The sequence below is a fragment of the Tautonia marina genome, assembly GCF_009177065.1.
Classification (GTDB): domain Bacteria; phylum Planctomycetota; class Planctomycetia; order Isosphaerales; family Isosphaeraceae; genus Tautonia; species Tautonia marina.
In genome coordinates, this window is record NZ_WEZF01000007.1 from 113,770 (window position 1) to 229,112 (window position 115,343).

A 115,343-nucleotide genomic window follows, 5' to 3' on the forward strand; every position below is an offset into this window, starting at 1 on the left:
ACGAGATTCGAGGGAGGGCGCGGATCGTTCGAGGAGGGGCTCAACCACCGCGGCCGAGGTACTCGCCGGTGCGGGTATCGACGCGGACGATGACCCCCTGGTCGAGATGCTCGGGGACCTGAACGACGTGGCCGGTCGAGAGGGTGGCGGGCTTGGTGCGTCCGGTGGCGGAATTGCCACGGACGCCGGGGCTGGTGTCGGTGACGGGAAGCTCGACGACGTCGGGAATCTCGATGCCGATGGGCTGCTCGTCGACGACGAGGGCCTCGACCCCTTCCATGTTCTCGGTCATGAACGGCGCCTGGTCTTCAAGGCTCTCGGCGGGCATCGAGAACTGCTCGAAGTTCTGGGCGTCCATGAAGTGGAACTGCTCGTCGTCTCGGTAGAGGAACTGGATGGAACGACGCTCGAAGCTGGACTCAGCGAGGGTGTCGGTCCCCTTGTAGGTCTTATCGACGCGCTGGCGGGTCTTGAGGTTCCGGGCGCGGACCTTGTAGAGGGTGGCCGCACCCCGGGCCGAGGGGGTCTGGACGACGATTTGCTCGATGAGATGCGGCTGGCCGTCGATCTCGACGACCATGCGTTTCTTGAAATCCTTGGCGGGGATCACGGCGGAGACGCTCCAACCTCGGCTGGCGACCTGAGTGGGGGAGAGATCGGGCACACTCCCCCGGATCGAGCGTTGGGTCGGCGAAGCTCGGCCGGTGGAGCGTGTTGAGGTTCTTATCGTATCGGGAAGCGGCATGAACGGTAAAGCCCGGCCGGCGTGAAGGGTTCCATTGACTTCGAGCGCGTGGGGCGATAGCCTCCAGTATCCCTCCTTGGTCCGAGACGGCACCCATGCCCGCGCCTCCTGAAGACGATTTGCTGGAACATTGCCAGCGGGCCATCGGCTATCGCTTTGCGAACCTGGCCCTGCTCCGCTCAGCCTTGACCCACGCCTCGGGGGCCGATCACCGGCTGGCGTCGAACGAACGGCTCGAATTCCTGGGCGATTCGGTCCTGGGCCTGATTGTGTGCGAGCTGCTTTACCGCCGGTATCCGGAGTTTCTCGAAGGGGAGCTGACCCGGATCAAGTCGGTGGTGGTCTCGAGGCAGACGTGCGCGCGGTTCTCCGGAGAACTGGGGTTCGACAGCTGCTTGACGCTCGGCAAGGGGATGTCGGGACATGGTCCGCCGCCGTCTTCGGTGCTGGCCGACGTGTTCGAGAGCGTGCTGGGTGCGCTCTATCTGGACGGGGGCATGGAGGCGGCCCGGACATTCCTGGAACCGCTGGTGCTCCCGGAGATCGTCGAGGTGGTCGAGAACCAGAGCGGCTCGAACCACAAGAGCACCTTTCAGCAGGTCGCTCAGCGCGAGTACGGGGCGACCCCGACCTATCGCCTGCTCGACGAACAAGGCCCCGACCACTCGAAGTGCTTCAAAATTGCCGCGCAGGTTGGGCCGCACAAGTTCCCGCCCGCCTGGGGCCGGAACAAGAAAGAAGCCGAACAACGGGCCGCGCTCAACGCCCTCTGTCAGATTGCCGGAGAGCCGATTCCGTTCGCCTCGGGCTGATCGATTGGGCCTGGGGAGCGGACGGCGGCCGATCGGGTCCCTTGCGGGGGCCAGTGGCGGCCCTTTAGGATGGCCATTTGACGTCGAGTCGCTCGACGTCCTGCAACGGCGCAACCGATCCGAACGTGGCGGGTTCTCCGCCAGTCAGAATCCCGAGAGATGCCTTCATGGTTCCCGACCTCGGTCTCGGGCCCGAGATCTGGTTATTGCTGACACTGCTGCTGAGTGTCTCCATCTTCGTTTCGTTCCGCCGACCGTGGAGTCTGAGGAACCTCGACCTGCTCCTCCTGTTCGTGCTGGCTCCGGGACTGATGGCTCTGGTGGGCAATGGAGACGACGGCGGGACGCTGGTGCCGTTCCTGTGGCTCTTTTTCGGGACGGGCCTGTGGTTGCTGCGTTGTCTGGTGGATCTGGGCCTGGCCCGGCGGCCCATGCTGGAGCCGAACCTCAATGCGCCGGGGCTGACGTGCCTTTCGGTCGGGATGATTGTGCTGCTGGTGGCCGAGACGATCAGCCTGCCGATCCGGGAAGGGACGGCGCGGAACCCCGCGGCCTCGGATGATGGGAAGGTCGATGCGCATGGTGCGGTGGGGGCGGTTTCTCAAGTTCCGGGCGATCATCATGACGCTGCCCTTCCCGTGCCGACCGAACCGGGGGTCGTGCGCTGGCGATCGACGCAGATCTTGCTGTCGAGGGTTCTGGCCGGGCTGGCGCATATTGGCGTGGTGCTGGGGCTGTGGATGCTGGGCCGAACCCACTTCGGCCAGCCGATCGCGGGCCTCTCGGCGGCAGCCCTGTATCTGGTGATGCCCTACACGCGGATTGAGGTCGTCGATAGCGGGCAGGTCTTTCCGGCCGCCTTGATCGTGACGGCCCTGGTCTGGTACGAGATGCCCGCAAGGGCCGGTGCCCTGATCGGTCTGGCGGCCGGCTGGATGCCCGCGAGCGTGGGGTTGATCCCGCTCTGGCTGGGCTTTTATCGAGGCAAGCAGGCGGCTTGGTTTGCAGCATCGAGCCTGGGGGTGGCGGTCGCTTGTGTTGTGAGCGGCCGGAACGTGCCCGTGCTAAGCCGATGGGCCGAGGCGATGGGAGCGAGAGGACTGGCCCAGGCCGGCCTGGTGCCGGGCCAGGAGACGCCCTCTTCGGGTAGCCTCTGGTCGGGGCTCGATCCGGCGTACCGACTGCCGGTTCTGGTCGCGTACCTGTCGCTCGTGATCGTGGTGTCGATCTGGCCGTTGAGGAAGAACCTGGGAGAGCTGATTGCCCTGTCGGCAGCCGTCTTGCTGGCGAGCCAGTTCTGGTATCTGGAGAAAGGGGGCACGATGGTGCTGCTTTATCAGCCCCTCCTGCTCCTGATGATGTTCCGCCCGAACCTGGCGGCGAAACGGGCACCGAGACCCGAGCGTTCGTCGGACGAATCGATCTCCCCCCTGCTCCGCACGTGATCGGAAGCGGGGAGATGGCGGCCTCGAAGGGTGAGGCGATCGGTTCGAAGGAATGACGGGTTCCACGTGAAACGACGGAGAAACGGCCAGGGGACTGAGACTGGCTGATCCACCTGAGGTGGGCTCTGAAGCGGAACCGAACGTCGGGGCGACCAGATTCGAACTGGTGACCTCCTGCTCCCAAGGCAGGCGCGCTAACCAGACTGCGCTACGCCCCGAATTGCGATGGCACAGGCATGGTAGCGCCGGGTGGGCCTGTGGGTCAAGGTCGAGTGTGACGAATCTTGCGTCGCGGGCCGGTGCGAAGGGTCCGATCACAAGGCCAGATGAGAGACGCGATCGAGCAATCGATCGCAATCCACCGGCTTGCTCAGGACCTCGTCGAAGGTGGTCTGGAGTTCGAGGAGGAAGCTTTCATCGAGGTTCTGAGCGGTGATGAGGATCAGGGCGAGGCCGGGAAAGCGATCGCGCAAACACCGGCCGAGGCCCTGGCCATCGAGCCCGGGCATGCAGAGGTCGGTGATGACGAGGCGGGGGCAACGGTCGTCGCAGAGGTCGAGCGCCTCACGACCAGAGCCGACATCGACGCAGGGATGACCGGCGTGGTCGAGCAGGCGAGCGATGGATTCCCTGCCGATGTCGTCGTCATCGACGAGTAAAACGAACGGACCGCCACTGCCTGAGGTCATTGGGGCGGGCTGGGTGAGGGGACTCAGGAGGGTCATCTCGGGGAACCTCGATGGGGGTCACGTCACGGTCGATCCGCCGGCCAACTCAACTCGATGGCACAGGCATCTGCCGCGATGGCAAGCGTGCCCTGATGAGCGCGAAGCACACGAGCGAGCACGGGGAGGGCGAGATTCTCTGCATCTCCCTGAGTCTGGATCAACGAGGATTCGCTTTCAAAACGGACGTGGAACCGTCCGGGGTCGCGTTGCCAGCTCAGACGAATTGTTCCGTCGGAACAGCCGTGCGAGGCCCAGAAGGTGATCAAGGCGTCGAGTCCCTGGGCCAGCCGATTCCAGTCGAATCGGGAGGGGAGCGCCTCACTCGGTCCACCGGTTTCCAGGTGGATGGGCCGCTGGGCCAAAACGCGTTGCCAGTCGGGCACGCGCTGCTCGATCCAGTGGTTCAGATCACCCTCGGCAAGCGAAGGTTGGAGCGGATTGCAGAATAGTTGGACCTGTTCGATCATCGCTTCCATGCTCCGGTAGGCCGAGTCGGCACGCACCCAATCGGGACCGGAGGGGTTTCCGGATAGTCTTCGAGCCAGATAAAGGCTCAGCTTCATGCTGTTCAAGCGGTTCCGGAGTCGGTGACAGTAGCGATCCAGCAAGACCTGGATCATGGGAATCCGATCCGGCTCCTCGACACAACGAAGCAGTGCCCCGGCGAGTCCATCGACCTGCGCCGCTGTGCTCATCTTGCCTCCGAATCGAGTCGTGATCGCCGGGCACCAGGTAACCAGGAGTCGTTCCCTGGGACAGATCTGCCGGAGTGAACAACGATTCCACCTTCCACTTCAACGCAATCACGGTGCCGATCGCTCGGCGACCGCCACACGATCCACCCAAGCGACCGAAGGGATTGAACCTTACGTCCAATCCTGACAGACACGGCGATCGAGACGAAAATTGAGCAGCGGGAAACGAACTTCTCGTTGGTTGGGAACCGATGGGGAAATGGGAACCGTCCTTCCCGGAACCCTCACAATCGAGTCCTTCCGAGTGGACACAGAACAACCCTGGGCGGCAGCGCCGACCAGGGTTGGGGGATTGTTCTCGACGATGTGGGCGACACCGGGACTGAGGCCCGCGAAGGTATCGGAAACGAAACCAACCCGCGACTTAGCCGGACCATTCCTCATGGTGGTGATGATCGCCATGGTGGTGCTCGTCGTGCCCCACAGCGACGGGCTCGGGAGACCACTCGGCGCCCCGGATCATACCGGTGATGCGCTCGAACTGGTCACGGTTGGCGTAGTCGATGACGATCTGCCCGCGGTCCTCCCCTTTGACCTTGATCAGGACCTGGGTTTCGAACCGGGTCCGGAGGTGCTCCTCCAACTCCGAGACATGAGGAGGACGGGTCACGGCGTGGGCCTGATCGACCCGAACCCGGGTGCGCGAGGGGGTCGGCTCGCCGGTTTTGACGAGGGCCTCGGTCTGACGGACGGAGAGCTTCTCGTCGATCACCCGGCGGCAGGCGGCGGCCTGTTCCTCAGGGTTCTCGATGGCGAGCAAGGCCCGAGCGTGGCCGGGGCTGATCTGATCGCTGACGACGGCGTGCTGAAGCTCCTCGGGCAGGTCGAGCAGGCGGAGGAGGTTCGACAGGGTTGAGCGGTCGATGCCGAGCCGGCCGGCCAGCTCCTCCTGAGTGCCGCCGTAGGAGTCGAGGTAGCGGCGGAAGGCCTGGGCCTTCTCGATGGCGTTGAGATCCTTCCGCTGAAGGTTCTCGACGATCGCCAGCTCGTTGACCCGCTGATCGTCCAGTTCCAGGACGCGGGCGGGAACTTCGGCCAGATGGGCCTCGACGGCGGCCCGGAGCCGACGCTCTCCGGCGATCACCTGGAAGCGGTCGCCGGCCGGTCGGACGAGGATCGGCTGCAGCATGCCGTGTTGGCGGAGCGAGTCGGCCAGTGCGGCAATCTCGTCGGCGTCGAAGATGCGCCGGGGCTGGAAGGGGTTCGGGTCGATCTGGTCGACGGGCAGATGGGTGAGCTCGGCTGCTTCCAGCGAGCCGGGCTCGAAGCCGCCTTCGTCGGTGCCGAGCAGCGCGGTCAGCCCGCGCCCGAGTCGCTTACCCTTGGTCACGATCGATGACCTCCAATGTCAGCTCCATGTAAGCCCGAGCCCCCCTGGCCCGAGGCGCGTAATCGATGACGCTCAAGCCGTGGCTCGGCGCCTCACTGACGAACACGTCGCGCGGGATCATGGTGTCGAAGACGGCGTCATCGAAGAACCCGCGGACCTCGTTGGCAACTTCGTTGGCCAGCTCCAGCTCGGGATCGTACATCGTCAGAACGATGCCGCCGATCTCCAGGCGGCGGTTGTCGCGCGCCTTGGTCTGCCGGGCCAGCTCGATGATCTGGGAAAGACCCTCCATGGCGAAGTATTCGCACTGGATCGGAATGTACACCTCGGCCGACGCCCCGAGCGAGGCCCGGGTGAGCTGACCAAGTGACGGCGGGCAGTCAATCAGAACATAATCATACTTCGAAAGCTCTGAACCGAGTTGCTGACGAAGGGCCGAGGCACGCTGACGGTTTGAAGCCGAGAGGGCGTCGGCGTCGGCGAGGCTCTGGGAGCCGGGCAGAACGTAGAGTCGTTCCTGGGTCGTGGGGGAGACGGATTCGGCCAGGGGTTTCCCGGCGAGCAGGGGGTGGCGCTTGGCCGGTTCAACGCCGAGGCCGCTGGTGGCGTTGCATTGGGGGTCGACGTCGATCACGAGCGCCGACTTGCCCGCCTTGGCCAGCCCGGCCGCCAGATTGATGGCGGTGGTCGTCTTGCCGACGCCCCCCTTCTGGTTGGCCACGCTGATGATCTTGGCCACGGTCGAGGTTCCTCCCGCCAAAAAGGGACCGTACGGGCGGGCTCGGACTCGTTGCAATCCGCAGGAGTAGCGTCGTGGGTGTCGGGCGTCCGTGCCCGCTCGTGTTGAGCGATCGAATCGATTGGGGATGATGAAAGCCGGCGAAGGTCGATCAGGATGGGCTGCAGGACTCTAGCCTCACCCCCCTGCCCTGTAAAGCTCAAGTGTCTCGGGAGCCGCCGGCCGGCGAGTTCGGGAGGTCCTTCCGACGGGACACGGACCCCTCACCCCGGCACTCTCCCTGCGAGCGGGGAGAGGGAGTCGGAGGCGGCGGGCCGCGCTCAATCGGTCGAGGTCGCCGGGCCGGTGCGAAGGCGATGGGTGATGCGGTCGGCCTCGTCGGTGAGGGTGTCGCTGAAGGAGACGGGATAGTCTCCGGGAGCGTCGAGGGCAAGAAGGGCCTCGGGGAGCGAGGCGATCTGATCGGCGCATCGGGACCGGATGGCGTCGAGGCCGGGGAGCGGTTGGACCAGCTCACCGGCGCGGAGGATGGGCGTCAGGAGCGGTTCACCGGCGGCCGATTCGTCGAAGCGGGTCACAAGATCTCCGGCGAACCTCCCCTGCCCGTCTCGCGATCGGAAGACCTGCTTGCCGAGCGGGATGCTGACCTTGTCGGTGCTGAGCTTCAAACGACCCTCGCCGGCATAGGCAACGATCTTGTAGACCATGGCGATCGAGGGGGCATCTCGGCTGGTGATCAACTCGGTCCCGACTCCAAAAGCGTCGATCGGGGCCCCGGCTCGGACAAGGCGGTCGATCGACCACTCGTCGAGATCGCCGCTGGCGAAGATGCGCGTCTCGGTGCGATCGAGGGCGTCGAGGATCGCTCGGGCTCCTCGGGACAGTTCCAGGAGGTCGCCGCTATCGAGTCGGACAGCGGCGATGGGAGGTTCGATCGAAGCGGCGCGTCGGACCCCTTCGAGCGTGTCGTACGTATCGACGAGCAAGGTCGATTGCGCGCCGAAGTGGCGGCTGAAGGCCTCGAATGCGGCGTGCTCGTCCTCGAAGGACTGGACCCAGGAGTGGGCCATCGTGCCCATGGCCGGGATACCGAGGCGGCGGGCAGCCTCAACATGACTCGTGCCGACGAAACCGGCGAGGTAGGCCGATCGAGCCGCCAGCAACGGGGCCATCGGCCCGTGTCCGCGACGGGCGCCGAACTCGACGAGGGAGCGGCCACGGGCGGCGTGGAGGATCCGGCTGGCCTTCGAGGCGACCATCGTCGGATAGGCACAGGCGTTGATCAGGAAGGTCTCGATCCACTGCGCCTGCTCCAGGGGAGCATCGATTCTCACCAATGGCTCGTTTGGGAAGACGACGGAACCTTCGGGGACGGCCCAGACGTCTCCGGTGAATCGGAGCACGCGAAGGCGATCGAACCAGGACGGGTCAACGTGCTGGAAGGTCGGGTGAGTCCGGAGCCAGGCGATTTGCTCGTCGGAGAAGCGCATGCTCCGCAGGCCATCGATCGCCTGTTCCAGACCGGCGAAGACGAGGTACGATCGGTTCTTCGGGAGCTTGCGGACGAACAGCTCAAAGGTGGTAGGCGTCTCGGCCATACCCTCGGCGGCGTAGCCGGCCATCATGGTCAGCTCGTAGAGGTCGGTGAGCGGGCCGATGGCGTCGGGGTCGGGCCAGAGCGAGACGGGGGGACTGCTGGGCATGGCGGTGACTCACGGGAGGGCCTCGAATCGGCCCGAGTGGCTCAGCGTCGCGTGAAGATCCAGAAGGAACAGACACCCGCGTCCTGACTCTCCTCGGCAGCCGCCTTGCCGGGAATGGCCGGAGGCTCGGTTCCGAGGAATCGCTCGGCCGGGTCGTAGACACAGCCGGGCCGGACGTCGAGCAAGGAGGCGATCGAGATGCTCGTTTGCTGGTCCGACGTAAGCCGCCAGCCGGCATCTTGAAGTTCGAGAACCTGTTCGGGGGTCATCGTCACCCCCATTGCAGCGTCAACAAGCGCGAGGGTTCCCGAACGAGCCGAGTCGGTTCGGAGGGCTTCAAGGTCCGCAAGAACCCGGATGGGATTAGTTCCCCCTGCCAGGACGTAGTGATACCCGACGGTCGGGCGGGCGTAGACAAGGACTGAGGAGGCCGGGGCACCAAGGGGAGCCTCGGGAAGCTCGGCACGGAGAAATTCGGCGGCGTTTCGGCTGCCATCGCTCGGGGCGAGCGGGTCCGGGAACCACCGGACGCGATCGGGCAAGACCCAGGGACCAACCTCAGCGAGCAGCACGCCAACCACCGCGATCGCGACCACGTGCCGCAAGGGCTGCAAGGAGCGTCGGGTCGGGATCGTCTCCGGTTCATCTCGGACACCGCGCAACCAGCAGAGAACCGCCGCGATCAGGCCGCCCCCGAGCATCCAGGAGGCCGCCAGCGTGGGTAGCCAGAGCCGAGCATAGGGGTGGTACAACGGGGTCGAGACAGCCATGACCAGGAACCAGACGGCCATGAGCCGCGCCGAGGGACGCGTGTCAAACCAGACGAGGACCGGGGCCCAGATCAGGGCCGCCCAGTACGGCAGGTTCGCCGGGCTGGCCAGCGAGACCACCGCCAGAATCAGAGCCAGCAATGGGCCGAGATGGCGGAAGCGTTTCCAGGATCGGACGGACCTCCCCTGCCCGATCGCCGCGCCGATCCAGGCCAGGGCAACCGAGATTGCAAGCCAGGAGTTCCCTGTTCGGGTCAAGCCCACCAGCGCCGCGGCCTGAGCCATCTGCTGTTGCCAGTTCGGCCACCAACCGGCAACGCCATCGACGTAGCTCCGGTGATGAGCGAGCAGCCCCGCGTAGCCGGTGGTTCGTTCGACAAAGAGGAACCACGGCAGGTAGACCAGGAGAGCAACCGCGGCCGCGAGCAGTCCAAACCCAAGCGACTTCGGCAAGGCGTCTCGCCCGGCTCCGGGCCGGATCGCCGCAATCAGGACCGTCAGGGCGACGATCAGGCCGGTCATCCCGCCGTTGTACTTGACCAACTGTGCAAGGCCGACGAGGAAGCCGAGGCCGATCGCACTTCGGACCCCCGGCCGATCAAGGAACCGAACTCCGGCGAGCATCGCCAGGGACCACACGAGCAGGAATGTCGCGTCGGTCAGGCCGGTTCGGGAAAAGAGAACGTGCGGCCCCGACAGCGCGACCAGAGCGGCGGTCGCGGCTCCGGCCCCCTGCCCGAACGTGCGACGAGCCAGCCAGGCCAGGACGGGGATGGTCAGGACCCCGGTCAGAATCGAGACGAGAATGACCGCCGCCGCCGAGACTCCAACCAGTTGGTAGGACAGACCGACCAGGAACGGAAACCCGGGAGGCGCGTACGGGATCAAGGCCGGATCGAGCGCGCGGAGTCCTCCCTCGGCAAAGACCCAGGAGGCGGCCTGGGCATAAATGCCTTCGTCGAAGTGGTCGAGGCCCAGCGTGCCCAGCCCTTTGAGCCGCACGCCGGCGCCGAGCATGGTCATGGCGATCACCCAGACCGTTTCTCGGCCAAGGCGTCGCGGCATCGCATCGGTGTCCATGCCGGGCATTCTACCTCAGTGGCGAGCGTTTCGCGCGTCTCTCGGTTTCACGTGGAACGCGCCGGGCACAAATGCCTCGAAGGCGATCGGTGTGGGCTTCGGGCTTCACCTCATTGACGCCCTCTGGTCCTCGCCTTACCGTGCAACGATACGGTCGGATCGCCCTTCCCACCCGATGCGACTTTCGAACCGAGCCAGATCGAGGCCCGACGCCCATGGCCATGGTCCGCTTCTTCAGCGACCCCCGGATGCTCGAACACGTTCCGCCCGTCGGCCACCCGGAGGCTCCGGAACGGCTCTCCGTTCTCCTCCGACACCTGGAACGGACGACCGTTCGGGCAGCCTGCGCCACGGGCACGGTCCGCGAGGCAACGGACGAGGAATTGCTCCGGATCCACGATCCCGAGTACCTGGAGACACTGTCGCGGATGGCGTCGGAGGGTGGCGGACGGATCGAAGCCGATACGTGGCTTGGCAAGGGGTCGATCACTGCGGCTCGATTGGCGGCAGGAGCGGCGATCGAGGCTGTCTCATCCGTCGTCCAGGGGCCGCAACGCGTGGCCTTCTGCGCGGTCCGGCCGCCGGGCCATCATGCCCGGCCGGCTCACGCGATGGGGTTCTGCCTCTATGGCACTGTCTCGGCGGCCGCGTCCCATGCGGTCGAGGTGCTCGGGATGTCTCGCGTGCTGGTCATTGACTGGGACGTCCACCACGGCAACGGCACCCAGGAGATGTTTTACGAGGACGGCCGGGTCGGCTTCCTCTCCTTGCATCGGCATCCGTTTTACCCCGGCACCGGCATGAAGGATGAGACCGGCAGCGGCCGAGGCCTGGGATGGATCAAGAATCTGCCGACCCCTTACGGAACGCCTCGGAAGCTGATCGTCGATCAGTTCACCACGGCACTGGAGGAACTGGCGGACAGGACGCGGCCGGAGCTTGTGCTGATCAGTGCGGGCTTCGATGCCCACGCGAACGACCCGGTGGGCGACCTGGGGCTGGAGATCGAGGACTTCGAGATCATGACTCAGGCTGTCGAGCAGGTGGCCGACACCCACGCGAGCGGGCGGCTGGTGAGCGTCCTCGAAGGGGGTTACGATCCCGTGACGCTCGCCCAGTGTGTCGAGGCACATCTCCGAATCCTGGGAGCGGAAACTCCCTAAGCCGCGCGGGTCGGCCGCCAACCGCAAGACCGAACGACTGACTGACCGGATCGCCCTGATGACTTCCGATGCTCCTGCTCCTCGTCGCCGCGTCTCGTTCGTTGCTCGAATTCTTCTGGCTATGGTCGCCGGAGCGGTGCTTGGCCAGGTTGCCAACTGGGCGATTGGGCCTGAGGCAACGCTGGCCGACCATCTGACCTCTCGGCTGCCGGAGGGAGTCGGCCCGAGGGTGTTTGATGCCTGGCTGTCGATCGGGCGGTTCACGGTGACGCTGGGCTACCTTGGCGGCCTGGTGGTCGATTTGATCAAGGGACTGGCGGGGCCGCTGCTGTTTTTTGCCGTGATTGACGCGTTTCTCCGGACCCGGATCCAGGCGAGGAACGCGGGCCTGATGCTGCTCATCTCAGCCACCAATGCGGCGATCGCCGTGGTGATCGGCCTGACGATCTCGAACACGATCGAGCCGGGACGGTATCTGAATCAGGACCTCACCGGTCCCGTCGCGGCGCAGAACGGGCAGGGGGCTGCTGAGGCCGAGGTCGACAGTGAGGAGCCTGCGGATCTCGAACGATTCGCGGCCGGACGACGGCCGATCGACTTCGTCAGAGACCTGCTCGGCTTCGTGCCGACGAACCCGGTGCAACCGTTTTTGGAAAGCTCGATTCTCTCGATCATCATTCTCGCCTTACTCGGGGGAGCTGCCCTGAGGAAGGTCAAGGATGAGCAACTCGCCGAGGGCCGGGCGGATTTCCAGGTGATCGAAACCGGGGTGGCGGTGATCTTCCGGGCGATTGAGGTGGCCCTGGCGTGGGTCATTGCGCTGGTGCCGCTGGCGGTCTTCGGGGTGGTGGCGAAAACGGTGGCCGAGCAAGGTTTCGCACCGTTCCTGGGGCTGATCGTGTACGTCGGGGTGGCGATGCTTGGCCTGGCGATCCAGGTGGCAGTCGTCTATCAAGCCTGGATAGTGCTGGTCGCCCGGATGCCCTTGCGGACCTTCTGGAAGTACGCCAAGGAGCCGGTCGCCTACGCGATGGGGGCCAGCAGCAGTCTGGCCACGTTGCCGGTGACGCTGAAGAACCTCGATCGCATGGGGGTGTCGCCGACCGCCGCTCGGCTGTCGGCCTGCGTGGGGACGAATCTGAACAACGACGGCATCTTGCTGTACGAGGCGATGGCCGTGCTGTTCGTCGCCCAGGCGTACGGGATCGACCTGTCGATCACTCAGCAGTTGATCGTCGCGTTTTCGTGCGTGGTTGCGGGCATCGGCATCGCGGGGGTACCGGAGGCGGGCCTGATTTCGCTGGCCCTGGTGCTGAGCACGGTGGGCTTACCGCTGGAGTTGCTGCCGCTCTTGCTGACGGTGGACTGGGTGCTCTCTCGGTGCCGGGCGATGACAAACGTAACGGCAGATTTCCTGGTGGCGGTCTTGCTCGACCGGCTCGGAGTGAGGGCCGAGGAGGCGGAGGATCTCGGGGAGTCGATGGCCCCGCACGATCCGGAAATGACATCGGGGCCACCCTTCGTCGAGTCAGACGAAGAGCAGCCCCGTATGTAACTGATCGGAATTGAAAGCGACCCCGACGGGACTCGAACCCGTGTTACAGGTGTGAAAGACCTGTGTCCTAACCACTAGACGACGGGGCCGTCGTCGAACTGGGTTCTATTATGAAAAAATCTGGGCGGAGGTCAACCTCAACACGAGAAGAAGTGGTCGAGAACTGGAAGGTCAGAGGCTTGCACCGAGCGGGACGTGTGGGTTAAGGTCAGGAATCAGCTCGAAGGACCCCTGTGCCAAGGATCACGATTCGCGATGAAATCAATCCTGATCCTGACCGGTGACGCCGGCGAATCGCAAGAGATCTACTACGCCAAGTACCGGCTTGAGGAAGAAGGTTGGCAGGTCCAGATCGCCGCTCCCGAGCGACGGACCTTTCTTTCGGTCGTCCATGACTTCGAGCCCGGATTCGATACGTACACGGAGAAGCCAGGCTACCGCGTGTCGGCAGATCTGGGCCTGGAGGAGTGCGACCCGAGCCGATTCGACGCGTTGGTACTCCCCGGAGGACGTGCGCCGGAGTATCTTCGGAACAAGCCGAAGGCGGTCGAAATTGTCCGGCACTTCCTTGAAACCGGCAAGCCGATCGCGGCCAATTGCCACGGCCCGCTGTTGCTCTTTGCCGCGGGATATGGCAAGGGGCAGACGATGACCTGCTTTCCCGACCTGGCTCCTGAGGTGCGGAGCGCGGGCGGGGAATTCGTCGACCGAGACGTCGTCGTGTCGGGGCCGGTGGTCACGGTTCGAGGCTGGCCCGACAATGGACCGTGGATGCGCGAGTTTGTCCGACAACTCAAGGCGAAGTGAATCGGAGGCCCCGAGAGGGACGGGCCTCAATCATCTTCGTAGAGCCGCGCGCCACTCGGGTTCGTTTCGACCTGATTATGGATCGCATCGTAGACTTCGCGGCGATGAACCGAGATGTCCTTGGGCGCTTCGATGCCCAGACGGACCTTATCGCCTCGGATCTCGACCACCGTGACGACGATGTGGTCGTTGATAATGATGCTCTCGTTCTTTTTCCGGGAAAGGACCAGCATCGCCAACCCTCATTCTGGTGCCGCAACAAAGGGAGGTCATCATGGACCGGGTTGGGATGAGCCCACGGCGCGGGCGAGAACACGTGCGTCCTGCCCGGAGAGGATGATCGAAACCCCTCTCTCCGTGCCAGCTACCCGTTAAACTCTAGATGGAGAGAAGGGAAAGGTCAAGGATTTGCGCCGATCTGGTCAACGACGTAAGCTTAGCGTTCTTCTTTCTTGCGATAGCGTTGGTAGAAGGCTCCCAGGCCCAGATCGTAAATTTCGGCCTCGATTTCGGTCTGAGACGGATGGGTGATCCCGTCGCGCAGCTCCTCGACAAGCAGTTCCACGAATTTTTCGCGGGCCCGTTGCAAAGTCTTGCGAAACGCTTCCGGACTGAGGTGTTCTCGGCTGCTCTGGGCGAGTTGCTCGGTCAGGTCCTCGATCGAAGCCTGGGGGTTTCGGATCCGAAGGTTGAGGACTCGGGCATAGCGGTTTTTGGGATTCTGGGCTTCGTACGTATCGAGCCGGGCGAGGACTCGCTTGATGACCGCTTCGCGCCAGACTCGGTCGTACTCGGCGTCGGGAACGGACGGATCGGGCAGTTCGCCGGGGGGGAGCGGCTGAAGTTTTCGACCTCGGAAGTGATCGATGATCAGGCGGTGAAGGACGGTGCGAAGGTAGTCTCGGAAGCGGCCCTTCGTGTTGTCGGCCCCGGCGAGTTTATGGTTCAGGAGCTTGATCCAGAACTCCTGAAGCACCTCGTCGGCGAGATTCGGATCGCGGAGCTTCAGGCGGAGGTAGCGTTCCACGGCATCGTGGTAGCGACCGATCAGATGGCGCATGGCTTCCCGACCTTCCGGGCCTTCCTCGTGGGCCGTTCGGACGAGGTGCCAGTCGGTCGGCAGTTCCGTCAGTCGCTCTGGGATCGCATCACTGGACATCACGGAAGCGTCGTCCTTCCAGATCAAGAAACCGCCACGCTCCGGAGCGATCTGGCGGCCCGGAAGCGTTCGGAACTCCATCCTCGGCGTGAGTCGTCGCGGAAGCAGGGAGTCGGAAGACCGGCGGTGAAGGTCCTGATCCTGCTCGGCCTGGTCAGGCGTGCCGGTTCCACGTGAAACGGGCACAGAGCGGCCGGCGGAACCGCGTCAGAAGATCAATCGACGCGCTCACTCAAGACCCTACGATACGATTGTACGAGCGGGTAGGGAAAAGACGGATTCCCAACCGACCTGATTCCCTCGCTCAATGCCGAACGTGAGCCCAGGAAGCCATAATTTTAGCGCGCCCGGCAGGATTCGAACCTGCGACCAGCGGTTTAGAAGACCGCTGCTCTATCCAGCTGAGCTACGGGCGCTCTCGTCGGGGAGTGGTCGACGGGGGTCGAGATCATTGAGTTTGGGATGATGGTCAGTACGCCCGGCAGGATTCGAACCTGCGGCCTGCGGTTTAGGAAACCGCCGCTCTATCCTCCTGAGCTACGGGCGCATCGGCTTGTGCAATCAGACTCGATTCTCCGGCTTCGAGGATCGGCTGTCAACGGATCGGACACGTTCACGCAGGAAGGAGGTTCGGAAGCGGTCGGAACCCTTGACCGTCGCCGGGAAGCTCAGGATGCTTTTCGGTTGGGCCTCGGACCGAGGATGGCACGAAGCGCAATGGAGGGCCGGTCGTGGCCGGTCGGTTCTGAATGATCGAGCATCGAGTGGCGGTCGTGACTGGAGGAGGGCGGGGAATTGGCCGGGGGATTGTCGAGGCATTGGCCGCCGCGGGGATGGCCGTGGTGGTCAACTACCGATCAGACGCCTCCTCGGCGCAGGCCGTCTGTCAATCGGCCGAGCAACTGGGATCGCCCCGAACCCTTGCGGTTCAGGCCGACGTGGCCGACCTGGAGCAGGGGCGAGCCTTGATCGACCAGACGCTCGAAACCTTCGGCCGGATCGATCTGCTGGTCAATAACGCGGGAGTCGCCCCCTTGCAACGGGCCGACCTGCTGGAGACAACCCCCGAGAGCTGGGACCGTGTGCTCGGGATCAATCTTCGGGGGCCGTTCTTCCTGTCGCAATATGCCGCTCGGGCCATGATCGGGCGTAAGGACACCTGGGGGCCGCTGGCTCCGACGATCGTGTTCGTGACCTCGGTTTCGAGTCGCTTTGCCAGTACCAACCGCGCGGAGTACTGCGTCTCGAAGGCTGGGGTGAGCATGGTCGCTCAACTCTTTGCCGTCGGCTTGGCGGAGCAGGGGATCCGGGTCTTCGAAGTGCGGCCGGGGATCATCGCCACCGACATGACCGCAGGAGTCCGAGAGGCTTACGATCAGCGGATTGCCGAGGGGCTGAGCCCAATCCGGCGCTGGGGAACGCCCGAGGACGTCGGCCGAGCGGTGTCGGGGCTGGCCTCCGGGGCCTTCGAGTTCTCGACAGGCCAGATCCTCTGGGTCGATGGAGGGCTTCACCTCAATCGGCTCTGAACCTAGCCCGAAGTTTGCCGAGAAACGTTCGAACGCTAGAATAAAAGATGGTGAGGGCGACCCTGGGCGTTCTGACCGCGCGCGTCTCCAGGCTTTGGGGACAGGTCTGCTCCCCATTTCTCGCAATCGAGGACGGGACCGCGGCCTTATGGATGAGCCACTCCCCACGTCGACGTCGACCCAGCCCGTCACCCGACTGGGCAGCTATCGACTCGTCGCGCCGCTTGGCTCGGGGGGGATGAGTTCGGTCTTTCGAGCGGTTCACGACAGTAGCGGCTATGAGGTTGCGCTCAAGGTCCTGCCACGCTATCTGGCCAAGAACCCGACCCTCTTGCAGCGATTTTTGCGAGAAGCCCAGAGTGCCGAGGCTCTGGAACATCCGAACATCGTTTCGATCTACGATCGAGGCGCCGAGAACGGTCGGCACTATCTGGTCCTCGAATTCGTGGACGGCTCGGATCTGCACGATCTGGTCCGGCAGCATGGTCCGATGTCGGTCGTCGATGCGCTCCGAGTGATTCGAGAGGCCGCTCAGGGGCTCCGATACGCAGCGAGCAAAGGGGTCATCCACCGGGACATCAAGCCGGCGAACATTCTGATGGCTCGGGATGGGGCGGTGAAGCTCATCGACCTGGGCCTGGCCCTGCAGAGTGAGTCGGAAGATGAGCGCGTGACCCGGCACGGAACGACCGTCGGCACGGTCGATTACATGTCTCCGGAGCAGGCCAGGGATAGCCGGGCTGCCAACGAGCAAAGTGATATCTATTCGCTCGGATGTACCCTGTACTACCTGCTGACCGGCTTCCCGCCATTCGCCGGAGGACATATCGCCGACAAGCTCCGTCGCCACGCGACGCAGCCGCCGCCCGATGTCCGCCAGCTCCGGCCCGACGTGCCCCGGAGCGTGGCGAAGTTCATTCAGCGGATGATGGCGAAGCGGCCCAATGATCGCTACAAGTCGTACGAGGAATTGATCGCCGATCTTGACTTCCTCGACCTCAACGACAGCGACTCCGGCAGCGGTTCCTTCGAGTTTGCCCTGATCGCCGAGGACGACGAGGAATCGGCCGACTTCGACCTGGGGGAAGGCATCGAGGCCATCGAGGCCCCATCGACCCGTGATTTCTCCCCGGTTTCCGACCTGCCCCAGCGGTCTCCTGCGATCGGGCAAGAGATGGCTCAGGCCCGTCGTGTCGGAGAACCCGAGCTGAAGCTCGACGAGCTGGCGGCCTTGCTGAAGGATGACGACGACGAGCCGGCTCCCCGACGCGCGACGACTCCCGCGGCGACCCCGAACGAGCCGCTGCCACGTGGCCGATCGGCTCGACGGTCCGCCCCCCCGATTGAGCCGTTCGACCCCTTCGGTGACCTGGACGAGGACGAGGAGGTGGTCGCCCCGATGCCGCTCAGGGGTCGGCGATCGTACGGGCAGGATGCCTCGGTCAAGGCCTGGGCGATTGGGGGAGCGCTCGTCGGCCTGGTCATCGCCCTGCTCGGCTTTGCGATCATCAGCCTGATCCGGATGGACTGGTCGCGAGGACCAACCTTCCCACCGCAACCGTCCGATAGGCGGGAGGCTCCCGAGGACTCGCTCTTGCAGGGAAGCAATCCGAATTCATTCGGAGACGAGTCGAACCGTTTCGCGAACTCTGGTCGGATGATTCCAAGTTGATCGACACGACTGAACCGGCCGGCGTTGTGTCGTGAATCCTGGCTGATCAGACCCGCAGCCTGGCCGCTGACTGAGCCCTTCTCCTGGCATTCCGCCCGACTCGAACCTGAAGAGCCGACCTCGATGGCTGCACCCTCGCGCTACTATGCCGCTGCCTGCCAGACGGATCTCCCGTGCCCGACGACCCGAGCCGAGCTGCCCGAGCGGGTCGATCGACTCCTGGGAATGGTCGATGCGGCGGTCATCGGCTACCGGCCGTTCTTCGACATCAGGCTGGTGGTGTTCCCGGAATTCGCCCATGCTGCGCCGATCTACGAAACCTCGGAGGAGTTGCTCGACCGCCTGGCCGTTCCTCTCCCGAACGAGCAGACCGATCGCTACGTCGCCAAAGCGAAGCAGCACGGGGTCTACATCCAGACGGGGACCTTCCTCGAATCGGACCCGAAGTGGCCGGGGAAGGTGTTCAACACAACCTGCCTGATCGGTCCCGACGGCATCCTGTCGAAGTACCGAAAGGTCAACCCCTGGCTGCCGTGGGAGGTCCATTCCAGCCCTCACGACTTGCCCGGGTACGACGAGCCGATGTTTCCGGTCGCCGAGACGGAGATCGGACGGCTCGGGGCGGCGATCTGCTACGACTGGCTCTTTCCGGAGGTCTTGCGGGCACTCGCGCTGGGAGGGGCGGAGGTCCTGATTCGGGTTTCGGCCTACATGGACCCCTGGGGAGCGACGCCGCCGATGGACTGGTGGACGCTGTTCAACCGGGCCAGGGCGGTCGAGAACCTGGCGTTCGTGGTGGCGTCGAACCAGGGGGCGTCGTACCGGAACTACCCGCCGTTCTCGTGGCCGGGAGGGAGTATGATCGTCGACTTCGACGGCCGGATTCTCGCCCAGGCCGATCCGGGAGCAGGGGAGAAGATTGTGGTGGGACCGATCGACCTGCCCGCCTTGCGAGAGGAACGGAAGCGAAGGCAAGGGCATGCGCTGCTGTCCCATCTTCGCACCGAGGCGTATACTGACCTCTACGCCCGGCCGATCTACCGCCCGCCCGGTCGGAGCTGATCTCAACAGCGTCGTCCAGGGAACGGGACGATCTGGGTTTCTTGAGCGATCTCCGCCCCTCAACCTGCGCTGACCTCTCACCTCGGAGTCTCGTGGCGATGCGGTATTCGATCCGCGATCGATCGACCCTGGTGGTCGTACTTCTGACAGTTGTTGGCGTTTCGGGGTGCGGCTGGTTCCGGGGTCAAGGCCCGGAGGCGGACGTAGCGATCGAGGGGATTCCGCCGTCCTCCGTTGAGGAGGTGCTCGACGCCCATTATGCCGGGCTTGGGCACATGGAGCGGTACGAGTACGCCGACGCTGCCGAGCGATTCCGGGAGGTCCGCCGCGACGCCCCCGACTGGCAACCGGGCAAGATCAACCTGGCGATCGCGCTCCTGAACCAGACGGGCGAGGCGATTGCCGAGGAGAACGGCGGCGATTCCTCTGCCGAAGGGGGCCAGAGTCGCTTTGACGAGGCAATTGGACTGCTCGACGGGGTGCTTGCCGAAGACCCGGGCAACCTTCATGCGCACTATTGCAAAGGGATCATTCTCGAACAGGTCGGCCGATGGCAGGAAGCACATCGGGAGTTTTCGGCCGTCGTGGCGGGCGATCCGAACGATGCCCACGCCCTGTACTGGTCAGCGGTCACCATGCCCGATGACTCGGGCCAGGAGCGAGCCGCGCTGTACGACCCCGAGAAGCTGGTGGAACCGCTCGAACGAGCGTTGGCGATCAACCCGTATCTCGTCCCGGCGCTCTACAACCTTTCTCGGGCGTATATTCGGCTCGGCCGTCGAGACGACTATGACCGCCTAACCGAGTTGAAGAACCGGCTCGACCCTCAGCGAAGCGAGCCCCCTCCTGGGATCGGAGACACCGCCGCCAAGGTCTACGGTGAGATGGGTCAGTACGCCGATGTCGTCGGCCCGCCGTCTCGAAAGTCCTCGACCTCGGACGAAACCCCGCCGGAATTCGGTGCGTTTCAAGTCGTGGATGCGGCGTTGCCCGATGGCCACCGCTGGGCCTCGGCTGACGACTTCACCGGCCCGCTGGCGGTGGTCGGTCGGGCTCGGGCACGCTTCGGCGCCGGGGTCGCTGCGCTCGACGTGGACCGGGATGGAAAGATTGATCTCTACATCACGTCCGCCCTGGTCGGCCCGGATGGGGTGCGGGATGCTCTGCTCAGGAATCTCGGCGGTGGGAAATTCGAAGACGTCTCGGAAGCCTTCGGTATCCCGGCCGATCGCGCAAGCCTGGGAGTGGCGGCCGCTGACTTCGATGCCGACTTCTTCCCGGATCTCTACCTGACGGGCGTCGGGCCGAACCTATTGCTGCGCAACACCGGCGAAGGAGGATTCGAGGACATCACCGAGGCGACCGGAACCGACGGCGGCGACGCGCTGAGCATCACCGCACGATGGCTCGACCTGGATCTCGACGGCGACCTGGATCTGTTTGTCGTGAACCATTGTGACGCCTCACAGACCGACCTGGCGTTCACCGAGGAGGAGGTCAGCGGGGCCTTCACGGTCGCCTACCGGAACGATGGTCAGCCGGTTCCGCAGGAGACGGGAACGCCGCTTTCGTTCGCTCCACTGGCGGTCGAAGGGCCGAAGGCGAATGCGGTGGCCGGCCTGAAAATCGCCTTCTCGGAGTGGAGCGACGCGGTGGCCTTGCAGAATGCCGAGGTCCCGCATGTGAGCGTCGCGGCGCTGGATGTCGAGGGGGACCGTGATCTTGATCTGGTCCTTGCCGCGGACGGACAGCCGCTTCGGGTAATCCTGAACGATCGTCTCGGCCAGTTCCATGCGGTCGATCTGATCGTGGACACCAAGCCCCGGCGGTTGAGCGGATTACTGGTGACCGACCTCGATCAGGATGGGCGTCCGGATCTGGTCGCGACCGGGGCCAACGGCCAGACGCTCGCCTGGCGGAATGCGACAGAGGGCAGGGGGGAGTCGCTTGCACTGACGTTCGAACCGTTTCCGATCAACGGCGAGGGCTGGCGAGCCGCGAGCGTGGCCGACCTGGATCTCGATGGGAAGCCCGACCTGATCGCCACGTCGGTCGAGAGCGAGATGCCAACCTGGTCTCGGAACGAAGGGGACCGGCTCACGACCCGGCCCTTGCTCTCGATACCGGCCGGCGAGGAAGGGTCGGCGGCCATTTTGGGCGGTGTCTACGTGAACCTTCGGGATGACTCCCCGCTGCCCGGCCTGGTGCTGGTCAGAGACGGAATGCCTCCGATCATCGCCGGGAACAAGGGAAACGGGAATCGCTGGTTGGGGCTCGACCTCGCCGGCCGGTGGAACATTTACCCGGAATTGATGAGGACCAATCCGCACGGCCTGGGAACGGCCCTCTCGCTCGAAGGGGCCAACCTTTCGGTCCATTACCATCACACGACGACCGAGTCGGGCACGGGACAGTCGATTGCTCCGGTCGTGCTCGGCCTGGGAGATGCGGACCTGGTCCCCTTGATCCGCCTGCGATGGCCCGACGGAGTGATGCAGACCGAGCTGAACCAGGCGGCCGACGTGACGATCACCCTGGCCGAGAAGAACCGGAAGACGGGCAGTTGCCCGGTGCTTTTCACGTGGAACGGTGAGCGGTTCGTCTGCATCGGCGACATTCTCGGCGGCGGGGGTATGGGGTATCTGATCGCGCCGGGGGTCTACAGCCAGCCCGATCGGGACGAGATGGTCCACATCACCGATGAGCAATTGACGGAGCAGGGGGGCGTGTATCGCATCTCGATCTCCGAGCCGATGGACGAGGTCGCGTATCTCGATCACCTGGTGCTTGATGTGGTCGATCGGCCTCCAGGGGTCGAGGCGCATCCTGACGAGCGATTCGCTCCCGGTGGGAATCGCCCGAGCGGCGAGTTGTATGCCTGGCGGGAGACGATCGCCCCGGCATCAGCCTCGGACCTGAACGGCAACGACGTGACGGAACTGCTCGCCGCCAAGGATCGGCGAACCGTCGATACGTTCAAGCGGCATATCCGGTGGATCGGCTATGCCGAGGAGCACGGCGTGGTCCTCGATTTCGAGGACCGGCTGTCCGGGTTCGGGCCGGAGGATCGCCTGGTCCTGTGCATGAACGGCTGGGTCGAGTACCCGTACTCGCAGACGAACTACGCGGCTTCGACGGCCGGAGTCGATCTGCAACCGCCGGTCCTGGAGCGGCTCCGGGAGGATGGAACCTGGGAGGTCATCGAGCCTGACCCCGGCTACCCCGCGGGATTGCCCCGAATGACGACGCTCGACCTGACGGGCAAGCTGCTCGGCGACCGCTGCGTCTTGCGGATCAGGACCAACATGGAGTGCTACTGGGATCAGGTCTTCATCGCCCTGCGCGATGCCGAGGCGGAGGAGCAACTGCGCGTCTCGTCGCTTCCCGTGTCGCGGGCGAAGCTCGGCCCGAGAGGTTACACCCGAGAGGTTTCGCCCGACGGCCGCTTGCCGCTTCTGTACGACTATGACTATGTGGACCCCGCGCCGCTGGCTCCGTTTGCCGGTCTGCTGACGCGGTTCGGCAATGTGGTCGACTTGCTGACGGCGGATGATGACCTGCTCTGCCTCGTCGGTCCCGGGGATGAGGTGCGGGTCGAGTTCGACGCGACGGCTCCCGCGTTGCCGGAAGGATGGACGAGAAGCTACGTCCTTCGGTCGTACGGCTATTGCAAGGATGCCGACCCCTTCACGGGAGGAAGCGATACGGTGGGCCCCTTGCCCTGGAAGGGAATGCCCGCGTATCCGTTCGAGGAGGGGGTGGAACGCCCGAACGATCCGGTCTATCAAGAGTATCTCGAACGTTACCAGACACGGATCGCGGGAGGGGATTGAGCCTCCGAGTGAGACGGGGGGCGACCGGGAGCGGCCGTCTCCCGTTGCCCCTTTCCGGCGGATCGGATGGAGTGGAGGAAGACCGATGGACGAAGCCGGTGGCTGCTGCGGACTGCTGGTGATCGTTGTCCTGATCGTTCTGGGGGTGGTCGTCTGGCGAGGGATGCGCAGCGAGCCGGAACCGGCTTCGGTCCCGATTGCCGATCGTGAGGAGAGGATTGAGCAGGCTCCTCCAGTCGAGGCAGAGGCGGGCCCCCCAGAGCAGGAGCGGCCGTTTCACCCAATCGTCGGGTGGTCGTTCACGCCTGGGGCCGTCTTGATTTTGCTGGGCGTGCTTTATGGGCTCGGTCTGTTCTTGATCCGACCGGCGGCCCAGCGGGCCAAGCGCGACGGCGCGAGCAACCAGCAAGCCGCCCTGACGGCGCTGACCCTCTTTGCGATGAGTCCGGTCGTCGTGCCCGTGAAAGGGGTCTGGTACGGGCTCGGTGCGCTGGGAGAGGCACTCACGAGGAACCCGAACGACACCTCGAAACCGCACAAGCCCCGAGGACTGGACGACCTCGACTGACGGATGGGTGGATCGCTCTTACGGAGCTGAGCCACCGGACTCGTCCAAGGGTTCCGGTGACTCGGCGTCCTCCGGGGATCGCCAGGAGGGGATCGAGGCGATCAGACGCTCTCGGGTGGCCTCGGGAAGTTTCTTGTCGAGGTGAGGAACTCGGGCGTCGAGGTCGAGGGCGATCTCGGCCTGATCCACGGCGCGATCGAACTGGCCGACCGCGGCGAGGGCCTCGGCGGCTCGGGCGCGATCGATCGGGCGGGTCGGCGAGAGGTCGGTGGCAATCGTGTAGGAGGCATCAGCGATGATGGCCCGCAGTCGGTCACGAGCGGCCAGAGGAAGATCGGGCCGAGCCTGCAAGATCCGGCGGGCGGAATTGATTCGGGCCATGCGGGCGTCGAGCGATCTCGGGTCGCGCGGAGGGGTGCGGGCGGCTTCGAGCAGGCGCTCGATGCGGTTCCAGACGGCGTCCTCGGGCGGGGCTCCCCGACCGAGCCAGGCGATCAGCTCCAGCTCAGCGAGGGCGAGGTAGGGTCGGGAGGCGTAGAGATCGGCCGCGATGGCGCGGTCGAGCAGATCACCGACCTGATCGAGATCTTCCTGACGCGGGGCAGTCGGACGCTGGGCGAGCAGGGCGTCGGCCTGGTTCATGAGGGTCTGCGATCGCCAGTACGGAGAGACGGTGCCGTAGAAGGTGCCAAGGATCGCCGCCAGCACCGCGGCGGCCGTGAACGGGAAGAACAGACCCGGCAACTCGCGGAGCCGACCGGCGGGGCGATCCTCTCGCAAGTTCAGTCCGAGCGCGGCCAGGCCCCAGAGCATCGAGGCGATCGGAGCGTAACCAATTCCTCCGGCGGCAAGGAGGTTGACAACCGTCGCCAGAATCGCCGCGGCGAACGCGACCGGGGGAATCGAGACGCGGCTCCAGAGCGGCCCCGCCAGGGCAACGGCCAAGCCCCAGCCGAAGCCGAGGATCAGCCAGCGAATCAAACCCTCGTTGTCGTCGCTGAAGATGACCAGATCGCCGAGCAGGAGAACGCCGATCCAGCCCCCGAGTCCTGCCCAGAGGAGGATTGATCGCGGACCTTGAAGACCGACTGGGTTCGGCTCGGACCCGACCGGATCCTTCGAAGGCAACTTCGCCGGCGATTCCGATCGCGCGGGTCCGAACAGATTCCAGAGGACCAGGGCTAGCCCAAGTCCGAGACAGATCACGGCGAACAGTCCAGCGGTGGCCCAGACTTCGAGGATGAGGTTGTGCGGGTCGACGATGTCCTCGCTCGCCTCGACGAGTTTGTGGACCCGGTACTCGGGGCGGAAGTTTCCAGGGCCAAGGCCGGTGAGCCAGGTGTTGCCGTCGGTCAGCACACGCCAGGTGCCGATCCAGTACTCGACCCGGTAGCGCAGCGAGAGGGTGGACTGAGTGATGACTTCCCAGTCGAGCAGGCCGAGTTGCCAGAGTCCGACCGAGGCCAGGATACCGACGACGATCAGCCCAAGGGTGCCGCCAATCACGGTACGACGCCCAAGCCGCGGAGCCATCCAGACGGCAAGGATCGCGACGCCGACGACCAGGCCCGCGAAGGCGCTCCGGCTCTTGGTCAGGAGCAACACGACGAGGATTGCCAGTACCGGAAGGGCGGCCATGAGGAGGGAAAGAAGGGGCGGCCTCTGGGTCGAGGGAGAGTCGCCCTGGCGCCCCCGGTTTCCGATCCCGACCATCAGCAGGCCGATACCCAGCACGAGAGGGCCGACGATGTAACCGGCCAGCGAGTTGGCCAGGGCGAAGGTGGCGTAGGGCTCTCGGGAAAAGAGGACACGGTTGACGAACTGCTCGTACTCGGGGGAGCCGGGGGCGGCGTTGATACCGAGCATCGCCAACATCCGCGCGGGGTTTTGCTCGAACTGGGCGCGGAAGGCGGGTAGCTCGACACCGACCTGATAGAGTGCATAGGCTGACACCGCCGCGGCCGTCGCAGCAAGGACACCGGCCAGGCTTCGGGATTCGTCTCGGGTCCTCGGCAGGCTGCGGAACAGAACATACACGAAGCCGACGCCGACCCACTGCCAGGCCAGGTTGATGGCGACGCGGCGATCGAGCGCTCCGGAAGCACTGACACCGACGGAGGCGATCAGGGCGAGGATGGCCAGGTCGGCCCAAACGAACCGGAAGCGAAGGGTGCGCTCCATCATCGCCCCGACCACCGCCAGGGCCGCGACCGCGAGGAGGGCGAAGGTCCAGGACAATTGCGCGCCGGTCTCGATCTCGGTAGTCCCCTCGGAAGGCCAGTAGGCCCGAGCGACGACGAGCGCCGCCGTCAGCCCGAGGGCAAGCCGCCGAAGGTGTTCGCCGAATCGGGAGGCATCGTCCGGAACCGCCGCCGAGGGGCGGAGGGTGTCCGGGGGTGTCTTCGATCGTTTCCGAGTTTTTCCGGATCGCCCCGCCATAGGAGGAGTCATCCCGTTGGGGTCGAGCGGGCCGGGTCAGGAGAGTCGGTGGGATCTCCCGATCGCTTCGGCCGCGAAAGTTCCAGGATCGCCACGACCCCGAGGACGCAGAGCGTTTGCGAGGCGACCACCGAGGCCCCCCAGCCATCAAGGCGATGCAGCAAGAGCGCACCAAGCCCCCCGGCAAGCGTGACCAGATAAATCGTCCGCACGGCCCAGGGCGGGGTCAACCCGCGCTCGACCAGGCGATGTGAGAAATGACTCCGATCGGCCTGAAAGGGGCTGCGGCCTTCCCGAATGCGAATGATGATGACCGAGACGGTGTCGTAAAGTGGCACGGCCATCACGAGCAATGGGGCCAGAGCGCCGAAGGGGGAGAAGTCGGAGTCGGGGTTGTCTCGCGTGAAGGTGCCGACGACGGTCAATGCTCCGAGCAAAAAGCCGAGGAAATTACTCCCGGCGTCTCCCATGAACAGCTTCGCCGGCGCGGAGTTGTGCACGAGGAACCCGGCCAGGGCTCCGGCCAGAACGAGCAGGACCGCAGGCACAAAGAGAGCGCCAACGGCGATCTGAGCCCCGACGAACAGCAAGGCGACAATCAGACCGACCCCTGCGGACAGCCCGTCCATGTTGTCGAGGAAGTTGAACGAATTGGTCAGGCCGACGACCCAGAGCAAGGTGACGGCCCATCGCACGGGAGCCCAGCCGAATGGCCCGAACAGGGTAATCTGCGCCCCGGCCGCAATCAGCCCGACCGCCGCGAGGACCTGGAGCGCGAGCCTCGGCTTCCAGTCGATCCGGAAGCGATCGTCCGCGAGGCCGACGAGCATCATTCCCGTGGCCAGGCCGACGATCATCCAGAGCTGCCCGACACGAAGCAATGACCCTGAGGCGTAGTCGGCGACGCTTCGGGGCACTGGCAGGTTCCAGGCAACCCAGGCCGAGCCCAGGCCGAGCACCAGCACGACCGATCCCCAAATGGCCACACCGCCGCCGAGCGGGGTCGGGGCCTTGTGAGCCTTGCGGCCTCCGGGCGAGTCGATCAGGCCGACCTTCGGCGCGGCCCATCGCACGACCCAGCAGAGCAGATAGCAAAGCAATCCGCCCACGCCAAACAAACCCAGACCGGCCAGCGCCTCGGTCACGGTCGGACCTCCGGGCGGTCCGGGGTCGAGTCGGTGGGGGCGGATTTCGGTTCGGAGGTCGATGGGGTCGCATCTCGGCGACTTTGCCGCAGCGTCAGACTTGCATCGAGGATGCAGGAGGCCATGAGCAGCACGAAGCCGATCGTGACGATCCCGAAGGTCCACCACTCGACGGGTCGGTCGGGGGGCCAGCCGGGCCGATCTCCGCCTCGACCGACCAGGACGATGGCCATCGGCCCGCCGAAGGTCATCATCGTGAGGAGGATGAACAGGAGCATCGGCCGCAAGCGAGGAGGCAAGGCGGGGCCGGTCTTCGAAGGGCTCATCCGGCAGTTCCTCGACGCGAGGCCCGCTGCTCGGCGCGCTCATCCACACGTTGCTGCTCGGCCTGCCGGGCAGTGATGATGTGGTTGACGACCTCCTGGGGAGCGTTATCGGCCGAGACGGTGAAGGCCTGTCCCTCGTGCCGCCACTTGAGCTCGATCTTGCTTTCCTTCAGGCCCCGCTCCCCGATGACGACCCGAAGCGGAATGCCGATCAGGTCGGCGTCCTTGAACTTCGGTCCCGGGCGCTGGTCACGGTCGTCGATCAGAACATCGACCCCGGCGAACTTGAGGGCACCGGCGACCTCGTGGGTCAATTTCATCACCTCGCCGTCGGGATCGACCTGCAACGGAACGATCAGCACTTCGTAAGGCGCGAGGCTCAGGGGCCAGATGATGCCGTTGGCGTCGTGGCCGGCCTCAACCGCCGCGGCGACGATCCGGTTCACGCCGATCCCATAACAGCCCATGATCAGGGAGCCGGTCTTCCCCTCGGCATCCTGGAACTGAGCACCCATCGCGTCGGAGTACTTGGTGCCGAGCTTGAAGACGTGGCCAATCTCAATGCCGTTGCCGACCTTCAGCGGATCGCCACAGCGGGGGCAGGGGTCGTCGGCCTCGGCATTGCGGAGGTCCACGACGCGGTCGATCGAGAAGTCGCGGCCGGGGACCACATTCGTGAGGTGGACGTCTTCGGTGTTGCCGCCGACGACGACGCGGGGCATGATCGCGACCGAAGGGTCAACCGCCATCGGGATTTTCAGATCGACCGGGCCGAGGAATCCCATCGGCGCTCCGGTCGCCTTTTCGACGGTTTGCGGGTCGGCCGGTTCGAGCGTGACGGCGTTGAAGGCGCGTCGGACCTTCCCCTCGTTCGCCTCGTGATCGCCCCGGATGAGGGCGGCGACCGGCTTGCCGTCGGCGAGGAAGACGAGCAGCTTGGCCGTCTCCTTCGGCTTGACCTTGAGGAAGGAGGCGACCTCCTCAATGGTCCGCTTCCCGGGGGTCTCGACGGGAGAGGCCGGCGGGACATCGTTCGAGGCAGGGGGGTGACCGTCCTTGGCACCGATCTCGGCCTTCTCGACATTCGCCGCGTAGCCGCACGATTCGCAGTGGATGAGCAGGTCTTCTCCCGACGGCGAGGGGACCATGAACTCGTGCGAGGCGTCGCCGCCGATCGGGCCACTCTCGGCCTCGACGGCAACGTAGGGGAAGCCGCAGCGGTCGAAGATGCGACAGTAGGCCTCGTACATGCGGTCGTAGCTGGCGTTCAGGTGATCGAGGTTTGCACCGAAGCTGTAGGCATCCTTCATCAAGAACTCGCGGGTCCGGACGATGCCGAACCGGGGCCTCGGCTCGTTACGAAACTTCGTCTGAATCTGATAGGCCGTGACGGGAAGCTGGCGGTAGGAGGTGATGAAGGCCCGGGCGATGTCGGTGATGACTTCCTCGTGCGTCGGGCCGAGGCAGACCTTCTTGTCGGCCCCCAGGTCGAACTTGATGAGCACCTCGCCCATCGTGCCAACGCGGCCAGTTTCCTCCCAGAGTTCGATCGGGTGGAGCGCGGGCATCAGCAGTTCGAGCGCTCCGGCCTCGTCCATCTCTTGCCGGACGATCTGCTCGGCCTTCTTCAGAACTCGGAGTCCGAGCGGCAGGTAGGAGTACGTCCCCGCCCCGAGCTGACGGATCATTCCGGCTCGCAGCAGCAAGACGTGGCTCGGGGCCACGGCGTCGGCCGGAGACTCCTTCTGGGTCGGGATCAGGGCGTTCGACCAGAGCACGGTTTCCACTCCCGGTGCAATTCCGATGCGATGCGTTGCAAAGCGAAGTGAGGCGAGCGTGAGCGGGTTCGAGGCAGGAGTTGCAGCGATCTCGACAACGTTCCTGGCGCGACCCGAATTCCCGGTGTTTCCCGTGAAACGGAATCGAGCGAGTCGTCCGAACCCTTCGAACGAACCCCAAGCCCTGTCGCAACGGCTCGGGCTCGGGGTGCTGAGTTTACCAGAAGTCCCCCTTCCGGAAGAAGATGTCGACGCCCCCAGACCAAACCGATAGACTCGAGACTTCATCTCAATTCCGCGATACGCCCTTGTCGATCTCGAATCGCTCGGGAGCCCTCTCCGCCATGACATCGAACGATCCCGGTTCGGAGGCTTCGTCGCCGGCTCCCGATGTCGGAGCCAGGGTCCGGGAAGCGGGTGTGGTGTTGCTGGTCTGTGTGATCGGGCTTGGCGGTCTGCTCTGGGGCCTGAACCGGAAGCCCGCCGCAGTGGACGATCCAGGCCGAGGCGCCTCGGCAATCCATCCGGCCGGAATCGCTCGGGAAGACTTCATCGGCGACAGCGCCTGTGCCGAGTGTCATCCGTCGATCGCCTTCTATCACGATCAGAATGGCCACAGTCGGACGTTTCGCCGGGCGGCCGATCGATCACTTGCCGATCGGCTGGATGGTCGGGTGGTGGCGGACCCGGAACGGCCGGGAGTTTCCTGGGAGTTTCTGCTAAAGGATGAACGATTCTCGGTTGAGCGTCGGCATGGAAATCGAGTGGATCGCTTGCCGATCGAGTTCGCCCTTGGCTCGGGCTACCACGCCACCACCTTCGTGAGCCGGATCGAGGGGGACGACGAGGAGGCCGAGGGCAGGGGGGATCTGACCCTCCGCGAGCATCGTCTGACCTATTATCACGACGACTCGATCCGGCTGACTCCCGGCCAGAAGAAGGCAACCGCCCTGCCAGGGACCGACGCGCTGGGTCGGATCGTTCGAGGGGACGAGGCGTTCGACTGCCTCTCCTGCCATGTGACGTTGACCTCGGGAACCGACGCGGACCTCTTTGACGACGAGACGATGATCCCGAACGTCACCTGCGAGCGCTGTCACGGGCCCGGTCGATCGCACCTTGAGGACGCCCGACGAGGTGTCGACCCCGATGCCCTGGTGATGCCCTTTGGGCCGACTCGGAATTCGACCGAGGACCAAATGCGACTCTGTGGCGCCTGCCATCGGCACCCGGCCGACGCACCGCCCAATACCATTCGACCCGACAACTTCGAGTTGATCCGCTATCAGCCCGTCGGCCTCATGCAATCGGCCTGCTACACCCAGAGCAACGGCGCCCTGAGCTGCACCACCTGCCACGATCCGCACCGCCGCCCCAGCACCGACCCGGCCTTTTACACCGCCGCCTGTCTCTCATGCCACACGCCGACACAGCCCGAACAGGTTCCGTGTCCGGTGTCTCCCTCACAGGATTGCACGTCGTGCCACATGCCCCGGCTCGACTCGGGGCAGGGGATCTTTTTCTCGGACCACTGGATTCGCGTGCGGGACGAATTGTCTCCTAAGCCTGAGAATCACCCGAACGAAACCGAGTGATCAGGGCGTGGTCGATCCCGATGCGTGTTCGACGGGTTCGCCCTCGCCGATCGCTCCGGCAAGCGGAGCCTTCTCCGCAGCCAATGCTTCCGAGAGCGCCGTCACCGCCCAGCAGGTCCCAGAGACGGAGATGAACGAGGACTCGCCATGCGGGTCTCCGTTGTCGAACATCGTCTGGAACGGTCGGGCGCGGGTCTGGACGAACCAGGAGCCGTCATCGCACTGGGAGTCGATCAGGAAGGCGAGGCCGCGCCGGTAGGCAGGGTCGGACGTCGAGAAGCCGGTGCGGGCGAGCAGGGCAAGGGCCTGCCCGGTGGCGTAGGCGTCGCTTTGGCTCTCGGAGTCGTCGAGCTGCGACCAGCCGCCGTCGTCGCGCTGGGCCTTGAGGATGGCGGATCGGGCGGCGTCGATCGCCTCGGGATCGGCGTCGAGCAGCCAGAGCCCCCAAAGCTTCGCCGCGCGGTCCTCGGCATCGGCGGGCTCGACCTGGAGGAGCCAGTCCTTCGCCTTCTGCTCGGCACGGTTGGCGAGGGCGCGATAGGGCCGGGGAGCAAACTGCTGGATTCCGTAGGCGGCCAGGGTGGAGCACATGATGTGCGAGCCTTCGAGCGGAGGACGCCCGCTGTTGCTCTTCCATCGCCCCGAGGACTCCTGATTCTTCAAGAGGAAACCGACCATCGCGTCCGACAGCTCGTCGCGCGGCCGGTCTCCTTCCAGAAAGGCCCAGAGGCCGTAGCCGACGGTCATCGACGAGCCGCCGATGCCTGTTCCTTTTTCAAGCTGTTCGAAGCGCGTCTCGAACGAATCGGCCGAGAAGGCGACGATTTCGGCGAGGAGGTCCCGATCGACCTCGACCCCCGCCCGATCGGCGGCGACCATCGCCATCGCAGGCAGCGTTTGATGGTGACAGGTGAAGCAGTCGCGGTGATTCGGGTAGTTCCTCGCGGCCGCCTCGACGCGGACGAGGCCGCGCTCGATGCGCTCCCGAATCGCCTCGGTGTTCGGCCCGTCGTCCGCTCGGGCAAGACCGGCGGCACTCAAGGGGAGGAGGAGCAACACGGCCAAGCATTGCGTGCAATCAATCATCATTCATGGCTCCCTGTGTGCGAGGCGGGGATGTCCTTGCTTGATTGTCCGCCTCATGCGGGAGGGGGGCAAGCCACCGAATTGAGCGGCGGGGCGATCACTGGTATGGTGATCCATCATGCCCGGACGCACGCGGGGTCTCGCCCTCTCCCCTGTGACCTGCGAAACGAGACGCGCCATGACGTGTTCACGACTCGGTTTTCCGTTGATTTGCGCGGTGCTTGCCGGCGTGCTGCCGGCCTTGCCGGTGATGGCGCAGGAGGAGGCGAAGCCCCTCGGCGGCGTGGTGCCGAGCGACGCCGACGGCCGACCCCTGAATCTTGGCTTCGAGACCGGCACGCTCGATGACTGGATCGCCGAGGGGGACGCCTTCCGCGACCAGCCGATCGAGGGGGACACCGTCTCCGCCCGCCGGTCGGACATGGTGAGCAACCACGCGGGCCGCTTCTGGGTCGGCACGTTCGAGCGATCCGGGGATGAGCCGAAGGGGACGCTTACGTCGGTTCCCTTTGTCGTCTCGCAGCCATTTGCCAGCTTCCTGCTCGGGGGAGGGGCGCACCGGGGGACTCGGGTGGAGCTTCGGCTAGCCGACTCGGAACGGGTCATCGCCGAGGCCACGGGCGAGAATGCCGAGGACATGAGCCGGGTGGTGGTGGACCTGTCGAAGCATCAGGGGGAACGCATTCAGATTCGCCTCGTCGATGACGTGTCCGGCGGCTGGGGTCACCTGAACTTCGATGACTTTCGCTTGCACGAGGAGCGCCCGAACGTCCCCGCGCGGGACCCGCTTCCTCCGCAGGACCAGATTGCCCACGCCGGTCTGACTCCCGAGGAATCGGCCGCGGCGATGACGGTCCCGGAAGGCTTCCGCGTCACGCTCGCCGCGGGAGAGCCGGATGTGGTGCGGCCGATCGCGCTGGCGATTGACGATCGGGGGCGTGTGTGGGTCCTCGAAAATCACACGTATCCGTTCAAGGCTCCGGAAGGGGAGGGGAAGGACCGCATCCTCATCTTCGAGGACGAAGACGGCGACGGGCGGTTCGATTCGCGGAAGGTCTTCCATGAAGGCCTGAACATGGCGACCGGCCTGGAACTGGGCTTCGGTGGCGTGTGGGTCGGGGCTGCTCCGGAGTTGCTGTTCATTCCCGACCGGAACGGCGACGACGTGCCCGACGGTGAGCCGGTCGTCCTGCTCGACGGCTGGGGCTTGCAGGACACGCACGAGACGCTCAACAGCTTCACCTGGGGCCCCGACGGCTGGCTCTACGGCTGCCACGGCGTGTTCACGCATTCAAAGGTCGGCAAGCCGGGAACTCCTGATGAGGAACGCATCCCGATCAACGCCGGTGTCTGGCGTTACCACCCGACGAAGCACGAGTTCGAGGTTTTCGCCCACGGCACGAGCAACCCCTGGGGGGTCGACTTCGACCAGTATGGCAATTGCTTCATCACCGCCTGCGTGATTCCTCACCTCTACCACATGATCCCCGGCGGGCGTTATCAGCGGCAGGCGGGGCAGCACTTCAACCCGTACACGTACGACGACATCAAGACGATCGGCGATCATGTCCACTACCTCGGCCGCACGCCGCACTCCGGCAACGACCGGTCTGACGCCGCCGGCGGCGGCCACGCCCATTCCGGCCTTCTCATCTATCAGGGGGACGCCTGGCCCGAGGAGTACCGCGGCTCGCTCCTGATGAACAATATCCACGGCGCCCGACTGAACCGCGACCTCGCCGAGCCCTCTGGCTCCGGGTTCATCGGCCGCCACGCCCCCGACTTCCTCCTGGCCAACGACCGCGCCTCTCAGATCCTCGCGTTCAAGCAAGGGCCGGACGGGAACGTCTGGATGATCGACTGGTACGACCTCCAGCAGTGCCACGTCCCAAACGCGAGTGTTCATGACAGGAGCAAGGGACGAATCTTCAAGGTCTCGTATGGCGATCAGGCACCGGCTGAGGCCGTCGATCTCCGCGCCCTGGGAGAGGTCGAGCTGTCCTCCCACGCGCTCCAGGTCCGGCCGATCGTCAAAAATGGGGCGTGGTCGTTTACCGAGCACCTGAGCAATCCCTGGGCATTCACACACGCTCGCCGCCTCCTGCAAGAGCGGGGCATGTCGCCCGCGTTGAAGGAAGAGCTGCCACCCGGGGTACTTGAAGGCATTGGTGGTGGCGTCAAGCATGCGCAGATCTTCCATCAGCTCGCCGAGTCGGTCCGCCTCCGGTGTCTCTGGCTGCTGCACACGACTGGCGGACTAGACGAAGCTCATATTCGTCGAGGCCTCACGGATGAGGGTCCCCACGTTCGCTCCTGGACGATCCGCCTTACGATGGAGGACAGGGCCCCCTCGGATGCAACCCTCGCCACCTTCGTTGAGTTGGCGAAGTCAGATCCCTCCCCTGTCGTCCGCCTCGAACTCGCCTCGGCCCTCCAGCGGATGCCCGTCGATTTGCCTGCCCGCTGGGACATCCTTGAAGCGCTGACAACCCACGCCGAGGACGCCGACGACCACAACATCCCGCTCATGCTCTGGTACGCCCTCGAACCGGCGGCGGCGAGCGATCCGGGCCGGGCCCTGAGCCTGGCGTCCCGCTCGCCGATCCCGAGACTCCTGGAGTTCACGGTTCGGCGGATCGGAGCCATCGGGACGAATGAGGCGATTGCGATGCTCGTCGACGGCCTGGCCTCGGCCGAGTCGATGGGAGCAAGGAAGACGATCCTGGGCGGAATCAACGAGGCACTGAGAGGTCGGCGTCAGGTGCCGATGCCCGAGCGATGGCCAGCAGTCTTCCGAACACTGCTCGACGAGGGAGACGCCGACCTCCGATCGCAGGGGACCGCCCTGGCCCTGACCTTCGGCGATGCGTCGGCGCGGGATGTCCTACTCGACCTGGTGACGGATCGGGCGGCCGATCCGGACCTCCGGCGCGAGGCGCTTGAGGCCCTCCGACGTGCCCGAGCACCGGGCCTGGCGGGACAGCTTCGCCACCTGATTGGGGACCCGGCGGTGAGGGGGCCGGCGCTGCGAGCGCTGGCGGACTTCGACGATGTGGAGACGCCCGAGTCGGTCCTGGAGGTGTATCCTGACTTGCCGCTCGCCGAGAAGCGAGACGCTTTGAACACGCTTGCCTCGCGGCCGTTCTACGCCCGAGCGTTGCTCGACGCGGTGGGGCAGGGGACCGTGGCCGGGAGTGACCTGTCGGCCGATCTGGTGCGCCAGCTCCGCAACCTCGACGATGAGGCCGTGACCGCAAAGATCGCCGAGGTCTGGGGCACCGTCCGCGACACCCCCGCCGACCGGGCCGAACGGATCGCTACGTTCAAGGGGATGCTCACCTCCTCGCCCGAACATGAGCCGGATGTGGCCCTCGGCCGCGCTGTGTTTGTGAAGACGTGCGCACAATGTCACGTGCTGTTCGAGCAGGGGGGGAATGTTGGTCCCGAGCTGACAGGATCGAACCGGGCAGATCTCGATTACATCCTTTCGAACGTGCTCGACCCCTCGGCCCTGATCGGCAAGGATTATCAAGCCCATCTGGTGGCCACGAGCGATGGGCGCATCCTCACGGGCATCATCAAAGGTGAGAGTGAGGATGCCATCACGCTCTTGACCGCGAATGAGACGATCACGATACCCCAGGACGAGGTCGAGGAGCGCCAGCTCAGCGACCTGTCGATGATGCCCGATGACCTCTGGGCGAACGTCTCGAATCACGAGATCCGATCGCTCGTGGCCTATCTGGCCAGTCCCTCGCAGGTGCCGGTCCTGCTCACGCAAGACACGGCGCAAATGATTTTCAATGGTGAGGATCTGACCGGCTGGGTCGGCAATCCAGCGTTGTGGAGCGTCGAGAACGGCGAAATCGTCGGCAAGACCGATGGCTTGAGGCGCAATGAGTTTCTCAGGAGCGAACTGGTCGCGGGGGATTTCCGACTCACCTTGGAGGTCAAGCTCACCCCGAACGCCGAGAACAGCGGCATTCAGTTCCGAAGCGAACCCCTGCCCGAAGGAGAAGTGAAGGGCTACCAGGCCGACATCGGCGCTGGCTGGTGGGGCAAGCTGTACGAGGAGCACGGTCGAGGCTTGCTCTGGGACACACCGGGAGATGCTCACGTGAAGCTCGGCGAGTGGAATACGTACGAGATCATCGCCCGAGGATCGAAGATCACAACCTCGATCAACGGCAAGCCATGCGTTGACCTCGATGATCCTGAAGGAAGCCGCCGGGGCATCTTTGCGCTGCAATTGCACTCGGGAGGGCCGATGGAGGTCCGATTCCGCAACCTGGTCCTTGAGCCGCTCGATTAATTTGATCCAAGAATCCGATTCCTCCCTTTTTGATGGAGCCCGCCCGCGCATGAACCTACTGACCACCCTTGCCGGATCGATGATGGAAGGGTTCCTCCCTTCCGGCTGGGACCTCGCGAAGATTGACGCCTGTTGCTCGCATCCCGCGGCCTCGGTCACGGAACGCCAGGCGTTCTGGAACGAGCGCTTCGAACCGATCCCCTGCAAAACGGTCGAAGACTTCGACGTGATGATGGGTCACGAGATCGCCAAGAAAATCAGGGACGCCCGCACGCAGGGGCGAGAGCTGGCCATGATCCTCCCCGTCGGCCCGATGGGGATGTATCGCTGGGCCGTCTACTTCCTGAAGGAGTGGGGCGTCTCGGCCGATCACGTCCACGGATTCAACATGGACGAATGGTCGGATGCCTCCGGCAACACGCTGCCGGGCAACGATCCCGGCGCGTTCACGAACGCGATGGAGGCCGCCTTCTACGGCCCGCTCGGTTCGGCGAGCGTGCCGAAGGAGCATCGCTGGTTTGCCACGGCGGACCGGCTCCCTGAGTACGGCGACCGGATCGCCGACCTGAAGAAAGGGGGGGCGGAGCTGGTCGTGATTTTCGGCATCGGCCGCGTCTGCCACATTGCGTTCTGGGAACCGCATTTCGCTTGCGAGTATCCCGACGTCGAGACCTGGAAGGCCCAGACGCACCGGATCGGTGCGCGGCTCCACCCGCTCACGATCGAGCAAAACGCCCTGACCAGCTTCAAGAGCCGGACGACGCTGGTACCGGCCTTCGCCAATACGATCGGCCCGGGTCTGTTCCTCCAGGCCGACCACATCATCGGTGGCTGCGACGGCATCCTCGGCCGGGGGATGCAGTGGCAGGGGATGAGCCTCTGGATGACCCTGCGCTACGGCCCCGACCCCTGGATTCCCAGCTCGTTCATGCCCACCCTGCCGGGCCGCCTGTTCTTCCTTCAAGAACTCGCCGGGCCGCTGGAACCGGAAATGAACTGATCACCCATCAGGTGACACCTGGCCTTGTGAGTCGGGAGGCAGCAGTGCCTCCCGACTCACAAGGCACTTGATCCGAAGATCTGCGATCACTCCTGAGTGTCCGAGTGCGGGGCCGGAGCCTCGTTCGGGGCACTCGGGGTCGCTTCATCCTCAAGGGACGGGGACTCGGGCCCTTTCGGAGTGTCCGGCGTGGCGACAGAGGTGGATGCGCGGAGCAAGGCCCCCCGGCTCACACTCCCCTTGCAGCAGTCGAGCAACGGCGCATCGGTGGCGGGGACCGTCGCATGATCTGGCGTGGTCTCGCCACCGGGCATTACGCAGGCATCGGCTTCCTCGTCGACGAGGAGCAAGGGGCACGGAGCGGCCGGCATGGTGTCGGAGCAAGGCAAGGAGCCAGACGCGCTGCACAATGGCTGACCGGCTCCTCCTCCAAGGAAGCGATCGAGCCCCTCGGGATCGAGGTAGGCATAGCCGGTCGAAAGGCCAAGGAAGGTTACGGCAAAGAGGCTTGTTCCTGCGATCGAACTTCGGGGGCGAGACGGCATTCCCATCGTATCGGGGCTCCGATTGGTTGGAGAAACGCTGGAGGAAGGTCGGAAGGGATTCGCTCACTCGGGAAATCGGACAGGGCTCCGTCCGGGGCTTACGACGAGTCCTCGCCGAAGTCAGGCAAGGTACAGCCGATGGCTTCGGTACGGGGTGTTCGCACCGGATCACCGGCCAGGACGGCGGCAATCGCGTCGAGCAGGTCTTCCGAGCGGACGACCTGCCTGCGTCGTCCAAGATCGTAGAACTGGTCGTTGATTCGTCCCTGATATCGGACGGCTCCTTGATCATCGAGGACGACGGCCGAAGGGACCGTCTCGACCCCCAGTTCCCGGGCGAGGCGGCCCGCACCGAGGCGGCCGATTGGGAATTTCAGGGCGAACTCCTTCGCATGGGTATCGACCTGGGCATCAGTGAGGTCGGCATCGACGAATAGGCCGATGAACCGCACGCGATCGGAGTCGATTTGCGCGGCGATCCGGTTGAGCGTTGGACTGTACTGGTTCGAGTTTGGACAAGGGGTCCAGAGGAAGACCACCGCCAGGACTCCACCGTCCGGAGCGTGCAGACTCAGGGGAGTTCCGTCCAGTCCCCGGACCTCGGTCGCAAGAGTTCGGGGTGCTTGTGATTCGTGAACGGCGGAACCCGCAACGCCGCACGCCGTCAGCATCACTCCCAGGAGACCTACGGCCTCAAGGGTTCGTCGATGTTTTTCCAATCGTCCAGTCATGAGCGAGGGTCCCTCCTTTGGCTGAGGGTACTCCAGAATCTCATTCCAGGTTTCGAGGTCGGGGTCTCTCGCCGGGCTCAGCATTCGGGGTGAAGGGAATCGAGTGTATCGCAATCCCTCGCGGTTCGCTCAGAAAACCCCATGAAAACTCTCAAGACCTGGGAGGGAAGCCCCGATCACTGGACGACGCGACGAAGGGTCAGGAACCCTCTGCCTGAATGGCGTGATCGTGAGTGTCGTGATCATTCGCCGAGTGGGCATGCTCCGACTCGCCGAACGACGACAGGAACATCAGCCCCAGGCCGAGCAGAAAGGCGACGGAGAGCTTCGTACGGTCGTGCGAGTGAAAATGCAGTTCGGGCAGCAGGTCGCTCAGGGCAATGCACAGAAAGGTTCCGGCCGAGAAGGCCAGGGCAGACGCGGTCACGATCCCCGACCTTGGTGCATCGAGCAGCAAGACGCCGATCAGGAACAAGGCCACGCCAATCGGAATCATCAGAGAGAAGCCGAAGTTCACCAGATGGGCCATCGCCGGAGTGGTGCGGGCCCGGAGCATCAGGCTGATGACCGTCAGTGCATCGGCGGGTTTATGAACGATCGTCGCCAGCAAGACTCCCCAACTTGCTGCGCCGAAGGCTCCTTTCGTCTCAAAATCGGCCACGACCGCACTGGCCAGGGCGACCCCACCGATCAGGCTATGAACGGCCAGGCCGATGACCGCCGCCGCCCAGTTCAGGGTTGGCGATTCGAACCGACCGTGATTTGAATCACGGCCAGGCTCGTGATCGTGTGGATGCCCGCACGAATCGGTCGCGTCGGGAGCCTCATGCTGGTGGAACGAGAAGAAGCGTTCGAGCAGGAACAGGGCGGTCAGCCCCGCGGCGGCCCATCGGAGCGTTCCCGCCGATCCGAGCGCGACGGCCTCGGGCATCATGTGAAAAAAGGCCGCGCCGAGCATCGTCCCGGCGGCGAAGCTCAGATAGAGTTGAAGCCGCGTATGCGTCAGCGTCGCGATGAGCGGGAGCAATCCGCCGAGCAGACTGACAACGACAATCGCAAGGCAAGAGAGGGCCAGAGCCAGGGTCATGCGACGGCCCTCCCGGGGCCGATCAGGGCGGATTCGGGGTTGCAGGAGACAGCGATCCGCGCCCGAACACAGCCCGCTGAAGATTGAGGGATGGCCCAGCGAATCGCTTCTGGGGGAGTGTCGATGATGCCTGGATTTCGCCCGGATCCTCCGCAGCTTCGAGGGAGGCCCAAGAGGGGCCCCTTGCCCTCTCTGCCAGCGCGGGGGATAATCAGGATTCGATCGATTTGGACCGGAATCCCGCCGAGTTTAGGCTCGTCGGGAGCATCGCAATCGCTCCGAATCCGATCCGCGAGGGGCGAGCCATGAAGAAGCTCCACGACGACGAGATCCAGGTTCGGATCGCAACGATTCCGGGCTGGGAGCATGTCGGCGACATGCTCGTCCGCACCTGGCAGTTTGCATCAGGCCGACGCGGGCTCGACTTCACCAACCAGGCCTGGGCCGTGGCGGATCGGCTCAAGCATTACCCGGAGATCGTGCTCAGCTATCGCACGGTACGGATCGAGGTCAACAGCCGAGACGAGGGCGGGCTGACCGATCGAGACTTTCAACTCGCCAGCGAGTTAAATGCCTTGCCGGACGATCGCTAAGCACAGATTCGAGACGCGTCAGCGGAGAGACGGGTTGAGGGAACTCCTCCCTCAGTCCTGACCGCTTTCCGGTCGCTTCGGCCCCGACTGACCGGCGGCCAGATCGCGGTGGCGTGTCTTCGGAAGTCCGTAGACCGGGTGATCGTGGTCCCAACGGCCGTCTTCCTGGAGGATCGCCAGTCGCTCGGCTCGGGTTTGCACGTTACGCTGACGGGAAAGGCCGCTGGCCTTCTTCAAGCTTTTGTCCATCGACATCGGAACAACTCCCAACCCCCTTCCTCCCGAGGTCGGGGGGCACGATATTGGTTCTGAGGCGCCTTCGATCCGGGCCGGAACGAGGCATCATAACACCCCCGACCGGCCCACTGCAAGCCGACGAGCCGCACCGATGCCCAATGCCGATCGCATCGACGCCCTGCTGGGCCAGACCCTCGACGATTTCCGGCTCTCCCGATCCGAGCGACAGGCGATTGACAAACTGCTCGACGAGCAGAATGCCGATCCCGCCGACGAAGCCTTCTGGCGAAGTCGAGCGTTCGCCCTGGCCCGCCGCGCCCAATCAGACGGCGGAGGTCCGGAGATTCTCGACTGGCTGGAAGGGATCGAGAAGCTGCTGGCCCACCGAGCCGCGTCAGCACGCGATGCCCCGGCGGAATCGGCCGCCTACTTTACCCCCGGTGACTCCGGCCCTCGGGCCATCGCCGGTCTGTTCAACCGAGCCCGGCATTCGGTAGACGTTTGCGTCTTCACGATCACCGACGACCGGATCGCGTCGGCCATGCTCGACGCCCACCGGCGAGGGGTCTCCCTGCGGGTCATCAGTGATGATGAGAAGGCACACGACACCGGCTCAGACATCCGGGAACTGCGCCGCGCCGGAATCTCACTGCACACCGACCGTGACCCGAACCACATGCACCACAAGTTCGCCGTCTTCGACCGAACGACCTTGTTAACCGGAAGCTACAACTGGACTCGGGGGGCGGCCGAACATAACTTCGAGAACTTCATCATCACCAACGAAGCCGGGCTCGTCACCTCCTTTGTCCGCGAGTTCGAGCGACTTTGGGGTCTGCTCCGGTGATTGCTCCAAGCGATCGAAGATCGGTTCTCCCCTGGCCGTTTGGAAAGAGCCCGAGTGACAGGGGGTTCTTTATCTTGAAAGGTCTCGGATTGGATTTCGTTCCGGGGCACTGAGAGAGCGCACCGTCAGGACAGGGTCGACGAGAACGGGACGCAACCCGTAGGATAATTCCGATCAACACGATTGCTCGGGGTTGATTCTTCACCCCATTCTCGGAGCTCCTCGACACCATGATCCGGTTCGCCCCATCCCTCGGCCGAGCGTTGGCCTTGACCGCTCCGACGATTGTCTGCGCGGCCCTGACCGGTTGCGAACGTGCCGAGCCCTCGGTTGTTGAGACCGGGCCTCCGGTTGTCTCGGTCAGCCGACCTTTGGTTCAGCCCGTGGTTGACTACGACACGTACACCGGACGGACGCGAGCGGTTTCGACGGTCGAGATCCGGGCTCGCGTCCAGGGCTATCTGAAAGAGATCCGCTTCGAGGCTGGCGATCTGGTCGAGGCAGGCCAGGTTTTGTTTGTGATTGATCCGCGAGAGTATGAAGACGCCGTCGCCCTGGCCGAGGCCAGAGTCGAACAGGCCAAGGCCCGCACTCGACTGGCCGCCGTAGAGCGTGATCGTTACCGAACACTTGCCCAGCGCGACGTCGGCAGTCGCCAGGATTTCGACCGCGCTGCCGCCGCCTACGACGTGGCCGTGGCCGAGGCCAAAGGGGCCGAGGCGGAGCTCCGCCGTGCCCGACTCGACCTGAGCTTCACGGAGGTCACCTCTCCCATCACAGGGCAAACCGGAGCGCACATGGTTGATGTCGGCAACCTGATCACCGTCGGCAAGACCGACGACAACCTGCTGACAACGATTGTCTCGGTTGATCCCATGTTCGTCGACTTCGACGTGGATGAGCGAGCCTTGCTTCGATACCGGAAAAACGCCTCAGAGCGCCGGGGAGAGGAACTCGACGCCACCCGCATTCGGGAAGCGATGGTTCCGGTCGAGATGGGCCTGGCCGTCGAACCAGGCTACCCGCACGTCGGGATTCTCGACTTTGCCGACAACCGAATCGATCCGAATACCGGCACCCTTCGAGCCCGGGGGGTCTTCCCCAACCCGAACCAACTGCTCTCTCCGGGGCTGTTCGCAAGGGTTCGGATTCCCCTCGGCAAGCCCGAGGACGCCATCCTGATTGCCGAGTCGGCACTCGGCTCGGATCAGGGAATTCGCTTTGCCTATGTGGTGGATGACGAGAATCGGGTCGAGCGTCGGCTGGTTGGGCTCGGCCCGGTCGTCAGCGGGATGGCCGTCGTGACCGAGGGACTTACGGCCGATGACCGCGTGATCGTGACCGGCATCCAGCGAGTCCGCGAGGGGATCGTCGTCGAACCCCGAGACGTTCCCATGCCCATGCCTCCCGGAACCGAGGAAGCCCTGGCCGTGGCCTCAGAGGAATCGGCCGATCTCGAAGTCCCCAACCTGCCCACCATCGGCATCACCGAGGCTGCGGGAATGGATGAGCCGGAGTTGCCCCCCACAACCGACGAGACCGATACCAGCACCAGCCCCAACGCTGAGGTCGATCCCGCGTCCGAATCGACTCCCGATCCTGACGCCCCTTGAGGACTGCCGCACGTGTTTACCGAGTTTTTTATCAAGCGGCCCATTGCCGCGGCAGTCATTTCAATCCTCACGGTGCTGTTCGGCGGAATCGCCCTGATTGGTTTGCCCATCGCTCAGTATCCGGAGATCACGCCACCGACCGTCTCCGTCACGGCGAGTTTTCCGGGAGCCAATGCGCAAACGGTGGCCGATACCGTCGCCTCGGAGATCGAGAAAGAGGTCAACGGCGTGGAAGACATGCTCTACATGTCCTCCACTTCGACCTCCGATGGTCAGTACCTTTTGAACGTCACGTTCGAGGTTGGCACGGATCTGGATACCGCTCAGGTTTTGACTCAGAACCGCGTCAGCACGGCCGAGGCCAAGCTGCCGGAGGAAGTCAAGCGGATCGGCGTGACGACCAAGAAGAAGTCACCGTCGATCACCCTTTGCGTCAACCTCATCTCTCCCGATGCGCGGTACGACCAGCTTTACCTCAGCAACTTCGCCTCGCTTCAGATCCGAGACGAGCTGGCCCGGCTTCCCGGGGTCGGCGACGTGGCCTTCCTCGGCGAGCGGGAATACAGCATGCGAGTCTGGCTCGATCCCGACCGCCTCGCCTCGCTTGACCTGACCGCCTCAGACGTGGCCAACGCGATCCGGGAGCAGAACGTCCAGGTCGCCGCCGGTCGCCTCGGCCAGCAGCCCGCCCCGGCCGATATCGGCTTTCAGTACACCCTCAGTACCCAGGGACGACTGCTCGAAGCCGAGGAGTTCGGACAGATCATCGTCAAGACCGGCGATGATGGCCGCGTGTCGCGGCTGCGAGACGTGGCCCGGATTGAGCTGGGGGCTCGCAGCTACGATGTGAACACCTATCTTGATGGCACACCAACCATCACCCTGGCCGTCTTCCAGCTTCCCGGCTCGAACGCAGTCGAGACGACGCAGGGAATCTACGATCGAATGGCCGAGCTGCAGAACTCCATTTTCCCCCCCGGCCTGGAATACCGGATCGTCTACGACACGACTCAGTTCATCGAGGAGTCCATCACAAGTGTCGTCCACACCCTCTTTGAAGCCTTCGCCCTGGTCTTCCTGGTCGTCCTGATCTTCTTGCAAAACTGGCGGGCGACGATCATTCCCTTGATCGCCGTGCCGGTGTCCTTGATCGGCACGTTCATGTTCATGGCCTTGTTCGGATTTTCACTCAATAACCTGTCACTATTCGGACTGGTGCTGGCGATCGGCATTGTGGTGGACGATGCCATCGTCGTTGTCGAAAACGTCGAGCGCAACCTGGCGCTCGGCCTGAAGCCTCGTGATGCCACCTCAAAGGCGATGCGCGAGGTGATTGGCCCGATCATCGCCACGACGTTCGTCATGCTCGCCGTCTTCGTGCCGGTGGCGTTTATCAGCGGGATCTCGGGACGATTCTACCAGCAGTTTGCCCTGACGATCGCGGTTTCGACCGTCATCTCGTCGATCAACTCGCTGACGCTCAGCCCGGCGCTGTGTGCCATCCTGCTCAAGCCGCATGACCACGGACCGACCACCGAACGATCCTGGGCCTTACCCCGCCTCGCCTATGTCGTCGCCTTCGCATTTCTCGCCGATGTGATGCTCGGGGCGGGGATTGCCTCGGCCCTGGGCCTGGAGGAGTCGAGGGAGTGGATCGCCCGAAGCGCCGCCGCGCTGGGCGGGGCGGTTGGAGGGTGGTTCCTTGGGCTTGTGATCGACCGCCTGTTAGCCCTTTTCTTTGCCGGGTTCAACACGGTCTTTGATGTCGCCACAACGATCTACGGCCGACTGGTTTCGGGGTTGATTCGCGTCTCGGTGATCGTCCTGATCGCCTACGTCGGATTGCTTGGCCTGACCTTCGCCGGATTCCGGACCGTGCCGGTCGGCTTCATCCCGTCGCAAGACAAGGGGTATCTTGTCGTCAACGCGCAACTTCCCGATGCCAGTTCGCTTGAGCGTACCGAGGCGGTGATCCAGCGTCTCTCAGAGATCGCCCGGAACATTCCCGGCGTCGCTCACACGATCGACATGGTCGGTTACTCTGCCTTGAACGGCACGAATGCCTCGAACATCGGCTCGATGTTCGTGGTTCTCGAACCCTTCGAGGAGCGAGCCGGTCGCGAGGAACTCGGAGCCAACGCCGTCCTGCGCACCTTTGCCGTGAAGTCGAGCGAGGAACAGGAGGCGATCGTCAGCGTCTTCGGTGCTCCTCCGGTCGATGGCCTGGGCAGTGTCGGCGGATTCAAGCTCATGGTGCAGGACCGCGCCGACCTTGGCTCCGACATGCTTCAGGGGACGGTCGCGAACCTGATCGACACCGGAAAGGCCCAGCCGATGATCGGGGGTCTGTTCTCCAGCTACCGGGCCGATGTGCCGCAGTATTTTATCGACATCGACCGCGACATGGCCCGGTCGATGGGCGTCCCGCTCAACAGCATCTTCGAGACGCTTCAGATTCAGCTCGGATCGCTTTACGTGAATCAGTTCACGCGATTCGGCCGGAACTGGCAGGTGAACATCCAGGCTGATTCTCCCTACCGACTGCGGCCCGATCAGATCGCCCAGCTCAAGACCCGAGGGGCCGACGGCCGGATGGTTCCCCTGGGCGCGGTGGTGTCGGTTCGGGAGATCGGCGCCCCGACGATCATCGAGCGCTACAACATGTTCCCGTCGGCTTCGGTGGTCGGGGCTCCCGCTCCGGGAGCCAGCTCGGGCCAGGTGGTCTCCTTGATGGAACAGCTTGCCGAAAAGGAGCTGCCCCGAGGCATGAGCACGGAATGGACCGAGTTGACCTTGCTTCAGAAGCTCGAAGGTAACACGGCGCTCTTTGTCTTCCCGTTCTGCGTGCTCTGCGTGTTTCTTGTACTGGCCTTCCAGTACGAGAGCTGGAGCTTGCCGATGTCGATCATCCTGATCGTGCCCATGTGCTTGCTCTGCGCCATCGCGGGAATTTTTCTGAGAGGGATGGACAACAACATTTTTACGCAAATCGGCTTCGTCGTACTCGTTGCTCTTGCATGCAAGAATGCCATTCTGATCGTTGAATTTGCGCGCGAGAAGGAGCAGGAGGGCCATCCTCGGCGCGAGGCGGCGGTGCTGGCCTCAGTCTTGCGGCTTCGGCCGATCCTGATGACTTCGTTCGCCTTCATTCTCGGCGTGGTTCCCCTGGTCCGGGCCGAGGGAGCAGGGGCAGAGATGCGACAGGCGCTTGGCACAGCCGTCTTCTCGGGGATGTTGGGCGTGACGGTCTTCGGGGTTCTGTTGACGCCCGTCTTCTACGTGGTGATCCGATCGATCAGCAGTGGCAGATCTGCCAAGATGGCCGATGCACCGAGCCATGCCCGTGAGTCGGCTGAGACAACTCCGGCCGCGACGACGGATTAACGCTTTCTTCTTGCAACCATTCCGGTTCGCGTCGGAACCTTACTGCGGATCGGAGAATTCCGCTTCCGAGAGTCTGGCACCTCGACCCGAATCATCGGCCTGATTGCCAGCCCTGCACTCGAACGATGGACTGAGGACTTTCCTGATGCGCGTACTGCCTCGGATTCGATCGGCCTCGGCAATGGTCGCGGCCTTGCTTCTCGTGACCGCGGCCGAATCGGCCGACGACCCCGACCCGGCCGTTTCTCCAGGGGCCGCAAGAGTCCATGCCGAGGCGATCCTGATCGATGGCCATAACGACCTGCCCTGGCGGCTTCGAGGCGACGGCGACGTGGGCTTCGATCGGCTCGACATCGGCCGACGGCTCGACTCGGGTCATACCGACATCCCTCGCCTGCGTGAAGGGGGAGTCGATGCACAGTTCTGGTCGGTCTACATTCCGAGCGAGCAGCCAAACCCATCGCAAACGGTCTTGCAACAGATCGACATCGTCTACCGAATGATCGAACGCTACCCCGACGCGTTTGAACTCGCCCGGACGGCGGACGATGTGGAGCGGATTGTGGCCTCGGGGCGGATAGCTTCGTTGCTCGGGATCGAAGGGGGAGTTGCGATCGAGGAAGACCTTTCCCTCTTGCGAAACTTCGCCCGGCTCGGGGTTCGTTACATGACCCTGACGCACAATTCCAGCCTCTCCTGGGCCGACGCGGCCACCGATGAGCCGATTAGCGGCGGCCTCTCCGAGTTTGGCGAGCGGGTCGTCCGTGAGATGAACCGTCTGGGGATGCTGGTCGATATCTCGCATGTCTCCGAGGCAACGATGGACGATTGCCTCCGCGTCTCGGCCGCGCCGATCATCGCCAGTCACTCCAGCGCTTACGCCATCGCCCCCCACCCGAGGAATGTCCCCGACACGATCCTGCGACGGATCCCTGAGAATGGCGGTGTGATCATGGTCAACTTCTACCCCGGCTTCCTCGTGCCGAACGCCTCGGAGCGTCTGGCTGAGGCACGATCGCGGTTCCGTAACGCATTCCCGGACGATGACGACGCCTATCGGAACGCGTTCCGCGAGTGGCTCGACGAGCACGAGGACGAACTGCGCGGTGATGTGGGACTCGTGGCCGACCACATTGACCATATTGTCAAGGTCGCCGGGATCGACCATGTGGGCATCGGCGGCGACTACGACGGCATCAACCGCGTCCCGATCGGCCTGGAAGACGTTTCCACCTACCCGAAGCTGACCGAGGAACTCCTGCGCAGGGGATATTCGGCCGAAGACGTTGGCAAAATTCTCGGTGGCAATGCCCTCCGAGCCCTTCGTGACGCCGAGATCGTGGCCGATCGGCTGCGGAAGGAAACCTCGCCCGACGTCCAGCAGCCGGAACACCGACGGCAGACGGATCGATCAAGGCGATCCGCGACCATCTGTTCGTTGTGGCTCGTTGAATCTGGCCCCTCACCCGGCCTGGCGGCCACCCTCTCCCCCAGGGGGGGGAGAGGGTTGGGAGCAGTACGATCGGGCGGTCAATGATCACCCGATCGTCGAGGCGGGATCGGGGAGTAATCAAAGGGTCTTGAGATACTCGATGACGGCCCGACGTTCGCTGGGGCTGAGCCCATCGCCGAAGGTGTGCCCCTGATTGCCAAGGCCGTAGCGGGATGCGTCGAAAATGGAGCGGTCCTGGTCGCGGTTGGCCGCTTCGGGAGAGACGGGATCGAGAACTTCGACGCGCCAGCCCACGCGATCGGTGTCGTAGTGCTTGAAATCGGTCGAGGGCGGACGTCGGAAGCGATCGGGACGGGAGGAGGAGTCGAGCAGGTGGTCCAGGGTCGGAACCGACCCGTTGTGCAAATAAGGGGCAGTCGCCCAGACGCCTTCGAGCGGAGGGGCCTGGTAGCCCGTCATGACCTCATCGACGGGAGATTCCTCGCCGAACCATGTCGAGTTGTAGTGCGAAACCAGGAGGTCGGAGGGGGCGAGGGCGCGGGCCGGATCGGTGCCGATGCGATCGAGTTCGATGATCAGGTTCGGGTAGGAAGGCTCATCGCCGTACGAGCCGTGGCACTTGGCGCATTGGTTCTGAAAGATTGAGCGGCCTCTCGAGGCCAGTTCGGAATCAATCGGGAAGGGATATTCTGGGGCCTCGATGCTATTGAGATAGGCCAGGATGTCGGCGAAAGTCGGCTCGAGTTCCTCGAACTGCTCGCGAGTCTTCTCGCCGAGCATGAACTGCATGTTCGACCGGACCGATCGGGCATCGGTGCGGCCGTCGTAGTAGGTCGTGTCCTTGTACTTGATGTTCCACCAGGCGGGCACGTCGGTTTCGGGGAACTTCGAGCCGTGGAGAACCGGAAACAGCCGCCGCGAGAGGTCGGGCTTGCGCAGACTGATCAGGACGGCGGCCATCTGCCCGGCGTTGACCGCCCCTCGCACCGTATTGACGGTGAAGCCGGTGAAGAAGATCGGCCGCCCGTCAGCTTGAAAGAAGTCCTGGTACAGACCAATCATGTCAAGCTGAGAATTTCCCAGGCCCACAAAGCTCTGGCCGCCGATTGATCCGCCGTGGCAGACCAGGCAATCGACCTGCAACCCCTGGCGGCCGGTGCTCGGGTCGGTCGAACGCTTCAAGCCCATCGGCAGGTTGTCATTGGGGAAGGGGGCCGGGTGAAGTCCGTAGCGCCGAGCAAACGCCAGAGCATAGCCTTCGGGGTCGGCTTCGGGATCGGGGGCGTCCTCTCCCCAAAGCTCAGCGACCTTCTCGTAAATCTCGAGACTCCATTCGGGCTTTAAAAAACTCCGGGAGGTCAACGCCTGTCGGCCTCGATCGACCGCAGAAGGTTTGTCCGCGTCGGAGTCTGCATGGGCAAACGGAGAGCCGAGGACGACCCACAGCGAAAAAACGCCCACTTTAGAAAGGGTCCGAAGATTCACAGGTGTGTTCCTTCTCTCTAGCCGAGCGGAGATTCTGTTCTATAACCCTTATAGACACCCCCGGGACCGGCGGAAATAGCTGCCGAAAACCGGAGTGGGTTCTCGAAGTTGCCTCGATTGAGCGATTGTTGTACAATCGGTCCACCCTGCCATCCGGTCACAAGAAGCGGTCAAACCTGCAGCATCGCTTTTGCCGATGGTAATGAGGTCTTGCAAACTCTTCTGTGTTATTGGTCTCAACCTTGCACCAATGACACGGCTCCCTCGATTCTCCCCCCTGTGGTGGTCAACAACGGGATGATCCGCTCGACTGCTGGTTCGGTGTCGAAGCTGATCCGAACGCCCTCCTGACTGCCTGCCTTCCCCTCAGCGCCGAAACCTCTCGGGCTGACGACGACAAGCCTTCCCGCCTCCCCCCTGCTTGAATGAGGAACGATCCCATGAAAACCCGAACGTCGAAGCGAGGACTCTCCTGGCTCGCCGCAACGCTGGTGATGGCCGGCGCAGCCGCGAGTGCGGCGGTCCTGCTCCCCTCGGCCTCCTGGTCGAGCGACGCTCGGGCGATCCCTGAAGGGATCACCCGGGTCCCCGTGGTACGCAAGGACCTCTCGGTGACCGTGGTCGCCAACGGCGAGTTGAATAGCTCGGAAAATACCCTGATTGAATGCGAGTTGGAGCGATTCAGTGAGCGAAACGCTGGGGGAAGCCGTATCTCCACCAGTGGACGATCCGTTCTCACCGAAGTTGTTCCCGAAGGCTCGGTGGTAAAGAAGGGGGATGTGCTCTGCCGGATTGATGGATCTGAGTACGAGGAGTTGATCCGCCAGAAGGAGATCGAGGTCCAAAAGTCGGCCGCAGAGCTGCAACAAGTTGAATTGGACCTGCAAACCGCTCAGATCTCGCTGACAGAGTATGTCGACGGCCTTCGGGTTCAGGAGATTCAAGACTACGAGGGTCAGGTCAAGCTTGCGGAAGCACAATTCAAACGGCAGCAAGACCGGCTCGCCTGGTCAGAGAAAATGTTGCCTCTTGGGTACATCTCTCAATCCCGTCACGAGCAAGAGAAGCAACTCTTTCTGAGCGACCAGATCGCCCTGGACCGGGTTCGGATGGCCTATGCGAACTATCTGAAATACACCGTTCCCAAAATGACGCAGACGCTGGAAACCCAGATCGATCGACGGCTTTCGACCGCTGTTTACTATCGTCGGCGACACGAGCGACAACTGGAACGGCTTGCTCAATACAAAGAACAACTTGCCAATTGCACCATTCGAGCTCCCCACGACGGATATGTCATCTACGCGACGGATCGCGATCGATCTGAGCCACTGGCACCCGGTGTGGAAGTTCACCGGAACATGGACCTCTTCCTCCTGCCGAATCTCGATGCGATGCAAGTCGAGGTCATGCTGAATGAAACGATCGTCGAGCGTGTTCGGAAGGACATGCCGGCTTCGGTTCGGGTCACTGCATTCCCGGATGTGCAATTGCCGGGGCGGGTGATCAAGGTGGAGCGACTGCCGGTTACCACTCGGCTCAGCCGTATCAAGGACGACGTGAAGGATTACAAGGCGATCATCGAGGTCGCCTCCATGCCCGGCATCATGCCCAAGATGGAAGCCGAGGTGGAGATCGAAACCGATCGCCGTGATGATGCTCTTGTCGTTCCGGCCGAGGCACTTGCCTTCGACAAGGGAAATTCCTTCTGCTACGTGGCCAGCCCCAATGGGTTGGAGCGACGATCCGTCGAGGTGCGTCCCGGAACGATCGACATGCTTCAAATTACTGGCGGACTGGACGAAGGGGAAGAGGTGGTGCTCAATCCGACCCAGCTTGATCTGGAGGATTTGATCATCGAGTCACGCAATCCGGAACCGCTCGTGACGACCGATCCAAAGGATATCAGCGAATCGCACGCAGCTCTGGGATCCGGACCTCTGTACTGACCGGCGCAATCCAACATCGATCCGGGTCGGGCTGGCTCATGATCGTCCGGCCCGGAAACCGATGGGAAGGATCGAGCCGCGGCGCGTGCCGGAACGGGTCGGCGCCCGCACTCGAGCCGCGACGATCCGACGCCGGCCTTCCCTCGTTCTCTGGGTTCTTTCGATGCCCTCGAAACGCGCCGCCTCGCGGAATTCCGCGTCCACCGCTTCCGTGTCGTCGACCCAGGGCACAGCATCTCCAGTACTTAACGCGACCCTGGTACTGCTCGCGATCGGCTATGGCCTGATGTTGCTGGTCGATCGTCACGAACTTTCCTGGCCACCCCGCGAGTTGCTCGCGAGCCTCTCAACGCTTGCAGGCTGTCTGGCAATGGTTGGTCCGTTCCTCCTCTGGCGCCGAGGCTTGGAGGACGGGACGGTTGGTGAATTGACCTGGATCGTTGGAGGCCTGCTGCTCTGGGCGTTCGATGTCTCGGCGCTCATTCAGGGGAACGTGCGAGAACTCGACTGGGCTGCCCCGATCGGCCCAGAGATCCTGGGTCCCATCATCCTCTCCGTGATGATCGGGGGTTGGCGAACGGGTCGGCTCGCCTGGAGCTGGACCTGGACAAGCGTGACGGGCTGGTTGCTCGGTTTGATTTGGATCGGCATTTGGATCGTGTCCATGATCCCGCAGCGAACCAACCCATTCAATCTGTCGTAACAGCCACGGAACGCTCGCGGAGGGTACGGGACGAGTTTCCAGCGCTTGACGCAATCATGATTCGGCGATTAGCTTGGTTAATCAGCTCACCTGACTGATCGCGCGAATTAGAATGAGTTCCGTGATCCGTGTTCGTTCTTCTTCTTCGTTGCTTTATCGGCCCGCCCTCGCACCCGGCCCGCCCCTCGGGCAGGCGATCGCATTCGCAGGAGCCCTCGACGTGGCCACCGAACCGCAAGCCGCTTCCTCGACGGCCCCATCGTGGTCCGACTCACCCATTGAGAACGAGTTGCCCACGTACCGGGCAATCAGCAGTTGGGCTGTTGCCAGCCTTGTACTCGGAATGATTTCGCTGGTGAGCTTCGCCAGCCTGAGCTTCGTGATCGCCTCGGTCGCCGCCATTGGCTGCGGCGCAGCCGCCCAACGGGCAATTCGGCGCTATCCCGATCTTGTCACGGGAACCGGATTGGCGAATCTCGGCATTACCCTGGGGCTGGTTTCCGGACTCGCTGCTCCGACGCTCTCCGCCGTGCAGCACTCGATCATTTCTCGGCAGGCCCGCGAGTATTCCACTCAGCTGGTCGCGGCTCTGGAATCCAAGGGAATGGCCGATGCGTATTGGTTAGGCCAGCATCCTGAGATTCGAGCACAGATGACTCCTCAGGGTTTGATGACTGACATCGAGAACACTCCCGAGCAGGAGATGGCCGGCCCAGACACTCGGCTCTCGACCTTCCGCACCATCAGTCAGCGACTGGCGAGCGGCGATCAGCATATCCACTTTGACGAGATCGAAGGTCGAGGCTTTTCGGGAACCACACCGTTCGCCTACGTCCGTGTCATGCTCGACGGCCCAGAAAGCGAAGAGTTTCCAGCCGTCCAGTACGCCCTGTTCCGTGTCGAGGGAGCGGATTTTGAGGGCCAACGCCAATGGTACATCAAGGACATTGTGTTCCCTTACGAAGCCGGTACCCGAGCGAATGTCGTCGAGTCCGCTCACGGTCACGAACATTGATCATTGATCGTTGCTCGACGCCGGAGAGCTGGGCAATTTTCTTGAGCTGAGATCATCTCGACGGATGAGCTGCTCGGGCCGCCTTCGCAAGGAAGGCGGCCCGTTTGCGTTTAATCGCCATAAGTGGCGTGACAACGGGGGGTCTCCCAGAGGGTCACCTCGACCACTGGCAATCCGGCTTCCTTTGCCTTGTCAAAGATCAGCCGGGCGATGTTTTCGGCCGTCGGGTTGTCGTCCATGACAAAGAACCGTTCACCTCGCTCATGAAGCACTGGGACGATGGGATCGTCTCGGTGAAGGAGCATCGTGTGATCGAGGTGATCGTCAATCCAGCGCTGAACATGCTGCTTGATGTCGCTGAAATCGACGAGCATTCCTCGATGGTCGAGCGTCTCCGATTCCAGGATGATCACGGCCTTGCCGTTATGACCATGGAGATGGCGGCACTTGCCCTCGTAATTGAGCAAGCGGTGGCCGTAGCAAAAGTCGATTTCTCGGGCAACGCGATACATGGACTTCGTCCCTCCCTTGATGGGGGGATTCTAGGCCGAGGCTCCTCCTCTCGGCAAGGATTAGGCGAAGATCGATTCCTCGTTCACACGTGAGGTCCGATCAGCCCAATCGGCCGGACAGAGCGGCAGACGTGTCGATCAGGTCACGAACAACGTGCCCATGCACATCGGTCAAACGCTGGTCTCGTCCACCGTGGCGGAAGGACAGTTGCTCATGGTCGAGCCCAAGTTGGTGGAGGACCGTGGCGTGAATGTCGTGGATCGTCAGCGGGTGCTCGACCACTCGGTTGCCGAAGTCATCCGTCTGGCCAAAGGCAAACCCGCCCCGGAAACCGCCACCTGCCAGGAAGATCGAGTAGCCATCCACGTGATGATCGCGTCCTGCTCGCTCGGAAATGGCCGGGGTATGCGGGGTTCGTCCCATCTCACCGGCCCAGACGACGATCGTCGAATCGAGTAACCCTCGGCGTTTCAAGTCAACGATCAACGCCGCAATCGGCTGATCAGAGATCAACGCATTCTCGGTGTGGTACTTCTTAAGTTCGCCATGCTGATCCCAGGGTGAATTGTTCGGATGAGTCAGCGGGCAGGTGATCTCGACGAACCGCACGCCTCGCTCGACAAGCCGACGGGCCCGGAGGCATTGCAAGGCGTAAAACCGCTGGTGGTCGTCCGGTCGATCCAGCCCGTAAAGCCGCCGGGTTTCCTCCGATTCTCCCGAGACGTCGGCCACTTCGGGGACCGAGGTCTGCATCCGAAACGCGGTTTCGTAGTTCATGATCGCCGATTCAATCACGTCGCCATCCGTCGAGAGACGGGCGAAGGTGTCATCTTGCTCGGCGAGCAAATCGAGCTTGCGGCGCTGGATGGGAACCGGATCGCTCGGTTCGATCCCATCCACGGGGACGCCGCGAGATCGGATCATCGTTGCTCCATGAGAGGCCGGCAAATAGGCCGGGGCGAAATTCTCGAAACCGCCATTCGGAATCCAGTCATTATTCAGAAGCACATAACCTGGTAAGTCGGAGCGTTCCGAGGCCAGACCATAAGAAACCCAAGAGCCGAAACTCGGAGCCTGACCCGTGACTCGCCCGGTGTGCAAGAGAAGACTCTGCTGGCCGTGCAATGGTTGCTCGCCTTCGAGCGATCGGACCACGCACAGCTCGTCGGCACATTCGGCGAGGTAGGGTAGCAGATCACTGACCCACAAGCCCGCTTCGCCGCGCCGCCGGAATCGCCACGGGCTTCCCATCCAGACACGCGACGCAGCCGATTGCGACTTCTTTGAAACGGCTTGCTCGCCAATCGCCTGCCCTTGATAACGGGCCAGCGCGGGCTTCAGGTCAAAGGTATCGACGTGGCTCGGGCCACCGTCCATGAAACAAAAGATAACGCTCCGTGCCCTGGCCGTTGAGCCGGTGTCTCCTCCCTGCGATTGTTCGGAGAGCAGTCCCGAGAGGGCCAGCATGCCGAATCCGCACGACGAGGTCCGCAGCCAATCGCGTCGGCTCGGCAAGGGAAGACGAGACGCAAGGTCCTGGGATTCCCGTCGTCCTCGGATAGTCATGGCAAGGGTCTCGGCTCGGGTCGCGACGGGTCAACGAAGGTAAAGGAATTCCTTGGTATTGAACAAGGTATGGGCGACATCTGCCCAGATCTCTGGCGCGGTGAGGACGTCTTCCGGCGCGATCGACCGTTCGGCGGCGAGGTCGTTGACCAGGCTCGACCAGCGGTCCTGTTCGGCCGGGTTCGGGCCTCGTCCCAGGGCCCCCTGAAACATCGTCGTCAGCTGATCCGCGACTGAATCTGCCGGGGAAGCTGCGACCCGAGCCCCCCACGACGACGCCTGATCCGTAACAAACGGATCGTTCAGCAGCGCAAGTGCCTGGGTGGGGATGTTCGTTACGTCTCGCCTGCCGGTCGGAATTTTCGGGGGAGGCTGATTGAACAGCGCCAGGAATCGAGGCGGTTCCATCACGGTCAACTTCGTATAAAACGATCGGCGATTGTCGCCATCGACCGGACCTGAAAACAAGCGTTTCGAGGGATCTTCACTTGAGCGATGCGGATTGATCGGTGGTCCGTACAACCGGGGATCCAGCCGGCCGGACGCGGCAAGGATCGCATCTCGGATCGACTCTGCATCGAGCCTTCGAAGCGGATAATGAGCAAGAAGGCGGTTGTCGGGGTCGATCTCGGCAGCCTCCGGGATGGCCATGCTGCCCTGCCGGAAAGTCGCGCTCAGGACCAGTTCGCGAACCATCCGCTTGGTTGACCATCCCTCGTCCACCAGGCGGACTGCGAGCCAATCGAGCAATTCCGGATGCGAGGGGGGGGCGCCAAGCTTGCCAAAATCATCCGGGGATCCGACCAGACCAGCCCCGAAGGCCCATTGCCAGAGCCGGTTCACATAGACTCTCGCCGTGAGCGGATTGTCTGGCGAGGCGACCCTCTCGGCAAGCTCGCGGCGACCGCTTGCAACCGAGCGGAAGGCCGCATCCTCCGCATCGGCGGAAAGCACTTCCAGAAAACCTCTGGGCACGGGAGGGCCAAGGTCTGCATAATTTCCGCGAATGTTGATTCGATCGTCGATTCCCTCGTCGAGATCCACCATCCCGTTGATGGTCTGCGGTTCCCGGATTTTGCGCTCGGTCGTTCGATACGCATCGACTAGGGCTTGGAGGGCCGGGGGGGAGGTGTCGTAAAGGTGGTTGGGCAACAGTTCGTGATCGAGAAGCCAGTTCAGGAGGATGGTATCGTCGTCGTTGGCCTCATCAGCGGCCCAGCGATCGAGTGCAGCTCTGAACCATTGCTGATACGCCTCTGCGACAGCGGCCAGCGAGTCCGGCGAAGGACCATCGAACAACGAAACGAACCGGCCAAGTTCATCCTGAGGGATTCCGGCCTGCTCGCTCACCACGGCCCGTGTCACACCGAACCAGCTTCTCGGATCGGCGGCCTGTTCCTCGGAGCAAGCGCCGCCCAAACCGACTCGGGGAGGGAAGTTCGGGTTGCTGGTTTTCGTGGCCAGCTCGCGATAGACCCGACGCCCCGTGAACTCGGGCAAGGCAGGGTAGCCCGACCATGCGGGAGCCTTACGGGCCAGGTACGTCTGTCGCTCGGTGAGGAAGGCGTTATCGACCACCGTTCGCTCGGCCGAAAACTCACCGCCGCACACCTCCCAGTTCAACCAGGGTGAAGGCAACGCGTTAAGCATCGGCGACCGCAACGCACCGTTCAATCGCGGAGAAAGTGCATGTGTGAATAAACCGGCCGGCAAGATAGCATCGAGAATTGCGTCTCCTTCGATCGCTACGGCAAAGTCTCCCGATCGGACGGGGCCATCACGGAGTCCTTCTCCTTCGGCCGACCATCCGGGCGGAACGCCGTTCGAAAAGTCGGCGACCACGGTGAACGACGCGGCATTCTGCTGAAGTCGTTGTTCTCGCTCCTGCGTATAGCCTGACGCAAGTTCGTCCCAGGTCGAGGCCAGGTCGGACCCCTCACGCTCCGCCTTAAGCATCGTCACCCAGGCGAACAGGGGATGCTCACGGGTCGGCTCCTCACCCGCACTCTGTACCGCTGCCGCCCAGAGATTCGAGGGGTCCGAGGAATCGGCCGAGGCGATCAGGGCATCGCCCCATCTAGCCGATTCCGGTCGCCACCAATCGGCCAGGGCATCGCGTAAGGAAGGCTTCAGCTCGCGAAGTTCGGTCAGGACCTCGGCATTGCGGTCACGAGTGTCAAGGGTCCGGGAAACCCATCGAGGGCTCATGAACACACCGGCCAGGGCGTGATAATCGCGCTGAGAGATGGCGTCGAGCTTGTGATCGTGGCAGCGGGCGCAGCCGACGGTCAGACCGAGAAACGCCTTGGAAAAGGCGTCGATCTTGTTATTAAGCATTTCCTGATGAATGCCGTCAAACTCGGCACTGTCGCCATGCCGCTTCTCGCCGAGCTGGAAAAACATCGGTCCGGCAAGCGACTCAACGATCCCTTCGACCGGGTCGATCCGGGGATGCTCCAGCAAGTCGCCGGCGATCTGCTCCCGGACGAGTTGATCAAACGGCACATCGGCGTTGAAGGCTCGCACGAGATAATCACGGTAGCGCCACGCCCCTTTGGCAGGGATGTCCCACTCGTAGCCGTAGGTGTCGCCGTATCGGACAACGTCCATCCAGTGCCTCGCCCAGCGCTCGCCGAAGTGAGGCGAATTGAGCAAGCGATCGACGAGCCGTTCATAGGAGGAGGGCGAAGGGTCATCGAGGAACTCGTCCAGCGAGGTTTCGTCCAGCGGCAGACCCGTCAGGACAAACGCCAGGCGACGGGCCAGGACGGCGGGCTCAGCCGGCTCGGCCGGTCGGAGTCCTTCGCGGAGCAGGCGATCGAGGATGAAGCGGTCGACCGGACCTTGAGCCCATGTTGCGCCGTCGGGCTCGGGAACCGAAGGGCTGACGACGGGCTGAAGGCTCCACCAGGTGCGCCGCTCGGCCAGCTTGATCGACCACTCGTCCTGGGCGGATTCCTCGGGAGAGGGAAGCGAGACTCTCGGGTCGTACGCCCCGTCGAGAATCCAGGAGCGGAAGTCGCGGAGAATCTCGTCGGAAAGCTTCGGGGCCTTTCTCGGCATTTCGAGGCCCGGCTCGGCGTGCTCCATGACGAGCACGAGCAAACTCTCGTCGGGATTGCCCGGCTCGATCGCTGGACCAGAGTGGCCGCCTTCGAGTAATCCCTCGCGCCAGTCGACCCGGAGGCCACCCGCCTGTTTGGCCGCGCCGTGGCATTCCGCGCAGTGGAGGATGAGCGCAGGGCGAATCCTCTCCTCGAAGAACGCGTTTCGGGTCACATCGTCGCGGGCGTCGACGTGGGTGCCGAGCGCAAGTGACACAAGGGAGACCAGGGCCAGAAGTCTGGCCCATCGCCTCCCTCGTCGAATTCTGGCCGACACGCGATCCGGACCGGCTGGCAGCATTGCGAGACGCTCCCCCGAGGGCCAGGATGTTCAACACACGATGAACACACATCCTAGCGAATGAGCGGAACGCGGTCCACGGCGGACAACCGCAGCGCTCAGACCTCGGGATTCGTCAGGCGACCGAGAAAGAGGATGCTGCCGGTGTGCGTGTCTCGGATCAGGAACAGGAACGGATGATCGGCGCGGAAGACCTTGGGCTCGCTCGGCAGGGCGGATCGCACACCCACGACAATGCCGGTGGCCGCGGCGGCCTCGGTTCCTTCCTCGTTCACATCGACAAAAGCCTTGTGAATGGCGGCCGTGATGTACAGCTCTCGGCTGCCGTCCATGCCAGAGAAATCTGCCTGGCCCGGTTGGAACGGCAACGACATTCCGAGCTTGCTCAGTGCCTGATTCAGGGTGAATTGCGAGCTAAGCGAGAAGCGGGGCAATGCCACCGCGACCTCCTGACGCCGAAGCCCGGCGATCCAGTGGTCAAGCTGCTCGGCGTTGAGCTTCGCCTCCAGGGCTCCGAGGCCATCCCTCGTGTCGGGCAAGAGGACGACCATGGACAGATCACCCTTCCCATAAGGGAGTTCAAGGATCTTCAGATCCTCTCCCTCACCATAACGGTAGGAACCGCGACGGTTCATCAAGGGGACCATGACTTCGTCCTCACCAGGGAGGAAAAAGGGGGCGTCGCGGGTCGCCTGATCAAGGAAGGGAGCCGCCCAGTCTCCCTTGAAGTGGATGGCGTTGGTGAGGACAAGGCGGGTCAGCGAATCCAACACACCGGGAGGGATGAGGTTCTGGATCTTACCCTTCGTCTGGTCTTCGACCCATGAGTTGATCTCGTCACGGGCCTCCTCGGTGGCCCGGGCGAAATCGACGGTCTGTAACTCGGCGTCATACGCATCTCGGGTCAGTGCGAGGTAGCCAGGGACGAAGCCGTAGCCCTGCTGGCCCCAGAGGCGGTTGGCGACGTCGAGTTGATACCCTGTGTCGTCCTTCGTTTCGAGCAATCGGGTATTGAGCGCGCCAAAGGCAGGATGCAATTCGTCCGAAGGCAGTGTGAGATGCAAGACGTCAGCCATTTGCTCGGCCGTCTCGCCTGCGGCACCACCCAGGGTCATCGCCAGGGCCGACGAGATGCTGTAGGGCGAGAAGAACAGGTTGCCCGGCTCCTGGGCAAGCTGACCGTAGAGGTCGAGCGCGAACTGTGAGTTCCCTCGGACGACCGCATCCATCGGCTCGTCCTCCGGTTCCAAACCGCAGACGATTGCCAGGAAGAAGCACCCAAGCATGACAGACCTCCTCACGAATCGAGTTGGGATTGGTTCTTCCCTGGATTACGTTCGGAAGCGGGGTTTCTTAGGTCGATTGCGAGCGTTGGAAGCGATTAGGCGAGAATCGGCGTGATCAGGTTGCCATGAACGTCGGTCAGGCGGCGCTCGATGCCGTTGTGGTAGTAGGTCAACCGGGTGTGGTCGAGCCCGAGCAGGTGCAGAATGGTGGCGTGGAAGTCGTGAACGGTCGTCACGTTTTGCTCGGCCTTGAAGCCGAAGGGGTCGGTTTCACCGTAAGTGAACGGAGCATGCACCCCAGCCCCGGCGAGCCAGCAAGTGAAGCCGAAGGGGTTATGGTCGCGGCCGTAGGTGCCGAGCTGGAACATCGGCATGCGTCCGAACTCGGTGCAGAACACAACGAGGGTTGATTCGAGCAAGCCCCGTTGTTTCAGGTCGCGGATCAGGCCGGCGACCGGCTGATCAAGGATTGCACCGTGTCGATCATATTGTTCCTTGAGCTGGCTGTGCCCGTCCCAGTTCAAGTTCCCCCCTGACGCATACGCACCATTGAACAACTGAATGAAACGGACCCCTCGCTCGACCAGGCGACGGGCCAGGATACAGTTGCGAGCGAAAGCAGCCTTGATCGGCTCGGGATCGTCGGCACCGTAGAGGCGAAGGATGTGGTCCGGCTCGTTCTCGATCGCGGTCGTCTCGGGCACCGATAGCTGCATGCGGGCGGCCAGCTCGTAACTGGCGATGCGGGCGGCAAGCGACTCGTCGCCGGGGTACTGCTGGGCGTGGTCGCGGTTCAGGGCAAGCAGGGCATCACGCGCGGCGGTATCGGTCTCGACCGAGAGATCAGCCGGGCGAGCGAGGTGGCTGACCGGCTTGGTCGTGCTGAAGGGGGTTCCCTGAAACGCTGCAGGCAGGAAGCCGTTGGCCCAGTTGTTCGGGCCGGCCTGCGGCATCCCGCGCGGGTCTTCGATGGCGACGAAGGAGGGAAGCTCCTGGTTCTCGCTGCCCAGGGCATAGGTGAGCCACGAGCCCATCGACGGGAAGCCTTCGGTCGTGAAGCCGGTGGACATGACGTTCTCGCCCGGCCCGTGCGTGTTCGACTTCGTGGTCAGGGCGTGGAGGAAACAAAGGTCGTCCGCCAGCTCGCCCAGGTGCGGCAAGAGGTCGGAGGTCATCTTGCCCGACTGTCCCCGAGGCCGGAATTTCCAGAGCGGCGCAGCCAGATTCCCGTTCTCTCCCTGGAAGGAGACGAGCCGCTCATTGCCCGGCATCGGTTTGCCGTCGTACCGGATCAAATCCGGCTTGTAGTCAAACGTATCGACATGGCTCAGTGCTCCTGCCACAAACACGACGATGACGTTCTTCGCCTTCGGCTCGAAGTGCGGAGGGCGAGGGGCGTGGGGGCGTTTCGGGTCGATCTGGGGGCGGTCGGACACCTCACTGGCCGCAAGTAAACGCTCCTGGGCGAGCATGGAGGCCATGGCGATGCCGCTCAGCCCGTCGAATGTTCTGGAGAGAAAGCCGCGGCGATCGAGCAAGCGGAGACCGCTGAGTGACGGCCGGGGTCCGGGCATGGCGACGCTCCCGAAAGGCAAGACGCTCATCCTGCTGAAATCACTCGATGAGCAAAAACGCATTGGTATTCAAGAGCACGCGGCAGACCTGATCCAGGCCGTGTTCCTGGCCGAGCGCCAGGAGTTGCTCTGCCTCGACCTCGGTCGGGGGTCGACTCAACGCGAGCCAGACAGCCCGGTCGATCTGGGCGGTGAGGTCCGCTCCGGCATCGGCCCGAACCCGATCCGCGAAGCGACCGGCCTGCCGCATGATGAAGGTGCTGTTCCAGAGGCTCAGCGCCTGGATCGGCGTGATCGACTGCGTGCGCTTCGGGGTCATCTGACCAGCGTCGGGGCAGTCGAACGGGCCGAAGACATCAACCGCCTGCATCCGAATCTTGATCGCATAGATCATCCGACGCCAGCCGGAGGGGTCATCATGATCAACAGGGATGTAGTCGGACAATCCACCCCGTTGGTTAAAGAAATCAAATCCGGGACCACTCATATCCCGATTCAAGGAACCGCTCGCGAGCAGGATCGCATCGCGAATCGCCTCCCCTTCCAGCCGACGAGGGGGGAAGCGCCAGAGCAGGCGAGCATCCGCGTCAATCGCGAGCGCCTCATCCCGTGGCGTGCTCTCCTGGCGGAAGGCGCTCGACGCAACGATGACCCGGTGCAGATGTTTCACGGACCATCCGCTCTGGATAAATTCATCGGCCAGCCAGTCGAGTAATTCCGGATGCGAAGGCGGTTCTCCCATCCGGCCGAAGTCGGAGGGAGACGACACCAGGCCGGTGCCGAAGTGATGTTGCCAGATGCGGTTGACCATCACCCGGGCCGTCAATGGATGATCGGGGCTCGTCAGGTGCCGGGCGAGGGCCTCACGGCGCTGACGATCCTCAGCTTCGCTCGACAGTTCGAGCGAGCCGAGCACGGTGGGGGTATTCGGCTCCACTTCCTCCTGGCGTTGCATCGGATCGCCACGGCGGAGGAGATAAGTCGGCTCCGGTGCGCCAAAGCTCCCGGCGAAGACCTGGGGGCCGGCGGCCAGTCGTCCCTGTTCGGCCTTGCCATCGCGGATCTGCGACACGAGGGAGACGAGGCGCTCGACCTCCTCGGACGAAAGGCCGTCGATCGTAATGTCGGCCGCGGCGCGTCGGTCTTCCTCATGGACCATCCGGGTGCTCGTGTCGACCACGGTGATCCAGGAGCCATCGGGGCGGCGCACCTCGATCTCATACGCGACCGGGAAGCCGTCGAACCCGCGTCGCCAGACGATCCGGTCGATCGTCACCGCCTCGGGTAGATCGATCTGAGCCCAGGCCGGTCCTGGACGCTCGGAGATCCAGGGGAAATACCCCTCGGCGATGGACTTGCCGTCGATCAGGTTGTCGGGGTGCCGCGTCTGGTTTTCCAGGGCGAAGCTGGAGGCCGAGGCCTTCGCGCCGCGATCGGCCAGGGCAACGTTGACCGATTCGGCTCCGGCCGACCAGGCTTCCAGTTCTTCGAGTGACGCTCGACCGCCGTTGTGGGTGGCCGCAACGGCAATCCGGAGGGACCTGGCCTCGATCGGCTCGAAGCGTTCCTCGTGCGACTCAGGAGTAATCGGCGGTTGCAGGCCGAGCGACGACCGCTCCGCGTCGAGTTCCTCGCGGAGTCGGGCGACTGTCTCGCCGACCTCGGCGGCCTGGGCCATCCAACGATCGTTTTCTGGGCCCCGAAAGCGACGATCGGCATAGCGGAGCCCGGAAAAGACGGCTTGAAAGGTGTAATAATCGCGCTGGGTGATGGGATCGAACTTGTGATTGTGGCAGCGGGCACAGCCGACCGTCAGCCCGAGGAACGCCTCGCCGACGGTCCGGACCACTTCGTCCAGCTCGTCCTGGCGCGCCTGTCGCATCGACTCCTCATCCTTGCCGATCTGCCCCGGCAGGTTGGCCGGTCCAGCCACGAGGAACCCGGTGGCCGCGTCGATGCCAATCGTATCGCCAGCGAGTTGCTCGAAGACGAAACGGTCGTAGGGCAGGTCGGTGTTGAAGGCCTCAATCAGCCAGTCACGATACGGCCAGGCGTTCGGTCGGGCGGTATTCGTCTCGAAGCCCCAGGTCTCGGCCCACCGGATCACGTCGAGCCAGTGCTGCGCCCAGCGCTCGCCGTAGTGCGGGCTGGCGAGCAGGCGATCGACCAGGCGATCGTACGCGTCGGGCGCCTCGTCGTGGAGAAACGCGTGCACCTCCTCGGGCGTCGGCGGCAATCCCGTCAGGTCAAGGCTCAGGCGACGGATCAAGGTGGCGCGATCGGCCTCGGGAGCGTACCCGAGCCCCTCGGCTTCGAGCCGATCAAGCAGGAAGGCGTCGATCGGTGATCGGACGCGATCGGCGTGGGCGACCTCGGGCAGCTCGGGCCGCTCGATCGGTCGGAAGGACCAGAAGTCGGTGTCCTCCTCGGACAGGATCGCGGTGCCGGGCGGCGGGATCTCCTCCGGCTCGGGTCGGAGGGTCGGGGCCCCGGCGTCGATCCAGGCGGCAAGGGTCGCTTTCTGGTCGCTTGTGAGCTTGCTGTCTCCGGGGGGCATCTCGTCGGCCTCGACCCGATGCCAGAGGAAGCTGCCCTCCAGGTCGCCGGGCACGATCGCCTCGCCGGTGAGGCCGCCGTCGAGCATCGTGCGGACGAAGCGGAGGTCGAGCCCCGCCTTCGGGCGTTCCTCCTCTCCGTGGCAGTGGAGGCAATGCTCGCGGATGATCGGGCGAACGTCACGCTCGAAGCTCACCGAGGGCGTTTCGCGAGGCTCATCCAGGCGGGCCGCCGCTTCGACCGAGGCCGGGAGCAGGACCGAGATCATTAAGGCAATCGCGAAGCACCATCGAAACGGCATGGCGGCGTTCTCCCCATCGCAAAACGGATGGTTGAGCAGCGTCCCGATCACAAGACTCGAGCCCATCGCGGAGACTCACCGCAGGCATCGGGCGAGTCTTTGGGAAACGTTCCCATGTCAAACCCGAGTTTAACCGTGATGGGCGTTGGGGAGCAACGCGGCAGGACATCGGAGCGGCGGAGATCACACCAGCGAATCCACCGCTCCGGTCGAGCCAAAGGGTCACGCTTCCCACCCCTTGAGGCGTTCGACGACCTCCATCACCTCTCGCCTCCGCTTCTCGAACAGGGCGAAGGCCGCGAGGATGAGAATCCCGGCCACGATCCCGCTGGCGGCCCAGATCCAGGTCTGACGCAGATCAACCGCGGCGTACCAGATCATGGCAAAGATTGATAATCCCAAAAACGCCAGGCCCAGGAACAGGAACCCCCGCACCCGAAGCGCAATGCCCGCGAAGATGCCGAGCAACGACAGACCGCCCAGCACCAGGGGAAGCCACGGGTCCTGCGCCACGCCGTTGAGGATCAGGTCGGCCGTCGAGGACAGATACACGGCCCCCGCCGCCACGTGGCGCACCGAGGCCGATTGCGCTGCGCTGAGGCGATCGCGGCTCAAATACGCCCCGACCAGCACACAGAGGGCCGGCGGGACGACCCAGAACTGCGGATGCTCCATCAGGCCAAACCCCTCGCGACGGCCGAGGACCGTCCAGAGCCCCGCGTTGAACGCCAGGGCCGCCACGGCTCCGAAGCCGATCGACGACCGCAAGAGGGCGAGCGTCGCATACACGCCACCGGCCAGGACGAAGAAGACCGTGTCCTCTCCCGGCGTCGGCTCCAGCCAGAAGGCCCCAAGCAACGGCAAGACGGGCAAGACGGCACCGGTGCGCTCCAGGGGGTCGGCCAGCACAAGCCTCCCCTGGCGCCGGAACAGCTCTCCCAGGCCCACCCCCGTAAACGCCAGGCCAATCACGATCAACGGCCAGTAGCGGGCAAAGATGCCCGTGAACAGCCAGGGCATCGTCAGTCCCAGGTGCAAGGCCAGCAGGGCAAGCAGCCCTTCCGCCCCGTAAACGTAGACCGTTCTCCGAGACTCGGGAAGCCCCAGGGGATCGCGACCGGGGACGATCGCCGCGAAGAGACTCGCGACCACCGCTCCCAGCAGCGTCACCGCGACGGCCACGAGCCCCGGGGCCGAGATCGCCACGGCCGATCCCTCAATTTTCGCAAACAGCTCGCCGCCAATCACCACAACCAGGGCCACCGCCGCCAGGCCCAGCAAGGGCGGCACCAGTCGCCGGGCGGCTCGGGCCCAGTGGACGGCCCGAGGGGCGATCTTGACCAGTCCGACTCCGTATCCGGCGGCCGATGCCAGCAGGGCGACCATCACGGCGACGCCTCGATCGAGCACGACCGTGGCCGAACTCGGATCGATCCAGGCCCATCCCCAGGCCACCGCCCCCGCCGAACCGAACCCGAGCGCCGTGGCTCGGACGATCGATCGCCGTTCTCCCCTCGCCAGCAAACCGACTGCCAACGCCGTCGCCAACGCCGCCTTGCCTGCGGAGAAGCGCGGCACGAGATCCGGATGGGTTGACACGACCCCGAAGGCCAGTCCCACCACCACCGCCGAGAGCATGATGTTCGCCGGGATCAGCCAGCCAAGGCCGACATCCGGGTTGTCAGTGTCGGTCGATCGCGGCATTCTCAAGCGGTCGCCCAGGCGTCGGAACCCAGTCCGGGCGCTCCAGAGGGCTCCGGCAATCACCGCGTAGACCGCCAGCACCACCGCACCGATCCAGGCGAGCATCGATCCGGGCAGATCAAACCCGGCCACGAACCAACCCGCCGCACCAAGCCCGAGAAGGTAAAGGCCGGCCACCTCGGACCGCGACCGCTCATCCCAGAACCCGGCCGACAGGGCAATCCCCACCGCGCCGATCGTCACCGGCCAGGCCAGGCCGAGCGTCGGCCCATCCCAGCCTCCTGCCGCATCACCGAGCACCCAGAACATCACCATCACAACGAGCGACAGCACGGCTCCCCAGGCTGCAACTCGATGGAAGGGGACCGCTCCAGGGCGCAAATCGAGCGATCGAGCCGGTCGGATCACCCACAGTTCAATGACGAGCCAGAGCGGTACGGGCACAGCCAGGGCGATCATATTTATGATCATAAACCCATCAAAGGTCTCCCCAAGCCACGCATTCGAATCCCCGAACCACCAGAGCGTGGTTCCCAGGTTCTGCAAGATCCCGGCCGCATACAGGAATCCTCTCCCCGCCGACCACCCCGCCAGGGCCGTCGAGAGTACGACCGAGGCCGCCAGGCCCCCGACCGTCCACCAGAGCGGATCGTGCGGGTCGCTCTCATACGCTCGCAGGGCGAATAGAACAATCACTCCGGTGGTGATCGCGGCCCATCGGGTCACGCCCTTGCCGCGCCCTTCGCGTGGCACCGCCGCCCGCAACCCGCGCCGATTCCAGGCGACCAGCAGCAGTCCGCACGCCGTCACGGCCTGAACGATCATCATCGCATGGTAGGTCAGCCAGTTCCCCGCATCGCTCCGGGCCGTCCCAAAGGCCAGCAGCGCACCGATCGCCAGCGTCCACGGAGCGAGCATGTCGATCGAGAACGAGCGGGCAGCCCCCTTCGCCTTGCCGAGCACCGCGCCGAGGGTCAAGATCACGGCGAGCCAGCCGACAGGATCGGCAATCGCCTCCCGCGCAGGCATCGGCAACGGATCGACGAGCAACCCAAACCCGCCGACCAGCACCACGAGCCCCACAAACGCGACCGGCAAGGCCACCTGCACCGCCATCGCGGCCCCTCCCGGCGAGAGCTTCTCCACCTCCCACCGTCGCCGACCGACCTCAACGACTCCCATCCAGCCGATCGCATACGCTGAACCGACAATCGCATTGAGCTGCGCCAGCCGGAGCCAGAGCATCGGATCGTCCGGTACGGTCGGCACCCTTCCCGAGAGCAACAGCCCGACCGTCGCGCCGAAGCTCAACAGCAGGCCCCCGGCCAGGGCAAACCCCGACGATCGCTCCCGGATCGCGTAGCCAACCAGCGTCAGGGCGACCAGCAGGATCGGCGGCGCGTACGACGCCGCCAGGCCAATCCGACCGAAGAACGACCCCGGCGACGGCCCCAGAATCGGATCGCCCCTCAACACCGAGCCGACCACCAGGGCCGACACCGCCACCAGAGCCAGCGCCCCCATCGCAATCATCAGACCGCCGGCCACTCGCATGACGCCCGATCGGCCTGATTTCTCGCCCGTCTCCCACATCCTGGCAACCGCGAGGGCCACAGTCCCAAGCAGGGCCAGCACGATGAACACCAGACCGACCAACTCCCACAGATCCGACAGGTCCGGATCGATCGGATGCACCCAGAGGGCCGCGCTGGCGACAAACGACGCCATCGCCATCACAGGCAGGGCGGCGATCGCCACCACCAGGCCGATCGCCATTGGCCCGAGCCCGCCCAGCCGCTCGGGTTCGATCCGCCAGCCGATCCGATCGGCCACCGAGCCCAGCCATCCCCGAGCCCAGATCGGCACCGAGAGCGCCAGCAAGGCCAATGCTCCTCCCCATCGCAGGGCCGAGGCCACTGCCACATCCCCTTCCCATCGACCGGCCGCCAGAGGGACGACCATCGAAGCCACCAGCATCGCTCCCAGCAGGTCGAGCCTCCGGAACCGCTCCCACTGCCCGAGCACGAGCGTCAGCAGGACCGATCCGAGCAAGAGCCACGATCCCAGGCCAAGCGCCGCGTCATGGGCGATCCCAGGAATTTCGAATGCCCGGGCCGCCGGCACAAGCCGTCCCTCGATCGTCTCGTACCCTCCTTGAAATGCTGCGAGGTCAGCAAACACTCGTGGGGAAAGTTCCTGAGCCACCCCCGGCACCACGCCGTACACGGCCAGGCCGACCAGCACCACCACGGCACTCCAGAGCGTCAGCCGGTCAAACGTCGGCCAGGAGGGCTCCATCAGCCGTCGGGCCGTCACCCGGCGATCCGGCTTCTGCCCACGCTCGGCCACCGCTCGAATCCCGATCCGCACGCCCACCCAGCCCAGGGCGAACAGGGCCAGGGCAATCCCCTCGGCCTGAAGGGTGCGCGGATCGAGCCAGAGCGTCGTCTCATCAACGAGCCAGGCACGTTGATCGACGAACCACGGACGCCCTTCGATCCACGACGCCACCGCGAAGCCCACCGATCCGGCCATCGCCGCCTGGAACGCCCAGAACATCCCCGGCGACACGAACCGCCAGGCGAGCACACCCCAGACGCCCGAGAGCCATAGCAGATGCACCGCCAGATCCATCGGCGCGGCCGTCGGCACGAGCCAGACCAGGCGAACCGCCGCCGCCACCGAGGTCAGGAAGGCGGAGAGAACCAGGGCCCGCCCGATCGGGCCAAAGTCGCCGGAACCTCGCCATCGGCTCCCGAGCATCATCGGGACGAGCGCGGCGATCGTCGCGTGTCCGAGCAGGCTCGACGACCAGGGCAACGCCAGGCCCCACGCCTCGCCATACCGGAAGACGAACCCCTGAACCAGGGCCGCGAGCAGCAATACCGAGGCAACCCAGCCCAGGGCACCCGGCTCCGCAGACCGGCCCATGCCGCCCGCCGCAGGCATCCGGGACGCCACGACCGCCCCGAGCATCGCCCCGATCGCCAGGGCACCATAGGCCCACGTCGCGCCGGTCGGATCGCCCGGTATCCCCAGGCCGTGCCATGTCACCAGGCCCAGCCCGAGCAAACCGGCCAGGACCGAAACCAGGGCAATGGCCCGGGCTTCCAGCGTCCGACCGAGCCGAACGCTCCCCGCCACCATCGCCTCGAGGAACAGGGCAATCCCCACCAGCGCCGAACCGCTTCCGGCAGAGGTCAGCGCCGCCGTCATTTCCGCCGATTCGCCTCCGGTCCATGGCAAATCGCCGGAGATCACCTGCGTCACCACCACCGCCGCCAGGGCGAGCGACGCCCCCCCCAGTGCCAGGGCGGCGGGCAAAGCGAAGGCCAGGGCGATGGCCACCAGTACCGCGGCATTCACGGCCGCCACCACGGTCATTCCGGCCGGTTCGGGCCAGGCTAGGGCCACGCCGCCGAGCATCACCAGCGCCCCGGCCGCGGCGATCGACCCGCCCGCGATCCGATGCACGACCATCGACGACGAGGCCTGTCTCCATCCCATCAGGCCCGCCGCCAAGCTCGGCATGCCGGCCAGCGGAGCCAGTACGGCCAGTTGACGCAGCACGCTCACCGTCGATCCAGTCCGTTGCAACAAGGCACCGATCGCCACCGCCGCGGCGAAGGCCGTCAGCCCGAGCGTTCGAAAGAGCCGATCCGCCGCCGCCTCATCGAATTCCAGGGTGCGACGCTCCGCGAGCATCGCGCCGAGGGTCGCCCCCGCATGGGCCAACAAGGGCAGGGCACCGATCGCCAGCAGCGCCGCCCCTTCCAGGCCCGATCGCCCCCACCATCCGACCGCCAGAATCGCCGCCGATGGCATGACCACTCCCATCGCCGTCGCCCAGGGGACCGAAGCCCGGATCGCCTGCGACCCCTTGCCGATCAACACTGCGAACCCCGTCAGCGTGATCAGCTCCCCGACCAGGAGCGGGATACCGACCCCTTCCGTTCCTCGGGCCAGCACAACCGTCAGCACGCTGAGCGGCACGAGCAAGGTTGCGATCCCGAGGAGCCCTCCCGCAGTCGTCGCCAGCCCCCAACGCCGATCGGCATGACGACCGACCCCGAAGAACGCCGCCACCACCCCATTCGCCAGCGCGAACCGGAGGATCGGCCGCTCGGCAATCCGGTCCCAGTAGCCGATGACCAGGGCCAGCGAGCAGCCGACGATCAAGAGGCCCCCGACCAGCTCTCCCCAACGGATGTTCCGCTCCTCCATGAACGCCGCGAGCAGGCCGCCAAGGCTCGTCTTGCGTCCCGTCGCTGCGGGCTCCTCGGATGCGGGAACGGAAACGGGTTCCGGCTCCGCCTGCTTCGCCTCGCGGTAGGCACGGACACGGGCGGCCACATCCAGTCGGGGGGTGATCGCCTCCTGAGGCGTTCCCTCCACCCCTGGAAATTCCGGCTCGGTCGGCGAGATCGGAGCAGAGACGGGCTCGGGCTGCTCGATCGGAGCTGGAGCAATCGGCCGGGGCGTCCTCGGGGCCGATGGTTCCTTCGCACGAACGGCCGATGGCCCTGAGAGCTGTTCCCACTCGGCAATCAACCCCTGCGCGATGCGATCCGAGTCCTCGACCGAGAGCAAACCGACCTCTCGGTAGCGACGGAGCCGCTTCAACAACTGTCCGACTAATGCTCGGGTCTGTCGGGAATCGTCCGGCCTCGGAGGGTCCGGCCAGTGGCAGACAAGACAGCCGCGTCCGTTCGGCCGCACCTCCCAGACTTCTCCGCATTGGGGGCAAAGCGCAGTCGTGACCGGCTGAAGCGGTTCCGAACCGATCGCCCTCCTGATCGCCCGAATCGTGGCCCAAAACGCCACCCAGATCCCGTGCCCCACCAGAACGACGATCACCAGCACGATCAGGAACCAGATCAGCTCATCCATCGCTCGTCTCCCACTCGTGCGGTTCGACCTCTTGATCGGAGCCAGGTCGCCGGCCGATGCTGTCACGCTCAAGATTCGGAAACGGTGCTCGGGGGCCTCGTTCCCATGCCCCTCGCGCACAACGACGCCCGACGCGGGCCGCCCTCCTCCTCCCCTCCTGACAATCGGGCGACCGGTCGTGCCACGACCGAGCATCTCGGCCGGAGTCGATTCCGACGGGCAACCGCTCCGTCCTCTCCGTCGGGAACGGATTCGAGCACCGTTCCCGAGTCAGGTCCGCAGTGACCGATCACTCGGTAACATCGGGAATTCGGTCCGCACTGCGACCCCGACTCCCGTCCAAAATCGGGGCCAATCGGGATGGCGCTCGCCCATCACCACGAGCGAGCCCCCGCGCCCCCGACGCCCGCCCCGTCCCATCAATCGGCCAGACGATAAACGCGCATCGCGTTGTCGTGGAACAACTTCTTGCGATTGACAAGGCTGCGGTCGGCGACCACCACCTTCAGCGCCTCGGTCCACTGGCGAAGGCTGGCGGCTCGGGTGCAGACAGGCCAGTCTCCCCCGAAGACCACGCGATCGGGGCCGAAGCAATCGAGGACGTGGGTGATGATCGGGGCCAGGTCGTCCGGAGTCCAGGTCTCCGGGTTGGCCGAGGCGACAATCCCCGAAACCTTGCAGACCAGATTCTCTCGCTCGGCCAGCCGCGCCAGATCGTCTCGCCAGGCGGAATGGTCGGCCGCCTGGACGTTCGGATTCCCGCAGTGGTCGAGAATAAAGAACGTGTCCGGACAGGCATCCACGAGCCGGGCGCCATCGCGCAGCTCTCCGGGTCGCATGCAGAGGTCGAAGCTCAGGCCCCGCTCCCCGAGCAGCCGGATGCCTCGGATGAACTCCGGCTCCAGGCACGTTCCCGGCGGCGTGCCCCCACCATGCAGCACCTGACGGACCCCTTTGACCTCTGGGCTGTCCCTGAAGCGATCGAGATAGGTTCCGAAGGCGTCGGACGCCGGCCTTCCGCCAATGACGGCACCGACCAGGGGCTCGACCCCTCGACGGCAGAGATCGACCACGAACTCGGCCTCAGCCACATGCTGCGCCGGGTCGACATCTACCTCCATGTAGACCCCTCTGACCACGTTCAACCCTTCGGCGGCCTCCCGGTAATCGTCGGGCAGGTAATGCCGGGCCAGGGGTCCGCCTCCCTCCAGCCAGGGCAACCGAAAGCGATCGAGATCCCAGAGATGCACATGCGTATCAATGATCGGCACGTCCCCCTCGCTCTGGCGAGCCGCCGGCCCCTCATCGCCCGAGGCCTCGACCCGTCTTCCCATCCGCGTGCCGCAGGCGGCCAGGAACGCCGCACTTCCCAGGAATCGCCGTCGGTTTGTCATCGTCCGCCGCTCCCCGATCGTCGCCGGTCGGGCCGAAAAAGGAGAGACCACGCCTCGCCACTGGTGGCCGACCCGGGCCGAGGGCTTCCGCCCTCTCGATCGCTCATCCTACCACCGGCTCGACCGACTTCCGAGGACTCACAATTCCCAGGAGAAGACGGAGAACGATGACGAACTTTCGCTTCGGAACGCCGATCAGGTCGCCTCCACCACTTCCGGACAGGCCGATTCCCGCCGGCCTCGCATCCCTTCCTGATACGCGCCCCACAAGATCAAGGCGAAGGGAATCCACCAGACCAGGTCGTTCGAGAGCAAGATCGCCCCAAACTTCAAAGGGAGCGATCCCTGCCACAACGCCTGAGCAAAACCGATCGGCCCGAAGATCTTGCCCAGGAACCCGACCAGCACGATCGGCCAGTGTCGATACGGATCAAACGCCGCGATGGCATAGCCGATGCCGTACACCCCCACGATCATCCCGATGCACTGCCACAACTCCGGATAATTCGGAGCCTCCATCCCGGCCCAGGTAAAGAGGGCACTCGGGAAGACCACCGCCCAGGCCCCGAACACCAGGTTGTACGCCGCCGCCGCCAGCAGCCATCCCTTCATCCAGGCGGCTCCCGACCTCGGTCCCCTGTTCTCAGGTCTGATCATCGCTGCTCCTCCTTCCAGGTCAGTCGGTATGCCGCGGCCACGAAGACCGCCTGAAAGACCAGGCGGCCCCAGAGCAGGACAGGATCACGAATCCCGAACATTTCGATCCCATTCCAGGCCACATGCACATGGGCCGGCAAAATCGCCACAAAATAGGCCACCAGGCACCACGCCGTGAGTCTTCTCAGCCGAGGCACCCACAGCCCCAACGCCGCCGCCAGTTCCAGCACCCCCGTCACATAAATGATCGTCAGATGCCAAGGCAGATACGGCGGCATCGCCGGCATGAAGACGTTCGGAGCAATCAAATGCACCACCCCGGCCACCGCCAGAATGCCGCTCATCACCCCTCGGATCCGCTGCTCCATCATCCCCCCCCAACCGTCATCGAAATTCCCCCTCCTTCGTTATGCACCTCCCGTCCAGTCCCCCCCCAATCCCCCCCTGATCTCGCCGAGATCGCCTGGGCTTGGCCGACTCTGCCCGAAGCCGTGAAGGCTGGCATCCTGGCGATGGTCCGCGCCTCCTCGGGTGGAAAGGAGATGCGATGAGCCGTGCTCGATCCCGAGCGCGTGCGTCTTCTCCTCGAAGCGCTTCGAGCCGACACATACATCGGGACCGCTTGCCAAGCGACCGGGATCAGCCGAAGCACGCTGCACCGATGGCTGGAGTGGGGACGATCAAGATCCCCTCGATCGAGCGTTTCGACGGGAGTACCGGGACGCATCTGGCTGGCCGGGGAGTGACCGTGACCGGCCGGGCGGCGGCCGAGGACGGCGGCCTGCTCAGGAGGACAGGACCGGTTCTGACCGATCCGCCTCGAGGCTCGACTCCTCGGACCGGGCCGGGGCCGGTCGACGACGGAACAGCCCGCTGAGGTCATCCAGGTAGGAATAGATGACCGGGACGGCCAGCAGGGTGAGCAGCAGCGACATCATCTGGCCGCCGACGGTCAGCACGGCGATCGACCGTCGTTCCTCGGCCCCCGGCCCCGTGGCGATGAGCAGCGGCAGCAGGCCCGCCACGAAGGCGACGGTGGTCATCAGGATCGGCCGCAGGCGGTCCCGGTTGGCCCGGATGATCGCATCGTACCGATCGAGACTCTGAGCCCGGAGCACGTTCATGTGATCGACTTGCAGGATTGCCGCCTTCTTCACCACACCGAAGAGGACGAGGATCCCCAGCGCCGAGTAGACGTTCAGCGTCTCCCCGCCCCAGGCCAGGCTGAGCAGGCCGAAGGGGATGGCCAGCGGCAGCGAGAGGAGGATGGTGAAGGGGTGGATCAGGTGCTCGTACTGCGCGGCGAGCACAATATACATAAAAACGAATGAGAGGACGAAGGTCCATCGGAAGTCGTCGAAGGTGCGCTCCAGTTCCCGGCCGCCGCCGAGGACTCGGGTCTCCATCTCGGGGGGGATGCCCATCTCGACAGCGGCGGCCTGGAGAGCCTCAATCCGGCCGCCGAGCGAGTAGCCGGGGGCGACGTTGGCCCGGACGGCGACCATCCGCTGGCGGTCGAGGCGGTCGATCCGGGCGGCGGCGTTGCCGATCCGGAAGGAGACGACGTTGTCGATCCGGGTCAGGACCGGTTCGGTAGGAGCCTCCCGGGCGGCCGAGGCGACCCCCCGGCGATCGATGCTGGGGTTGGCCCTCACGAAAAGCTGCGAGATAGACTGGACGTCGCTCCGGTCGACGCCGACGAGCCTCAGCTCGACGTCGTAGGCGTCGTCAACCGTCTCGTCGCGGTACCGGGAGACGCGGTCGTCGCCGCCAACGGCCACGCGGAGCGTGTCGGCGATCTCCCTCACGTCGACGCCGAGCACGGCGGCCCGCTCCCGCTTGATATCGACCAGAAGCTCCGGCTTGTCGAGTTGCAGGGTGGTCGTCAGGTCGACAATGCCCGGGATCTCCTCAGCTCGTGCCTTCAGGGCGTCGGCGAAGGCGGCCAACTGGATCAGGTCGGGGCCGGTGATCGAGAAGTCGATGTCGACCGGGGCCCCCTGGCGCAACGAGGTCAGGTTCCGCACCGAGACGCGCACCCCGGGGACGACCTTCAGGCGCTCGCGGACGGCGACCATCTTTTCCTGCTGGCTGAAGTTCCCCCGGAATGCCTCCCCCGGATCCCCTCTGAGCAGCCCCTGGAAGAGTCGTCCGAGGGAGAAAGTCCTCGACTCGATGTCCTGGAGCCTCACGAACATCTGGCCTCGGTTGACCGATCCCCACCCGCCGATGGTGGTGAGCACGGTCGTCACGCCCGGCTCGGCGAGCAGGAATTCCTCGGCCACCCGCATCGCCTCGTCGGTGGAGACGAGGCTGGCCCCCTCCCCAGTCTCGACCCGAATCTCGAACTCCGACTCGTCCACGTTCGTGGGGATGTAATCTCGTTTAACATAACTGTACAGGGTGATGTTCGACGCGATGACCAGGACCGAGACGATCAGGACCAGCCAGCGGAACCGCATCGCCAGGCCAAGCAGGCCGAGGTAGCTTCGCTCGATGACGCCGTAGAATCCTCGGCGGGAGCCGGGGTGCTCGGGGTCCGGCATGCCGGGCCTCAGCAGCTTGCTGCACATCATGGGGGTCAGGCTGAAGCTGACGAGCATCGAGACGAGGATGGCCACCGATGCCGTGATGCCGAACTCGTAGAGCATCCGCCCGGTCACGCTGGAAAGGAACGAGACGGGCAGGAAGACGATGATCAGCGAGAGGGTCGTCGCCAGCACCGCCGGACCGATCTCCCGGGTCCCCCGGATGGCCGCCTCATAGGGGTCCATCCCGCGCTCCTCGATGCAGTGGAAGATGTTCTCCAGCACCACGATGGCATCGTCGATCACCACGCCGACCATCAGCACGAGCGCCAGCATCGTCATGTTGTTCAGGGTGAACCCGAACATCTTCATGAAGGCGAACGTGGCCACGATGGAGGCCGGGATTGCCACCGAGGCGATGATGGTCGATCGCCAGGACCTCATGAACGCCAGCACCGTCAGGCAGGCGAGGATGCTGCCCACGACCAGGTGGGACTCGATCTCGTGCAGGGCGGCGACGATGTAGCGGGACTGGTCCTGGATCAGCTCAAGCGTCACGTCCGGGGGGAGCATCGCCCGGGCTCGTTCCAGCCGGGCCTTGACCCCCTCGACCACCCGGACGGTGTTCTCACCGGACTGCCGCTGGACCTGGATGATCACCGCGGGGGCGCCGTTGAGCCGGGCGGCCGTGCGGACCTCCTTGGTCCCGTCGGTCACGGTCCCCAGGTCCTGGAGGCGGATCGGCCGGCCGTTGACAGTCGAGACGACGAGCTCGGGGAACTCCTCGGAGGTGTCGACGCGGCCGAGGGTCCGCAGGGCACGCTCGCGGGGACCCTCGTCCACCAGGCCACCGGGGACCTCGGCGTTCTGCCTCGCGATGGCGTCCCGGACCTGGAGGATCGAGAGCTGGTGCGAGGCGAGCCGGGGGGCATCGATCTCGACCCGGATGGCCCGCTCCTCGGCGCCGGAGATCGTCACCTCGCCGACCCCCGGCGCCGACTCGATGACGTTCTTTACCGAGCGGTCGGCCAGCAGGTACAGCTCCTTCGCGGATCGGGGGCCGGAGACGGCCAGCGAGAGGATCGGCGAGGAGTCGAGGTCGCGCTTCTGGACGACGGGCGGGTCGATCCCGGGGGGGAGCAGGTTGAGCACGCCGGCCACGGCGTCGCGGATGTCCTGGGCGCCGGCGTCGGAGTTCCGGTTGAGGTCGAAGGTGACGATCACGAAGGACTGGCCGTCCCGGGAGATCGACCGGAGCTCGTCGATGCCGGCAACGGTGGCGACGGCGTCCTCGATGACCTGGGAGACCTCCGATTCGACCTCGGTCGAGGCGGCGCCCGGGTAGGTCGTCCGCACGTAGACCGTCGGCAGGTCCATGTTCGGGAAGCGGTCGACCCCCAGCTGGGGGAAGGCGGCGATGCCGGCCACGACGAATGCCGTGATGAGCATCATCGCGAACACGGGCCGCTTGACGCAGAGCTCGGAGAGCCAGTACATGGGACCTCTTCCGCGAGGGGCAGGGGCCGAAGGCCGGGGAATCGGAGGGGGGAGGACGCGACGGATCCGAGCCGATCCGGTCAGGGGCTCGGGGACTCGTCGGGGTGTTCGCCGTCGCCGCCATCGTTGGGGAGGGCGGCGATCTCCATCGGGATCTCGACCGGGGCAGGGCGGCCGAGGGAGCCGTCGAGGAGAACCTGCTCGCCAGGCTCAAGGCCGTCGAGGATCTCGATGAGGTCGTCTCGATGGCCCCCCAGCTCGACCGGCTGCTCGACGGCGCTCCCGTCGACCACCTTCCAGACCTTCCGGGTGCCGGCGAACTCGACGACGGCCGATTTCGGCAGCGCGATAATCCGACGGGACTGGTCGAGGACCACCTCCCCCTGGGAGAACTGGCCGGCCTGGATGGCGTGGTCGGGGTTGGGGACGCTCGCCTCGAAAAGGACGGAGCGGCTGAAGGGGTCGATCGAGGGGCTGATCCGGGTGATCGTCACCTCGGGGAGCTCGGGGCCGGTCTCCACCCGGAGCCGGACGAGCTGGCCGATCGCCAGGCTGGAGGCGAACAGCTCGGGGACCGTCCCCCGGTAGCGGAGCGGGTCGTCCCGGATCAGGGTGGCAACGGGGGCGCCAACCTGGACGTACATGCCGGGGGAGACGTGGCGGTCCTGGATCCGGGCGTCAAAGGGGGCGCGGATCTCGGCGTCCTCCAGAGCCTGCCGGGCCAGCTCGAGCTGGGCGGTGCGGACCTTGGCGGTGGCGATCAGCTCCCGGACGGAATTGATGGCCGAGGCGTGCCGGGCTCGGGCCACCTGTTCGGCGGTCAGGGCGGTCTCGTACTCGATGTCGGTGGCGACCTGGCGGTTGCGGAGGGCGGCGGAGCGCTCCCGGTCGGCCCGGGCCTGGTCCCAGAGGGCTTTCTGCTCGAGGACGATCGGGCAGGCTTCGGGCTCGAGGTCGTCGAGCGGGTCCTCGAGGTCGAGGCCGATGGCGGCCCTCGCCTGGATCAGCTCGGCCTCAGCCTGTCGGACCTGCTCCTGAAGCTCCCGGCGGTCGAGCGAGGCGAGCACGGTGCCGGCCTCGACGAAGTCGCCGAGGTCGACGTGGACCTTGTCGATCCGGCCGGCGACCTTCGCGCCGACGACGGTGGTCTCGTCGGCCACGAGGTTTCCCTGCGTGGCTACTTCGCTGGGCCACTGCTGCTCGGAAACCTCGACCACCGTGGCCCGGATCGGCGAGGGGGTGGGCGTCGCGGTGGCCGCGACCCCCTCGGACTCGGAGCAACCGGCCGAACCGGCCGTCAGGGCGAGCAGCAGCCCGAGGAGTAGGAACTCGGGGGTGCCGGAAGGACCTCGGAGAGTTGGGTGGCCGGGCATGGTCTTTGCGTCCTCGAGGGGGGGGCGGCACGGGCCTCGGCGGGGATGAGGCGGGGCGGTCGGGCAGGTGAGGCGGACGTCCCGGGAGACGCCGAGGTCAAACGCGGCCATCGCCCGCCGGGGAGGCGGTCGATCCGATCCGATACCAATAAGTGCGTCGTCAGGCGGGGGATAGGGCGGCGTTCAGATCTAAAATTGCCCGATCGGAGGCGCCCGTCAACACCCCAGCGGCCGGGAGACCGCCTCGGAGGGCCGATGGCCAGGTGAAACGCGACCCCGGGATTGGACCATTACGCCAGTCAAGACTGGCCCTCCCAGGAGCAGGACGATTACAAAGCCTCGTTCGGCCGTTTATCCCTTGCCGTCGTAAGGACTTCCCGTTCCCGCCCAAGGGCCGCCTCCGATGGATGTGACACCGAATCCACTGAATCACGAACCATTGAGGGCGACGGCCCAGTGGAAGCCGGACGCCCCGTGAACGACCTCGGGGTGGTCCATCAGCCACCGGCACCACTCGGCCAACGGCTCCTCCATCGCCTCCAGGTCCTCAACACCCTGGTTGGCCACCGCCTCACGCAGCAGCGGTCAGAGCGGCTCGACCGGCTGCAACTCCGGGTTCTTCGGCGGCAACCGGTGCAGGAACACGTTTGCAGGGACCTCCAAACGCTTGGCGAGGTGCCAACCGGCGTTGTCGACCAACACGACTAGCAGCTTGCGGCCCTCCGGATCGGCCCAGCGGGCGAAATCCGCCAGGGCCGCGGCCATCCACTCGGTGTTCGCCGCCGGCAGGATCAGCTCCAGGCTCCGGCCGCTCGCCGGGTGGACGAAGCCAGAGACGGAGAGCCTCTGGCACTTCGTGCGGCCATGCGCCGTGGGCCGCTGGCCCTTGAGCGACCAGCCCCGCCGGGCGATCAGCTTGAGCCCCAGCTGGGCCTCATCTTCGGCCCAGAGCTCGAGGGTCTGCTCCGGATGCCTGCGGCGCAGCCCGAGGCCCCGGGCCGTCGATCTGGAAGGGGCCGCCGCGCTGCCTTACCTCGGCCCCGATCTTCCGAGCCCCGAGGGGCAGGCCGCGATCGGGACCGACGGACGCATCAGCGAGCGCCTTGCCCACCCGAGGGGAGGGAACACGTCGAACACGGTCGGTTACTGGCGAGAACGCCGACACGTCCACCTTCGCTTCCGATCGGCGCAAAGAGAACCCCGAGAAGCCCTTAGACGTCTCGGGGCGGGTGGTATCGTCTGCTGTCGCAAGTAGCGGCGGAGGGACTCGAACCCCCGACACGCGGATTATGATTCCGCGAAGCGATTACGCTAACTTACAACCCGCCAAGCCTTTACGTCTTGCTTCTGTTCCCGTTGCCCCTTATTTGCCCCACGAGGCCCCCGAGACGCCCCCAGACCTGGCCGAAGTGATTGCCTCGTGGGAGGTGCTGCCCGAAGCTGTGAAGGCCGGGATCATGGCGATGGTCCGGGCCTCCTCGGGTGGGGAAGCGACAGGGTGAGTCGGTCGCGGCCTGAACGATCAGGTCAAGGCATCCTCGAAATCAACGACATCGGCTTTCGCCCTGGAAGTCTTGCCGAGGGAGAAACGGTCGAGAAGGTCACGGATTTTGGTCCCGAAGCTGATCTTCGGGGGAGGCTCGGGGGTGTGGCCGTCGCAGCGTTGTTCAAGCTCACGGGCGACCCTGCGGACGTTGTCGTAATAGGTATCGAATCGGGCCTTGAGCGTCCGAAAGTCGATCGTCTCGTCAGTGCTCGTCGCGAGCTTGGGGGTATCGGGCAAGAAATTATTGAAGACCGGGGGCATGGCCTTCTGGCTGGACGCTTCGAGAATTTGGGGGAGCTTGGTGCGATATTGCTGGGTGCGTTTGTCGGTCTTATTGAGGACCATTCCGACGATCTTCGGGACCGGCTCTTGATTCAGGTCGCAGGCGTAGTCGATGAGTTCGAACGTGTCCGGGAGGCCGTTCAGTGAAATCTGGTTCGGCTCGATCGGGATGAGGACGAAATCGCTCATGACGAGGCCGTTCACGACCAGCGTATGACGCTGATCGACGTGACTCGGGAGATCGACGAGCACGAAGTCATATGCGCTCAGCGATGGCTTGAGGTAGTCGCGGAAAAGGCCCGCGTCCTTCGTACGGTGCATCCGTTCCTCGATGTCGAGGATGCCGGGCTTGTCGGGGACAAGGACATCAATCCGAGCGAGTGGTGTGCCCTTCACCATGCTGGCAGGGCGTTCCGTGATGTAATCGTTGGGTTGCGCCAGGGACCTCCGAGTCCGCAAGAGCCTGTCCGCGAGCTTGGTGATACTCCGATGACTCTGGACGGCATGAGCAACCTCACGATGCCCGAGCAGGGAGCAGGAACTCGATGCCTGCGAGTCGAGGTCGATCACAAGGACTCGTTTCTTACGATTGGATGACAGGAATTCGGCAACGCCGACGGTTAGAGTCGATTTCCCCACTCCGCCCTTGTTGTTGTAAATCGAGACGACGTGCATTGCGCGGCTCCGAGGAATCTCTACATGTTCAGGAGGACTCCCTGCCCGGTTCAGTCATCCTTCAAATCATTGAACCATGAAATTGACCTTGAAGACATCTCCTTGTGACCTTTCGAGCGTGATGAAAATCACCCAAGAATCCCTCCCCGCAGCGGTGTCTCGATCTCTGCCGATCGTCATTCTGGACTCGGCCCGGTGGTTCGAACTGAGAAGGCCCCGACCCAACGACGACTCGCCGGGGGTCGGGGCCTTCGAGGGAGGACATTCCTGCTGTTCACCTCAAAAGGGTGGGATGTCTCGGAGAACCGGGTCTGCCGGAAGGACGGGGGGACCGTCGAGGGAGGCTCGTTCGGCCGCTCCGCAGGCGTTACAGGCGCCGTCGGCGATCTGGTCGGGGCCGGGGAGATCGTACTCGATCAGGACGCGACCGCAGGAGCAGACGAGGCGGCCCGAGGGGGTCGAGTCGGGGTCGTCGAGGTCGGGGGAGGCGGGGCCGAGGGTCCAGCGGATTTCGTCGGTCCAGGCTGGCCAGGTCGAGGGGTCGGAATGCTGGGGGAGTCGGGTCGGGGTGCTCATGGGTGATCCTCTGGGAAAGGATTGGGATGAGAGGGGAAGCGATGGGGCCGGGAGTGGAAGACTCCCGACCCCGAACCGATCAGAGGTAGCAAGGGGACTCGACGCGGCGCTCGGCCTCTGCGTCGGCCGCCACCTGTTCCCAGAGGATCGAGGCGGTGTCGGTGTCGAGGGAGTGGAAGTCGCCGCCCTGCGCGGCATGCCAGGCCGCATCTTCGGCCGAATAGCGGACGCGGCGGAGGGGGTTGCCGAAGGTGTCGGTCGGGCGATCGAGCCCGAGGCCGAAGCGGGTGGTCTTGACGCGGCGGGTGCTGTCGAAAAGGATCGTCATGGGTGAGGCTCCTATTCAGCCTTGCCCTCGGGGGGTCGGGTGAGTACCAGTCACTCGGCCCCCTCTCGTTTTCGGGCTTGCCCTTTGCTCGCCCGACATGAAAGAGTATAATTCATGTGTACCCATAAAGTCAATATCGGTGCACCCATAAAATCAGAAAACAGGGGAGCGATCCATGACGGACGCCACGCGCACCCGAGGCCGACCGCCGTCCGAGCGGAAGCGGACGGGCCAGGTCAAAATCCGGTGTTATGAGGAATGGGCGGACTGGCTCCGATCGGCCTCCGACCAGACCGGCCAGGATGCCGCCGAGATCATCGCGGAAGCTGTCGCCGCTTGGGCGAAGCGAAAGAAGCTGCCCGCGCCGCCGGAACGGTGAACCGGCGCCCGGATCACGACCGATCCGCCTCGGGGGGATCGCGGGTCTGTTGGATGCTTGCACCTCTGTTCAGGAGCGTGTATCGTCGCTCTCGTGAGAGGCCGTTGCGGCGATTGGCCACCTTCGAGAGGAGATAATCCAATGAAAATCATCCTAGCATTCGTGCTGGCGTGCGCCGCGATTGCGGCCCGATCGGAGGCCCAAGTCGATGTGAGGTACGACCCGGCGACGGACCGCAAGGTGGCAACTTTCGAGATGAGCCGTCCCCCTGAGCAGGACGGGGGCTCCAACGACAGGCCCGAAGCCTTCCGTCTGCTGCTCTACGGTGATGGCCGCGAGCCAGCCGACTTAAACAGCGCGACGTTTGAGATGGAGTTCAGCAACCTCTCGGGGTTCCTCTTCGAGCCCCGGGAACGAGTCATGTTCTACGCCGACGGCGAGCGGTGGGATGTGCCCGTCGAGGTCGTTCGCAAGGCCCGCCGGCCCGACGTGATTTACTCCGGGCCCGCCTCGCCCAGTAACGCGGACGTAGTCGTCTTCGACGAGCGGATTGAGGCCACCTTCGATGCCGAACGGCTCGATCTGATGGCCGAGGCCAAAGAGGTTGTCATCGGCATCGGCGAACGGCGGTACGTCGTCTCGGGCCGGAACCGTGGGACGCTGGCGACCGCAGCCGACATCCGGCAGGACCTCGCGATGCTGGACCAGATCGTCGAAAGGCTCCGGGCCGAACGGCTGGCAGCCGAGGCGTACCAGGACGCGATCGAGGAGGCCCGCGCTGAGGCGAAGTCGAAGACGACCCGTCGGGCGGCCGAGTCTTTCCTGACCCGCCGCCACCGGGAGATCGTGGCCGAGTTGTGCGAACGCTATGACCTCACCCCCGAGGCGATCGAGGCCGCATGGAAGGCTCGTTACAGCAAACCCTGATGAACGGATCGAAAAAGACGACTCCGCTTCAGCTCCGTGCCTTGGCCGTTGCGCTGAAGCGTTACGAGGAAAGAGAATCGGCTACGGTGTCGGCGCTCGATTTGGTGTCCGTCGCGCTTTTGCATCCGCGCTGCGCTTGCTCGTCATCCAAACCCGAACGCCGCCTTCTCAAGGCCGCTCGCCTCGCGCGTCGCGATCTCGAACGACTCGTGGAACGTGGGTATGCAACCTCCGACGGCCTCGGGACCGTCCGGTTGACTCCGAGCGGACTCGATCTCGCTCGCGACCGACGTTGACGTGCCGCCGGGTGGAACACTGTTCCAGGAGGGAGGGGGCAGCCCGGTTCCGTCCCGATCGGGGACGGGGGGCCGAGGTGCCTCGGATATGGCCTTCCCCGAAATGGCTCTGGGTCCAATGCGTCGTCGGTGCCCTGATCGATGCTGTAACACTGTTACAGTTCGAGCGGTGCTGCAACGCCAGAACAATTCCCTGCCTTGCGAGTCCTAACAAATCGCCCGCGAACCCTTCGCAGAGTGGGTTTCACGGCTGTGCGGCAGTGAAGTCAAATCAGACCCTCCAATCGGTCGTCGGGATGGGTATTTGATCCGATCTGGATCAGGTGACGCCCGTTCAGATACAATTGCGACGGGTAAGCCCCTGTCTGGCCAGACAGGGGCCGTGCGGGTCGGGCTCGTCATCGGTCCCCCAGCCGAGACGACGCCCGGCCCGGCCCGATCCTCTGGGGGATGATTCATGAGCCGTTACGACGATGGCACTGCGTCGGTCCTGTCAGAACTTCGGCATGACTTCCGCAGTGCCGCCGACAAGGGCCGCGACCTGTTCGGGATCATCGTGTGCGATCTTATCGAGGTGCTGGACCGACCCAACGATGCCGGGTGGGGTAGCCGCCTCCCATCGGTTCGCCCATTGACTCGGTACGGATCGCCATTCGAGAACCACGTCTGGAACAGGTTCTACGCTTGGCCGGATCGCAAGGTCCTCGCTGCCTACTACGGCGCCCCCGAGCGCTTCGACACCTGGCTTGCCCTCGCCAATCGGGCTTATCGGGCGACCTGGGACTTTCCGGCCATCCTCCACAACGCCACTCCGGAACCATTCCCTCGCGCCGGAGCGATCAACCGCGCCAACGCTGCCGCGTGGCTCGCCACGGTTCACCGACTCGCCTGGGTGGCACCCGCGGACGAAACCCTCAGCACTTGCCGCATGACGGAGTTCAGGCCAGGCCGCATGACGCAATGGTACGAGCCCGCCGATTGGGACGCATGGGCACGAGACAGGGCAAGGGCGGGCGGATTCCCGAGCGATCACCCGGATACCCTCCCGAGCTGCTGGTACTCGACCCTGCCGGAAGGGCTCGACTTGTTCTCTGCCTCCGCCGAGGCCATCCAGATCATCTCGAAGGCCTTGCCGAATCTAGTGCCGGGCGATGCCACACCCCCAGACGACGCGGCACGATTCGAGGCGAAGCCCGAGGCCCCGCATGACCTCGTGACACTCAATCAGGCCGCTGGAATGGTGCATCGGGTGAAGCGAACACTTGAAGGATACAAGAACAAAGGGATGCCCGATCCCGTCGTGGAAGGTGGAGGGGGAAGGTCTGCCCTGTATGACTGGAAGGAGATGAAGCCCTGGCTTCAAGACACCTTCGGAGTGATTCTGCCCGACACCTTCCCCGCGAACCGCCGAAACACATAAAAGATCGCTAACTGAAAACCGCCGAAAACCGCACGCAACCGCCCCGCCCCTGATTAGGTTCGCTCGCGTGGTCCCGTTACTCCCGGAGACACGCGAGATGATCGAACCGGTGAAGATCGAACCCGAGGCCCTGTACGATGACGCCGCCCTGCGTCAGACCCTCGGGTTGACCTGCTCTGCTCTGTCCGCTGGCCGCCGTTCGGGTGCCCTGCGATACACGAGGCAGGGGAAACGAACGCTCTATAAGGGGGCCTGGATTCTGGCCTGGTTGGAATCCGAGGCGAAGCCCTCCACACCCTCCCATAAGGCTACCGGCCGGGGGGGGCGATGATGGAACGTCCCTCCCTGCCCGAGGCCCCCACGAGGCCCCCGGTCGAACGCCTGGCCCTGCGCCTGGATGAGATCGCCGAAGCCATCGGCATCTCTCGTCGCACGATCGAACGCGAGCGATCGGCCGGACGATTCCCGAAGCCCGACCGGGTGATCGGCCGAGTTTCGCTCTGGAGCCGATCGACGATCATCAAATGGCTGGAAGGGGGTGTAGCATGAGCAGCCCCATCACGCCCGCCGCCGCCTGGATCATCGGCCGCCTCGTCGCTGGCCTGGAAGTGAATGGCCATCTGGACGCCCTAGATGGACCCCTACGGGGGTTCGTCGATCACCTGGCAGGATTGACCGTCGATCCCGCCGATGACCGTAAGAAGGCCCTGGATGGCTTCCTGGCCGCCCGAGATGATCGAGATGAAGTCTTGCAGAAGATCCTGGCCGTCGATCTGAGTAAGCCGATTCCCGAAGCGGAGCAGGAGCAGGAGAAGCCCGACGAGGGGGACGACTGGGGGCCGATCCGATTCGGGACGCTCCCAAGTGTCGAGCCGTTCCCCTTGCACGTCCTTTCCGCACCGGCCCGCGACCTGGCCGAAGCTGCGGCCGAATCGATCGGATGCCCGGTCGATTTCCCCGCCGTCGCGTGCCTGGCCGTCGCCTCGGGGATCATCGGCCAATCGGTCCGACTGCTGATCAAGGCGGGATATTTTGCATCGGCATCGGTCTATGCGGCCCTCGTGGGGGGGCCGTCGATCGGCAAGTCGCCTGCGCTTCGGGTCGCGACGTTGATCCTGTGGGCGATCGCCAATGAGCTTCATCTGGAGTGGCAGCGCGAGATGGAAGCCTGGGAGATGGAGGACCCGAAAGAACGAGGCCCGAAGCCCCAGCTACGTCGTCTCGCTTCCAGTGATTGCACGACCGAAGCCCTCGGGCCGATCCTGGCCGATAACCCACGAGGTTTGACCGTCCTGCCCGACGAGATGACGAAGTGGGTGTTGTCGATGGATCAATACAAGGGTGGCAAGGGTGGCGATCGTCCGTTCTACCTGTCGGCATGGGCCGGGGAACCCGTCTTCATCGACCGGGCGAAGAACATGAAGGAACCGATCGCCGTTCCTCATCCCTTCCTGACCGTCATCGGCGGGATGACGCCCGACATGCTTTCGACCCTGCCCGAGGGGAAGGGACGCGATGACGGGTTCCTGGCCCGGCTCTTGTTTGCTTTTCCCGATCCGGTGACCAGACGCCGCTATTCCGAACGAGGCATTCCCGAGGATGTTGCAACCGACTGGGCAAACCTCGTCCGAAGTCTTTGGGGTCGGGGGATGCGATTCGTCAACGGTCGGGAGCAAGCCCACGTCGTCGGCATGACGCCCGAGGCCCGCAAGGCATGGGTGGCCCTGATGAATGCCCACTTGGCCGAACACGAGGCCGATGACTTCGATGATGCCCTGGAAGGATGCTGGGGGAAGCTGGAAGCCTACGCCGGTCGCCTGGCCCTCATCCTTCACCTGATGGACCTGTCGAGCGATCCGACGAGGCCCGCCCCGGTCGAACCGCCCGACCTGGGTGAAACCGTCATCGACGCCGCCGCCGATCTGCTCGTCTACTTCAAGAGCCACGCCCGCCGGACCTACGCCGCGATGGGTGGCAAGGCGGAGCAAGGCGGATCGGATGTCCGGGCGATCATTCGGTGGGTGTTGCGGAACGACCTGACCCGATTCTCAACACGAGACATCGACCGGAATATCCCCCGGTTCCACGACAATGACGCCGCCCTGACCGATGTCCTCGATTGGCTCGTTCGCCACAACATCATCCGGCCCTACTCTCTGCCCGAGGGGGAGCAACCTCGACGCGGACGCAAACGCGTCCCTGAGTTTGACGTGAACCCGCTGCTACGGACCTCCCCACGGTTCCGACACCTTCGACGCTGAAAAGGGACTGCCCGACATACCCGACACAATTGACGAATTACCCGACCGGCCCGCCATTCTGTCGTTATTGTCGGGTATGTCGGGTGATTCCTAGAAAGTGAGGGAAGCCCGCCAATGATCTGGCCATTGACCGCGACCGGCCCGCCCCGAGGCCGGATCGACTGGCAGGAGCTTCGGGACCGGATCGACCTGGCCGCCGTTGCCACCGCCTTGATGGGGCCGCCCCCCGGCCGACGAGGCGAACGGGGCCGCCGGTTATGGTGGCCCTGCCCGTTCCACGATGACCAGAACCCGAGCTTCGCCATCGACCCGAGCAAGCCGTTCTGGAAGTGCTACGGATGCAACGAACGGGGGGACGCTGCGAACCTCGTGATGCTGGTTCGATCGTGTTCCTTCCCCGAGGCCGTGAAGTGGCTGGCCGACTTTGCAGGGGGAGCAATCCCGTATCACTGGAGCAGTGATAGAGCAGTGATACGAAGCAAGCCGAAAGCCCCCCCGAGGCCCCCGAGCGGCCCCGAGGGGATGACCGCCGACGAGGCCGATCGACTCGTGGCCGAAGCCTCTGATCGTCTCTGGAGCCGTTCTGGAGCCGATGCCCTGGATGACCTGCGATCCCGTGGTCTGGATGACGAGGCGATCCGCGCGGCCCGCCTCGGGTTCGATCCCAGCGTTCAGGCCACGACGCGGGACGGCCGCCCCTACCGGGCCTCGGGGATCGTCATTCCCTGGGTGGAGCACAGCCGGTTGACGCTGATCAAGGTTCGCCAGCCCGAGGGCCGGAAACCGAAGTACGCCGAAGTCTACAGGCACAATCTCTCCCTGTACGTCGCTGCTCCGATCCTGCCCGGCCGCCCGGTGGTCGTGACAGAGGGGGAGCTTGACGCCCTGATCGTTGCCCAGCAAATTGCCCACCTGGGTTGTGGGGTGGCCACGACCGGATCGGCCAGCAACCGGCCCGATCGTTCCACGGTGGCCCGTCTGCTCCCTGCTACGCCCTGGATCATTGCAACCGATGCCGACGAGGCCGGGGATCGGCTGGCCGATGCCTGGGTGGAACTGGCCCCCGGCCGATGCCGACGAGCAAGGCCCCCCGGACCCGGGAAGGATTGGGGAGATTGCCACGCCGCCGGATCTGGGAGAGTTGCGTACTTCCTGGCCCCGCTGGTCATGACTCCGCCCTCGTGGGAGGCGCTTTCAGCCCTCCAATGGGCCGAGCCGACCGACGACGACGAACCGCCCGGAATTCTGGACGGATGTCAATCAGTCGAGTTGAACCCGCCGGATCAATCGCGTATCATTCTGACTTATCACGACTGCATGCGCCAGCATGCGACAACGTAGGGAGAAAGTGATGGCTGACTTTCGGAAACGTGGCCGGAACTGGTACTTCCGATTCACGGATGCCAATGGCCAGCGAACCGAGCGTAGGGGATGCCCTGACCGCCGGATGACGGAACAGATGGCCCGTGAGGCGGAATCGAAGGCCGCCCAAGAACGGGCCGGAATGATCGACCCGAAGGCCGAAGCCTACCGGCTCCACGAGTCGAAGCCCTTGGCCGATCATCTGAGCGACTTCCAGACCCACCTGACCGCCAAGGGGAACACGAGCAAGCATGCCGTTCTGTTCTCGGAACGTGCCCGGCGGGTGGCGACGGTGGCCAAGGTGGATCGGCTATCCGACCTGACTCCGGCGCGGATTCAGGCTGCCCTGTCGTCTCTGCGCGACGAGGGGAAAAGCTTGGCGACCTGCAATCATCATCGGGCCGCGATCCGGGGATTCAGCCGATGGGCCTGGAAGGATGGCCGACTGCGAGACGATCCCCTCGTGGGGGTGGCTGGCTTCAACGCCAAGGAAGATCGCCGGCACGATCGCCGAACGCTTTCCATCGAAGAACTGAGCCGCCTCATTCGAGCGGCCCACGAGGGACCGACCTACCGGAAGATGACCGGCCCGGCCCGAGCGTTGTGTTATCGCCTGGCCGTGGCGACGGGCCTACGGTTCTCGGAGATCAAGAGCATCACGCCCCGATCGTTCGTCCTGGGTTCCGAGGCCCCCATGGTGACGGTGGCCCCCGGTTACACGAAGAACGGCCAGACCGCGACGTTACCCCTGCCTCACGACCTGGCCGACGACCTGGCTCCCTATCTGGCCACGATCGCCCCCGAGGCCCCCGCCTTCCCCCTGCCTGGCCGTGGGGCCGATATGCTGAAAGTTGATCTGCAAGCCGCTGAGATCGCCTACCGCGACGATGCGGGCCGGGTGTTCGACTTCCATAGCCTGAGATGCCAGTTGGCCACGCTCGCCGATCAGGCCGGGGTCTCCCCCCGAGTCGTACAACGCCTGATGAGGCATTCCACGCTGGAACTGACCGGACGCTACACGAGGCCCCGCGCCGTCGATCTGGAGCAGGCCGCCCGGTCCCTGCCCACATTCCGCCCCAAGGCCCCCACGAGCGAATCGGAAGCAGCCCGAGCAACCGGAACCGATGGAGGCGTTGGTGGGAATCTTGCCCCTTATTTGCCCCTTACAGGGGACGGATCGAGTCGGCCCGAGTCGGATACCGTCGCAATCTCTGATATGAGCGACGCCCTGGCCATCGGGCGCAAAGGAAAACCCGAGACGGGTTTAGTCGCCTCGGGCCGGGTGGTGTCGGATGCTGTCGTGAATAGCGGCGGAGGGACTCGAACCCCCGACACGCGGATTATGATTCCGCTGCTCTAACCAACTGAGCTACGCCGCCGATTCTCGTCGAAAACTCGGGAGGGCAATCGACTGTTGAGATGAGGGATCATACGGCAAGCAGAGAGGTTTTTCAACACCAAGGAAGATCAGATCGAAGGAAGATGACGGGCATCGAGACAGGAAGGCGGGCGTGAACTCGTGGCAAGGGAAGCCAGGCACGCTCTGGCATGTGGGACTTGGTTGGGAGCATCTCCAACCGTCTCCAAGGGAATGTCGAACCACCCGCGAGGAATAGTCGTGTTGAGCAGACTCGACAAAGTGTACAAAAAATCTGTAGTGCCCTCTTGCGAGCCAGCGAGGGTCGCGATACAAAAGTGACCGTCGAGTCAATCGACGGATAAGCAACGGATTGGAGAACAGGTCTAGCTCGACGCTTCGGCGTCGGGGCGGCGTTGCGCCGCCCGTGGAAACGATCCGCTTCGCATCACAACGAAGGCTGTTTCAGGCCCGCTGATCGCCCCGGGGGTGATTACCTTGTCGGCGGGCCTGGTCCAACCGCGCCGATCGCGGTTCCGCCGACAAGGTAATCACCCCCGGGGCGGCGGGCCAGTGAGCCTTCGATGTCCCAGGTCTGGTAGTAGACTCTCCAATGTCCATCAAATTGCTTTTCCGGCGATGCGAGACCCGGAACGGGCGGCCCGGCCAGGATCAACTGCTGGTCGGGCTCGCTCAATCCGGTTCACTCTTCCTTGTGATGAACCACCCCGATCCGGCTCGACGGAGCGTACCGCCGTGGCGATTCGACGCACCCTCGACGACGTCCGCCGCGCCTGGGAGGCTCGCGACCCGATCCTCGTGGATCTGATCGTCGCCATCGCCTCGGAGCCCGACCCCGAGCCCCAAGCACCTCTGCGAGACGGGGCGCCGACGTTCGGTCGCGTCCTTGCCGAGACGCAAACCAAGGCGTTTCGCAAGAAATCGCTGGACCAACAGCGCATCGAACGCATCGAGCGTTTCGCGGCGGTCGAAGCCCCCGACGCCGAGGTGCCGTTGCCCGACCGGCTCCGCCTGCATGAGGTGATCCTCGGACTCTGGACTGACGGTTCTCCGTTCGCCCGATCCTGCCTGCTTCGCCTCATCGACCTTCTGCCGCTGACCTACGGTCCCTGGCGGGCCTTGAAACGCATCTTCAAGGAGGCCGAGGCCCAGCACGATCTGGAGGTCTGGAGCGCGCTGGTCGCCCGGTTCGACGTGGCTTATGCCAGCCGCGACCACACGATCAGCCGACGGACGATGGCGTACCTCGTGCGCCGGGCCTGGCGATCGCTTCGGAGGATCGGGCAGGGCATGCCGGTTGCCTATCCCGATGCGGCCTCGGCGGTGCTGGCCCGCTACCCGGAATCCTGGAGCACTTGGCGTGCTCGCACCGAAGGAGCCTGGGTTTTCAATCACCTGCTCTATCACGGTTCCAGCACACGAGCCGGTTCGAAACCCTACAACCGCAGTCGCTTCGGCTTCGGCGCGACCCACAAGGACCCGTTGACCACCCGGGCCTTCCCCGATCTCTGGCGTCGCAGCCCTCGCCCGTTGTTTGGCCTGCTGGAGCGAGCCCGCTGCAACCACGTCCGAGGTTATGCCGCTGAGGCCTTGAAGAAAGACTTCCGAGCCGCCCTGCGCGAGGTCGAACCCGCCTGGGTCGTCCGCCTGATCGCCTCATCAAGCGAGGCGGTGCATGATTTTGTCGTCTGGATTCTCGGCAACGTGCCGAAGTTCGAGCAAGGAAGCTTCCGCACGCTGGGCCTGCACGACGCGGTCCTTCGTTTATTCGACTCACCGAGCGACGAGGCCCGGTCGTATGCCGCCTCATACGCCCGGACTCATGCTCGTGATCTTCCCGTTGCGACCCTGATCCGCCTGGCCGACAACCCGAGCGATTCCGTTCGAAAACTCGCCGCCGACCTGCTCGGCGAACGCGACCCGAGACGCGACATCGGCCTCGACGCCTGGGGACGCTTGCTCGAAACCGAACACGGCCATGCCCTCGCCGCCCAGGTCATTCAGAAGCACTTCGGTCCGAAAGAACTGACACCCGAGTGGTTCGCCGACCGCCTCTTCTCACCGAGCGATGAAGCATTCGAATTTGTCTCGGAGCTTCTCCCGAAGATCCACCCGAGCAAAACCCTGGGTGCTGCCTATTTCCAAGCCTTGATCGACCGCGACGACCGAACCGCCGAGGAACCTGCCGGCGACGTGGTCGGCTTTGCCATGGAGCACCTTGCCCGGTTCGAACCGAATACCTTCGACCCCGAATTTCTCTCCCTCTTGCTCCTGCGTCCCGGGACGTCCTGGGAGGCCGCCGACTGGATCGATGAGGGTCGGCTCAAGGCCTCCGCGATCCCCCTCGACCTGCTCAAGGCACTGGCCTTCCATCCCGACTGGGACGAACATCCCGTCGTTCGCAAGGCTCGCGCTCTCGGCAAACGTTGGGGAAGCGAACTGACGTTTGATGAGGATCTGGCGGATCGGGTCCTGGTCTGGCTTCGGGACGTCCGCCGTTTCCTGCCGGCAGATCTCGGGTTCGACTGGCTGATGACCCTCGTCCGACGGGCCGAGCCACGCTATCACGACTTCGCCGTCGAGGTGATGATCAAGGGGTTCGTCCCCGCCGATTTTGCCCCCTCCGAATCGCACCCCGAACCCGAACAGAGTTCCCCGGCCGAGCAGGAGATCACGGTCGATTTCGGCGGGGCCTCGTTCCTCTTTACCGGCAAGCTCGCGACCATGCAGCGCAAGGATGCCGAGGGAAAAGTTCGCAACGCCGGCGGCGCGGTTGCCTCCGGAGTGACGGCCAAGCTGCATTATCTGGTGATTGGTGACGAGGGCTCGCCACTCTATGGCAACGGCAAGAAAGGCTCGAAGCAGGTCAAGGCCGAGCAATTGAACGCCGAAGGGGCGAACATCCGGATCATCTCGGAAACGGCCTTTCTTCAAATGCTCACCGGTCGTACCCGGGAAGTCTCGGCCGACGCCACGTTGCTCGGGTGCGATCGGCTCTGGCAACTGGCTGTCGGAGGCGGGGCCGAGGATGCTCGGCTAGGCCAGTTCGCCCGCAAGTATCTGCGGCGTCATCATCCCGAGATGGCCCTCGACGAAACCGATCGGCCCGTCGATCCCGGAGCTGAGATCCCTCCCGAGTTCCTCAGCTTCGATCGCGTCCGCCCCTTGTTCTTCGAGTCAAGGGAGCCGCTCCGTTCCTTCGCCCTGGCGATCGCTCGTTACGAGTTCGCTCGGTGGGCTCCTCCCGGTCCCGACCTCGTTCGCCTTGCCGAGGCTCCCTTCAGCGATGTCCGGCGCTTCGTGGCCGAAGCCCTCCTGGCCGAGGCGAGTCCCGAGCATCGCCGCTACCGCATCGACCCTGATTCGCTCAGCCCGGCCGCCGTCTATCGCTTCTGTGAGTCGAGCGACGACGCCACCCGAGCCCTCGGCCTGAAGCTGATCGCCCGGTCCCCCCGGCTCCGACTCCCTCAGGAACTCTACCGGCTGACCGAAAGCCCCGACCGCGCCGTTCGGGCCTTCGTGCTGCGAGCCTTGTGGGCTCTGTACCGCGATCGCCACGTAACCGACGATTGGTCGCCGTTCGTTGCTCCGAAGCCGACCATCGGCCCCGTCGCTCGCAAGAAAGCGGCTGAAGCGGCCGAAGCACGCGGCTCCGGTCCCCCCGCTCGGCCCGAGCAACCGCCCGCGACCGCGAACCGGATGAGCGACCTCCTGCGCCGGATGCTGTTCGAACTTCCGCCAGGCCGCCCCGGTCGCCGCTCCGCCTCGACCGATGACACTCGCAATGATGGTGACGGCTTCGATCGACTCCAACCGCTCTCAAATCGTCTTGCAAAACTGGCGATTGTGGAAACCCTGCGTGATCTGGCGATGGAGGACGAGGCGTTCGCCCGATCGGCCTTGCCGCCCCTGGTCGAGTTCATGGCATCGCACGGCAAAAGCGAACATGCCGCCTGTCTGGTCGCCGTCACCCGCATTCGCCGCGCTCATCCCGACCTGGCAGCGGTGGGAATGGCCTCGGAAACCACTGAGAAGGAGGCCACCTCGTGAGCGTCCAGGAAACCTACCTGACGTACCGGGGGGAGATCCGAGCCCTGGCCTCCTCAGGCAAATGGCTCGCCTTCGTGACCGAACACCCCGAACAGCGGCCGACCGCCGTCTACCGACTCGACTGCGAATCGTTGACCCTCGCCACCGACCCACTCCCCACCGGAGCGAAGTCGATCTGCCTGATCGGCGATGACCTCTGGATCGGCGGCACCGACGGAGTCTGCTACCGCGGGTCGCTCCAGGGAGGCGCCCCAGGCCGATCCCTGACCATCGAGGGCGGCCCCCTCTCGGCTCTGGTCCCCCTGGCCGAAAACCGCCTGGCAATCGCTTCGGGGCAAACCCTCACAATCGCCGACATCAAGAAAAGCAAACCTGCTGCCCTTCAGACACTCGACCTCCCGGCTGAGATCACCTGCCTGGCCTGCGATCCGACCGGCCTCTGGCTCGTCGCAGGAACGAGCAAGGGGGATGTCTCCGTCTTCTCGGCCGAAGGGCGCGAGGACTTCCTCCTCAGCGAGTCGAGCAAGCTGCACGAGGGGGCCGTCTCGGCCTTGCGGTTCGAACCGGACGAGCTTCGCTTCCTCTCGGCCGGGGCTGATCGCAAGCTGCTTTCGACCCTGGCCCGCGGAACGCTCGAACCGGAAGACCGGGGCAAGAGCAACACCCATGAGGATGTTATCACCAGGATCGTCTGGGCTCCGGGAGACCGCTTCCTCACGGGATCGCGCGATTCGACCGTCAAAACCTGGCCCCGCACCGGGGGAAGCCGTCCGGCGACCTTGAAAGACGGCGTGGCAAAGGTGCGCGATCTGGCGATCGTCACGGTCCACGAGCGTCCCCGGCTGGTCATCGCCTGCGAAGACAACACCCTTCGTCTGGTCGTGCTCGATGCCGCCGGTAAGTTCGGCGACGCGACCGCCCGCATCTACGATGGCCTCGCCCGAGCCAGGCACGAACTCTCCCAGAGCGATCCCCGACGCCGTGAAGCTGCCCTCGTCAGCCTGACCGAGGCCGGTGATTCCGCCGCCGTCGAACTGCTCGCCGAGCACTGTCGTGCTGACACCGATCCGGATCTCCGACTCGACGCCGCCCGACGCCTCGGCCAGGCCGATCACTCTCGCGTCGTCCCCTTGCTCGAAGGGTTGCTCGATCACCCGGACGAACGGGTCCGTGTGCTCGCCTTCGAGCAGCTCCGTGCCCGCACCGACGCGGCGGATTTCCGCCCAATCGACCTGGCCCTGAAGACCGATCATCCCGAGATCGGCCGTCTGGCTGTCCAGGCCCTCGAACCTCTCGCTCGGCGCGATGAACAGGCTCTCGACCGCCTCCTGGCCACCCTCGACGCCCGCCAGTGGGAAGTCCGCCGATCGGCCGCCGAAGCCCTGGAAGCCATCCACGCTCCTGATGCTCCCGAGGCCGATTTGATTGCCCTCGGCTCCAAGCACGCCGACCTACGCCGCTGGGCCCTCGTCCGATTGCTCCAGCGCGGCTTGCTCGATCGCTCCGAGGTCGCAACCGCCCTGCGTCGCCGCTCAGACGATCGCGATGCCGACGTGCGTCGCGTTGCGTTCTTGCTCCTGCTCCACACCCGACCTCGCCTGCTGGACACCCTTCGCCAGCGCGATCCGGACCTCGACCGACAGCTCAACGACCTCGCCACCGATCCTGGCGGGCCAGGGCAGGGGGGAACGACCGAGGTCGCAGATTCCGCCTCCGACCCCAAACCCAAAGGGAAGGCCCGAGCGGCCAAGTCTCCGAAACCCTCGAAAAAGGCCGCATCCGAGGCCGTCTCGGTGACGGATCTCGACGCCGATGACCTCGCTCCCTTACTGAACGCCTCGGCGAGCCGATCGCTCGACACCTCCCTCCGAGGGGCTCGCGGCCTGGCCTTGCTCGGCGACCCGAGAGCCTTCGGCCTGCTGCTCCAACTGAGCCGGGAAGCCGATGCCACCGCCCGCGTCGAGGTCTGTCGAGCCCTGGCTGCGCTCGGAGATGACGCGGCCCGTCACCGCCTCCGGTCGCTCGTGCATGACGAAGCTCCGGAAGTCCGCGACGCCGCCTTCTCCGCTCTCGCCTCGATCGACCACGATGCCCCTTTGCTCGCCGCCGAGGCCGGCCTGAACGCCGATCACGACGACGTCCGCCGCCGAGGCCTGCAACTCCTGCTGGCCGAGGCCCGCAAGGCCCCCCCGAAATCAGCCGATGATCCGATCGGGCGTCTGCTTGTGCGAGCCCTGAATGATGGGTCGCCCCCGATCCGGGCCGAGGCGTTCAAGGCCTCGCTCAACCTTCCCGTCGCCGGTGGCGGAGCCGGGGCGCTCCGCTTCACCCGGCAAAGCATCCACACCGATGTCCGCCGCGAAGTCCTCACCGAGGTGCTCGCACAGCTCGCCCAACCCTGGGCCTGGGACCTCCTGCTGGAAGTCTTCGACGACCCCGACTCCGAACTTCGAGCCGATGCCTTCGCGGCCGCCTCGACCAAGGCCAAGGGGCTCGATGTGCTGGAGGCCGCGCTCGGCGCCCGCTTCGCTGACGTGCGGGCGAAGGCCGTCGCCGCTCTGGTGAAAAAGCATTCGGCCAGGGCCCACGCCATCCTCGCTCGCGCGATCGACGACGAGGACCGCGATGTTCGGCTCGCTGCCATCGACGCCCTTGTGTCCAACGACGCCCGATCCTTGCTCGCATCGGCCCTGGCCGCTCCTCACGCCGATGTCCGTGTTCGGGCGGCTCGGGCGTTGGCCCGGCACGGCGATCGGGCGGCACTCGGACCGCTCATCTCCCTCGCCGCCGCTCCCGAGCCGACCGAATCGGAACGCCTCTCCGACTGGCTCGATCTGGCGGGATTGGCCCTCAATGGCCTCGCCGAGCTGGGAGACGCCGAGGCAGTGCTCCCCGTCCTCCCCTTGCTCGACTCCACGCACCCACCGCTTCGCAAAGGGGCCGCCGAGGTCCTCGTCTGGTGCGTCGATTCCGAGGCAATCGATCCGCTTCGCCAGGCCCTTTCCCACGCCGACCTCCACGTGAAATACCGGGCCGCGATGGGCCTGGCCCTGCGCGGAGATGCATCGACCGCCCCTCTGATCGACTCGGCCGAGGGAACGAAAGTCCTCAGCCGAGACGACCGTCTGGCCGCCGCCGTCGCCCTGGGAGATCCGGGTGAAGGGCGAGTTGTGCTGACCCTCGACGACGAAAACGCGGCAATCCGAGATCGCGCCCTGTTGCTCTTGATGCTTCGGGAACACCACACCCCCCGAGGCGACGCAGACCGATTGATCGCCGCCCTGTCGAGCCGATCCCCTCGCGTCCGCCTTGTCGCCGCCGATGCCTTGCAATCCGCCCACGACCGGGCCGCGCTGCTCGCCACCATCACCCGATTGATCAACGACCGTGACGACCAGACCGCCTGGACGATTTCCGAAACCACCGTCAACACGCTGGCCGATCTTCTCGTCCTGGCCCCTCCCATCGTCCAGGCCAGGGGAGTGATCCGCCTCCTCCCACTGCTCGGACCGGACGAAAAGGAACAAGCGGCCTTCGAGCTTGCCTGCACCGCCTTCGCTCAGCGGTTCGGCTCCTCAGTCACCGTCACTCCCGACAACGGCTCGCACGCTCGATCCGATTCGATCCCCGCCCTCGAACTCCGCGCCCGGGCCTTCGGCGCCTATGTCGGCCTCGTCCGGGAGCAAGCCGCCCCACCCGCGTCGGGCCGATCGAAGAAGCGCCAGGCCACCGCCAATCCGGCCGCCGAGGCCGCGATCGTCCGCGTCCGTCGCGCGGCTCTCGACCGGCTTCGATCCCTGGCGATCGACGACCCAAGCCTCGCCGCCGCCAGTGTTCCGGTCATGCTCCAGGCCCTGGCCGACCCGAACCAGGTGGTCCGATTCACCGCGTTTGACCACCTGCACGCCCTCGGAACCGACTCCACCCTGCTCGGGGCCGAAGCGCTCGGCGCCGGCCCGACCGATGTGGGCGTTCGTGGCCTCGAACTCCTCAGCGGCAGCAAGGACGATCCGAGCGGCCAATCGGTGCTTGAGCAGGTGATGATGACCCGCAAGGACAACCTTGCCACCGAGGCCGCTCGCCTGCTCGGCGATCGCCTCGGCCGCGCCGTCGTGGCGACCAGGGCCCTCGATGCCGCTTCCGAGCCGCTCCGCTTGCTCGCCGTTTCCTGGCTCCGCGAATTTGCCGAGTCCGACCCAAAGGCCCTGACCGCCCTGCGCGGCGCGCTCGAATCCCGCTTCGCCGCCGTCCGCCGTTCGGCCGCCTTCGCCCTGGCGGAACGGCACGATCCGGCCGCATTCGAGGCACTGGTTCGTCTGCTCAACACCCTGGTCGAGCCCCGGGACCGGCAGAACGTCATTGCCGCCTTCGACACGCTCGGCGACCCCCGAGCGGCTGGAGTCTTCCTTGACCTCATCGACACCAACGCCTCCGGCACCGCCTCGGCCGAAGTCCTCATTCCCGCCGCCGCAAAGTTCCGCCGGCCCGACGATTCCTCTCGGCTCCTTGCGTTCATGGAACGGCTCCCCAAGGCCCGGATGCTTTGCTTCCAGGCCGTCCTGGCAATCAGTGGGTACGACCAGCCCGTCGCCGACCCCCAGGATGAACGCCCCAACGATCGTCGATGGATGGAGTCTCAGCACCCGAGGCGAGACGCGATCCTTGCCTCCCTTCTCGATCGCTGCCTCACTCTCGGCGAAACCCGGCTCATCCAGCGAGCCATCACCCCGGCGCGTTGGGCCCTGGGTTCAGAGGTCAACGAACCGCTCGGCCTCGCCTCCACCCATCCCGAGGAATGGCCCCGCCGCGAGGCGATCGAAGCCCTCGGCTGGCGGCTTCGCAAGCGCAACGGCCCGGCCGACCCCTTGCTCAAAGCCCTCCAGCATCCCGATCCCGTCACCCAGTTCCTCGCCGCCGAAGGGCTCGCGCTTGGGGCTCGGACCGAGGGGATCAGCGTCCTGCTCTCCGCCGTCGATTATCTTTCCGACCTCGCGCTCCGCCGCCGGGCCGTCGTCGCCCTCGGCGAGCTGGAAGACCCGAGAGCCTTCGACCGCATCCTGCAACTGGCCGGCGAATCCGGCCACGCCCTGCAAGATGTCGCCGCCGAGGCCCTCGGTCACCTCGGCCGAGGGCCCCGATCCGCCGACGTGTTCAAACTGCTCGATCGCCAGAGCCGATCCTCCGGCTCCGTCGCGGCAATGGCCTTGCGAGGACTCCGCTGGCTCGGCACCCGCGAGGCCTGGGCTCGGATCCGCGAGGTCGCAAGCACCGAGCACGATCGATCCGACCTCGTCCCAATCGCCCTCGACCTGCTCGCCTTCGACGACGAGACGGCCACGCGAGACCTCTTGCTTCGGCAGCTCCGCGAAGCCACCTGGCCCGACTACTACATCGCCCTCCGCAGCGCCCGGAACCTGTTCGGCCCCGAGTCGATCGAGCCTGACGAGGCCGCCGTCCAAAATCCGTTCGACCGGTTCGGTTCGGGCCGGTTCACCTGGTCCGACCTCCAGAAACGCTTCGACATCCCCCTCGCCGAACCGCTCGAACGACTCCGCGAACACGCCGATCCCGCCCGGCTGTTCGCACTTATTCCCCGTTGCTCAGAAACCAACGCCAAGGCGATCGGTGCCATCCTGCTTGATCTTCCAGAGCCTCCGCTCACCGAGGCCCGCGCCGCGATCGACTCCGAAAGTGCCCCGGCCGTCGCCACCGCGGCCCACATCCTGGGCCGGACCAAGGATGCGAAGTCCGGACCGAACCTCGCCAGTGCCCTCTCGCGATGGACCACAATCTGGACCGCGTCCCGCGAAGCGGCCAGGCGGGTCGAAACCCGCGTCGCCGGCCCTTGCCGCGACGACGAGGCGCGCCTCCTCGCCACGCTCGCCTGGGCGGCAGGGCGAACCGAATCGGCGGTTGACGAGTTGCTCCAGCTCATCGCCTTGGAACTTGCAAGCGATCCCGATCAGACCGATCCGCGCATCCTCCGATCGGCGGTCGAGGCCCTGACGCTGTTCGCATCGCCTCCACCCGCCGTATTGGACATTCTCGCCACCCTCGCCCGCGAAGGCCCGGCCGACCTCCGGACCCTCGCCACTGATGCCCTCGCCCGGTTCGATCCAAAGCGAGCCTCGACCATCGCCTCCGACCTGATCGGCGACCCGGTCGGCTTCGACCGCCTCTCGCATCACCTCAGCAATACCCTCGACGGTCCGCTGACCGAAGCGGCCCCCAACCTGCACGCCCAGGGGGTTGCGCTGCCCCAGCTCGTGGCCCGAGGACACCTCGATCCCCTGGCAACCGTCGCCGTCGATCGTTCCCTGCCCGATGCCGCCCGTCTCGGAGCCGTCGAGGCCCTGGCCGCCCTCGCCAGCGAATCAGCAGAGGAGCATCTCAGAGCAGTCGGCCTCGATGCCGCCAACGACGAAGCCTTGCGTAAAGGTGCCTGGCGAGCCCTCCGCCGCTCAAGGCGTCTCCGCGATCGCTCCCGCAATCCCCGACGCCACGAGGTGACGCCATGAGCGACGCCCCCAACGCTTCCCAGGTCCCGAGCGAGCCTGAGCCCGTCGAGACCGAGATGCCGTCTCACACCGACGTCGATCTCGCCTACGCCGCGCCCAGCACGCTCGTCTCCGACGACAATCACGCCACGCTCGCCCTTGTCGGCAATCTGAAGCGTCCCGCCGTGCGGTTCGAGGCCAACTTGACCGACCCGCTCCGCTTCCGCGAAGCAATGGGTGCCCTCTACGCCGTCGTCGGCAGCGATTACCGCTACGTCCCCAAAGACCGCACGGCCTATCTCGCCTACCGACGGATGCGGGCGGAATCGGCCAACCTCGGCCTCTGGGAAGGGCAGCGGGCTTACTTCTCCTGGCTGATGCGCAATGATCCGCTTGCGTATGTGATCCTCGATCCGGTCGTCTCCGTCCATCCCGATCAGGTCTTCTTCGAGGTCTTCAGCAAGGACGAAGGGACCTATGCCAAGCTCGGCGTCGATCTCGACGCCTTCGAGCACGACCCCGCCATCACCCCCCACTGGGGCACCACGAACATCGACTTCAGCGAGGCGCTTCACCTGGGCCTCGAACAACTGCGCAGCGAACGGCCGACCCGCCTGAGGATCGGGCAAGACGGGGTCTCCGTCCGCACCGAAGGGACCGGCACGGTCCTGGAGAAATCCATCCGGGTGCCCGATTCCTGGCTCCGCGGGTTCCTCCAGGTCCAGTCGGCCGCGGCCCTCCCGCGTGACTCCTTCACCCTGAACCCGATCGACCTCTACAACGCCCTGCGTCACCTTCGGATGCACGCCGACCGCAAGGGAAAACGCCGCGGCCTTCGGATCGAGCTCGTTCCCGGCGAACCCCCACGGCTGGTCCTCGAACCCTGGGAAACCCTCATCCCCTCCTCGGCCGCACCGTATCAGGGCAAAACCGCCAAGGTCGTCCGGGTCTGGGGACGCCGTCGCCTGTTTCTCCTTCGTCGGTTCCTTCCGCTCGTCGAGGAGGTCGAGGTTCATCTGCTCGGCAGCGGCTTGCCCAGCTTCTGGGTCCTCCGCGCAGGCCCGTTGACCCTGACCCTCGGCCTAACCGGCTTCACCGCCGCGAACTGGTCGCAGGCCATCCGGTTCGACCTGCTCCTGCCCCGCAAGACCCAGGACACGACGGCCGAACTCGACCTCGTCCTCGCCCACCTGGCCGATCACTGGAAGGCCGGCGCCGGCGATTTGCTCAAGGCCACCAAGCTGAAATGGGAAGCCCTGGTCGAGGCCCTTCAACTTGGTTGCCAGCAAGGGCGGATCATGTACGACCTGGCTGCCGACGTCTACCGCCTTCGCCCCCTGACCGATGCCCCCATCGACCTCACTCGCCTCGAATATCGCAACGCCCGCGAGCGCACCGCGCACGACCTGATCGCCCGCCGAGGGGCCGTGACCATCGTCTCCGAGACCCGAATCGCCGCCACCGGCCTTGAGCTGACCGGCCGGGTCGAGGTGGCCGAAGACCGCCGCGAGTATCGACCGGTCCTCCTCCTGACCGACGAAGGGCAGGTCGCCAAGGCCGAATGCACCTGCCCATTCTTCCGCCGACAGGGGCTCAAGAACGGTCCATGTGCTCACCTGATCGCCCTTCGGCTCCTCCACGCCGAGCGCGAAGCGCAACGCCGTCGCGGCCTGACCCCGGCCGAAGCCCTCACCGCCGAGACTCGGGCCTTCAGCCGTCGCGACCCTCAGGGAGAATCGGTCTATCAACTGGCCCTCGATCGTCAACGCCTCACAATCCACTGGGGCCGTGCCGGTCAGCCGCTCCGCCGCCAGCGCTTGACCTTCAACTCGATCGACGACGCACGCCGGGCTTACCTTGCCCGTGTCTCGGAACTCTCGACCGGAGGCTACCTCGATGCCTCCGACAGCTAAATCGTTTCCCCTGTCCGCATAACTTCGATCATCTCTCCTGGTTCGAACCCCGGTGCTCGATGACTGCCGTCCATCGCCCCGTTTTGCTCGACGAAGTCCTCACCTGGCTCGACCCGAAGCCAGGTGGCGTCTTTGTCGACGCCACGGCCGGCGCCGGGGGGCATTCGGCCGCCCTGGCCAAGCGGGTCGGGGCGGACGGACGTGTCATCAGCTTCGACCGCGACCCCATGATGCTCGACTTCGCCCGAGATCGCACCAGGGGCCTGCCGGTCACACTCGTCCATTCGGCCTACGACCGGCTCGTCGAGGAGCTTGATTCGCTCGGCATTGCGCAGGTCGACGGCATTCTGGCCGATCTCGGTTTCGCGTCCGATCAGATGGACACCGGCTCCCGCGGCTTCAGCTTTCAGCGCGAGGGGCCGCTCGACATGCGCTTCGACCCATCGCAGCCAACCACCGCCGCCACCCTGGTCAACGAACGCTCGGCCGATGAGCTGATCGCCCTGTTCCGCGACCTGGGAGACGAGCCCCGAGCCCGAGCCATCGCCGACCGCATTGTCGAACGCCGCCACCAAGGGCCCATCACCACCACCGAGGAACTTGCCTCCTTGATCCGAAGCGTTTACGGCCACCGGCGCGAGCGGATCGATCCGAGTACCCGCGTCTTCCAGGCCCTCCGGATCGCTGTCAACGATGAGCTGTCTCTTCTCGATCGCTTCCTCGCCGTTGCCCCCGATCGGCTCCGGCTTGGCGGTCGGTTCGTTGTGATCAGCTTTCACTCACTCGAAGATGAACGCGTCAAGGCCGCTTTCCGCGATGACGAGCGCCTCCGCCCCTTGACCCGCAAACCCGTCATCGCCAGCGACCGCGAAGTCCGGCAGAATGCCCGCTCCCGCAGCGCCAAGCTCCGCGCCGCCGAGCGAGCCTGACCCCCAATCGTCGCAATCAAGACCACCACCCCATTCCGTGTTCCCCTCCCAAAGGAGAGGCCCCCATGTCCCGAGCCACCGATCTCCTCTCGCTCTGGCGGGCCATCGAACACGCAGGGGGCATTGACGCCTATGTGAACACGCAGCTTGCCGAACGCGGCTTCCTCGTCGCTCGCCGAGACGTGGACACAATGTCCGACCGCGAACGCACCGCCTACAAGAAACAACTTAAGGAAGAAGCCGCCCATCGTCGGGAACTGAAGCGAGAGGCCTGGAAAGCCTATCGCGCCCGGCACATCGTCCACCTGGGCGAGGGCATCTACTGGAACGATCAGGCGACCAAGGACCCCTGGGACGCTCCCGACGCCGAGGAACGCGCCGCCGAGAACGAACTGCCTCCGCTCGACTCGCCCCGCGATCTGGCCGAGGCTCTCGGCCTGACGATTTCCCAACTCCGCTGGCTCGCCTTCCACCGCGACGCGGCCACCTCGATCCACTATCGACGCTTCACCATTCCCAAGCGAGACGGCTCGGAACGAGCCATCTGGGCCCCTTTGCCAACCCTCAAGGCCGCCCAGCACTGGATTCTCCGCAACATCGCCGAAAAGCTTCCCGTCCACGGCGCGGCGCACGGATTTCTGGCCGGCCGGTCGATTCTGTCCAACGCCAGCAACCATGTCGATTCGGCGCTGGTCGTGAAAATGGATCTCAAGGATTTCTTTCCCTCGGTCACTTTTCGGCGCGTGAAGGGGATCTTCCGCCGGGCCGGCTACCGCGAGCAGGTGGCAACGCTACTCGCCTTGATCTGCACTGAAGCCCCCCGGGAGATCGTCGAGCAAGGCAAGACGACCTACTACGTCGCCCTTGGCCCTCGGGCCTTGCCCCAAGGCGCACCGACGAGCCCGGCCTTGACCAATACCCTCTGCCTTCGGCTCGATCGCCGGCTCGATGGCCTCGCCCAGTCGCTCGGCTACCGCTACACCCGCTACGCCGATGACCTGACCTTCAGCCTCCCCCGCAGTCACGAGGGAGACCCGAAGCTCGGCACCTTGCTCGGCAAGGCCCGCCGTGTGGTCGAGTCCGAAGGATTCACCGTCCGGCTCGAAAAGACCCGCGTCGCCCGCCCCGGCGCCCGTCAGCAGGTCACCGGACTGGTCGTCAACGGCGCGGCTTCCCCTCGCACACCTCGCACCCTTCGCCGCCAACTCCGGGCCGCAGTCCACAATCTTCAAACTGGAAAACCTCGGCCCGACGCCGACACGCCCGAACGGCTCGCCGGCCTCATCAGCTATGTGGCCATGACCGACCCGACCCTCGGTCAGGCACTTCAAGCCCAGTGGACCAACCCATCAAAACCAACCAGCTCCGATGACTCGCCGAGCTAACCGGTATGTTCAGGCGCCCCACCTTCCCAATTAAGCAACGGGGACGTCCACATGCCTGCATGTTGGTGACACCAGAATTTCAGTGAATTCCGCTCAAGCTGATTGAAGGGGCTTGCGTCAACCTTCCGGAGGATGTAGACCTGAAACGTATGTCCCTGCCCTGCCCACGAGACCGTCGAAGATGCCGGTCGGTGCTTCGAGGCGAAGGCTTGGCCCCGCAGCCTTATCTTGGAGGGCCTCAGAGCCCTCGGAGGCAATCTTATGGAGGTTCGGCTCGTCCAACTCAGTGCCTACGGGAATGAGCAGTTCCGCATGACGGAACGCGAATGCGTCATCGGCCGCGAACCCTCGTGTCATCTTCGTCCCGATCATGGTCGGGTCAGCAAACGCCATTGCCGCCTGTACTGGCAAGGCATCCGCCTGTTTGTCGAGGACATCAACTCGGCCGACGGAACGCTGGTTAACGGCGATCGCATCCTCGTCCCCACCGAATTGCACGATGGCGACGAGCTCTGCGCCGGCCCGGTTCATTACCTCGTCATGATTGCCGATGCGGATGAGATGGCCCAGCGTGATGCCTCCTGGGTGGCGCGAGCCGTCAAGGCTCGCCAGAAGCTGCAACCAGCCGCCAGCCCCTCGGATTCGAGCATTCCCCTCTCTCCGGCCATGCGGACGGCTCGATCCATTCTCGACCGCATTGCCCACGAACACGAACAAGAGCATGAAGGGGAGCACCCTCACGAGCACGCTCCCCCCCCCAACCAGCATGGCCTCTCGATCGAGGATCAGGACGGCATCGCGCTGGCCCGCATTCTCGATCGCGACCTGATCGACGAGCAGGACATCCGACGGGTCACGCAACAGCTTGAAGAGCTAATCCTCGCCGGCAAGGTCCGCATTGCGCTCGATTTCCGCAACGTTGAACACTGCTCCAGCCAGGCCCTCAGCACCGTCCTCCGTGTCTACGACCGTTGCCGCACCGAAGGCGGAGCCTTGAAAGTCTGCACCGTGCAGCCGGCGGTCGCTCAACTGTTCTTCATGACCGACCTGCACAAGCATATCGAAATCTTCCCAGACACCCGGCCGGCCCTGGAGAGTGTTTGGCCACAGCCATCTCCCCAGGACGCCGAATCCACCTCGGCCGATTCGTCCTTCGGCACCCTGGCCCCCGATCCGACCGCGGGAGCCCCCTGTGTCCGCCTGATTGTTGCGGTCGGCAAGGCCAAGGGACGCGCCATCGAGGTCAAGGGCCGTCGCTTCGTGATCGGCCGGGATGCTCGTTGCCAGCTCCGCCCCAACAGCGAGACGATCAGCCGGATTCACGCCATCATCGAACGCCGAGACGGCAAGGTCTTCGTCCGGGACTATGGCACCAAGAACGGCACGATCCTCGCCGGTCGGACCCTCCGCGGGGAGGAGGCCGAGGCGCACGACGGTGATTCCCTTCAGGTCGGCGTCCTCGGCTTTTCGCTTCAGATTCTCCCCGTCACCGGCACGGCTCCTCCGACCGACGATGACATCCTCACCTCCTGGCTCCGCGATCAGGCGTCTTCGGCCAATCCCGATGCCCCGACCGCCCTCCTGATTCCCACCGTTCAGGGGGCATCCTCCAATCTATCACCTCCCGACGACCAGGAGGACGACACCAACGACCCCGACGCCTCTCACGCCGACCCCAATCTTTCCACCAACGCCCTGGCTTGCGAAATCGTGCGGGGGGTCCTCGTCGCCCGTATCCGGGAGTCGTTGCTCGACGACGAATCGACCGTCGGCCCGCTTCGTTACGACCTCCAAACCTTCTTCGACAAGCCCCTCCCGCGCCGGGTCGTTCTGAGCATGGAACACGTCAATTACCTGTCGAGCCGGGCCGTCGGCGCGTTGCTCGCCTTCTTCCAGCACCTCGACCGCGAGCACGGAGCCATGCGGGTCTGCTGCGTCTCGCCGAAGGTCTTGCCCGTGCTCGACTCGATGCGATTGCCGAAGCTGGTCGATCTCTATGCCTCGGTCGAGGAAGCCATCGACGACCCCTGGATCTGAGCCGATCGCGCCTCGCGCTCTCCTCAAATCAGGAACACCCAGACCACCGCTCCGATCCCCAACAGACCCAACGCCACCCACCACCACGGCTTCCCCTCCCTCCCTCGGAGGCGCCGGACGATGAAATCCCCACAGTGGGGGCATCGTTCGGCGTCTTCATACACCTCGGCACCACAGGCCGGGCAGGGGAGGACCACCGTCTCCTCATTGTCATCATCATCGGCCCCTTCATCCCATTCATCGGGGCGATCATCCCAGTCGTCGGGATCGTGTTCCCAGTTCGGCGACGCTCGACGCATGGTGAACCCTCCGGGATGATTCGACCCGTAAGACCTCGGCACGCCAACTCCCCTCGGAATTGGACCAGACCAAGACTTGAGTTTCTCGACCGATCGGCCCGAAATCTGCTCGTAAACAGGTCATAACGCTCAAACTGATGCGTTGCCATCCCGTAAAACCGAGGGAGCCGGAACGTGGCAACACCAGGGACAGGGGGGCGGCTGGCCATTCTGGGGGCCGGCCACGCGCATATGGAGGTGATTCGGAGGCTCCGCCCCCTGACCCACGCCGGGGTCGAGGTCACCATCGTCGATCAGGACGACTTCTGGTACTCGGGTCTCGCCACGGGAATGCTCGGTGGACAGTACGAGGTGGAGCACGATCGGATCAGTGTCGAGACCCTGGCCCGGCGGGTCGGCGCGCGGTTCCTCCGGGATCGGGTCACGCAGGTCGATCCGGCCGCCCGAGTCGTCCATCTTACCGGGGGAGCGTCGCTCGCCTACGACGTGGCATCCCTCGACCTCGGCAGTTGCGTTCCGGTGGATCGGGTCGAGGGACTCGGCTCGAACGCCTTCCTCGCCAAACCGATCCGACGCTTGGCCAAGCTCCGGGCAGACCTGACCCGTCGCGTCCAGCCAGGGAACGGCCGTCCCGGCCAGCCCCCCCGCATCCTGGTCATCGGAGGGGGCGCCACCGCCTGCGAAATCGCCCTGAATCTCCGGGCCCTGGCCGATCGCCTCAAGGCGCAAGCCTCCATCACCCTGGTAACCTCGGGTGATCGCCTCCTCAGCAGCTTCCCTGAATCCGCCTCCCGAACCCTGACCGAACTGCTCGATCGCCGCGCAGTCGCCGTCCGAACCGGCGACACCGTGGCTCGGGTCGAGCCCGACGCGGCGGTCCTGAGCAGTGGTGGCCGGATCGACTACGATCTGGTCGTTGCCGCCATCGGACTGGTCGCTCCCCCCGTCATCAGTCAGATCGGTCTGCCCACAAACGACGAAGGCCGCCTCCTCCTCGACCCGTTCCTTCGATCGGTCCAGGAACCGACCCTCTTTGCCGGGGGAGACTGCGCCACCCTTGAGGGCGTTAACCTCCCCCAGATCGGAGTGGTCGCCGTGCGGCAGGCCCGAGTTCTGGCCCACAACCTCCGCGCGACGATCCTCGGCGGTCGCCTCCGCCGCTATCGCCCCCAGCGCCGCTGGCTTCAGATCCTCAACCTGGGTGACGGCACCGGCCTGGCCTGCTGGGGAGCCTTCTCCCTCCGAGGCCGGGCCATGCTCGCCTGGAAAGACCTGCTCGACCGCAATTTCCTCCGGCAGCTCCGATGATCGACATAGATCGAGAAGCACCAATCTGTCGATCAGACCAGCTCATGAATCGGCTCGCCATGCGGCAAGAGCGGGATGGGCCGATTGGTCTGGTCGGGGAAGACGGCGTGCGGATCAATCCCGAGGTAGGTGTACCAGGTGGCCAGCAGGTCGCTCGGTCGGAGGAAGCGATCGACCGGCTCATCCCCTCGTCGGTTGGTGGCGCCGATGACCTGGCCCATTGGCATCCCGCCGCCTGAGAGCAAGAGCGACATCGACTTGCCCCAGTGCTCGCGCCCGGGTTGCCCCTTGTGATTGGAGAGCTTCGGCGTGTGGCTCATCTCTCCCATGACCACCACCAGGGTGTCGCGGTCCATCCCCCGAACATGCACATCCTCGATCAGGGCCGACACGGCACGATCGAGGACCGGAAGACGGATCTTCATCTGTTCAAAGATGTTCCAGACGCTCGCGTGGTCGTCCCACGAAAACGCTTTCTGACCCGGCACGCAGGGGAAGTCGACCGTCACCAGCCGCACGCCCGACTCGACCAGCCGCCTGGCCAGCAGGCAGCGCTGGCCGATCTCGTCGCGGCCGTAGCGATCGCGGAGCCGAGGGTCTTCGCCCGAGAGATCGAAGGCATCGCGTGCGGTTGTGCCGGTCAATAGGGTCAGCGCCTGCTGCTGGAACGAGTCGAGCGACTCGACCGACTCGGTCTGCTCGATGGTCCGGCGCATCCGCTCGAAGTCGTCGAGCAGACGCCCTCGCCCCGAGAGCCGGGCCCGAGGGCCTTCATCGAGGCTCAGGGCCGGTACGTGGAACTTCGGATCGTTCGGATCGGCCGTCACCACGAACGGGCCGAACGAGTCGCCAAAGTGCCCGCCTCCCGTGTAGCGCACCCGAGGCAGGGCCACCCACTGCGGCAGGCCTGGCAACCGGCTCGGCAAGAGCTTGTGAGCGGCCTGGAAGAGGTCGGGCTGCTTCGGCTTGTAGGGGGGCGTCTCGACGATCTCCCCCGTATAGCCGGTCATCACCGTGTGGGTGCTGTTCATGTGGCCGGGGCTATCGTGGGAGAGCGATCGGATCAACACATACTTGTCCGCAATCTTCGACAGCCGGGGCAGGTGCTCGCTGATGAAAATGCCGGGGACGTTCGTCTCGATCGGGTTGAACTCGCCGCGGTACTCGGCCGGGGCGTCGGGCTTGAGGTCAAACGTCTCCATGTGGCTCGGGCCTCCCCAGAGCCAGATGAGAATGATCGACGGCCCCGACTTTGGCCCCGATCCCATGCCTGCCCCCGCTCCCGCCGCGGCCGCCTCCAGGCGGAACAGGTCCGCCAACCCCAGGGTCGAGAGGCCGGTGAGCGAGGCCCGCAGGAACGACCGGCGCGGCAGGGTCCCTTCGCATCGGGTCGGCATCGCAATCGGGCGGGACATCGGCAGGCTCCTTGCGTCGAAGGGGTCCGGCCTCTGTCTCGGCCGGCAATCCAGGGGACACTCGGGGCCGAAAAAGGGGAGAGGCACGGCCCAAATCGTTCTTGGTGGTACTTTACGAGAGCCCACCTTTGTTGATCAAGGGTTAATCACAAGGGGAACACCGGGGTCATCGTGCTTCCTCGCGTAATCGCTTCAGGGCATCCCGTAATTCGGCCAGCCGATCCGCCTGGGCCGGGTCACTGGCCAGGTTGTGCTCCTCGAAGGGGTCGGCCCTCAGGTCGTACAGTTCCTCGAAGTCCCACTCGGGCCAGTAGGAGTACTTCACGTCCTTGCGGACGACCGCCTCGGAGCTGGGAATCCGCTCGCGGTTGGACACGGTGGGATGCTCGTAGTAGAACTCCTGTCGCCAGGCAGGCGGCTCGGCCTTGAGGTAAAGCGGGGCGAAGTCCTTGCCTTGCATCCCCTCGGGTGCCGGAATTCCCGCGGCGGCCAGGAAGGCCGGGGCAATGTCCACGTTGAGCACGAAATCGTCGTTGACGTGCCCTCGGCGCATGGGGTGCATCCGAGGGTCAACCACGATCAAGGGGACCCGTAGCGATTCCTCATACGGATACCACTTGTCGGCCAAGCCGTGCTCGCCGTGGAAGTAGCCATTGTCTCCCATGAAGACGATCAGGGTGTTGTCCATCACTCCCTGGCGTTCCAGTTCCTCGACAATCCGGCCGATGGTGTGGTCCACCTCGGTCGCCATGCGGTAATAAGCTTTCATGTATCGCTGATAACGCTCCGGGGTATCGAACCGCCAGTACCACCGGACGCGGCCCTCGTTCTTCTCGGTCGCCAGGAAGGGGGGCAAGGCGCGGAAGTGGGCTTCGGTGGCGGTTGCGGTCACGGGAATCGTTACGTTTTCATAAAGCGAGGCACTTTCCGGTTGATACAGGTACTGATCGGGATGCGGGTCCTCGGCATGGGTGGCGAAGAACGACACCGTGAGGCAGAACGGCTGATCCTTCGGCCGCTCGTCGAGGAATTGCAAGGCATCGCGCTCGTTGCGGGCCGTGACGTGGATCTTGGTCCCATCCGGCAGGGTCATGTAGTGCCAACCCATGTACGACGTGCCGAAATCGAACTGATCACTCGGAAACGGCCCGTTGTGCCACTTGCCGACGAACCCGAGCCAGTACCCCGCCTCGCGGAGCAGGCCCGGATAGGTCTCGGCCCAGGGGGTCGGAATCGGCTCGGGAAGCGATGAGCCGTGACGCGCCATCCATTGCCCGGTGAACAGGCTCGCCCGGCTCACCCAGCAAATCGAGGTCGTCACCCGAGCCTGCCGGAACCAGGCCCCCCGAGCGGCCAGAGCGTCGAGATGCGGTGTCTGCACGATCCGGTTGCCAGCGTAGCCGAGCGTGTCCCATCGCCAGTCGTCGGCAAACAACATGACGATGTTGGGTCGGTTGGCCGCATCCTCCTGCGCCTGAACGGTCGAGCCGGTGAGACCGCTCCAGAGGATCGCCAACATCCCGAGCGAAGGGACGCGTCGAACAGCCCAAACCCGGGCCACCGTGAGAACACCGTGCATCAGATTGGCCTCGTCTTGGCGCATGAATCGCAGTTCGTCCGAACCGCTACGGATCGGGTCGCGATTCCCCCCTGAACCGTGATCGTCACACCCTAGCCCACCGCCTTGCCCGACACAACGCCCCCGCAAAACCCAATCAATCCAACGAACCCGAACGGCCGATACAAAAAGGTCCGAATCGACCCTCTCCCCCAATCGCGAAAATTGGGCAAGATAGAGCAACCGTAGCGATTCCGTTTCGCCAGCGATCCGGCATTTTTGGTCCCAATCGCCCCGGGAGACCCCATGATGGAATTCACGAGACGCACCGTTCTTGGGACGATCGGCACCGTGGGGGCGGGCCTGGCCGCAGAGGCGGCGGCCCAGGAGACCCCGCCGGCCCCCGATCCGAGGTTGCCCCTGGTCGCTGTTCCCCCGGAGCAAGGGGCAGGCATCAAGGGGCGGATGACCGGCGCGAAGGCCGCCGCCGCCGCCTTTCAGGCCGAGCGGGTGCCGTGTGTCTTCGGTGTGCCGGGGGCTCAGAACAATGAGTTCTGGGACGCGATGAAGACATTGGGCGTCCCTTACATGCTCAACAGCCACGAATCGGCCGCGCCGATCATGGCCGATGCCTCGGCCCGAGTCTCGGGCAAGGTTGGGGCGTTCGCCCTGATCCCAGGCCCCGGCCTGACGAACGCGATGACCGGTATTGGTGAGGCTTTGCTCGATACGGTGCCGATCGTCGGCCTGGTGACGGACGTCAAGCGCGGCCCGGCTGCTCCGCTCGGCCAGGTGCATTCGCTGAACAACGCGGCGATCCTCCGGACGGTCTGCAAGCACGTGATCGAGGTGCATCACCCGGGCCAGATCGCCGCGGCGATCCATCGCGCCTTCCAGTTGGCGAAGGCCGGGCCTCCGGGGCCGGTGGGCGTGGTCGTGCCGTATGATCTGCTGTCGATGACCTGGGATTACGACGAACCGGTCCCCCTGGAACTGGCCCCGCCCTGGGACGAGGCCGCGGTCCGCAAGGCGATCGACATTCTGCGCGATCCGACTCGGCGTGTGGGCATTTACGCCGGTCTCGGCACGGCCGAGGCCAGCGCGGCCCTGGTCGCCGTGGCCGAGCTGCTTCAGGCTCCTGTGGCCACAAGCGTGAGTGGCAAGGGGGTGATCCCCGACGATCACCCGCTGGCCGTCGGTTGGGGCTACGGCTCCTTCGGCACCCGGGCGGCCGAGCGGGCCTTCAAGCAGGTCAACACGGTGCTGGCCATCGGGGTCCGTTACAACGAGGTCACGACAGCCAACTACAACATCCCCAAGCATGAAAACCTGATTCACGTGGACATTGATCCCGCCGTGCTCGGCCGAAACGTGCCGGCCTCGGTGAAGGTCCACGCCGAGGCCGGGGCCTTCCTCTCCCGGGTGCTCGCGGAAGGGGAGCCGCTCCGACGGCCACCCAACGTAAAGCTCGTCCGCGCAATTCAGGACGACCGCCAGGCCGAGCGGGCCGAGCACGTCGCCGTCCAGGTGACGAAGGGAGTGGACCCAATGCGATTCCTGGCCCTGCTCGGCGAGGCGATCGGGCCGGAGGGCCTGATGTTCGTCGACGTGACCGCCTCGACCCACTGGGCCGCCGAGGCTGTGCGACGCCAGGGGCCGCGACGCTTCATCACCCCGGCCGACAATCAGAGCATGGGCTGGGCCGTCTCGGCGGCGATCGGGGCCCAGCGGACCCGTCCCGACCTGCCGGTCGCCTGCGTCACGGGCGATGGCTGCTTCCTGATGTCGGGCCTGGAAGCCTCGACCGCGGCCCGGGCGCATCTGCCCGTACGCATCTTCGTGCTTGACGATGGCGTGTATCACTACATGCAGATGCTTCAGGAACCCTTGTTCAAGCGGACGACCGCCACGCACCTGGCGAAGCTCGATTACACGGCCCTGGCGCGAGGCATGGGCCTGTCGTCGCTGTCGATCGAGTCGAACGATCAGGTGCTCGGCGGCATTGCCACGGCGATGTCGCACCCCGGGCCGATCCTGGTGCGGGTGGCAATCTCCTACGAAGGCCGCGACCTGCGCTGGCTGGACTCGCTCCGCACCTCGTACCTCGACAAGATGGACACCGGCCAGAAGGCCCGCGCCGCCTTCCGGCTGTTCGGACGGGTGGCGAACCCCTTGCTTGAGAATGACTGAGGCATCTCGAGTTGTCATGGTCGTGAGCGGCGATCGGTGTCGAGGCGAGGTTTGAAATCCGGGGGCTCCTCCGGGTTCATCGGGTTCTGATGGGAAACGGGGGATTGTCGGCGGGACTGCTTGTCAGAAGCAGACGTCGACGATTCCCCCCTCGACCCGATGGGCCGCGCCGCTGGTGGCCGAGGCCAGGGGGGAGCAGAGGTAGACGGCGTGAGCGGCGACCTCCTCGGGGGTGGCGAAACGCCGGATGAGGGAGCTGGGCCGGACCATCGGCACGAATTCGGCCTTCATCGCCTCGGCGGTGGTACCGCGCTGCTCGGCCATCCGTTCCACGAAGGTCGCCACGCCTTCGGTCCAGGTCGGGCCGGGCAAGAGGCAGTTGACGGTGACGCCTGTGCCGGCGAGGGTCTTGGCCAGCCCTCGGGAGATGGCGAGCTGGGCGGTCTTGGTCATGCCGTAGTGGACCATCTCTTGCGGGATGTTGATGCCGGATTCGCTGGAAATGAACAGGATCCGGCCCCAGCCACGGTCGCGCATGCCGCCCATCAGGGCCCGGGAGCAGCGGACCCCGGACATGACGTTGACGTCGAAGAAGCGCTGCCAGTCGGCGTCGGGAATCTCGTCGAACGGCTTCGGCTCGAAGATGCCGACGTTGTTGACCAGGATATCGACCGGGCCGACAGCCTCGGCCCCCTTGAGCAACGTCTCGACCCCTTCGGCCGTATCGAGGGCACAGGCGACCCCGTGCACGGCGCCTCCCCCCAGGGAGGAAAGCTCCCGGGCGGTGGCCTCGACCGTCTCGGGGTTGCGGCCGTTGATGATGACGGCCGCCCCTTCGGCGGCGAGGGCGGCGGCGATCGCCTTGCCGATCCCAGCGGTTGAGCCGGTGACGAGGGCGATCTTGTCGGAAAGCTGCATATCCATGTAAGTGTCCTTTGGTGCGGATTAGAGCTGATTCGGGTCGAGTTCCACGTGCTTGATGCGGGTCCGGTTCCAGGTGTAGGTGATGTGGATCGTCCCGTCTTTGGCCTGGATGACGGCGGGGTAAGAGTACTCACCGGGCTCGGACTCCAGGGTGTGAATCATGGTCCAGGTCTGGCCGTCATCCTCAGAGATCGCCACGTTGAGCGGGGACCGGCCGCGTTCGGTGGCGTTGTAGACGAGCAGGTGGCGGCCATCGGCGAGGGTCACGGCGTCGGTCCCGGAGTTCGGGTTGGGCAGGTCGGTCAGGGTCATCTCGGACCAGGAGGCGCCGCCGTCGGTCGAAACGCTCTGCCAGAGCCGGGCCTGTCGGCTCCGGCCGAGGGCGACAAGCGAGCCGTCGGCCCGAGTGAGGATGCTTCCCTGGATCGCGCCAATGGATTCACCATCGTTGATCGGTCCGGTGCGAATCCAGGTGAGGCCGAGGTCGGGGGTCGTCTCGAAGTGGACGCGCCAGCCGTCGTCCTCGGTACTGGTCGGGCAGAGCAGTGAACCGTTGGGCAGGGCGATCGGCTTGTTCTTGATCGGACCGAGGATCCCCTCGGGCAAGCGCCGGGGGGTCGACCAGGAGAGCCCGCCGTCGAGGCTGGTGGTGAGCATTCCCCACCAATCCCTCGGGCTCGGTCCGACCTTGTAGAAGAGGAGCAGGGGGCCATCCTCCGCCTGAAAAAGGACCGGGTTCCAGCACGGGTGGCGGACGACCTGCCCTTCGGGGGTCGTGTACTGGATGCCGTTGGCGACCTCGACGGGAGCCGACCAGGAGGCGCCGGGGGTCTTGCGGGCGACCCAGATGCCCACGTCGGGGTGCTTCTCTCGGGTCCCGCCGAACCAGGAGGCGACGAGGGTGCCGTCGGGCGTCTCGGCGATCGTCGAGGCGTGGCACTGGGGGAACGGGGCCTCCTCGTAGATGAACTCCTCGACCTGGGGCGGGGGGACCGCCCCGATCGCCAGAGACGCCCCCGCGAGCAGGACCCAAAGCGGAGCAACGGTCAGCACCCTGGCAGCAATCGACATCGGGACATCCTCCGAACAAGACGGAACCGGTCCAACGGGGCCGACCATCGACCCGGACCAGCGGGATACCTCGGCCCGACTCCCAAGGATGCCGCCAGAACTAACGGATCGCCAGAGGGCGCTGGTCTGCCTCGGCAGGAGGCTCCGGAAAAGGTCAGGGGCGTCTTGGTGCGCTTCGGTGCGCGACGACCACATCGTGTAAGTCTTTCAAAGACAAACGCTTTGGCCTAATTGGCGCGGTTCGTTTCGGGAATCGGGCCGACCGACCATCCAGGCGGGTCCAGACGGGGACGATCGAGCGAACAGGGGGCTCGG

77 protein-coding genes, 6 tRNA genes and 1 pseudogene are annotated in these 115,343 nt (G+C 64.9%); 37 read left to right on the top strand and 47 right to left on the bottom strand.

All coding sequences use genetic code 11. From position 1 onward, the window contains the following. Positions 1-40 precede the first annotated feature (40 nt). Positions 41-610, bottom strand: coding sequence for an elongation factor P (gene efp, locus GA615_RS10540; RefSeq protein ID WP_152051257.1), 570 nt, complete (start codon positions 608-610; stop codon positions 41-43). 230 nt (positions 611-840) lie between these two features. On the opposite strand from efp, the gene rnc reads away from it, so the two are divergent. Both rnc and GA615_RS10550 read left to right on the top strand, forming a co-directional pair. Then, positions 841-1,557, top strand: coding sequence for a ribonuclease III (rnc, locus tag GA615_RS10545; RefSeq protein ID WP_152051258.1), 717 nt, complete (start codon positions 841-843; stop codon positions 1,555-1,557). 167 nt (positions 1,558-1,724) lie between these two features. Further along, positions 1,725-3,002, top strand: a complete 1,278-nt coding sequence (locus GA615_RS10550; RefSeq protein WP_152051259.1) for a hypothetical protein — start codon at positions 1,725-1,727, stop codon at positions 3,000-3,002. A 143-nt stretch (positions 3,003-3,145) separates the two neighbouring features. Here the strand turns inward: GA615_RS10550 and GA615_RS10555 are convergent. From GA615_RS10555 to GA615_RS10585, 7 genes are all read right to left on the bottom strand, one after another. After that, positions 3,146-3,220: transfer RNA gene (locus GA615_RS10555), tRNA-Pro, on the bottom strand. Between the two features lie 96 nt (positions 3,221-3,316). Further along, on the bottom strand, positions 3,317-3,727 hold the full coding sequence (locus tag GA615_RS10560) for a response regulator (RefSeq protein WP_152051260.1): 411 nt from the start codon (positions 3,725-3,727) through the stop codon (positions 3,317-3,319). 26 nt (positions 3,728-3,753) lie between these two features. Beyond that, positions 3,754-4,425, bottom strand: a complete 672-nt coding sequence (locus tag GA615_RS10565; RefSeq protein WP_152051261.1) for a HAMP domain-containing histidine kinase — start codon at positions 4,423-4,425, stop codon at positions 3,754-3,756. A gap of 424 nt (positions 4,426-4,849) precedes the next feature. Continuing rightward, on the bottom strand, positions 4,850-5,815 hold the full coding sequence (locus tag GA615_RS10570) for a ParB/RepB/Spo0J family partition protein (protein ID WP_152051262.1): 966 nt from the start codon (positions 5,813-5,815) through the stop codon (positions 4,850-4,852). Continuing rightward, a complete protein-coding gene (locus GA615_RS10575) occupies positions 5,802-6,554 on the bottom strand; it encodes a ParA family protein (RefSeq protein ID WP_152051263.1) in 753 nt (250 codons plus the stop codon). Before GA615_RS10575 ends, GA615_RS10570 begins: the two co-directional genes overlap by 14 nt. 320 nt (positions 6,555-6,874) lie before the next feature. Beyond that, positions 6,875-8,257 (bottom strand): nicotinate phosphoribosyltransferase, encoded by a 1,383-nt coding sequence (locus tag GA615_RS10580; RefSeq protein WP_152051264.1) that lies wholly within the window; start codon positions 8,255-8,257, stop codon positions 6,875-6,877. A 41-nt stretch (positions 8,258-8,298) separates the two neighbouring features. Further along, positions 8,299-10,092: an ArnT family glycosyltransferase gene (locus tag GA615_RS10585; protein WP_161602269.1), complete on the bottom strand. Its 1,794-nt coding sequence runs from the start codon at positions 10,090-10,092 to the stop codon at positions 8,299-8,301. Positions 10,093-10,322: 230 nt separating this feature from the next. Between GA615_RS10585 and GA615_RS10590 the strand changes: the two genes are divergently transcribed. Then, positions 10,323-11,270 carry a histone deacetylase family protein gene (locus GA615_RS10590; protein WP_152051266.1) on the top strand — a complete coding sequence of 316 codons (948 nt, stop codon included), beginning with the start codon at positions 10,323-10,325 and terminating at the stop codon, positions 11,268-11,270. A 58-nt stretch (positions 11,271-11,328) separates the two neighbouring features. Beyond that, positions 11,329-12,825 carry a dicarboxylate/amino acid:cation symporter gene (locus GA615_RS10595; protein WP_152051267.1) on the top strand — a complete coding sequence of 499 codons (1,497 nt, stop codon included), beginning with the start codon at positions 11,329-11,331 and terminating at the stop codon, positions 12,823-12,825. A 17-nt stretch (positions 12,826-12,842) separates the two neighbouring features. Here the strand turns inward: GA615_RS10595 and GA615_RS10600 are convergent. Further along, a tRNA-Glu gene (locus tag GA615_RS10600) sits at positions 12,843-12,914 on the bottom strand. 166 nt (positions 12,915-13,080) lie between these two features. Between GA615_RS10600 and GA615_RS10605 the strand changes: the two genes are divergently transcribed. Continuing rightward, entirely contained in the window at positions 13,081-13,632 is a 552-nt protein-coding gene (locus GA615_RS10605) for a DJ-1/PfpI family protein (protein ID WP_152051268.1), read from the top strand. 26 nt (positions 13,633-13,658) lie between these two features. Here the strand turns inward: GA615_RS10605 and csrA are convergent, their stop codons facing one another. From csrA to GA615_RS10625, 4 genes are all read right to left on the bottom strand, one after another. Next, the gene (csrA, locus tag GA615_RS10610; protein WP_152051269.1) at positions 13,659-13,865 is read right to left on the bottom strand and encodes a carbon storage regulator CsrA; all 207 of its coding nucleotides are present in this window, start codon (positions 13,863-13,865) and stop codon (positions 13,659-13,661) included. A gap of 203 nt (positions 13,866-14,068) precedes the next feature. After that, positions 14,069-14,872 (bottom strand): RNA polymerase sigma factor, encoded by an 804-nt coding sequence (locus GA615_RS10615; protein WP_235905310.1) that lies wholly within the window; start codon positions 14,870-14,872, stop codon positions 14,069-14,071. A gap of 261 nt (positions 14,873-15,133) precedes the next feature. Then, positions 15,134-15,207 (bottom strand) — tRNA-Arg (locus GA615_RS10620). Positions 15,208-15,264: 57 nt separating this feature from the next. Beyond that, positions 15,265-15,338, bottom strand: a tRNA-Arg gene (locus tag GA615_RS10625). 202 nt (positions 15,339-15,540) lie between these two features. Between GA615_RS10625 and GA615_RS10630 the strand changes: the two genes are divergently transcribed. The 5 genes from GA615_RS10630 to GA615_RS10650 all read left to right on the top strand — a co-directional run bounded on the left by GA615_RS10630 (position 15,541) and on the right by GA615_RS10650 (position 23,455). Next, on the top strand, positions 15,541-16,320 hold the full coding sequence (locus GA615_RS10630; RefSeq protein ID WP_152051270.1) for a 3-ketoacyl-ACP reductase: 780 nt from the start codon (positions 15,541-15,543) through the stop codon (positions 16,318-16,320). Positions 16,321-16,468: 148 nt separating this feature from the next. After that, positions 16,469-17,992, top strand: a complete 1,524-nt coding sequence (locus tag GA615_RS10635) for a serine/threonine protein kinase (protein ID WP_161602270.1) — start codon at positions 16,469-16,471, stop codon at positions 17,990-17,992. 123 nt (positions 17,993-18,115) lie between these two features. Beyond that, positions 18,116-19,054: a nitrilase-related carbon-nitrogen hydrolase gene (locus tag GA615_RS10640; RefSeq protein ID WP_152051272.1), complete on the top strand. Its 939-nt coding sequence runs from the start codon at positions 18,116-18,118 to the stop codon at positions 19,052-19,054. A 98-nt stretch (positions 19,055-19,152) separates the two neighbouring features. Then, complete coding sequence (locus GA615_RS10645) at positions 19,153-22,887, top strand: FG-GAP-like repeat-containing protein (RefSeq protein ID WP_152051273.1); 3,735 nt, start codon at positions 19,153-19,155, stop codon at positions 22,885-22,887. Positions 22,888-22,972: 85 nt separating this feature from the next. After that, on the top strand, positions 22,973-23,455 hold the full coding sequence (locus GA615_RS10650) for a hypothetical protein (RefSeq protein WP_152051274.1): 483 nt from the start codon (positions 22,973-22,975) through the stop codon (positions 23,453-23,455). An 18-nt stretch (positions 23,456-23,473) separates the two neighbouring features. Here GA615_RS10650 and GA615_RS10655 read toward each other — a convergent pair whose 3' ends face one another. The 4 genes from GA615_RS10655 to GA615_RS10665 are packed head-to-tail and all read right to left on the bottom strand — an operon-like array spanning position 23,474 to position 29,143. Beyond that, the gene (locus tag GA615_RS10655) at positions 23,474-25,906 is read right to left on the bottom strand and encodes an O-antigen ligase family protein (protein ID WP_152051275.1); all 2,433 of its coding nucleotides are present in this window, start codon (positions 25,904-25,906) and stop codon (positions 23,474-23,476) included. After that, on the bottom strand, positions 25,903-27,039 hold the full coding sequence (locus tag GA615_RS10660) for a glycosyltransferase family 4 protein (protein ID WP_235905312.1): 1,137 nt from the start codon (positions 27,037-27,039) through the stop codon (positions 25,903-25,905). The genes GA615_RS10655 and GA615_RS10660 overlap by 4 nt, the downstream gene beginning before the upstream one ends. Next, on the bottom strand, positions 27,036-27,365 hold the full coding sequence (locus tag GA615_RS28125; RefSeq protein WP_235905316.1) for a hypothetical protein: 330 nt from the start codon (positions 27,363-27,365) through the stop codon (positions 27,036-27,038). The genes GA615_RS10660 and GA615_RS28125 overlap by 4 nt, the downstream gene beginning before the upstream one ends. Continuing rightward, positions 27,362-29,143: a proline--tRNA ligase gene (locus tag GA615_RS10665; RefSeq protein WP_152051277.1), complete on the bottom strand. Its 1,782-nt coding sequence runs from the start codon at positions 29,141-29,143 to the stop codon at positions 27,362-27,364. The genes GA615_RS28125 and GA615_RS10665 overlap by 4 nt, the downstream gene beginning before the upstream one ends. Positions 29,144-29,487: 344 nt before the next feature. On the opposite strand from GA615_RS10665, the gene GA615_RS10670 reads away from it, so the two are divergent. Beyond that, positions 29,488-30,738, top strand: coding sequence for a multiheme c-type cytochrome (locus GA615_RS10670; RefSeq protein ID WP_161602271.1), 1,251 nt, complete (start codon positions 29,488-29,490; stop codon positions 30,736-30,738). Here GA615_RS10670 and GA615_RS10675 read toward each other — a convergent pair whose 3' ends face one another. Continuing rightward, the gene (locus GA615_RS10675; protein ID WP_152051279.1) at positions 30,739-31,827 is read right to left on the bottom strand and encodes a hypothetical protein; all 1,089 of its coding nucleotides are present in this window, start codon (positions 31,825-31,827) and stop codon (positions 30,739-30,741) included. 175 nt (positions 31,828-32,002) lie between these two features. Here GA615_RS10675 and GA615_RS10680 point away from each other — a divergent pair, with 175 nt between their 5' ends. Together GA615_RS10680 and GA615_RS10685 are read left to right on the top strand one after the other, a co-directional pair. Then, a complete protein-coding gene (locus tag GA615_RS10680; protein ID WP_152051280.1) occupies positions 32,003-36,136 on the top strand; it encodes a PVC-type heme-binding CxxCH protein in 4,134 nt (1,377 codons plus the stop codon). 49 nt (positions 36,137-36,185) lie between these two features. Beyond that, the gene (locus GA615_RS10685; RefSeq protein ID WP_152051281.1) at positions 36,186-37,136 is read left to right on the top strand and encodes a 6-phosphogluconolactonase; all 951 of its coding nucleotides are present in this window, start codon (positions 36,186-36,188) and stop codon (positions 37,134-37,136) included. Between the two features lie 86 nt (positions 37,137-37,222). Here the strand turns inward: GA615_RS10685 and GA615_RS10690 are convergent, their stop codons facing one another. From GA615_RS10690 to GA615_RS10700, 3 genes are all read right to left on the bottom strand, one after another. Next, positions 37,223-37,687, bottom strand: coding sequence for a hypothetical protein (locus tag GA615_RS10690; RefSeq protein ID WP_152051282.1), 465 nt, complete (start codon positions 37,685-37,687; stop codon positions 37,223-37,225). A 92-nt stretch (positions 37,688-37,779) separates the two neighbouring features. Continuing rightward, the gene (locus GA615_RS10695; protein ID WP_161602272.1) at positions 37,780-38,412 is read right to left on the bottom strand and encodes a redoxin family protein; all 633 of its coding nucleotides are present in this window, start codon (positions 38,410-38,412) and stop codon (positions 37,780-37,782) included. A gap of 199 nt (positions 38,413-38,611) precedes the next feature. Further along, the gene (locus tag GA615_RS10700) at positions 38,612-39,499 is read right to left on the bottom strand and encodes a ZIP family metal transporter (protein ID WP_152051284.1); all 888 of its coding nucleotides are present in this window, start codon (positions 39,497-39,499) and stop codon (positions 38,612-38,614) included. A gap of 305 nt (positions 39,500-39,804) precedes the next feature. Between GA615_RS10700 and GA615_RS10705 the strand changes: the two genes are divergently transcribed. Continuing rightward, positions 39,805-40,092, top strand: a complete 288-nt coding sequence (locus GA615_RS10705) for a 4a-hydroxytetrahydrobiopterin dehydratase (RefSeq protein WP_152051285.1) — start codon at positions 39,805-39,807, stop codon at positions 40,090-40,092. Between the two features lie 51 nt (positions 40,093-40,143). Here the strand turns inward: GA615_RS10705 and GA615_RS10710 are convergent, their stop codons facing one another. Next, positions 40,144-40,347, bottom strand: a complete 204-nt coding sequence (locus tag GA615_RS10710; protein ID WP_152051286.1) for a small basic protein — start codon at positions 40,345-40,347, stop codon at positions 40,144-40,146. A 133-nt stretch (positions 40,348-40,480) separates the two neighbouring features. Here GA615_RS10710 and GA615_RS10715 point away from each other — a divergent pair, with 133 nt between their 5' ends. The 4 genes from GA615_RS10715 to GA615_RS10730 all read left to right on the top strand — a co-directional run bounded on the left by GA615_RS10715 (position 40,481) and on the right by GA615_RS10730 (position 47,710). Continuing rightward, on the top strand, positions 40,481-41,176 hold the full coding sequence (locus tag GA615_RS10715; RefSeq protein ID WP_152051287.1) for a phospholipase D-like domain-containing protein: 696 nt from the start codon (positions 40,481-40,483) through the stop codon (positions 41,174-41,176). Positions 41,177-41,406: 230 nt separating this feature from the next. Beyond that, positions 41,407-42,789, top strand: a complete 1,383-nt coding sequence (locus tag GA615_RS10720) for an efflux RND transporter periplasmic adaptor subunit (protein ID WP_152051288.1) — start codon at positions 41,407-41,409, stop codon at positions 42,787-42,789. 12 nt (positions 42,790-42,801) lie between these two features. Further along, positions 42,802-46,173: an efflux RND transporter permease subunit gene (locus GA615_RS10725; RefSeq protein WP_161602273.1), complete on the top strand. Its 3,372-nt coding sequence runs from the start codon at positions 42,802-42,804 to the stop codon at positions 46,171-46,173. Positions 46,174-46,318: 145 nt separating this feature from the next. Beyond that, a complete protein-coding gene (locus GA615_RS10730; protein WP_235905318.1) occupies positions 46,319-47,710 on the top strand; it encodes a dipeptidase in 1,392 nt (463 codons plus the stop codon). 33 nt (positions 47,711-47,743) lie between these two features. Here GA615_RS10730 and GA615_RS28575 read toward each other — a convergent pair whose 3' ends face one another. Further along, positions 47,744-49,087, bottom strand: a complete 1,344-nt coding sequence (locus GA615_RS28575) for a c-type cytochrome (RefSeq protein ID WP_152051290.1) — start codon at positions 49,085-49,087, stop codon at positions 47,744-47,746. A gap of 464 nt (positions 49,088-49,551) precedes the next feature. On the opposite strand from GA615_RS28575, the gene GA615_RS10740 reads away from it, so the two are divergent. From GA615_RS10740 to GA615_RS10750, 3 genes are all read left to right on the top strand, one after another. Further along, positions 49,552-51,060 carry an efflux RND transporter periplasmic adaptor subunit gene (locus GA615_RS10740; RefSeq protein WP_161602274.1) on the top strand — a complete coding sequence of 503 codons (1,509 nt, stop codon included), beginning with the start codon at positions 49,552-49,554 and terminating at the stop codon, positions 51,058-51,060. A 163-nt stretch (positions 51,061-51,223) separates the two neighbouring features. Then, positions 51,224-51,763: a hypothetical protein gene (locus GA615_RS10745; RefSeq protein WP_152051292.1), complete on the top strand. Its 540-nt coding sequence runs from the start codon at positions 51,224-51,226 to the stop codon at positions 51,761-51,763. Between the two features lie 220 nt (positions 51,764-51,983). Continuing rightward, positions 51,984-52,778: a DUF4190 domain-containing protein gene (locus tag GA615_RS10750; protein WP_161602275.1), complete on the top strand. Its 795-nt coding sequence runs from the start codon at positions 51,984-51,986 to the stop codon at positions 52,776-52,778. A gap of 110 nt (positions 52,779-52,888) precedes the next feature. On the opposite strand, the gene GA615_RS10755 is transcribed toward GA615_RS10750, so the two are convergent. From GA615_RS10755 to GA615_RS10835, 17 genes are all read right to left on the bottom strand, one after another. Further along, positions 52,889-53,290 (bottom strand): 6-pyruvoyl trahydropterin synthase family protein, encoded by a 402-nt coding sequence (locus tag GA615_RS10755; protein ID WP_152051294.1) that lies wholly within the window; start codon positions 53,288-53,290, stop codon positions 52,889-52,891. A gap of 100 nt (positions 53,291-53,390) precedes the next feature. Further along, positions 53,391-54,857 (bottom strand): DUF1501 domain-containing protein, encoded by a 1,467-nt coding sequence (locus tag GA615_RS10760; RefSeq protein WP_152051295.1) that lies wholly within the window; start codon positions 54,855-54,857, stop codon positions 53,391-53,393. Positions 54,858-54,887: 30 nt separating this feature from the next. After that, positions 54,888-58,262 carry a PSD1 and planctomycete cytochrome C domain-containing protein gene (locus GA615_RS10765; RefSeq protein ID WP_152051296.1) on the bottom strand — a complete coding sequence of 1,125 codons (3,375 nt, stop codon included), beginning with the start codon at positions 58,260-58,262 and terminating at the stop codon, positions 54,888-54,890. A gap of 98 nt (positions 58,263-58,360) precedes the next feature. Then, positions 58,361-59,548, bottom strand: a complete 1,188-nt coding sequence (locus GA615_RS10770; protein WP_152051297.1) for a serpin family protein — start codon at positions 59,546-59,548, stop codon at positions 58,361-58,363. 95 nt (positions 59,549-59,643) lie between these two features. Continuing rightward, positions 59,644-61,122, bottom strand: coding sequence for a DUF1501 domain-containing protein (locus GA615_RS10775; protein WP_152051298.1), 1,479 nt, complete (start codon positions 61,120-61,122; stop codon positions 59,644-59,646). 40 nt (positions 61,123-61,162) lie between these two features. Continuing rightward, positions 61,163-63,979 (bottom strand): DUF1553 domain-containing protein, encoded by a 2,817-nt coding sequence (locus GA615_RS10780; protein ID WP_161602276.1) that lies wholly within the window; start codon positions 63,977-63,979, stop codon positions 61,163-61,165. A 222-nt stretch (positions 63,980-64,201) separates the two neighbouring features. Next, positions 64,202-70,573 (bottom strand): hypothetical protein, encoded by a 6,372-nt coding sequence (locus GA615_RS10785; protein ID WP_152051300.1) that lies wholly within the window; start codon positions 70,571-70,573, stop codon positions 64,202-64,204. Between the two features lie 419 nt (positions 70,574-70,992). Beyond that, a complete protein-coding gene (locus GA615_RS10790) occupies positions 70,993-71,967 on the bottom strand; it encodes an amidohydrolase family protein (protein ID WP_152051301.1) in 975 nt (324 codons plus the stop codon). A 195-nt stretch (positions 71,968-72,162) separates the two neighbouring features. Then, positions 72,163-72,579 carry an alkyl hydroperoxide reductase gene (locus GA615_RS10795; protein ID WP_152051302.1) on the bottom strand — a complete coding sequence of 139 codons (417 nt, stop codon included), beginning with the start codon at positions 72,577-72,579 and terminating at the stop codon, positions 72,163-72,165. A 41-nt stretch (positions 72,580-72,620) separates the two neighbouring features. Further along, complete coding sequence (locus GA615_RS10800; protein WP_161602277.1) at positions 72,621-72,968, bottom strand: DoxX family protein; 348 nt, start codon at positions 72,966-72,968, stop codon at positions 72,621-72,623. A gap of 441 nt (positions 72,969-73,409) precedes the next feature. After that, a complete protein-coding gene (locus tag GA615_RS10805) occupies positions 73,410-76,649 on the bottom strand; it encodes an efflux RND transporter permease subunit (RefSeq protein WP_152051304.1) in 3,240 nt (1,079 codons plus the stop codon). Positions 76,650-76,729: 80 nt separating this feature from the next. Continuing rightward, positions 76,730-78,022, bottom strand: a complete 1,293-nt coding sequence (locus tag GA615_RS10810; RefSeq protein WP_152051305.1) for an efflux RND transporter periplasmic adaptor subunit — start codon at positions 78,020-78,022, stop codon at positions 76,730-76,732. 585 nt (positions 78,023-78,607) lie between these two features. Next, positions 78,608-79,006: a transposase gene (locus GA615_RS10815; RefSeq protein ID WP_152051306.1), complete on the bottom strand. Its 399-nt coding sequence runs from the start codon at positions 79,004-79,006 to the stop codon at positions 78,608-78,610. Between the two features lie 268 nt (positions 79,007-79,274). Then, positions 79,275-79,350 (bottom strand) — tRNA-Ser (locus tag GA615_RS10820). A 194-nt stretch (positions 79,351-79,544) separates the two neighbouring features. Continuing rightward, positions 79,545-80,525 (bottom strand): ParA family protein, encoded by a 981-nt coding sequence (locus GA615_RS10825; protein WP_152051307.1) that lies wholly within the window; start codon positions 80,523-80,525, stop codon positions 79,545-79,547. Positions 80,526-80,804: 279 nt separating this feature from the next. Then, the gene (locus GA615_RS10830; RefSeq protein WP_152051308.1) at positions 80,805-81,101 is read right to left on the bottom strand and encodes a hypothetical protein; all 297 of its coding nucleotides are present in this window, start codon (positions 81,099-81,101) and stop codon (positions 80,805-80,807) included. A 79-nt stretch (positions 81,102-81,180) separates the two neighbouring features. Continuing rightward, positions 81,181-81,429 carry a hypothetical protein gene (locus GA615_RS10835; protein WP_152051309.1) on the bottom strand — a complete coding sequence of 83 codons (249 nt, stop codon included), beginning with the start codon at positions 81,427-81,429 and terminating at the stop codon, positions 81,181-81,183. Positions 81,430-81,604: 175 nt separating this feature from the next. Here GA615_RS10835 and GA615_RS10840 point away from each other — a divergent pair, with 175 nt between their 5' ends. The 8 genes and pseudogenes from GA615_RS10840 to GA615_RS28700 all read left to right on the top strand — a co-directional run. Further along, entirely contained in the window at positions 81,605-81,808 is a 204-nt protein-coding gene (locus GA615_RS10840; protein WP_152051310.1) for a hypothetical protein, read from the top strand. A gap of 141 nt (positions 81,809-81,949) precedes the next feature. Beyond that, positions 81,950-82,735, top strand: coding sequence for a hypothetical protein (locus GA615_RS10845; protein ID WP_152051311.1), 786 nt, complete (start codon positions 81,950-81,952; stop codon positions 82,733-82,735). Between the two features lie 753 nt (positions 82,736-83,488). Continuing rightward, positions 83,489-84,451, top strand: coding sequence for a hypothetical protein (locus GA615_RS10850; RefSeq protein WP_152051312.1), 963 nt, complete (start codon positions 83,489-83,491; stop codon positions 84,449-84,451). A gap of 97 nt (positions 84,452-84,548) precedes the next feature. After that, positions 84,549-84,782, top strand: coding sequence for a hypothetical protein (locus GA615_RS10855; RefSeq protein ID WP_152051313.1), 234 nt, complete (start codon positions 84,549-84,551; stop codon positions 84,780-84,782). Next, positions 84,779-85,000 (top strand): helix-turn-helix transcriptional regulator, encoded by a 222-nt coding sequence (locus tag GA615_RS10860; protein ID WP_152051314.1) that lies wholly within the window; start codon positions 84,779-84,781, stop codon positions 84,998-85,000. The genes GA615_RS10855 and GA615_RS10860 overlap by 4 nt, the downstream gene beginning before the upstream one ends. After that, complete coding sequence (locus GA615_RS10865; protein ID WP_161602278.1) at positions 84,997-86,712, top strand: DUF3987 domain-containing protein; 1,716 nt, start codon at positions 84,997-84,999, stop codon at positions 86,710-86,712. Before GA615_RS10860 ends, GA615_RS10865 begins: the two co-directional genes overlap by 4 nt. Before the next feature lie 114 nt (positions 86,713-86,826). Beyond that, positions 86,827-88,053 (top strand): CHC2 zinc finger domain-containing protein, encoded by a 1,227-nt coding sequence (locus GA615_RS10870; RefSeq protein ID WP_152051316.1) that lies wholly within the window; start codon positions 86,827-86,829, stop codon positions 88,051-88,053. A gap of 163 nt (positions 88,054-88,216) precedes the next feature. Then, positions 88,217-89,041: pseudogene (locus tag GA615_RS28700) on the top strand (tyrosine-type recombinase/integrase); the annotation flags it as partial. A gap of 338 nt (positions 89,042-89,379) precedes the next feature. On the opposite strand, the gene GA615_RS10880 reads toward GA615_RS28700, so the two are convergent. Both GA615_RS10880 and GA615_RS27805 read right to left on the bottom strand, forming a co-directional pair. Beyond that, positions 89,380-89,453, bottom strand: a tRNA-Met gene (locus GA615_RS10880). Positions 89,454-89,924: 471 nt separating this feature from the next. Next, on the bottom strand, positions 89,925-90,128 hold the full coding sequence (locus GA615_RS27805) for a hypothetical protein (RefSeq protein ID WP_201750162.1): 204 nt from the start codon (positions 90,126-90,128) through the stop codon (positions 89,925-89,927). Positions 90,129-90,187: 59 nt separating this feature from the next. Between GA615_RS27805 and GA615_RS10885 the strand changes: the two genes are divergently transcribed. The 6 genes from GA615_RS10885 to GA615_RS10910 all read left to right on the top strand — a co-directional run bounded on the left by GA615_RS10885 (position 90,188) and on the right by GA615_RS10910 (position 106,263). Then, on the top strand, positions 90,188-93,502 hold the full coding sequence (locus GA615_RS10885) for a BRCT domain-containing protein (protein WP_235905325.1): 3,315 nt from the start codon (positions 90,188-90,190) through the stop codon (positions 93,500-93,502). After that, positions 93,499-100,020: a HEAT repeat domain-containing protein gene (locus GA615_RS10890; RefSeq protein WP_152051318.1), complete on the top strand. Its 6,522-nt coding sequence runs from the start codon at positions 93,499-93,501 to the stop codon at positions 100,018-100,020. The genes GA615_RS10885 and GA615_RS10890 overlap by 4 nt, the downstream gene beginning before the upstream one ends. Then, positions 100,017-101,912: an SWIM zinc finger family protein gene (locus tag GA615_RS10895; protein WP_152051319.1), complete on the top strand. Its 1,896-nt coding sequence runs from the start codon at positions 100,017-100,019 to the stop codon at positions 101,910-101,912. The genes GA615_RS10890 and GA615_RS10895 overlap by 4 nt, the downstream gene beginning before the upstream one ends. Before the next feature lie 59 nt (positions 101,913-101,971). After that, positions 101,972-102,841: a 16S rRNA (cytosine(1402)-N(4))-methyltransferase RsmH gene (rsmH, locus tag GA615_RS10900; protein ID WP_152051320.1), complete on the top strand. Its 870-nt coding sequence runs from the start codon at positions 101,972-101,974 to the stop codon at positions 102,839-102,841. A gap of 65 nt (positions 102,842-102,906) precedes the next feature. Beyond that, positions 102,907-104,226: a reverse transcriptase family protein gene (locus GA615_RS10905; protein WP_152051321.1), complete on the top strand. Its 1,320-nt coding sequence runs from the start codon at positions 102,907-102,909 to the stop codon at positions 104,224-104,226. A 261-nt stretch (positions 104,227-104,487) separates the two neighbouring features. Further along, positions 104,488-106,263, top strand: a complete 1,776-nt coding sequence (locus tag GA615_RS10910; RefSeq protein ID WP_152051322.1) for an FHA domain-containing protein — start codon at positions 104,488-104,490, stop codon at positions 106,261-106,263. A gap of 23 nt (positions 106,264-106,286) precedes the next feature. Here the strand turns inward: GA615_RS10910 and GA615_RS10915 are convergent, their stop codons facing one another. Further along, positions 106,287-106,562, bottom strand: coding sequence for a zinc-ribbon domain-containing protein (locus GA615_RS10915; protein WP_152051323.1), 276 nt, complete (start codon positions 106,560-106,562; stop codon positions 106,287-106,289). A 174-nt stretch (positions 106,563-106,736) separates the two neighbouring features. Here GA615_RS10915 and GA615_RS10920 point away from each other — a divergent pair, with 174 nt between their 5' ends. Next, complete coding sequence (locus GA615_RS10920; protein WP_152051324.1) at positions 106,737-107,870, top strand: NAD(P)/FAD-dependent oxidoreductase; 1,134 nt, start codon at positions 106,737-106,739, stop codon at positions 107,868-107,870. A 32-nt stretch (positions 107,871-107,902) separates the two neighbouring features. On the opposite strand, the gene GA615_RS10925 is transcribed toward GA615_RS10920, so the two are convergent. Both GA615_RS10925 and GA615_RS10930 read right to left on the bottom strand, forming a co-directional pair. Then, entirely contained in the window at positions 107,903-109,285 is a 1,383-nt protein-coding gene (locus GA615_RS10925; protein ID WP_152051325.1) for a DUF1501 domain-containing protein, read from the bottom strand. 166 nt (positions 109,286-109,451) lie between these two features. Next, positions 109,452-110,864: a sulfatase family protein gene (locus GA615_RS10930; protein WP_235905327.1), complete on the bottom strand. Its 1,413-nt coding sequence runs from the start codon at positions 110,862-110,864 to the stop codon at positions 109,452-109,454. Positions 110,865-111,149: 285 nt separating this feature from the next. Between GA615_RS10930 and GA615_RS10935 the strand changes: the two genes are divergently transcribed. Next, the gene (locus tag GA615_RS10935) at positions 111,150-113,033 is read left to right on the top strand and encodes a thiamine pyrophosphate-binding protein (RefSeq protein ID WP_152051326.1); all 1,884 of its coding nucleotides are present in this window, start codon (positions 111,150-111,152) and stop codon (positions 113,031-113,033) included. Positions 113,034-113,156: 123 nt separating this feature from the next. Here GA615_RS10935 and GA615_RS10940 read toward each other — a convergent pair whose 3' ends face one another. Next, positions 113,157-113,957, bottom strand: coding sequence for an SDR family NAD(P)-dependent oxidoreductase (locus tag GA615_RS10940; protein WP_152051327.1), 801 nt, complete (start codon positions 113,955-113,957; stop codon positions 113,157-113,159). A 21-nt stretch (positions 113,958-113,978) separates the two neighbouring features. Beyond that, on the bottom strand, positions 113,979-115,028 hold the full coding sequence (locus tag GA615_RS10945) for a sialidase family protein (protein WP_152051328.1): 1,050 nt from the start codon (positions 115,026-115,028) through the stop codon (positions 113,979-113,981). Between the last annotated feature and the right edge of the window lie 315 nt (positions 115,029-115,343).

Bases quoted from the DNA above. Each gene is read 5' to 3' on its own strand.
- GA615_RS10690 (WP_152051282.1), bottom strand. From the start codon at position 37,687: ATGGGAATGCCGTCTCGCCCCCGAAGTTCGATCGCAGGAACAAGCCTC.
- GA615_RS10675 (WP_152051279.1), bottom strand. From the start codon at position 31,827: ATGATGATTGATTGCACGCAATGCTTGGCCGTGTTGCTCCTCCTCCCC.
- GA615_RS10595 (WP_152051267.1), top strand. From the start codon at position 11,329: ATGACTTCCGATGCTCCTGCTCCTCGTCGCCGCGTCTCGTTCGTTGCT.
- GA615_RS10940 (WP_152051327.1), bottom strand. From the start codon at position 113,957: ATGGATATGCAGCTTTCCGACAAGATCGCCCTCGTCACCGGCTCAACC.
- GA615_RS10650 (WP_152051274.1), top strand. From the start codon at position 22,973: ATGGACGAAGCCGGTGGCTGCTGCGGACTGCTGGTGATCGTTGTCCTG.
- GA615_RS10765 (WP_152051296.1), bottom strand. From the start codon at position 58,262: ATGCTGCCAGCCGGTCCGGATCGCGTGTCGGCCAGAATTCGACGAGGG.
- GA615_RS10745 (WP_152051292.1), top strand. From the start codon at position 51,224: ATGCCCTCGAAACGCGCCGCCTCGCGGAATTCCGCGTCCACCGCTTCC.
- GA615_RS10910 (WP_152051322.1), top strand. From the start codon at position 104,488: ATGGAGGTTCGGCTCGTCCAACTCAGTGCCTACGGGAATGAGCAGTTC.
- GA615_RS10930 (WP_235905327.1), bottom strand. From the start codon at position 110,864: ATGCACGGTGTTCTCACGGTGGCCCGGGTTTGGGCTGTTCGACGCGTC.
- GA615_RS10860 (WP_152051314.1), top strand. From the start codon at position 84,779: ATGATGGAACGTCCCTCCCTGCCCGAGGCCCCCACGAGGCCCCCGGTC.
- GA615_RS10770 (WP_152051297.1), bottom strand. From the start codon at position 59,548: ATGCTTGGGTGCTTCTTCCTGGCAATCGTCTGCGGTTTGGAACCGGAG.
- GA615_RS10840 (WP_152051310.1), top strand. From the start codon at position 81,605: ATGACGGACGCCACGCGCACCCGAGGCCGACCGCCGTCCGAGCGGAAG.
- GA615_RS10580 (WP_152051264.1), bottom strand. From the start codon at position 8,257: ATGCCCAGCAGTCCCCCCGTCTCGCTCTGGCCCGACCCCGACGCCATC.
- GA615_RS10560 (WP_152051260.1), bottom strand. From the start codon at position 3,727: ATGACCCTCCTGAGTCCCCTCACCCAGCCCGCCCCAATGACCTCAGGC.
- GA615_RS10630 (WP_152051270.1), top strand. From the start codon at position 15,541: ATGATCGAGCATCGAGTGGCGGTCGTGACTGGAGGAGGGCGGGGAATT.
- GA615_RS10710 (WP_152051286.1), bottom strand. From the start codon at position 40,347: ATGTCGATGGACAAAAGCTTGAAGAAGGCCAGCGGCCTTTCCCGTCAG.
- GA615_RS10810 (WP_152051305.1), bottom strand. From the start codon at position 78,022: ATGCCCGGCCACCCAACTCTCCGAGGTCCTTCCGGCACCCCCGAGTTC.
- GA615_RS10925 (WP_152051325.1), bottom strand. From the start codon at position 109,285: ATGTCCCGCCCGATTGCGATGCCGACCCGATGCGAAGGGACCCTGCCG.
- GA615_RS10590 (WP_152051266.1), top strand. From the start codon at position 10,323: ATGGCCATGGTCCGCTTCTTCAGCGACCCCCGGATGCTCGAACACGTT.
- GA615_RS10800 (WP_161602277.1), bottom strand. From the start codon at position 72,968: ATGAGCGGCATTCTGGCGGTGGCCGGGGTGGTGCATTTGATTGCTCCG.
- GA615_RS10760 (WP_152051295.1), bottom strand. From the start codon at position 54,857: ATGACTATCCGAGGACGACGGGAATCCCAGGACCTTGCGTCTCGTCTT.
- GA615_RS10740 (WP_161602274.1), top strand. From the start codon at position 49,552: ATGAAAACCCGAACGTCGAAGCGAGGACTCTCCTGGCTCGCCGCAACG.
- GA615_RS10775 (WP_152051298.1), bottom strand. From the start codon at position 61,122: ATGCCCGGACCCCGGCCGTCACTCAGCGGTCTCCGCTTGCTCGATCGC.
- rsmH (WP_152051320.1), top strand. From the start codon at position 101,972: ATGACTGCCGTCCATCGCCCCGTTTTGCTCGACGAAGTCCTCACCTGG.
- GA615_RS10655 (WP_152051275.1), bottom strand. From the start codon at position 25,906: ATGACTCCTCCTATGGCGGGGCGATCCGGAAAAACTCGGAAACGATCG.
- GA615_RS10785 (WP_152051300.1), bottom strand. From the start codon at position 70,573: ATGGATGAGCTGATCTGGTTCCTGATCGTGCTGGTGATCGTCGTTCTG.
- GA615_RS10705 (WP_152051285.1), top strand. From the start codon at position 39,805: ATGAAGAAGCTCCACGACGACGAGATCCAGGTTCGGATCGCAACGATT.
- GA615_RS28125 (WP_235905316.1), bottom strand. From the start codon at position 27,365: ATGAGCCCTTCGAAGACCGGCCCCGCCTTGCCTCCTCGCTTGCGGCCG.
- GA615_RS10865 (WP_161602278.1), top strand. From the start codon at position 84,997: ATGAGCAGCCCCATCACGCCCGCCGCCGCCTGGATCATCGGCCGCCTC.
- GA615_RS10830 (WP_152051308.1), bottom strand. From the start codon at position 81,101: ATGAGCACCCCGACCCGACTCCCCCAGCATTCCGACCCCTCGACCTGG.
- GA615_RS10635 (WP_161602270.1), top strand. From the start codon at position 16,469: ATGGATGAGCCACTCCCCACGTCGACGTCGACCCAGCCCGTCACCCGA.
- GA615_RS10855 (WP_152051313.1), top strand. From the start codon at position 84,549: ATGATCGAACCGGTGAAGATCGAACCCGAGGCCCTGTACGATGACGCC.
- GA615_RS10645 (WP_152051273.1), top strand. From the start codon at position 19,153: ATGCGGTATTCGATCCGCGATCGATCGACCCTGGTGGTCGTACTTCTG.
- GA615_RS10915 (WP_152051323.1), bottom strand. From the start codon at position 106,562: ATGCGTCGAGCGTCGCCGAACTGGGAACACGATCCCGACGACTGGGAT.
- GA615_RS10700 (WP_152051284.1), bottom strand. From the start codon at position 39,499: ATGACCCTGGCTCTGGCCCTCTCTTGCCTTGCGATTGTCGTTGTCAGT.
- GA615_RS10695 (WP_161602272.1), bottom strand. From the start codon at position 38,412: ATGACTGGACGATTGGAAAAACATCGACGAACCCTTGAGGCCGTAGGT.
- GA615_RS10550 (WP_152051259.1), top strand. From the start codon at position 1,725: ATGGTTCCCGACCTCGGTCTCGGGCCCGAGATCTGGTTATTGCTGACA.
- GA615_RS10795 (WP_152051302.1), bottom strand. From the start codon at position 72,579: ATGAAGGGATGGCTGCTGGCGGCGGCGGCGTACAACCTGGTGTTCGGG.
- GA615_RS10615 (WP_235905310.1), bottom strand. From the start codon at position 14,872: ATGGAGTTCCGAACGCTTCCGGGCCGCCAGATCGCTCCGGAGCGTGGC.
- rnc (WP_152051258.1), top strand. From the start codon at position 841: ATGCCCGCGCCTCCTGAAGACGATTTGCTGGAACATTGCCAGCGGGCC.
- GA615_RS10680 (WP_152051280.1), top strand. From the start codon at position 32,003: ATGACGTGTTCACGACTCGGTTTTCCGTTGATTTGCGCGGTGCTTGCC.
- GA615_RS10780 (WP_161602276.1), bottom strand. From the start codon at position 63,979: ATGCCGTTTCGATGGTGCTTCGCGATTGCCTTAATGATCTCGGTCCTG.
- GA615_RS10720 (WP_152051288.1), top strand. From the start codon at position 41,407: ATGATCCGGTTCGCCCCATCCCTCGGCCGAGCGTTGGCCTTGACCGCT.
- GA615_RS10805 (WP_152051304.1), bottom strand. From the start codon at position 76,649: ATGTACTGGCTCTCCGAGCTCTGCGTCAAGCGGCCCGTGTTCGCGATG.
- GA615_RS10945 (WP_152051328.1), bottom strand. From the start codon at position 115,028: ATGTCGATTGCTGCCAGGGTGCTGACCGTTGCTCCGCTTTGGGTCCTG.
- GA615_RS10905 (WP_152051321.1), top strand. From the start codon at position 102,907: ATGTCCCGAGCCACCGATCTCCTCTCGCTCTGGCGGGCCATCGAACAC.
- csrA (WP_152051269.1), bottom strand. From the start codon at position 13,865: ATGCTGGTCCTTTCCCGGAAAAAGAACGAGAGCATCATTATCAACGAC.
- GA615_RS10870 (WP_152051316.1), top strand. From the start codon at position 86,827: ATGATCTGGCCATTGACCGCGACCGGCCCGCCCCGAGGCCGGATCGAC.
- GA615_RS10755 (WP_152051294.1), bottom strand. From the start codon at position 53,290: ATGTATCGCGTTGCCCGAGAAATCGACTTTTGCTACGGCCACCGCTTG.
- GA615_RS10895 (WP_152051319.1), top strand. From the start codon at position 100,017: ATGAGCGACGCCCCCAACGCTTCCCAGGTCCCGAGCGAGCCTGAGCCC.
- GA615_RS10640 (WP_152051272.1), top strand. From the start codon at position 18,116: ATGGCTGCACCCTCGCGCTACTATGCCGCTGCCTGCCAGACGGATCTC.
- GA615_RS10585 (WP_161602269.1), bottom strand. From the start codon at position 10,092: ATGCCGCGACGCCTTGGCCGAGAAACGGTCTGGGTGATCGCCATGACC.
- GA615_RS10835 (WP_152051309.1), bottom strand. From the start codon at position 81,429: ATGACGATCCTTTTCGACAGCACCCGCCGCGTCAAGACCACCCGCTTC.
- GA615_RS10825 (WP_152051307.1), bottom strand. From the start codon at position 80,525: ATGCACGTCGTCTCGATTTACAACAACAAGGGCGGAGTGGGGAAATCG.
- GA615_RS10935 (WP_152051326.1), top strand. From the start codon at position 111,150: ATGATGGAATTCACGAGACGCACCGTTCTTGGGACGATCGGCACCGTG.
- GA615_RS10850 (WP_152051312.1), top strand. From the start codon at position 83,489: ATGAGCCGTTACGACGATGGCACTGCGTCGGTCCTGTCAGAACTTCGG.
- GA615_RS10565 (WP_152051261.1), bottom strand. From the start codon at position 4,425: ATGAGCACAGCGGCGCAGGTCGATGGACTCGCCGGGGCACTGCTTCGT.
- GA615_RS10685 (WP_152051281.1), top strand. From the start codon at position 36,186: ATGAACCTACTGACCACCCTTGCCGGATCGATGATGGAAGGGTTCCTC.
- GA615_RS10605 (WP_152051268.1), top strand. From the start codon at position 13,081: ATGAAATCAATCCTGATCCTGACCGGTGACGCCGGCGAATCGCAAGAG.
- GA615_RS10790 (WP_152051301.1), bottom strand. From the start codon at position 71,967: ATGACAAACCGACGGCGATTCCTGGGAAGTGCGGCGTTCCTGGCCGCC.
- GA615_RS10845 (WP_152051311.1), top strand. From the start codon at position 81,950: ATGAAAATCATCCTAGCATTCGTGCTGGCGTGCGCCGCGATTGCGGCC.
- GA615_RS10715 (WP_152051287.1), top strand. From the start codon at position 40,481: ATGCCCAATGCCGATCGCATCGACGCCCTGCTGGGCCAGACCCTCGAC.
- GA615_RS10670 (WP_161602271.1), top strand. From the start codon at position 29,488: ATGACATCGAACGATCCCGGTTCGGAGGCTTCGTCGCCGGCTCCCGAT.
- GA615_RS10730 (WP_235905318.1), top strand. From the start codon at position 46,319: ATGCGCGTACTGCCTCGGATTCGATCGGCCTCGGCAATGGTCGCGGCC.